Origin of the sequence: Sediminibacter sp. Hel_I_10 (assembly GCF_000688335.1) — a bacterium.
Classification (GTDB): Bacteria; Bacteroidota; Bacteroidia; order Flavobacteriales; family Flavobacteriaceae; genus Psychroserpens.
The window spans coordinates 1,499,460-1,614,802 of record NZ_JHZX01000001.1 but is presented as its reverse complement, the minus strand read 5'-3'; the positions used below and the strand labels follow the sequence as shown (position 1 = coordinate 1,614,802).

Genomic DNA, 115,343 nt, shown 5'->3' with positions numbered 1-115,343 from the left:
TTATCACATTAGAGGCAAGGGCCAAATCGTAAAATTCGTCTTCTAAATATTCTAGGGTTAATGCTAATTGAAGCGCATCTACTGCGTTATTGGCATTTTGATAGGCATAGGTTTTATTTGGAACCGCCGCTAATCCTAAAGGAATGGCCGCTAAAAGCGCTTTTTTGCTCAATGATCCTAATTGTCCGAAAGCATCACGTCTTGAAGACTTCTTCTCGTTAAGACTTTCGTTAGTAAATTCGTCTAAAAATTTTATAATATTCATAATATTCGATTTAATGAGTTAGTAATTAATTACGGTAAGTTATTTGCAGTAAAAGGCGTCACAATAAATCCAGTATCACCCACTGCCGCTAAAATTGCAGATGGATCTTGAGCGCGATCCAATCCCGTAGCTGGATCTACAACATCATCTCCTGCGAAATCTGCAGAACCTGGATTGATCAAGGTTCTAATAGCAGAAGCATGTCTTGCTTCTACAGAAACAATTTTACCGGCCAGTACCAAATAGCCTGGATCAGTAATTAATTTACCAGCACCATTGTAAGCAGAAACTCCAGTATCTTCTAGAACCTTTGCTGTTCCTAAAACGGCATTTCGATTATTGAAGTCTAAACCGCCATAATCAAACTCTAAATCTGGTAATTTTGCCGAAATATTTTCACCTACAGCTGCAGAAATTGCTGCGCTAAAAAACTCTCTATGGTTCACCTCGTGATTATATAAGTCTTGAAGTACTTGCTTTTCAATTTCGTTTGCGCCAGACCAATAAGAACCATTAAGTACCTTAGTATAAAAATCGGCTTCTAGTTGCTCAAGTGCATAAGCGTAATTTAAAACACCTAAATCTCCAGACCCAAGATCAAATATGGAAGGTTGAGGACCGTTGTTCATCATGTCGTCATCGTCACTACAGGCTATTAAAAGACCTGATCCTAAGGCCGCCATTCCACTTAGTTTTAGAAATTGGCGTCTACTTTTGGAAGATCTACTCGATGTAGTACTTACTTTTAAAATTTGCTTGTTTTTCATTTTGTTTGTGATTTTGATTAAACTTTCGGTTGATATCTTATCTTCGGTGGAAGCGTGATGTTATTGAAACTGTACCTCCATATATAATACTTAACGAAAAAAAGGACAGGTCGGTTTTTATAATTAGCATTTTTTAACATAAAAAAATAAAAATATCATTTAAACGAACACTTATTGAGCGTTATTGGTAATAAAGAGTGCCTATTTACGCTAATGGTTCGATTTAAAACCTTTCATCGTAGATCACAAAAAAAGTTAGAAGGTAAAACTTCTAACTTAAGGACAAAAGGGTTGTATTGAGGCTAGACTACTAGCGCTTCAGTTGTTTGATATTCTTCACTTTTTTCTTTTCTTCTTTTTGTTGGTATAGGGCGTAGGCTAAAATAGCCATCTCCAATCCCAATATGGCCAGCTTTGCTTTTTTACTTTTAGTAAATGCTCCTGTTAAACCTAAAACTTTTGTAATAATCATAATATGTTTTCCTTTAATGTGTTTAAATCGATGTTTTCAATAGGAATTCAATTTAAGGAATTGAATGCTCGTAGTTGAACTTAAATACAATGGAACTTAACCCAAAACAAATTATTAAGATAAATACAGGTCGATCTTGACTGAGCACACCAACTTCATGAATTTAGGGTATGTGTTAAAATGTAAAATTCATTGATAGAAAAGAATTGTATTACATCATTCCCCAATAAACTGCTTGTAATGTGAGTAGCGCTCATAAATTTGATTGACGTAATTGTAAGGTTCAACACCTCTTACGTAGCCGTATTTTACCACGGGATCATTATAATGTTTGGGAGAACTGAGTGCTAAAACCATGTCTTCCACATTGTCATCCCAACGCGAGGCGTCAAGTCCATTTTTTTGGGCTAGATTTTGGGCGTCTATTACGTGATAAAGTCCGCAATTATAGGAGGCCATCGTAAATTTTGCACGTTGAGTGGAATCTTCAATAGTCTCAAAATTATTCCAAATATCATTGAGGTAAGTGGTGCCGCCTCTAATGCTCTGTACGGGATCGCTTCTATCGGTAACGCCTAACTCTTCTGCGGTTTTCGGCATCAGTTGCATGAGACCTTCGGCATTGGCCCAAGAACTATTTTTGGGATCAAATCGAGATTCTTGATAAATGAGCGCAGCCACAAGGCGCCAATCCCAGTTGATGCGCTGGGAATGGGTTTGAATAAGCGCATCGTATGGGCTAATCTCTTCTTTATTCAAACTGTAAAAATCACTTTTGACCCGTCTTCTAAAATCTTTTTTGTTTTTGAAATACTTATTATAGATCACATTGTAATCCACTTCCTTTTTGAGGTTTTCTAGCCAAAGATTGGTTTCCTTTAAGAGTTCGGGAGAGTTAGATCGTGTTGCCCAGGCAATCCGTTGCGAAAAACTCACGGGCACATCTACATCAAGTATGGGATAATAGGAAGCCATGATTTTGGCAATGTTGCTGTCTGCAATGGTATATTTAAGGTCGCCGCTCACCACTTTCTTGATGATTTGATCTGTAGACATTTCACCAGAAAGCTCATTGACAAAAATAGGACCGCCAAGTTCTTCGGAAAGATTGGCCACGCGCTTACTGTAAGAAGATCCTTTTCTAATAGAGACCGTATCTTGTAGTAATTCTATGGCATCGTGTATCAATGCATTTTCTAATTTGTGCCAATGCATGGTTCGCCAGTTATCTGGCTTTTTTTGTACCAAGACCTGTTTGGTCAAATAGAGGTAATTTGTAAAGGACACTGCTTTTTTTCGGTTGGAAGTAATCGTAAGGCCGTGTGCCAATAGATCTCCTTCGCCTTTATTCAGCTTGGTAATGAGCTCATCTAAGTTCTTGACGACTACAATTTCAAGTTCGACGTCTAAATGTTTGGCAAAACGTTTCAGCATATCAAACTCGTAACCCATGGGTTGTCCTTTATACAAAAAATAGCTTGTACCACTATATACGGTAAGTGCTCTTAGTTTTCCCTCTTTTTTGATGGCCTCTAAATCTCGCGTGATAATGGGGGCTTCAATTAATGTATCGGTCTCTATGGTAGATTGGTCTGACGGCCCACAACTAGCAATGCACAATAGGGATATCAAAAGATATGCGAAAGCCATCTTAGCACAGGTAATTCTTGACATCATGTTAAAGAAAGTATTGGTTAGGACTTATAATATACTAAAAATCTACGACTTGCTTAAACGGTCTAGAAACAGGAACCATTGAAATGGATTGTTGATATGCTAATTAAGACGACCATCAGGCTATCAATCTAAGGGAACTTTTATTAGTTTTGCCGCTGTAAAAAACACCTTATGATTTCAGTCGATAATTTAGCCGTAGAGTTTAGTGGACACACCCTTTTTAGTGACGTGTCCTTTACCATTAATGAGAACGATAAGATTGCCTTAATGGGTAAAAATGGCGCAGGAAAATCGACCATGATGAAAATTATTGCCGGCGTTCAAAGTGCCAGCCGTGGTCATGTAAGATGTCCCAAAGAGGCGGTGATCGCTTATTTGCCACAGCATCTGTTAACCGAAGATGATACTACGGTTTTTGACGAGGCCTCAAAGGCTTTTCGTCATGTGTATGCTATGCGTGATGAAATGGATGCGCTTAACAAACAGCTCGAAACACGAACCGATTACGAGTCTGACGCGTACATGAAGATCATTGAGCGTGTTTCAGATTTAGGTGAAAAATATTATGCCTTAGAAGATGTTAACTATGATGCCGAGGTAGAAAAAGCGCTGAAGGGTTTGGGCTTTAAACCAGACGATTTCAGCAGACAAACCAAGGAGTTTTCTGGCGGATGGCGCATGCGTATTGAACTCGCTAAAATCTTACTCCAAAAACCAGATTTAATTCTGTTAGATGAGCCTACCAATCACATTGATATCGAGTCGGTGATTTGGCTAGAGGATTTTTTGGTCAACAAGGCCAATGCCGTGGTGGTGATTTCTCATGATCGGGCTTTTATAGATCATATTACCAACCGTACCATAGAGGTCACCATGGGGCGTATTTATGATTATAAGGCCAACTATACCCATTACTTGCAATTGCGTCAAGACCGACGCGCCCATCAAGTTAAGGCTTACCAAGAGCAGCAAAAGTTTATTGCAGATAATATGGCCTTTATTGAGCGTTTTAAGGGCACTTACTCAAAAACCAACCAAGTGTCTTCCCGTGAGCGCATGCTTGAAAAATTAGAGATCATAGAAATTGACGACGTTGATACCTTGGCGTTAAAATTGCGTTTTCCACCCACCAACCGTTCGGGAGATTATCCAGTGACGGTTAAGGATGTTTCTAAAGCTTATGGCGATCATGTGGTGTTTAAAAATGCGAACATGTCTATTGCTAGAGGCGAAAAAGTGTGTTTTGTAGGAAGAAATGGCGAAGGTAAATCCACCATGATCAAAGCCATTTTAGGCGATATTGATGTTGAAGGCACCTGCAGTTTAGGGCATAATGTTAAGGTGGGCTATTTTGCACAAAACCAAGCTGCGTTGTTAGATGAAGACCTTACCATTTTTCAAACCGTGGATGAGGTGGCCAAAGGCGATGTGCGCACTCAAATTAAAAACATTCTTGGGCGTTTTATGTTTAAGGGCGATGATATTGATAAAAAAGTAAGTGTGCTGTCTGGTGGCGAAAAAACCAGATTGGCCATGGTGAAGCTGTTATTAGAACCTGTAAACCTGTTGATTCTCGATGAGCCCACCAATCACCTCGATTTAAAATCTAAAGACGTCTTAAAAGAAGCCTTACAAGATTTTGACGGTACGCTGGTATTGGTCTCTCACGACAGGGACTTTCTTCAAGGCTTGTCTAAAAAAGTGTTTGAGTTTAAAGACCAACGTGTGATTGAGCATTTTGAAACCATTGACGATTTCTTGGCCCGAAATCGGGTGGAGAGTTTGAAGGGGTTGGATTTGTAGATTGATGCTTTAAAGGATCATTTTTGAATCTTTTTTGATGTTACTTTTTTTCGTAGAAATGAGAACATTTATAGCTTTTAAGTAACTGAAAATCTTAGAAGATACACTCTTAAATATCTTTGATTTAAAACGTTGGTGCTTTCTGAAAATAAGATATATTTGCGCGAACTAAATCTCAAAAAATATGAAATTATCAAAATTACTTTTATTGTCAATCTTATGCGTAACCGTATTTTCTTGTTCATCAGATGATGATGACAATGACAGTGCAGTATCTGCAGTAGGTATATGGAAATTAACTGCCATCAATTTAGAAACCCCCTTCGATCTCAACATGGATGGTACAGCTTCAACAAATTTTATGGCGGAAACCGATTGTTATCAAAATGAAACCATTCTTTTTAATGCAGATGGAACAGGGTCATTCAACTATACCTCTTACGCTGAAATCGGAATTGAGCTCAATATGGATACCAACGAGGATCCTATTTATACAGTAGAATGTATAGACGAGATTGAGTTTGATACATTTAATTGGGTTCAAAACGGTAATCAAATCACTAATCCAGACGATAATGATCCTGATTCTAGTTTAACTATAAGTGGATCTCAAATTATTTTATTGCTACCAGGAGGTTTTTATGCTTCTAGTCCTGATGATGACTCTAGTGTTGAAGTCACTTCAGATATCACTTATATCTACACCAAACAATAAATAGTATCAGTTTATGATAGTTTAAAAAAGCCAAAACGTTTGTTTTGGTTTTTTTTTTTGCTTTAATCCCATGGCTTCGGGTTTTATGTGGTTGATTATAATGGAAGCGTTTGGATTAGTAAGACGAAGATTATCCAATCGCCAATTTAGCGGCATCTTTCCATAAATAATGAGGCATTGGTTCTTCTAGTTCCCAATTGATGCTCATTGGTTTTGAGCCATAATAGTCTTTCAAATTACCTTCGCCAATAAAAACGTATCCAAGGCTTTTTCCAAATTCGTTTTTTGCTTTTTCGCAACAGAGAAAACTATTTTATAATTCATTTATCAAATTAAATAACTGAAAATCAGAATTATGTGAATAAATCTAGTTATATTTATATGTAAATTTTTAATCAAAAAAGCACATGTATTCTAGTATTAGTGAACGTGAAAAATTAAGACATCCGTATTATCAAATCATGGAATTAAGTCCAGCAAAGCTTGAAGCTGAGTTAAACACTTGGACTCGATTAGAATTGATTGATTGGTTGTCATGGAATGATCGAAATGGTATTTATAGAGATGAAGAATCACTTAGTGAAATTGGTGTTATTTTAGATAAACCAGAAGCCATTACTATTATTATGAGGCAGATTTTAGAATAAGAAAATGCTACACGTTGTATGTTGACTGCCTTTGGTTTAGGTTCTATTTTTGTTAAAAACAATCATGTTATGAAACCAAGTAGAAGAGGGCAAATCGTAAAATTTCACACGCCGTATGAAGATGAAAATCCTGAACAGCTTTTATATTATTCTTGAATACATAGAAGACGGTTGTAGAAGAAGAGCAAAAATTCAAGCATTAAATGCAGGCTTTTGGCTTGCTTCAATTAGCATTGTCTTGGCTGAGGATTTAGAGGTGGATGATTTATTAACTAAACAAATAGTGCCTTATTTTGATGTTTTATAAATTCAAAGTAGAATGGATGAACAAGACATTAAAAGGCACGGGATAAATCCTTTGAAGAGTTCGAAAGAATCCGATTGGAATCATTCCTTTAAGTTTTGATAATATTTTGTAATTAATTAAAAAACTTTTTTAAATTTGTAACCCTTGTATAAGGTTGTATAGTATGGTTATAAAAGATTGTTATTCGCTTTCGGAAGCTGCAGAGCTATTAGGTAAAAGTAAAGAAACTTTGAGAAGATGGGATAAGGAAGGTAAACTTCCTGCCTTCAGAGAACCTATAAGCGAATATCGTATATATAAAAAAGATGATATTAATAATCTTTTAAAACCTTTGTTTGACGACCTTGACGAGGTAGTAGATAATTATGAAAAGCCACTAAAAGAATATAAGGTTCTCGAATTATTTGCAGGAGCAGGCGGTTTAGCGATTGGACTTGAAAAGGCAGGAGTAAAGTGTGCTGCTTTAAATGAAATTGATAGATGGGCTTGCCAAACTCTTCGAGAGAATAGACCAAGTTGGAATGTTTTAGAAGGCGATATAAAGTCTTTTAATTTTGAAGAATTTAATGGCGAAGTTGATATAGTTACTGGTGGTTTTCCTTGCCAAGCTTTTAGTTACGCTGGAAAAAAATTAGGGTTAGAAGATGCTAGAGGCACTTTGTTTTATGAATTTGCTCGTGCTGTTAAAGAGGTTAATCCGCCTATATGCATCGGTGAAAACGTAAAGGGTTTACTATCTCATGAAAAAGGCGATACATTGAAAGGCATGATTTCCATTCTTGATGAAATTGGCTATAATGTCATGCCTGTAAAGGTATTGAAAGCAGTTAATTATAAGGTTCCACAGAAACGAGAGCGATTGATTTTAGTTGGAGTAAGAAAAGATATAGATGTCAGATATGAATATCCTAAACCATACCAAACAATTTATAATTTGTCTGATGCTCTAAAGAAAGGAAAACTATATAAATCCAATGTACCTAAATCGGAAGGCTCAAAATATCCCCAGCACAAAAAGGAAGTTCTTGATTTAGTGCCTCCAAAAGGCTATTGGAGAGATTTGCCTTTAGAGTTACAAAAAGAGTATATGGGTAAAAGTTTTTACTTAGGAGGTGGCAAAACAGGTATGGCAAGGCGTATTGGTTGGGATGAACCAAGTTTAACATTAACATGTAGCCCTGCTCAAAAACAAACGGAAAGATGCCATCCAGATGAAACAAGGCCTTTTACTGTTCGTGAATATGCACGTATACAAACATTTCCTGATGAATGGAATTTTGCTGGATCAGTATCCCAACAGTATAAGCAAATAGGAAATGCCGTTCCTTGTAATTTAGGTAAGGAAATAGGTTATTCTATTGTGAAGTTTTTAAATAATTATTATTGTAGTCTATTGAATCCTAAATAATAGCTATAATTTTCAAAAGTTATTTCGTTTAAAATAGAACGTTTGCTTTCACTCGCACTTTCAGTAATTTCTTTCAAGGCCGAATCTTTATTCCCTTTATTATCTTCTTTAGTATCAATAAAATCATTGATTACTTTTGGCAAGATAGAATATAATTCAAAAAAAGCTTTTTCATTTCCCGTTACTAATTGGTAGAATTGATCTCCAGATATTTTATATACTCTACTATGACTATACTCTTTGCCATTTATATCACCTAACCATTTTTCACAAAAACTTCCTTTAGCTAAAATTTGAACCCAATAGCACTTTGCCTGTTTATAACGATCTGCATAAGTGGCTAATTTTTGAAAAAGACTTTCAGCAGAGCTACTATTCATTGTATTGTGCTTATTCTTAATATCGGCGAATAAAGTGTCATCCTTTGCTTTAATATCAAATCCGCTAAATTTACCTATTTCATAACCCTCAACTACCCCAAGTACTTCTTCATGAAATGTACCAATGGAGTTATTGATGGATTTATCGATCTGGCGATTAATTTCGGTCTTAATTAAGGTTTGTTCATCTAAATCATTGAATTTAGAGTCAAAAGTTAATTTAAATGTATCGATTTTGTTTTTGTAAAATTTAGTTTTACTAATATTAGCTTTAGCCTTTTGATATGAATTATATAAATTTTCAACACAGAACAAAAGATGTTCGTCAGATATATAATCCAAGTATTTATTTGCCATAAATTAATTTTTTTGTTACAATATAACGAAATGATTCCTAATGCGCTTCCAACCAATCATCACCAACGCCAACTTCAACATCCAAAGGAACGCTCATTTTAAAAGCACCTTCCATCTCAGTTTTGATTAGAGTTTTCATTTCTTCCAATTCAGGCTTGTACACATCAAATACCAATTCATCATGCACTTGTAAGAGCATTTTGGTTTTAAAGTTTCCGTCGTGTAATTTGTTATAAATATTGATCATCGCCAACTTAATAATGTCGGCCGCGCTCCCTTGAATGGGCGCATTTACCGCATTACGCTCTGCCGCACCACGTACCACAGCATTACGAGAATTGATGTCTTTTAAATACCGACGGCGCCCCAAAACGGTTTGCACGTAACCATTATCTCGGGCAAAGTCAACTTGCTTGCCCATATAGGCTTTCAGTTTAGGGTAGGTCTCGTAATAAGTGTCTATCAACTCCTTGGATTCGGCACGGGATAAATCGGTTTGGTTGCTCAACCCAAAGGCAGAAACTCCATAAATGATCCCAAAGTTGACGGTTTTGGCATTGCTACGTTGTGCTCTAGAGACCTCTTCGATTGGCACGTTAAATACTTTTGAAGCGGTAGAGGCATGAATGTCCTCCCCGTTTTTAAAGGCTTCCATCATGGTTTCCTCTTCACTCAAGGCTGCAATAATACGCAGTTCTATTTGTGAATAATCGGCAGCAAGTAAGATGTAATCGTCGTTTCTTGGTACAAAAGCCTTACGCACCTGCCTGCCGCGTTCTGTACGTATCGGGATGTTCTGTAAGTTAGGATTGTTGCTGCTCAACCTGCCAGTAGCGGCAACGGTTTGCATATAATCGGTATGCACTCTGCCGGTACTCTCTTCTACTTGGGTGGGCAGGGCATCTACATAGGTACTCTTTAATTTGGCGAGCCCGCGATAGTCTAACACATTTTGAATAATGTCATGATCTTTGGCCAAATAGCTCAACACATCTTCGGCAGTAGAATATTGACCGGTTTTGGTCTTTTTGGGCTTGTCTACCAGTTTTAATTTTTCAAAAAGAATCACGCCCAATTGTTTGGGTGAGGCAATGTTAAATTCTTCGCCAGCGGCCTCGTAAATCTGCTGTTCTAAATTTGCAATATCAGTATTGAGCGCTTCAGAAAGGGAGTCAAGAAATTTGGTATCTAAATTAATACCTTCCAATTCCATAGCCGCCAAAACCCGAAGTAGTGGCACCTCAATATCATCAAATAAGGTTTGGGTATTGGCATCGCCCAGTTCTTTTTCAAAATGCTTTTTGAGTTGTAGTGTGATGTCAGCATCTTCAACGCCGTATTCGGTTTGCTGTTCTAAAGGCACGTCACGCATTGAGAGTTGGTTCTTGCCTTTTTTGCCAATCAATTCGGTAATGGAAATTGGGGTATAGTTTAAATAAGTTTCAGCCAGCACCTCCATATTGTGTCGCATATCTGGATTGATGAGGTAGTGCGCCAACATGGTGTCAAACAATTTCCCCTTGACCTCAATCTGGTACTTGGCCAATACTTTAATATCGTACTTGAGATTTTGGCCTATTTTCTCGATAGACTCACTTTCAAAAAAGGGTCTTAAGATTTCAATGAGCTCTTGGGCTTTTTCTTTTTCCTTCGGAAATGGGACGTAAAAGCCTTTGCCGGCCTCCCATGAAAAGGCAATCCCAACCAGCTCTGCGGTTAATGGGTTTAAGCCGGTAGTTTCGGTGTCAAAACACACAGAGGTTTGAGACATCAGGGTCTTCACAAATAAGGTGGTGGCCATTCCAGGCGCTACACTTTGGTAAAAATGAGAAACCGTGGCAGCTGTTTGTCGGCCGTCTTGGTTGGTGGCTTGACTTTGGTTTGCCGAGGAAGGCGCATCACTGGGCGACCCACCAAATAAACTGAATTGTCCTGCGCCAGCTTCCGAAATCGTGCTTTCCGAAGCATTCGATGTTTGTGCTTTGGCTGAAGTGGAAGCGCCATTGTTTTGGGCGGCATCCTCTTGAGGCGCAAAGGTTTTTATAAAGTTGTCTAGCAAACGTCTAAACTCCAGCTCCTGAAAGATGTCTTTTACCTTTTCGATATCGGGTTCAGATAGTTCAAAGTCTTCAGCGTTAAAGGTTACGGGAACATCCAACATGATGGTGGCCAACTGTTTTGACAGTAAGCCCAGCTCATTATTGGCCTCAATTTTTTCTTTCATTTTGCCTTTAAGCTGGTCGGTATTGGCCAAAAGCCCTTCCATAGAACCAAATTGCTTAATGAATTTTTTAGCGGTCTTTTCACCCACACCAGGAAGTCCTGGGATATTATCAGAGGCATCACCCATCATCCCCAAAAAGTCGATAACCTGCTCTGGACGCTCAACTTCAAATTTTTTCTGAACCTCAGGGATGCCCCAAGTTTCGTAGCCGCCACCAAACGATTTTGGACGGTACATAAAGATATTTTCGGTCACCAATTGGGCAAAATCCTTGTCTGGGGTGACCATAAAGGTTTTATAGCCTTCTTTTTCTGCTTGTCGAGAAAGTGTGCCAATCACATCATCGGCCTCATAACCTTCTTTTACCATAATGGGAATGTGCATGGCCTCAAGAATCTCACAAATATGAGGAATGGCGGTTTTAATGCCCTCAGGCGTTTCGTCTCTGTTGGCCTTGTATTCTTCGTACATTTCTACTCGGTCTACACTGCCGCCTTTATCAAAACATACTGCCAAATGGTCTGGGCGCTCACGTTTGATAACATCTAAAAGCGAATTCATAAACCCCATAATGGCTGAGGTATCTTGGCCCTTGGAGTTGATTCTTGGATTTTTTATAAAAGCATAGTAGCCTCGGAAAATGAGCGCATAGGCATCAACTAGAAAAAGGCGTTTTTGATCTGACATTTGTATACATTTTGAAGTTTATAAAACTACGAAAAATTGGATAGACCCAAACCGTTTTAAAGCCCTAAACTTGGTCTGTGAAAGTTCAATTTTTTAGACACATCGCTTATCTTTGCAGCAGAAATTAATTAGCTATGAATACATTTTCTATCGCCATTCACGGCGGAGCAGGTACTTTGGTCAAAGGGATGATGACGCCAGAACTAGAGGCCAAATATAGAGCCGCATTAAAAAGCGCCTTAACTACAGGGTATGAGCTTCTTGAGCAGGGAGGCACGGCCGTTGATGCCGTTGAGCGAGCTGTTCAAATCTTAGAGGATTCGCCTTTATTTAACGCAGGAAAAGGAGCCGTTTTTACCGCTACCGAAACTCATGAAATGGACGCCAGTATCATGGATGGTAAGACGTTGAATGCAGGCGCAGTGAGTTTAATTACAGGTATAAAAAACCCCGTAAGTTTGGCTCGTGATGTTATGGAAAAGAGCGAGCACGTATTTTTAGCTGGTGAAGGAGCCATGGCTTTTGCCAAAGATTTGAACTATGCCTTAGAAGACACATCTTATTTTTATGATGAACTGCGTCACCAACAGTGGTTAGATTTAAAAGACACCGATACCTTTCAATTAGATCATTCTACAAAAAAGGACTCAAAATTTGGGACGGTTGGCGCTGTGGCCTGTGATAAAGACGGGAATATTGCGGCAGCCACTTCTACCGGTGGGATGACCAATAAAAAATGGGGACGTGTAGGCGATAGCCCGATGATTGGTGCAGGCAACTATGCTCATAATAAAACCTGTGCGATTAGTTGTACGGGTAGTGGCGAGTTTTTTATTCGAGGCGTGGTGGCTTACGATGTGGCTTGCTTAATAGAACACAAACAGATGAGCTTGGAGGCTGCTGCCAAAGAAGTGATTCATACCCGAGTTGCAGAAATAGGTGGCGACGGCGGTTTAATTGCTGTAGACGCCAAAGGTAATATTGCCATGCCCTTTAATACGGAAGGCATGTACCGTGCCTCTAGATCTTCAGAAGGCACAGAAACCATTGCTATTTATAAATAGAAGGGCTTGTAAAAGCTAGACAAAGAGGGATGTCATTGGTAGGGCCTCTACCTTTTTCTTTTTTATGTCGAAACGGTTTCCGTTAGACAAAATGTGCGTTCTTAAACCAACTATAGACATTGGGGGTACCCCCTCATGCAAGATGGCATGGTGGTTTCTTAATTCTTTGCTCCAATATACATTTATTCAAAAGTTTTAGATTGAAGTGAACATTAGATGTTACTTGCCCAAATGAAGTCATTTTTGAATTGTATAGCATCGTTATAGAAGGAAAAAATGACAAAAAGTGGATGAAAAAGGCCAATTTTTAGCCAATCGAAAAAGTTTAAACGAAATCATATTTGAAACGGGTCAGTTGTGTTGGCGCAAATCGTTAAAAATCATAAATCGGTACTCCCTAGATACTCACTAGATAGTCCGTAGGTAATCCATGGATGAGCCGAAATAGGATATGAACTAATTTAGGACAATTTTAAAATAAAAGAATCCAGCTAATTGCGCCATAAAATATAGCGCAATTAGCGAGTTATACCATAAGGAATAATAGGATGTAAGCGTTTTAATCCTTTTAATTTGGAGCTAGACAAAGGGGGATGTCATTGGTAGGACCTCTACCTTTTTCTTTTTTATGTTGAAACGGTCTCCGTTAGACAAAATGTGAGTTCTCAAACCAACTAGAGACATGGGTGTGCCCTCATTTAAGATGGCATGGTTATTATGCCGAATGCGTCTCCCGTCAAAAACAATCACCATTCCAGACCCAATCACTTCAAACCAATTGTTCTTAATGATTAATCCGGTGTCTTCGGCAAGTCCTAGTCCTATTAATTCTGGAAACTGAGCAACCGCTTCGGTAATTCTGCCAAAACGCCCGCGTTGTATAAAATGGGTGTCAATGATCAATTCTGGAATTAAGGACAAGCCTTTATGCATGCGTACAGCGCCTTTGAGAAAGGCCTCTTTGGCACTTCCGCCCGTAATCATTTCTTCGGCCATCACCATGGCACCAGCACTTGTACCGGCGATTACAAACTTTTCAGTGTTGTACTTTTTCAGAAGTAACTCGTGAAATTTTGTGCCTCTAATTTTCCGACTTATTTTAGATTGATCACCACCAGAAAACATCACACAATCGGCAGCTTCTAAAAGCTCTAAATGTTCTGGAGCATCGGTTTCTTTAGGGTTGTTGGTTTGTATAACTGTAACGTCAGTACAACCTAAAGTGTCAAAAGCGGTGAGGTAATTATCACCAACTTCAACAGGGATACTGGATGCTGCAGGCAAGACCAAAATCTTGGCGTTAACGCCTCCGCTTTCTACCACCACATGATGCAAGATGCCTTCTTTGACATAATCCAGGGTGTAGGAGTCGTCGTCTGTAAGTCCCTTATCTTCATTTCCGCCAATAGGAATAAGCGTTCCTTTTATCATTTCATCAATTTTAATAAGCCAAAATTAGATATGTTGTAAATAGTGGCAATACGGCTGCAAAAATAAGCTTATTTGGTCAAATTATTTTATATTTATGACTATTCAAAAAAGAAACGTAACTCACCTTATAACTGAAAACTACATGAAAATACGGGAAATCAATGCAATGAGAGGTCCAAACTATTGGTCTGTAAGACGCCATAAATTAATAGTGATGGTTCTAGATCTAGAAAAGATGGAAGAGTATCCTTCCAATGAAATTCCCGGATTTTCAGAACGACTTCAAAAGATGTTTCCCACAATGTATTCACACCGTTGCTCTGTAGGTACTGCCGGCGGTTTTTTTGAGCGGGTAGAAGAAGGTACTTGGATGGGGCATATTGTAGAGCATATCGCTTTAGAAATCCAAACCTTAGCTGGCATGGATACTGGATTTGGCAGAACGCGAGGCTATGGAGAGAAAGGCGTGTACAACGTGGTATTTTCATATGAAGAAGAAAGCGTAGGGCGATACGCCGCTAAAATGGCAGTTGATATTTGCGAAGCCTTGATTGCTGCAGAAGAGTACGATATGGATAACGACATCCAGCACATGCGTGAACTTCGTGAAAAGGAGCGCTTGGGCCCAAGTACTGGTTCTATAGTTGAAGAAGCCCAATCACGAGGCATTCCTTGGATTCGTCTTAATAAATACTCTTTGGTACAATTAGGATACGGTGCCAATCAAAAACGAATACAAGCCACAGTTACCAGTGATACCAGTAGTATTGGTGTGGAGTTGGCCTGCGATAAAGAGGATACTAAATATTTACTGGAACAAGCTGAGGTTGCCGTGCCCCGTGGCGACATTATTAGTAGAGAAAGTAGTTTAGAGGCCTCATGTAAATATGTGGGCTATCCGTTGGTTATGAAACCCATTGATGGTAACCATGGACGCGGTATTACTGTAGATATTCAGAATTACGAAGATGCTTTGGTTGCATTTCATGCCGCTAAAGCAGTGTCGAGACGTGTTATTGTAGAAAAATATATTACTGGGGAAGACCACCGACTTTTAGTGATTAACCATAAACTCGTTGCGGCTGCAAAACGAACACCGGCCCATGTGGTTGGTAATGGCAAATCAACGGTTAACGAGCTGATTCTTGAGGTCAATAAAGACCCGAGACGTGGGTATGGCCATGAGAATGTGTTGACACAAATTAGTGTCAATGATTTGACCAAAACCATTATAAAAGATGCGGGGTATACGCTAGACAGTGTCTTGCCAGAAGGCGAACGATTGCTGTTAAAAGATACCGCCAACCTGAGTACAGGAGGTACGGCAGAAGATATTACAGATATTGTTCACCCTGCAAACGTCTCTATGGCAGAGCGCATCTCAAAAATTATAGATTTAGATATCTGTGGGATTGATATCATGACCAATGATATTACCTTACCACTCTCTGAAACTGGAGGCGCAGTGCTCGAGGTCAATGCGGGACCAGGATTTAGAATGCACTTGGCACCAACCACAGGATTGCCGAGAAATGTTGCGGCACCAGTTATAGATAAGCTCTTTCCTAATTATGGCGAAACAGGACGTATTCCTATAGTAGCGATTACCGGCACTAACGGAAAAACCACCACCTCAAGATTAGTTGCCCACATGGCCAAAATGAAAGGCTATCGGGTGGGGTACACCACGAGTGACGGGGTTTACATCCAAAACCGATTATTGATGACGGGAGATTGCACCGGACCAACAAGTGCAGAATTTGTACTAAGAGATCCCACCGTAAATTTTGCCGTTTTAGAATGTGCTCGAGGCGGCTTGTTAAGAGCAGGTCTTGGATTTAAAAAATGTGATGTCGCCATTGTTACCAACATTGCTGCCGATCACTTGGGGCTTAAAGGCATCCATACCATTGAGCAATTGGCAAAAGTAAAAGGCGTTGTCCCAGAAACCGTATTGCCCGATGGCTACGCGATTCTTAATGCCGATGACGATTTGGTGTATGATATGAGACGCAATCTTAATTGTAATATTGCTTTGTTTTCTATGGATGAGCATCACCCAAGAATCAAGGCCATGCAACGCTTAAACGGAATTACAGCAGTGTACGAAAATGGGTATGTTACCATTTGCAGAGGCGAATGGAAGATGCGCATCATGAGTGCCGAAAATATACCATTAACCTATGGTGGTAAAGCGCCATTTATGATTCAGAATGTATTGGCAGCTATTCTTGCGGCTCATGTGCAAGGCATCAGCATTGAGGATATGAAAGCAGGTTTAGAAACCTTTATTCCCTCAGCTTCCCAAACACCAGGACGCTTAAATTTATTTGAGTTTAAAAACTTCTCCATTCTGTTGGATTATGCCCATAATCCTGCGGGCATGCGCGCGCTTCAAAAATTTACAGATGCATTGGATGCCACGGTAAAAGTGGGAATCATTGCAGGTATTGGCGATCGTAGGGTAGAAGATAATAATGAGATGGGAAGTATTGCTGCGGAAATGTTTGATGAAATCATTATTCGTCAAGACAAGCAATTGAGAGGGAAGACTGAGGATGAATTGATCAAGATGTTGAGAGATGGCATCCTTATGAAAGACCCAAATAAAAAGACCACAGTGATCCCTTCTGAAAAAGAAGCCATTACCCATGCAGTTAAAACGGCTACAAAAGGATCGTTGATCATTCTTTGTAGTGATGTGATCCCTGATGCTCTAGACTTGGTGAAGAAATTTAAGGAGTTGGAGGCAAAAGGAGAATTGGTATTTGAATAAACCTTGAAAAGAGCCCATAAAAAAATCCGAAAGTATCAACTTTCGGATTTTTTTATTTATGAGTTTTGTGTCTTAGACTAGCAAAGTTTTACTTCCTTCACTTTAATCTGTAAACTTTTTCTGTAAGCTTTAATGCTAATGATCTCAGAACTCTTTTTACGATTGATTTTCAAAAGTTGAGATTTTGCAGTTGAATTTGAATCAGCCTTTAACGTCATGCTTTTAGCTTCAGAAGTGGTTTCTTTAATGTCTTTTTCCACAGAAATCTCAGTTGCAGCAGTTGTTGTTTCTACTTGAGCAAAAGTGATAAGTGGTAAAGAAATAAATGCTAAAATTAAGATTGCTTTTTTCATGATATACTGTGTGCTTAGATTCAAACTCATTACAAAGAAAGAGAACATGTTGGCTGAAAATGAATATATTAGTTAAACCGATTATATTTTGGCTGTTCTGAAAGCCGACGCCAAAAACATCGATGAAATACACAAATAAGGCTCGCAGCCCAATAAACACGTTGACGTTTAAATGAAAGATTATACAGATAACATGCACGCGGCACTTTTTGAGTCGCAGAAATCAAATCAGTTTAAGGTGGGGAATACATCCTATAAAGCACGTGTCAAAAAGTTAAATGCTTTAAAGAAGGCCTTAGAAGTTGATTTTAAACAGGAGATTCGGGAAGCGCTCTATAAAGACTTTAGAAAACCACATTTAGAAACAGACCTTACAGAGATCTATCCCGTTATAGATGAGATCAAATTTGTAAAGGGCCAATTAAAATCTTGGTTAGGTCGGCAAAAGGTCGATACACCAATAGCGCTTTTGGGGAGCTCCTCTTGGATCAAGAATGAGCCTAAAGGGGTGTGCCTCATCATATCCCCATGGAATTTTCCCATCAACCTAACATTAGGTCCATTGGTGTCAGCTATTGCTGCAGGCAATACCGTCATCATAAAACCTAGCGAAATGACGCCCAATGCGTCAAACGTCATGTCAAAAATGATCACTGCTATTTTTAATACCGATGAGGTGGCTTTGGTGCAAGGGGAAGTTGAGACGTCTACAGAGTTGCTCAAGCTTCCTTTTAATCATATATTTTTCACAGGATCACCACAAGTAGGAAAGATTGTAATGAAAGCGGCCTCAAAACATCTGAGCTCGGTAACTTTAGAGTTAGGCGGTAAGTCTCCGGTTATTGTCGATGATACTGCAGATATAGCTCGTGCGGTAAAACGAATTATCTTCGGAAAGTTTGTCAATTGCGGACAAACCTGCATTGCGCCAGATTATGTTTTTGTACACCAATCGGTTAAAGATACTTTTCTGAAAACGTTTAAGGAGTCACTCACGGAACACTATGGCTCTAATCCATCAACTTCTGAATCTTACGCCCGAATTGTGAATCAAAAACACTTTAAAAGGCTGTCGGGCTATTTAGATGATGCGAAGGTTAGAAACCTAGAGATTGTTCATGGCGGAGCTTCCGAAGAAAAACAGAATTACATCGAGCCCACATTGGTTCTAGATCCCACCGATGACAGTGACCTCATGCAGAATGAGATTTTTGGACCTATTCTGCCCATAAAAAGCTTTTCGAAATTAGAGGATGTGGCCTCTTATATTAATGAACGAGAAAAACCTTTGGCCTTATACATGTTTAGTAAGCATAAAAAGAATGTGCAATTTATGATCAATAATACGAGGGCAGGCGGGACATGCATCAATCACAATTTATTGCAATACCTTAATCACAACTTGCCTTTTGGGGGAAGCAATCATAGCGGGATTGGAAAATCGCACGGTTATTTTGGGTTTTTGGAATTTACCAATCAGCGCTCCATTTTAAAACAGCACACTTTTGGCGCTGTTGATTTATTAACGCCGCCTTACACGTCTTTTAAACAGAAGTTGGTGGACTTGACCTTAAAATGGTTTTAATGTTTTAGGAGATCGTTATCTAATCTTTGATATAAGACTGGGAAGCGGTCTCTGTATTTTCGCCATCTTTATAGGTCATGTAACTGAATCCCTTATGAATGCAATAAGAACCCACTTCGCCAGCCTTGTTCATGGCGATATAGGCAATTTGAAAGTCTTTATAGCCCTTGTTCTTTTTTACAATGCGCTCTACCGCCTCCTTACAGGCTTGTTGAGGAGACATGCCATTTCGCATCAGTTCTACAATAAGGAAACTGCCTACGGTTTTCATGACCTCTTCTCCTAGGCCTGTAGCTGCAGCACCGCCAATCTCATTGTCTATAAAAAGACCAGAACCAATAATGGGCGAGTCGCCAATACGGCCCTTCATTTTATAGGACAAACCAGAAGTAGAACAGGCGCCAGCAATATCGCCATCTTCATCCATACACAGCATCCCAATGGTATCGTGATTTTCAATATTGATAATGGGTTTGTATTCTGGCGATTTTTTCCAAGCCTCAAAAGCTTCTATGGAACTTGGAGTTAACAGTTCTTCTTTTTTAAAACCTTGCTGGTATCCAAATTCTTCGGCACCTTTCCCCGAGAGCATCACATGTGGTGTTTCGGTCATGACCTTTTTTGCCAATGCAGCAACGTTGGTAATATGCTCTACACAAACCACGGCGCCACAATCGCCATTACTATCCATCACACAAGCATCTAAGGTCACGTTACCTTCACGGTCTGGTGTGCCGCCTTTACCCACGGTAGTGTTTTTTAAGTTGTTTTCTTCCACCTCGGCGCCAATAACTGCAGCATCCAGAGCCTTTGCGCCTTTTGATAGCGCTTCACCTGCCATTGCGGTTGCATTTTTAAATGCCCAAGTGCAAATGGCAATGGGTTTCTTTTTTTGTGATATGGTCATGTTGTTTTTTGTGGTCTCGGAGGTTTCGGCAAAAGTAAATAGAGAGGGGACTATAGACATCCCCAAGCTAGAAATAGAAACCCTTTTTAAAAAATGTCTTCGCTTCATTTTGAATACATCATTTTAATGATGGCTTTTGTATCAAGGCCCATCAAGAACGTAATTTCTGGAAAAGATACTAAATCTTAACGTTGCGTTAAATAATTTTTGATAAATCACTTCTCTTTTGTAAAACGATTATATTTGATTGAACTGCAAACAGACCTATGCTTCGCTGGATTCTATTTATCATTATTTACATTCTTTTTACCGTTTATGGATTTCAAGCCATAAAAACCATTTTCAAGATGTCATGGATTCATTATGTGTATCTGGGCGTCGCACTTATTGTTCTAGGTAATTTTATTTATCAATTCAATACAGGTTCAGAAGGACGAGTTTTGGATCCTGCAAAAAGCTATGCTTTTGGGTTTTTGATCGCTTTTTTATCGATTAGTTTTATTTTGATTCCCATATTGTTCTTAGAAGATATTGTTAGAACCCTTACGGGACTTTACCATAAAGTAGTGGGTGGTAAGGAGACGTTTCATGTGCCTTCTAGGCGGAAATTTGTAAGTGCTATTGCGCTTGGTCTCGCGGCTATTCCCTTCACCTCTTTGCTTTATGGCATGTATAAAGGGAAATACCGTTTTAGGGTTTTAGAGTATACCTTACATTTTGAGGATTTACCAGAAGCCTTTGATGGCTATAAGGTGACACAAATTAGCGACATTCATTCTGGTAGTTTTGACAATCGGGAAAAAATTAAATATGGAGTGGACTTGATCAAGTCGCAAAACAGTGATATTATTTTGTTTACTGGCGATATGGTTAATAATAAGTCTTCGGAAATGTTACCATGGGCAGACATGTTTGGTGAATTAAAAGCTAAGGATGGGGTTTATAGTGTTTTAGGAAATCACGATTACGGCGATTATATCGATTGGTCATCTGCTGATGCAAAAGCACAAAATTTGGCAGATTTGGTACAATTGCAAAAAACGATGGGCTATGATTTATTGCTCAACGAAAACCGATTTATAGAACGGGATGGGCAGCGCATTGCTTTAATAGGTGTAGAAAATTGGGGCAAAGGCGGCTTTAAAAAGGCTGGTGATCTTCAAAAGGCAAAGCGAGGCGTCAATGCCGATGATTTTAAGATCCTAATGTCTCATGATCCCAGCCATTGGGAAGCTGAGGTGTTAAAGGACGATTACCACTATCATTTAACTTTGAGTGGCCATACCCACGGGATGCAATTTGGTATTGAAATTCCTGGTTGGATCAAGTGGAGCCCTGTAAAATGGCGCTACAAACAATGGGCGGGAATTTATGAACAATTGGGCCAATATATTAATGTTAATCGAGGTTTTGGATATTTAGGATACCCTGGTCGTGTTGGGATTTGGCCTGAAGTAACCGTGATCACTCTTAAAAAGGGCACAAATAATGCTTAATAGAGTGGAAATGTTATCTTTGTATATACATATCTGATTTAAAAGTTTAAACGTATGTCAAAATTTGGGGAACTCATCGATGTTGATATGCCAGTTCTATTGGATTTCTTTACCGAATGGAACGAACAATCTACAGCCATGCATCCGGTAATGCGAGATGTAGCCGCCGCTCTTGGTGATAAGGCAAAAGTTATAAAAATTGATGTTGACAAGAATAAAGAACTTGCCGAAGCACTTCGGGTTAAGGGGTTGCCCACATTAATTATCTACAAAAATGGTGAAATGAAATGGCGTTATAGCGGAGAGCAAGATGCTAATACACTTATCGCCATCGTACAAGAATATATTTAAGATTTTATTATTGACGGCATTGTTGGAGGCAGCCCTTTAAAAACAAAGCCTTCATTGCTAAAATAGTCTAACACTTTAGGAAGTGCATATTGCATATTTCTAGAGGCTTTTACGCTATCGTGAAAGACTACAATGCTTCCCGCAACACTATTTTGTATAACATTCTTCAAACACTGATCTTCGGAAACGCTGTGATCCCAATCAAAAGACAGTACATCCCACATGATGATTTTGTAATTTAGAGCAATGAGTTGTTTCCCTTGGCTGCGCTTAATTTGTCCGTAGGGTGGGCGAAAGAGCTTTGAGTCACTGCTAGAAGTCGTCGTCATTTGTGCTTGCATAAATGCCTGTTCCGCTTTCTCAACGCCTTTTAAATACGCTTGGGTACTTGTTTTCCAACCTTTAAAATGCTCTTGCGTATGGTTGCCAATGCTGTGACCTGCTGCTATAGTCTTTTTAAATAGATCTGGGTGCTTTTCTACATTGTTACCAATACAAAAAAAGGTGGCCTTTGCATGATACTCAGCAAGTTGCTCCAATACAAAATCGGTAACTTTTGGCGTAGGGCCATCATCAAAAGTAAGGTAAAGCTCCTTTTGGTCCGTGGCAACGCTCCACACATAATTTGGAAAGATGCGTTTGGCGAGCCACGGAGTTTTTACAGGAGCAATTTTCAAGTTACTCGTTTAGTTTAAGCAAATTGTCTATGGTGTCACTCTGCAAGTCTCGCTCTTCTAAAACAGGCTCAACGTCTTCCGTTTCACTGCTGGAGAAATGCTTGAATAACTCAAGATAGTTATTGAACTTGGCCGTTTCTTTCATAGCAAAGTCTTGATCTTTATAAATGACCAATAGATCTACTAAACTGCGGTAGCGTTCAATATCGGTTACAATTTCATCAATATAACGGGTTTGGTTTTCAATGGTAAGCCCGCTCCAATACGTCAAGTTCTCTTGATACTTACGAGCAACCTCTTTATAGAGATTACGTGCTTTCTCTTTGTTGCCTACTTCGTAGTAGCCACCAATATAAGGTTCTAGCAGCGTATAAAAGCCAAACTTATCTACAGGCATTTTTTCCATGGCCAAGTCGGCAATGTTTTCTGCCTTTTCTAATTGGTTTTCATTGATAAGGTCTTCCAATAATCTGGCTAGATTTCCACGATAGGTAATTCCGTTTTTACGAGTTTCCACATCATGATAAATCTTATCGCTACCACTATTTCCCCAATCCCATGCCATGACTTGATCATACATCAAATCAGTATCTACGCGGCCCATATTAAAAGGGTTTGCACGATCTACAGGCGTTCTTATAGGAACTAATTTATAGCATAAACCATCCAACTGCAGATAGTCTTTCATCCAAATATAATCGTCATCACTAAAGGCACCTCCCGTAAAATAGATAGGGCGCTTCCAGTTGTTATTGGCAATCACGTCGAGCATCAATAAACGGTTTTTGTAAAGTGCACCACCAGAAATATTAATATCAATATAAGGGACAATCTTATCGGCATCTTTTTCTTTTACGATACCATTCTCTAAAACGGCTTGCTTATCTACAGGAACTCTTACATGAGTTGTTGGTAGATAATTAGAGTTTAAGAGTTGCGCAGGATAGCCAGAAGGATCCTCTCCTTGAGCCTTTAAGGCATATTTTAATTTATATTTTGGATCATCACTAGAAATAAAGTTCATAAAATCCTTGATCAAAAAGGTATCTCTTGTGATTTCGTTCTTCATAATGTAGTCCCTGGTTCCAAAGCGGTATTGCTCATGCGTCAATTGGGACGGAATAGGATCGCTTTCATAAGCTTGACGCTTCATTTGATCAATGTACCAATCGGTTTGGAAAAGACTGGTATTTACCACACGCACATCGGTTCTTACGCCTTCAATTTCTTGCAGATACCATAATGGAAAACTGTCATTATCCCCAATACTAAAGAGAATGGCATTTGGAGCACAAGATTCTAAATATTTACGCGCCATGGCTTGTGCGGTATATTTTTCTGAACGGTCGTGGTCATCCCAATTATTGGCGGCCAGGATGCCAGGAACCAAAATCAAACAGACTAAAGTGACTGCTGGTGCTATAAATGTCGAGTTGGAGAATTTCCGAAGGGCATTATAAATAGCATACACTCCAAAACCAATCCAGATGGCAAATACATAAAACGAACCAACTACAGAGTAATCCCGTTCTCTAGGCTCAAATGGTCTTACGTTGGTGTAAAACTGAATGGCCAGACCTGTAAATAAAAAGAAGACCAACATGACCCAAAATAATTTTGGATCTCTACCCATTAAGAACAAAAAGCCAATTAATCCCAAAATTAACGGTAAAAAATAATAGGTGTTTCGGGCTTTATTGTTTTCAACATCACTAGGGAGATTATCTTGAGACATCCCTAAATGCATATCGTCTATAAAGCCAATACCGCTAATCCAATTTCCGTGGAGATCATCGTATTTACCTTGAATATCATCTTGTCTGCCTGTAAAATTCCACATAAAGTAACGCCAGTACATATAGCCCAACTGGTAGTCAAACATATAATAGAGGTTGTCACCAATAGACGGTTTTTCAACATCAAGAAGATCGCGGCCAAACTGTTTTAGGAAGCTGTTGTAATCTTCATAATCGACATTGCCTTTAGAGACGTCTGCCCTAAACTCATTGACCAAAGTTCTAACTTCATTTTCCATTTGATATTCAGGCTTGATTTTAAAATCAAGTAGCCCTGTAAACATCATATAATTTTCAGCATGCTCTGTACTCCACATACGAGGTAGAATAGAAGCGTGTTTGGAGTTGTAATTTTGTTTGGCGTTTTTCCACTGGTTAACGATGATGTATTCTCCAGTAGTTTCATCCTTCTCATATTTTGGTTTATCATCTAAGTAAGGATTGTTTTTATCCAAGCCCGAATATTGATCGGTAAACAAGGGGCCGTAAAACAGGTGTGTTTCCGGATATTGCTCTAAGTTGTAATAGGCAAGTAACTCTCTGGCACTTGACGGATTATTTTCATTAATAATCACGTTGGCATTTGCTCTTATAGGCAGCATGATCCAAGAAGAGAACCCAATAAATATAAAGATCAAGCAGAGCGTGAGCGTATTGGCATATTTGTAGCCTTTGTCACGGGTATATTTTAGACCGAAATAGAACGCAGCCACTACAGCAATTCCTGCAATGATAGATCCTGAATTAAAGGGTAACCCAATGGTGTTGACAAAGAAAATTTCCGAAGCACTAAATAATCGCAGTGCGTTTGGCAGTAATAATTTAAAGATGAAAAGTAATATGGCTGCCGCAACTACGTTGGCGATGATGAAGTTTTTAACGGTAACCGTCTTGTAGTTCTTGAAGAAATAGATAAGTCCCAGTGCGGGAATGGTTAGTAATCCCATAAAGTGGACCCCAAATGATAAACCAATGACAAAAGCAATTAAAATAAGCCACTTATGACCTCTAGGTTTAAACATATCGCGTTCCCAACGTAGCCCTAAATAAAATAAAATGGCCATGATTAAAGTAGCCATGGCATACACTTCGGTCTCCACAGCGTTGAACCAAAAGGAATCTGTAAAGGTGAACGCCAAACTTCCTACCAAAGCACCACCAAGGATGCCCATATATTGATTTTTTGAAAGTGGGGTTTTTCTATGATCATCAAAACCATCTTTATTTGGTTGGCCTGCAACTGCTATTTTTCTAAGCAGAATGCTGATGGTCCAAAACATAAATAATATGGTAAATGCACTTGCTACGGCACTCATCATGTTCAACATCATCCCAATTTGGGCGGGTTCTAGTGCAAACATCGAGAAAAAAGCACCAAGCATTTGAAATAAAGGTGCGCCCGGTGGGTGCCCAACTTGAAGTTTAGAGGAGGTTAAAATGTACTCACCTGCATCCCAAAAACTAACTGTTGGTTCTATAGTAAGAGCATAGGTCAATAGCGCAACAGCAAAAGCAAACCACCCCAAGATGGTATTCCATTTCTTGAAGTTGAAATGTGTCATAAAGAAAGTCTATTTGATGCGGGCGAATTTACTAATAAATATCACAAACGCTTAAGTTTTTAAGTAAACGTTAAGTAATTTGAATTTTTTTACAACAAATTATTTGTGCAAATAAAACTTTGTATTAAATTTGCACTCTCTTAAGAGTATTGGCCTATGGTGTAACTGGTAACACGTTGGTTTTTGGTACCAAAGAGTCTAGGTTCGAGACCTAGTGGGCCAACTGAAAGAGAAAATCCTGATTGCTAACGCAATCGGGATTTTTTTTGCCTTTTATTTCTGAATCTTAATTCGATATCAATAAATCATCAACAAAACAATTGCGTTTTTTGGTTCGATACTTCTAAGCATGGCAAGGCTTTACATTAGATTAACGTAGGCGGTGGTAATTTACACCAACATAATACGCTCGTAACATTCAGGCAAACGTTAAGCCTTCTATTTGTGGGATCAATTAATCTCATAAATAAGAAACATGAAGAAAATTACAATGTTTGCCAGCGTATTGGCATTAAGTTTAACTGCGGTACATGCGCAAGATGAACTTCAACACCTCTCAAGCTATCAGACGAACGTAGAAAATTCTGCAGAAACTGTAGCGTATGATGCGACTAACAGTCATGCGTTTTTTACCAATTCTGATAGTAATTCATTTACTATGGTAGATATTACCAATCCAGATTTGCCAACCCTTATTCAAAACGTAGATCTTTCTCCTTATGGTGCAGGTCCAAACTCCATAGCTATTAAGGGAGACATTGTAGCAATTGCTGTAGAAGCAGATCCTAAACAAGATCCAGGTAAAGTTGTATTTTTTGATCTAGATGGTACTTACGTGGGTGAAGTTACTGTAGGCGCGCTTCCAGATATGATTACTTTTACTCCAGATGGGTTGTCATTATTAGTTGCTAATGAAGGAGAGCCTTCGTCGGACTATACTGTGGATCCAGAAGGAACAGTCTCTATTATCGATTTAAGTACGGGAGTAGCTTCTGCTTCAGTGACCTCTATAGACTTTAATGATTATGACACAAAAAAAGTAGCATTACAAAATAAAGGCATTCGTATTTTTGGAAATGACGGAGCGGCTTCAGTGTCTCAAGATTTAGAGCCAGAGTACATTGCAGTTTCAGAAGATGGATCAAAAGCCTACGTGAGCTGCCAAGAGAATAACGCACTTGTTGTAGTTGACTTGACAAACAATACCATTTTAGATATTTTGCCACTTGGTTATAAAAACCACATGTTGGGAACGCCAACCGTAACGAGCTATATTTTAAATGAACTAGATCCTAATTGGCCAGCTTTGGGAACGCCTGTTTATGATAATGGTCAGCCAACAGTAGATTTGGGAGGATTCTCGGGTTTGTTTTACGATGCCGTAAATTCTACGGAAACTTCATACGTGTTTTATGCTGTGCCAGATAGAGGGCCTAATGACGGCCCTGTAGCTAAAGCTAGCGTCACTCCTGCAACCAATCAAAATTTAAGACCATTTAAATTACCAGATTATCAAGGGAGAATAGCAAAATTCACCTTGAACAAAGCAACAGGAAATGTAGAATTGAATGAAGAAATTCTTTTAACACGACAAGATGGGGTAACGCCAATAACTGGTAAGGGAAATATCCCTGGCTTTGATGAGGTTCCTGTAACTTATACAGATGCTGATACAGATTATGCAAATGCTGATTTTTTAAATGATGCTTCGGAAACGTATCATGCGTTGCCTTATGATGAATTTGGAGGTGACTTTGAAGGTATTCTTAAAGATTCTGAAGGAAATTTTTGGATGTGCGACGAGTACAGACCAGCATTATATAAATTTGATAGTGATGGTGTGCTTATCGATCGTTTTGTGCCAAATGGGACGTCTTTGTTAGGAACAACGCCACAGCCTGTTGGAACATATGGAGCAGAGACTTTACCAGAAGTGTATTCAAAAAGGCGTGCCAATAGAGGTTTTGAAGGTATTGCTTATGACGAAGTAAACAATATTATTTACGGTTTTATTCAATCACCTCTTTACAACCCGTCAAATAGTACTCAAAACAATTCTGATGTGATTAGAATTTTGGGAATAGATGCTCAAACAGGAAATCCTGTAAGTGAGTATGTCTATCTTCTTGAAAGAAATAAAGATGCTGGTTTCTCTTCATCAAGAGTTGATAAAATTGGAGATGCTGTATATGTTGGTAACGGTAAATTTTTGGTAATTGAAAGAGATTCTGAAGGGCCAGAAGTTGCTTATGGAAAAAAATATGTGTTTGAAATAGACATTAATTTCGCAACAAATATTCTAGATGTTGAAATTTCTGGAGATAGTGAATTGGAAGAATTAACTGCAGATGAGATTGTGGCCCAAAACATTCGTCCTGTACACAAGCTAAAAGTGATTAATTTGCCTAGTATTGGTTACCAAGGTTCTGATAAAGCGGAGGGTATTGCCTTGTTGCCAAACAATGAAATCGCTATAATTAATGATAACGATTTTGGTCTTGCAGGTGCGGGAATTACAGATAATAGTGTACTTGGGATTATTTCTTTTGCAAATGATTATGGCTTTGATGCTTCAAATACCGATGGGGTGGTGAACATCACACAACATCCAACCTTGGGAATGTTTATGCCAGATGGTATAACATCTTACACTGTTGATGGAATAGATTACATTGTTACAGCCAACGAAGGTGATTCCCGAGATTACGATGGCTATTCCGAAGAAGTGCGTGTAGATGATTTAACCTTAAACGCAGAGTATTATCCAGAGGCCGCAACGCTTCAGTTAAACGATGATCTTGGAAGGTTAAAAACCACAACTGTAGATGGTGATTACAATGGAGATGGTGAATTTGAGCAAATTTACTCTTATGGAGCGCGATCCTTTTCTATTTTTGATCAATACGGAAACCTGGTATTTGATAGTGCAAACCAATTTGGATTAACGGTTGCTGCTGAAGAAGCCGCTCTTTTTAATGAAGACGAGGGTGAGTTTGATGGAAGATCTGATGATAAAGGCGCAGAACCAGAGGCTGTGACAATTGGGACTATAGGTAATAAAACGTATGCGTTTATCGGATTAGAGAGACAGAGTTCTATATTAATGTATGATATTACAGATCCTAAAGACGTAGAATTCATTACCTATTACAAAGGCAATAGAGATTTGGGAGACACTGCTCCAGAAATCATAAAATTTGTTTCAGCTGCAGAAAGTCCTAATTCCCAAAATTTACTTCTAGTAGGATATGAGGTTAGTGGGTCTTTGGGAATCATTCAAATAGATGAAGATGCTTTAAGTGTAAGTGACTTGGTTGCCGATAACGATTTTATGATATTTCCTAACCCTGTAGCGCAAGGCACTTTGAAATTCAACAAAAGACTCTCGGGAAGTGTATATAATATAAACGGTCAAGAAGTGAAGCAGTTTGATAATGAAACGACTCTAAATGTATCACATTTGAGCACTGGCGTTTACATTATAAAAACTAAAACCAATGGCGTTAAGCGTTTTCTGAAGCTGTAATTAAGAGCGTAAACAAAATTAAAATCCCAATCTGTTGATTGGGATTTTTTTATGTCTAAATCTTAAAGGTCATCACAGGTCTTCTGGAGTGGTTCACAAGATCTTCGCTTATGCTACCATTGAAAAAGTGAGCAATGCCTTGTCTGCCATGAGTGCTAATGCCTATGAGGTCAGCATTAACATCGGCAGAAAAATTAAGAATGCCTTTTTCTACACTATCATCATTATAAATACTGATGGTGTAATTTTCAAAAGGGTAGTCCTTTATAAAGTCGTGAATGCGTTCATGGGCTTTTTTTGTAGTCGAGAAAGTATTAGGAGTATTTACCATGAGTAAGTGCAATTTGGCTCCAAAGCTTGTGGCAACCTCTGTGGCCTGTCTATACGTCTCTTTGTTATCATTGTTGAAATCTGATGCAAAGACAATATCATTAACGCTAAAGTCATCGTGTTCATCTTTGATAACCAATACGGGAATGTCTGATGAGCGCACCACCTTTTCAGCGTTGGATCCCACAAACATTTCATGAAAACCACTGGCGCCGTGCGAGCCCATAACGATGAGGTCTGCGCCATGCTCTTTAGAAATATCGGCAATACCATTGAAAGCGCCGTCAGGTTTAACAATCTCATGAACTTTAATGCCAGAGAGGTAATCACTAGACATCAAATCTTCAAAACGTTGGTGAGCCATCTTCATAAAAAACATCACTTCAGGTACATCTGCAGTGGCAGTAACGGCGTCAGTTTCTGTCAAAGGAATCTCTAACAAGTGCAATAGATAGATTTCACTTTGATGCATTTTGGCAATTTTTGATGCCACTTTAAGTGCGTTTTCTGCTTCCTTGGAAAAATCGGTTGGAACAAGTATTTTTTTCATGAGGGTGATGTTTAATTAATTACACTAAATTTAATAATAAAAATCCAAACTTAAGCACTTGGGAGAATCAATAAATTTATTGTATATTTGCAGCGTTGTTTGAAGAAAAAAGAATAATGAGCGGACGGGAAGTCCGCTCTTTTTATACTAATAATGTTCAAGGAAACCGTAAAGAATTTATTAAATAACGCCTTAGATGAGCGCCCAGACCTATTCCTCATTGATTTTGAGGTACAAGGCGATAATGCAATCAAAGTAATCATAGACGGCGATAATGGCGTGCTGGTCGAAGACTGCATGTTTGTGAGCAGAGGTATTGAACATAACCTAGATAGGGAAGAAGTTGATTTTTCTTTAGAAGTGCTTTCTGCAGGTGCAACATCACCATTGACCAATAAGCGTCAATACAAAAAAAACATTGGTAGAACGTTAAACGTGCAAACAAAGGGAGATGAGGTTATTGAAGGCACGCTTTCTGAAGCTACTGATGATGCTATTCTTTTAGAATGGAAAACAAGAGAGCCTAAGCCTGTAGGTAAAGGCAAAGTCACCGTAAAAAAACAAGCTGAACTAGCGTATGACGTTATTTCAAAAGCTCAAGTTGTAATAAAATTTTAAGTCAAAGTAATTATGGAAAATATTGCGTTAATTGATTCGTTCTCAGAATTTAAAGACGATAAATTAATTGATCGTGTCACGCTAATGGCCATTTTGGAAGATGTATTAAGAAGTGCATTAAAGAAGAAGTATGGCGATGATGATAACTTTGATATCATAATCAACCCAGATAAAGGGGATTTAGAAATTTGGAGAAATAGAATTGTAGTTGCCGATGATGAGGTTGAAGAACCTAACCAAGAAATTGCATTATCAGAAGCGCAAAAAATTGAACCAGATTTTGAAGTTGGAGAAGATGTTGCAGAAGAAGTGAAATTAATAGATTTAGGGCGTCGTTCTATTTTGGCATTACGTCAAAACTTGATCGCTAAAATCCACGAGCACGATAATACCAACATATATAAGCAGTTTAAAGAACTTGAAGGAGAAATATATTCTGCGGAAGTTCACCACATACGTCACAGAGCTATTATTCTTTTAGATGATGAAGGCAATGAGATCATATTGCCAAAAGACAAGCAAATTCCTTCAGATTTTTTCAGAAAAGGAGAAAATGTTAGAGGTATTATTGAAAGCGTAGAGCTTAAAGGGAATAAGCCAGCAATTGTGATGTCAAGAACGTCTCCTGCATTTTTGGAGAAATTATTTGAACAAGAAATACCAGAAGTGTTTGACGGTTTGATTACGGTGAAACATGTGGTAAGGATTCCTGGTGAAAAGGCTAAAGTGGCGGTAGATTCTTATGATGATAGAATTGACCCTGTTGGCGCTTGTGTTGGGATGAAGGGATCAAGAATTCACGGTATTGTTCGTGAACTTGGTAATGAGAATATTGATGTTATCAATTACACTAATAATATTCAATTGTTCATCACTAGAGCGTTAAGCCCAGCAAGGGTAACCTCTATTAAATTGGATGAAGAAAATAAACGCGCTGAGGTCTTGTTGAAACCAGAAGAGGTTTCTAAAGCTATTGGTAGAGGTGGACATAACATTAGATTAGCAGGTAAATTAACAGGTTATGAAATTGACGTGTTTAGAGAAGGTGCTGAGGAAGATGTAGAATTGAAAGAATTCTCAGATGAAATTGAAAGCTGGATTATTGAAGAATTCAGTAAAGCTGGTTTAGATACAGCTAAGAGTATTTTAGAACAAGATATTGTTGACCTTGTCAAGCGTACCGATCTTGAAGAAGAAACAATATTAGAAGTGATCACAATCCTCAAAGAGGAATTTGAAGAATAATACAGGTTGACTGAAACGTTGGTTTGTATAAAAGATTTTTAAGTATATTATAGGCAATTTATGGCTCAAACTAGATTAAATAAAGTATTAAGGGAACTTAACATCTCCATTGATCGTGCAGTTGATTTCTTGGAATCAAAAGGCGTGGAGATCGAGAAGAGCCCAAATACAAAAATATCCGAAGACGTTTATGCAGTTCTTTCAGACGAATTTCAAACGGATGCCAACAAAAAGGCAGAATCCCAAGAAGTTAGTGAGGCTAAGCAGAAAGAAAAAGAAGAGTTGCGTGAACAGCGTGAGCGTGAGTTAGAAGAAAAAGCGGCGCGTGAGGCTAAACAAAACGAAGTTGTTAGGGCTAGAGCTGAATTAAGCGGACCAAAACAAGTTGGTAAAATTGATTTAGATGGTGGCAAACCAGAAGTCAAAAAGCCTGAAGTCAAAAAAGAAGAGGCTCCTGCTCCTAAAAAAGAAGAAGACGTCAAAGAAGATGTTAAGAAGGTAGAGGAAGTCAAGAAAGAGGAGAAAAAAGAGGACGTTAAGAAAGATGACGAAGCTCCTAAAACTCCTGTAGCTGAAGAAAAAGCAGAGCCTACGAAGCCTAAAGAATCAGAAGCACCTAAAGTTGAGCCTAAGAAAGAGGTTGAGCCAGTGGCTAAAACTGAAGAAAAGGCACCTAAAGAAGAGGTTAAGGAAGAAGTCAAAGAAGAGAAGAAGTTCAACGAAAACGGAGAACCAATAGAAGAGACTTTAGTTACGCAATACAAGAAACTTACAGGTCCAAAAATTGCGGGAGATAAAATTGATCTTTCCAAGTTTGCAAGGCCTAAAAAGAAAAAAGAAGAAGCAAAACCTGCTGTTGATAAACGTAAACGTCGCCGTATAAGTAAAGGGCCAGCGTCTGGAGGAGATAATCGTCCTGGTGGCAATCAAAGAGGAGGCTTTAAAGGAAGACCAGCTAACAATAAGCGAGGATCTACTGTTAAAGAAGAGCCAAGCGAAGCAGAAGTACAAAAACAAGTACGTGAAACTTTAGAGAAGTTACAAGGTAAATCTTCTAAAGGAAAAGGTGCGAAGTATCGTAGAGATAAGAGAGACTCTCACAGAGAGCAAACTGAGAAAGATCAAGCAGCAGAAGCAGCAGATAGCAAAGTATTAAAAGTTACAGAATTTGTTACGGCAAGTGAAGTCGCAACAATGATGAATGTTTCTGTAACAGAAGTGATTTCAGCATGTATGTCACTTGGTATGATGGTAACGATGAATCAGCGTTTAGATGCCGAAACCTTATCTGTTGTAGCAGATGAATTTGGTTATGAAGTTGATTTTGTAACTGCAGATATCGAAGAATCTTCAGAAGTTATTGAAGAAAACCCTGAAGATTTAAAACCTCGTGCGCCAATTGTTACGGTCATGGGTCACGTAGATCACGGTAAAACATCGCTTTTGGATTATATCCGTAAAGAAAATGTAATTGCAGGTGAGTCTGGTGGTATCACACAGCACATTGGTGCTTATGGTGTAGAATTAGATGGCGGTCAAAAAATGGCCTTCTTAGATACACCAGGTCACGAGGCCTTTACAGCCATGCGTGCCAGAGGTGCTCAAGTAACAGATTTAGCAATTATTGTTATTGCAGCAGATGATGCTATCATGCCTCAAACAAAAGAGGCAATCGCTCACGCTCAAGCAGCTGGCGTACCTATAGTTTTTGCAATCAATAAAATTGATAAGCCTGGTGCTAACCCAGAAAAAGTAAAAGAAGGATTAGCAAATATGAACCTTTTGGTAGAAGATTGGGGTGGTAAAATTCAATCTCATGATATTTCTGCTAAAAACGGAACAGGAGTTAAGGAGTTATTAGAAAAAGTTTTGCTTGAAGCTGAAATTTTAGAGCTTAAAGCTAATCCAGATAAACGTGCTAATGGTACTGTAGTTGAGGCCTTTTTAGATAAAGGACGTGGTTATGTATCCACAATTTTAGTACAAGCGGGTACGCTTAAAATTGGAGATTACGTTTTGGCAGGTAAAAACAGTGGTAAGGTAAGAGCAATGCAGGATGAACGTGGAAAAGACGTTAAAACTGCTGGGCCTTCTACGCCAGTGTCTATCTTAGGATTAGACGGCGCACCACAAGCTGGTGATAAGTTTAATGTCTATGAAGATGAACGCGAAGCAAAACAAATTGCTGCCAAACGTACACAGTTACAACGTGAGCAGTCTGTTAGAACGCAACGTCATATTACTTTAGATGAAATTGGACGTCGAATTGCACTTGGTGATTTCCAAGAATTGAACATTATCCTTAAAGGTGATGTTGATGGTTCTGTGGAAGCACTTACCGATTCTTTCCAAAAATTATCTACGGAAGAAATACAGGTGAATATTATTCATAAAGGTGTTGGTGCCATTACAGAAAGTGATGTGTTACTCGCCACGGCGTCAGATGCTATTATTATCGGTTTCAACGTGAGACCAATGGGTAATGCAAGACAGATTGCCGATCAAGAAGAAATTGATATTAGAATGTATTCTATTATCTATGATGCCATTAACGACCTTAAAGATGCAATGGAAGGCATGTTGTCTCCAGAGCTTAAAGAGGAAATTACCGGTACCGCAGAGATTAGAGAGACCTTTAAGATTTCTAAAATCGGAACCATTGCAGGTTGTATGGTAATTAGCGGTAAGATCTTTAGAAACTCAGGCATTCGTTTAATTAGAGACGGTGTCGTGATTCATACAGGAGAACTTACTTCTTTAAAACGATTTAAGGATGATGTTAGAGAAGTGGCCAAAGGATATGATTGTGGTATTCAATTGAAGAACTACAACGACATTCAAATTGATGACACCATCGAGGCTTTCAAAGAAGTAGAGGTCAAGAAAAAGTTGAAATAAGCCCATTTCAAACTTCTTTTTAAAAGTAAAAAAGCGATTTCTAGAAATAGAAATCGCTTTTTTTATGAGCGTTTTTTTAAAATATAAATAGATGCCAGATGTCTTTCGGCCTATTGAGAACATAGAAATAGACAACTCGTAAATGCTGCATTTGAGTTACGAAAACTATGGCATACAGCACTCGCCTAGTTGGGGTAGCTTATGTTTTAAAGTGGGCAAATTGCTTTTAGCTTAGAGGTAAATGCGTTTTTTTTTCAGGAGGATTCCGTTTTTAATAGGTTATTTCTCCTTTTTTGGTTCAAATACCATAGCCTTTGTAAACGACTTCTTTATTTTCATTAGAGCAATATCTGCTTCTAACCGCGTGCTAAAGTTTCCAACCCATACTTTATAGTTTGGGGTTTCATAAACCATCTCTGCTGGCCATTCGCTAAATTCATTCAAAAACTTAGATTTTAAGGCCTCTGCTTCTGATCTAGAACCAAAATCGAGCTGGATTTTATAGAGGTCAACCGTCTTTACATCTTTTTTATACTCTAATAATTTTGTGATTACAGCATCCTGATCTACTGTAACTTTACCATTTTGACCATGAGTTACTTCAGAAAAAGATAAAAAAATAAGGGTTAAAAGAGCAATTTTTAGGATATTTGCAGTCATGTTTTTTAGATTTATACAAAGAAACTATTTTTTTTTAAGCGCAAGGTTTTAGCCTTCATATATTAAACTTAAATAGTCACTTTTTTATTATTTAGAATGTTTATAAATTGATAATTAACGCTTCTCTAACATTTTCGAAATCGACTTTAAGTGTTATTTTTGCAGCAGTTTATAAAACCGTGTTTTCATTGCTATCATTGAAAAAACCGTACCAAAGATTAGAAGATAATTCAATTTAAAATATGACACAGGTAATCTACCGAAAACTAGCATCAAAAGTCCTCAACTTAGGGTTGGTTTTTTTACTTACGTTAGCTACTTCGCTTTCAGCCCAGGAGGGTGATCCAGCAAATGGAAAAAAGCTCTTCAACACCAATTGTGCATCATGCCACCAATTAGATCGTAAAATGACTGGTCCTGCATTGAGAAATGTAGAGTCACGGTTAGCAGAAGAACAAGGTCTAGATAGACAGTGGTTGTACTCTTGGATTCATAATAGTGCAGGAATGGTTAAATCTGGAGACGCTTATGCCAACCAAATTTACAATGAGTATAACGGTACGGCTATGACGGCTTTTCCTCAATTGTCTGAGCAACAAATTGATGATATTTTAGCGTATACGGCTGAAGAGAAAAAAGAGGAGCCTGCTCCTGCAGGAGGAGGAGATCAGCAAGTTGTTGTTCAAAATGATGGAGCATCAAACACCATAATTCTGGCTGCACTAGCAATTTTATTTGCATTGTTGGCTGTTGCTTTGGTGCTAGTGAGAAAAACTCTAAACCGTTTTGCTGATGATAAAGGCATGGCCGCTCCTGTGAAACAAAAGAGGACTCCAATCTGGAAAGCCTTTGCTCAAAACCAATTCTTAGTATTGGTTTCTGTGATCTTCTTATTGTTAGCAAGTGCTTACTTTGTGTATGGCTACTTAATGCAAGTAGGCGTGAATCAAGGTTACGAACCAATACAACCCATACACTATTCGCATAGAATTCATGCTGGTGAAAATGCAATTGATTGTAAGTACTGTCACTCTTCTGCAAGAGTAAGCAAGCACTCAGGTATTCCATCTTTAAATATTTGTATGAACTGTCATAAGTCTATTTATCAAGTAGCAGAGTCTGTACAACAAACAGGTCTTGATGAGTACGGTGTAGATTACAATAAAGAAATCCAAAAGCTTTACAAGGCTGTAGGGTGGAATGAAGATGAACAAAAATACACAGGTGAAACACAACCGGTAAAATGGGTTAGAATTCACAATCTACCAGATTTCGCTTACTTTAACCACTCGCAACACGTTATGGTTGGTGGTATCCAATGTCAAACCTGCCATGGTCCTGTTCAAGAAATGGAGATCATGTACCAATACTCACCATTAACAATGGGTTGGTGTATTAACTGTCACAGAGAAACAAATGTGAAGACAGAGGGTAATGCTTACTACGAGAAAATTCATGATGAATTATCTAAGAAGTATGGTGTTGATCAGTTAACGGCTGCTCAAATGGGTGGTTTAGAATGTGGTAAGTGCCACTACTAAACATACTGGGATAGCATACATTCGTTGACTCGGAAATCCTTAAAAGGGATTTAAAAAAACAAAATTAACAAGAAAGTAATTCAATTATATAATATGTCATCAAACAAGAAATACTGGAAAAGTGTTGGAGAGCTAAAAGATAGCTCTATTGTTGAGACGCTAAAGCAGAACGAATTTGTAAATGAGATTCCTACTGAAGAGTTTTTAGGTAATAAAGAATCTTTGGGATCTTCGTCTACAACGCGTCGTGACTTTCTGAAATATGTGGGCTTTAGTACTGCTGCTGCTTCTTTGGCAGCTTGTGAGGGACCTGTTGTAAAATCTATCCCTTACGTAGTTCAACCAGAAGAGATTATTCCAGGAGTTGCTAATTACTATGCAACAACCATCGCTAATGGATTTGATTTTGCGAGCGTTTTAATTAAAACTCGAGAAGGTCGACCTATTAAGATTGAAAATAATAATCTTGCTAAAACACATAATGGTGCCAATGCAAGGGTGAATGCTTCTGTTTTGGATTTGTATGACAATATGAGAGTAAAGTCTCCTATGAAAGATGGCAAAGCGATCTCTTGGGAAACGTTTGACTCAGAAACCAATACGGCATTAACCAACGCAAGAAATTCAGGGAAGCAAATTGTTTTGCTAACCCAAACATTTGCGAGCCCTTCTACTACCAAACTTATTAGTGAATTTCAATCTAAATACGGAAATGTAAACCATGTGGTTTATGATGCCGTGTCAGAATCTGCGGCTTTAGATGCTTTTGAGTCTAAGTATGGAACGAGAGCGTTACCTAGTTATGATTTCGAAAAAGCGATGACCATAGTTTCTGTGGGTGCAGACTTTTTAGGAGATTGGCAAGGTGGCGGTTTTGATGCAGGATATTCTAGAGGACGTGTTCCAAAGAATGGAAAAATGTCACGTCATATTCAGTTTGAGTCCAATATGTCTTTAACTGGAGCTAATGCAGATAAGCGTGTGCCTTTAACACCTAGTCAGCAAAAGCAAGCACTTTCAAAATTATATAGCTTAGTCACAGGAGGATCTGTTTCAACAGAATTACCTGAAAATATAGAGAAAGCAGTTCAAATGGCTGCTTCAGAATTGAAGAAGGCGGGAAGCAATGGCGTTTTGGTCACTGGCATACAAGATGTCAATGCACAAGCCGTGGCTTTAGCAATAAATGCTTCATTAGGAAGTAAGGCTTTTGATCCTTCTACTCCAATTTTAACAAGACAAGGAAGTAACCAAAAGGTAGCGCAATTAATTTCAGACATGAAAGCTGGAAAAGTTGGTGCTATTATTATGAGTGGTGTTAACCCATCTTATTCTTTGCCAAATGCTTCAGAGTTTACCGAAGCTTTGAAAAATACTGAATTATCCATCGCCTTTTCTATGAAGGCCGATGAGTCTGCTTCTGCAGCACAATATATTGCAGCAGCGCCTCATTATTTAGAGTCTTGGGGTGATGTAGAGTTGAAAAAAGGGCATTTCAGCCTTATGCAACCTACTATTCGTCCATTGTTTGACACCCGTCAATTCCAACAAGCCTTATTGTTATGGAATGGAAGTGATCAAACCTACCGCGAATACATCAAGTCAAATTGGGACGGTGGTATTTTAGGAGGAAGTTCTTTCAACACAGCACTACAAGATGGTGTTTATGTTCCAGGGATGTTGGGTAACACTCCAGGTGGATCTTCTTCAAGCAGTATTGAGACCACGTCTTCTGAATTAAAAGATAAAAAAGATCGCACTTTCGTAGGTGGCGTCATTCATGATGTTGCTGTAGGAGTTGGGGTTAAAAATGAAGATCAAGACGAATATACAACCACAACGTCATCATCAACAACTACCGTTTCTGGTGGTGTTGGAACTATTTCCGAAGGAACCGCAGCTCGCGACTTAGCGAAATCTGCTGTCTCTCAAGGTATGGAGTTGTCACTTTATACTAAGGTTGGTATGGGTGATGGTCAACAGGCTAGTAACCCATGGTTACAAGAATTTCCAGATCCAATTACCAGAACCTCATGGGATAACTACTTAACTATTTCTGCGGCAGATGCTGAGAAGATGGAGTTTATCAACCAAAATGAGGCTACGGGTGCGTTAAATGGAAGTTATGCAGATGTAACTGTTAACGGTGTCACCGTTAAAAACGTACCGGTAATCATTCAGCCAGGTCAGGCTAAAGGTTCTGTTGGTTTATCTCTAGGATACGGAAGAACTACGGGCTTAAAAGAAGAAATGAAAACGGGTGTTAACGCGTATCCTTTATATCAAGATTTTAATACCTCTCAAACTGTTACTTTGAAAAAAGTGGCAGGCATTCATGAATTTGCATGTGTTCAATTGCAAAATACGTTGATGGGTCGTGGAGATATTATCAAAGAAACAACACTCGAGATCTTTAATACCAAAGATAAAGAGCACTGGAATGCGATACCTAAAGTGTCTTTAAATCATGAAGAAACTCCGGTGACCTCTCCAGAAGTAGATCTTTGGGATGAGTTTGATCGTTCAATAGGACATCATTTCAACTTGGCGATAGATTTAAATGCTTGTACAGGTTGTGGGGCTTGCGTTATTGCTTGTCATGCAGAAAACAACGTTCCTGTTGTTGGTAAAGAAGAAATTAGACGAAGCCGTGATATGCACTGGTTGCGTATTGACCGTTATTATTCTTCGGAAGAAACTTTTGAAAGCGATGATCAGAAAAAAGATGATTTTTCTGGACTTTGGGGAGATAAAGGATCTTTAGGAGGATTTGGTGAGTTGGAGCATCCTTCAGATAATCCACAGGTGGCTTTTCAGCCAGTCATGTGTCAGCATTGTAATCACGCCCCTTGTGAAACCGTTTGCCCTGTGGCAGCATCGTCACATGGTCGTCAAGGTCAAAACCACATGATTTACAACCGTTGTGTGGGTACAAGATATTGTGCAAACAACTGTCCTTATAAGGTACGTCGTTTCAACTGGTTCTTATATAACCAAAACGATGAGTTTGATTACCATATGAATGACGATTTAGGTCGAATGGTATTAAACCCAGATGTTACTGTACGTTCTCGTGGTGTTATGGAGAAATGTTCGATGTGTATTCAAATGACACAGAAAACAATCTTAGATGCTAAGAGAGATGGACGTCAAATAAAAGACGGAGAGTTTCAAACCGCATGTTCAGCAGCATGTAGCTCTGGAGCAATAGCTTTTGGAGATATCAATGATGAAGAAAGTGTTGTTGCAGAACTTTTAGAAGATGATCGTATGTATCACTTGTTAGAACACGTGGGTACAAAACCGAATGTGCAGTACCACGTCAAAGTGAGAAACACTATAGAAGCTTAAACATTAATAAGAAACAATTATAATAGATTATGGCGTCTCATTACGAAGCACCTATTAGAAGACCCTTAGTTACAGGAGAGAAATCATATCACGATGTATCGATTGATGTGGCAGCCCCTGTTGAAGGCAAAGCAAACAAATCTTGGTGGATTGTATTTTCAATTGCACTAGTCGCTTTCCTTTGGGGAATTGGGTGTATTATCTATACGGTATCTACAGGTATCGGAACTTGGGGTCTAAATAAGACCGTTGGTTGGGCCTGGGATATTACTAACTTCGTTTGGTGGGTTGGTATCGGTCACGCAGGAACCTTAATTTCTGCGGTACTTTTATTATTCCGTCAAAAATGGAGAATGGCAATTAACCGTTCTGCGGAAGCCATGACAATCTTCTCTGTAGTTCAGGCAGGTTTGTTTCCAATTATTCACATGGGTCGTCCATGGTTGGCGTATTGGGTATTACCAATTCCAAACCAATTTGGATCTCTATGGGTAAACTTTAACTCACCGTTACTATGGGATGTATTTGCGATTTCTACCTATCTATCGGTATCTTTAGTATTCTGGTGGACAGGTTTACTTCCAGATTTTGCAATGATTCGTGATAGAGCAGTAAAACCTTTTCAGAAAAAAATCTACTCATTGTTGAGTTTTGGATGGTCTGGTCGTGCTAAAGATTGGCAACGTTTTGAAGAAGTATCTTTGGTTCTTGCTGGTTTAGCAACACCACTTGTACTTTCTGTACACACCATTGTATCTTTTGACTTTGCGACATCTGTGATACCAGGTTGGCATACCACCATTTTCCCTCCTTACTTTGTTGCAGGTGCGATCTTCTCTGGTTTTGCCATGGTAAACACGTTGTTAATCATTATGAGAAAGGTATGTAGTTTAGAAGATTACATTACAGTACAACATATAGAGCTTATGAACATCGTAATCATGCTTACCGGTTCTATCGTTGGTGTGGCTTATATTACAGAGTTGTTCATTGCATGGTATTCTGGTGTAGAATATGAACAATATGCGTTCTTAAACAGAGCAACTGGTCCTTATGCTTGGGCTTACTGGATGATGATGTCTTGTAATGTGTTCTCTCCACAATTTATGTGGTTTAAGAGATTAAGAACAAGCATTATGTTTTCATTCTTTATTTCTATCGTGGTAAACGTTGGGATGTGGTTTGAGCGTTTTGTAATTATCGTTACCTCATTGCACAGAGATTACTTACCTTCTTCTTGGACGATGTTCTCACCAACATTTGTAGATATTGGTATTTTTATAGGAACAATTGGATTCTTCTTTGTATTATTCTTATTGTACTCAAGAACATTCCCTGTAATTGCTCAGGCTGAAGTTAAGACGATATTGAAATCTTCAGGAGAGCGTTACAAACGCATTCGTGAAAATGGAGATAGCTTGGTAGGTACTGGTGCAGATGAAAGAACTTCGGTTTTAAAAATTGAAGAAGAGACAACCTCTAAACGTCCTTTGCAATCCAAACAAGATAAGTTAGAGCACTTACTAGAAGCAGTAGGTACTTTTGATGCAACTTTACAAACCCCAGATGATTTAAAACTCATTAATGGTATTGATGTCAACACTGAAGAAACGTTAAATAACATTGATATTTTTACTTACGCTCAAGTAAGTAAAATGACGAAACGCGAGTATGACTTACTAGGAGATATTACCACTATTTCTTCAGCAAGAGCAGCACAAGATGATTGGTCAGGTCAAGCAAAAAAATTAAAAAACTAAAATAGTACATGGAAGCTTCAAAAGTAATTCACGCTATTTATACAGATGATGACGTTCTAATGGCAGCTGTCAAGAAAGTCAAGGCAGCGCATCATCATATAGAGGAAATTTTTACACCGTTCCCAGTGCACGGGTTAGACAAGGCTATGGGGCTGGCACCCACAAGAATCGCTATCACATCATTTTTGTATGGCTGTGTAGGATTAACGGTTGCTGTTGTGATGATGAATTTCATTATGATAGAAGATTGGCCACAAGACATTGGTGGTAAGCCAAGCTTTAGTTACATCGAGAACATGCCGGCTTTTGTGCCAATTATGTTTGAGTTGACGGTGTTCTTTGCAGCGCACTTAATGGTAATTACGTTTTACATGAGAAGTAGAATGTGGCCATTTAAAAAAGCTGAGAACCCAGATCCAAGAACAACAGATGATCATTTTTTAATGGAAATTTCCGTTAATAATAATGAAGATGAGTTGACCAACTTGCTTAAGGAAACTGGAGCAGTTGAAATAAATTTAATTGATAAAGCGCATTAAAACATACAGATGAAAAGCTTAATTCAAATAACACTAGTATTATTTTTAGCACTATGCTTAGTGGCTTGCAATCAAAAAGGCTCGCCTAATTATGAGTATATGCCTAATATGTATGAGTCTGTAGGTTACGAGGCTTATCAAGAAGCAGAACCGTTTGACATGGATATGGAGGCAAAATTACCCGCCGAAGGATCTGTTGCAAGAGGAGGACACTTACCGTTTGAGTTTGAAAACAATAATGACGGTTATCTTAATGCCAAAGCAAATTTGACTAATCCTTTAGATTCAATGGCTTTATCAAGTATGGAAGGTGGTCAAAATTACGATATTTACTGTGCTATTTGTCATGGTAAAAATGGTAATGGCCAAGGTACCTTGGTGAAGAATGAAAAAATATTGGGTGTGCCAAGTTACGATGATGTAGGTAGAGCTATTAACGAAGGCAGCATCTATCACGTCATTTACTACGGAAAAAACGCTATGGGTTCTTATAAAAATCAGTTAAATGAGAAAGAGCGCTGGCAAGTAGTCAATTATGTTATGGACCTCAAAAAGGAACTGATGGGTAAATCGGCACCTAAGGAAGAGGCTCCAGCAGAAACTGCGATGACCGAAACTAACTAAGATAGATAAAGATTATATATAGATATGTACACAATTTCAGGTAAATTAAGAACAGTTGCTTTTGTACTTATGATTTTAGGTGCGATTGGCGTTGTTATTGGATTTATTTCATCTCATAAATCTTTAGATGAAGTTAAGGAGATGCTCGCTGCTGAAAATGCAGGTCATCACGGTGGTGGTCATGAAGCCGATACCAAAGCACACGTTGTTGCTGGAGGAAACGATCATTCTGACAACGCACACGATGAAGGAGCACATGATGCACTAGCAGATACTGATGATATTGCTCATGGTGATATGAATCATGGTGATGATGAGGCATCTCACGCTATGGCAGAATCTGGTCACGACAATGCAAACCATGACGATAAACATGCAGAGCATGTGCAACACCAATTGGCAAATAGACCTTGGTCTGCTCTATATGTTGCAGCCTTTTTCTTCTTTATGATCTCATTAGGTGTATTGGCATTTTATGCGGTACAATATGCTGCGCAAGCAGGATGGTCGCCCTTATTATTAAGAGTGATGGAAGGAATCACGGCTTACATGCTTCCAGGAGCTCTTATTGTATTGACTATTGCATTACTCTCGGGTATTATAGGACACTACAACCTCTTTGTTTGGATGGATCCAGAAGTGGTTGCTCACGATGAACTTATTCAAGGAAAATCGGATTGGTTAAATTTAACTTGGTTTGCTATAAGAGGCTTTATCTTTATTGGGGGTTGGTATTTATACAGACACTTTTCTCGTAAATATTCTATCGCACAAGATGATGCCGATGATAATAAGAACTTTATCAAAACATTCCGTATTTCCGCGGGTTTCTTGGTGTTCTTTTTATATACAGAATCAATGATGTCTTGGGACTGGATTATGAGTGTGGATCCACACTGGTTTTCAACCTTATTTGGATGGTACATTTTAGCGGGTATGATGGTTTGTGGAATTACCGTAATTTCTATGGTAACTATGTACTTAAAATCTCTAGCATTGCTTCCTAAGGTAAATGATAGCCATATTCATGATTTAGCTAAATTCATGTTTGGGTTTAGTATTTTCTGGACCTATTTATGGTTCTCTCAATTTATGCTAATCTGGTATTCAAACATTCCAGAAGAGGTGACTTATTTTGTGACGAGATTTCAAGATTACCAATTACCTTTCTTAGGAATGGTTGTAATGAACTTTGTGTTTCCATTGTTAATCTTAATGAACAGTGATTTTAAGCGTATTCCTTGGTTCGTTATTATGGCGGGTGTTGTAATTTTGGCGGGACACTATATTGATGTATTCAATATGATAATGCCAGCTACCGTTGGAGATCAGTGGTACATTGGGATTCCAGAAATTAGTTCGCTTTTACTCTTTGGAGGTTTATTTATCTTCATTGTATTTACAGCTTTAACCAAAGCACCATTAGAGGCTAAACGCCATCCACTGATAAAAGAGAGTGAACACTTTCATTATTAATAAAATTTATAAAGAAGAGAAACGACAATGACTGGTTTTTTAACACTTATAATAGTACTTTTCGTAGCAGTTGCCATTTGGCAAATGGTTAAGATATTTGATTTGTCTCAAGTAGGCACACCAGATGATGGCGCTATAGCTACAGATAAAGACAATAGAATCAATGGTTACTTAATGATGGGCTTTTTAGTTTTCATTTATGCCATTACCATATTGAGTTTTTACTATCTAGGAGATTTACCTTTAGTATCTAACTCGGCTTCTGAGCACGGTCCTGGAATTGATAATTTGATGATCATCTCTATGATTGTTATCTTTATAGTGCAAATTTTTACGCAATTCTTGCTTCACTATTTTGCTTTTAAATACAAAGGTGAAAAAGGAAGAAAAGCGTTGTTTTATGCTGATAATAATACCTTAGAGGCGATCTGGACGTTTATTCCTGTAATTGTTTTGGCTGGATTGATCATCTATGGTCTGTTTACTTGGACGAGCATTATGAACGTTGATGAAAGCGAAGATCCTATGGTGATTGAGTTATACGCGCAACAATTTAACTGGAAAGCAAGATACTCTGGAGATGATAATGTGTTAGGTTTAGCCAACGTAAGATTGATTGACATTGATAAAGCCAACATCTTAGGTTTAGATGAAGCTGATCCTAATGCTCAAGATGATATCATCACCACAGAATTACACTTGCCTGTTGGTAAGCCTGTGCTTTTCAAAATGCGTTCTCAAGATGTATTGCACTCGGCATATATGCCACACTTTAGAGCACAGATGAACTGTGTACCGGGAATGATCACTCAATTTGGCTTTACTCCTGCAGTAACTACCGAAGAGATGCGTCAAAATCCTGATATGATAGAGAAAGTGGCTAATATCAACGCTATCAGAAAAGAAAACAGTGAAGAGATTTTGGCTAAGGGCCAAGAGGTGTACTACGAGTTTGATTATTTGTTACTTTGTAATAAGATTTGTGGAAAATCACACTACAACATGCAAATGAAGATTATTGTAGAGACCCAAGAAGAATATGATGCATGGATTAAGGAGCAAAAGACTTTTGCTAAATCCGTAGTTCAAGCAGAATAATAAAAAAAAGACTATAAAAAGAAAAGAGATTATGTCAGCACACGCAGTTACTCACGAACACGACGATCACGGGCATCATCACAAGGAGACCTTTGTAACCAAATACATCTTTAGTCAAGACCATAAGATGATTGCTAAGCAATATCTTATTACTGGTATTATTATGGGTGTTATTGGGATTCTAATGTCTTTGATGATGCGTATGCAAATTGCATGGCCAGAAAAGCCAAATGTAATTTTTGAAGCACTATTAGGTAGATGGGCACCGGGAGGTGTTATGGATGCCGACATTTATTTAGCATTAGTAACTATTCATGGTACCATCATGGTATTCTTTGTACTAACAGCTGGTTTGAGTGGAACGTTTAGTAATCTATTGATTCCATTGCAAATTGGTGCTAGAGATATGGCGTCAGGATTTTTGAACATGGTGTCATACTGGTTATTTTTCACCTCTGCAGTGATCATGATCATTTCACTATTTGTTGAAGCAGGACCCGCGGCTGCTGGGTGGACTATTTATCCGCCGTTGAGTGCACTTCCAATGGCACAAGGAGGCTCTGGTATGGGGATGACGTTATGGTTAGTATCTATGGCCATATTTATTGCGTCCTCACTTTTAGGATCTCTTAACTACATTGTAACCGTTATTAATTTAAGAACTAGAGGGATGTCTATGACAAGACTACCTTTAACCATCTGGGCATTTTTTGTAACTGCCATTATCGGTGTCATATCGTTTCCAGTACTATTATCTGCAGCGTTGTTGCTTATAATGGACAGAAGTTTTGGAACCTCTTTCTTCTTATCTGATATTTTCATTCAGGGAGAAGTATTACATTATCAAGGTGGTTCGCCAGTATTATTTGAGCACTTGTTTTGGTTCTTAGGTCACCCAGAGGTATATATCGTTTTATTACCAGCATTGGGGATTACTTCAGAAGTTATTGCAACCAACTCACGTAAGCCTATTTTTGGTTATCGTGCGATGGTAATGTCTATTTTAGCCATTGCGTTCTTATCAACTATTGTTTGGGGTCACCACATGTTTATCTCGGGAATGAATCCATTTTTAGGGTCTGTATTTACATTTACAACCTTATTGATTGCAATCCCTTCCGCAGTAAAAGCATTTAACTATATTACCACGCTCTGGAAAGGAAACCTTCAAATGAACCCTGCCATGTTATTTTCTATTGGTTTGGTTTCTACTTTTATTACAGGTGGTCTTACAGGAATTATTTTAGGGGATAGTGCCTTAGATATTAATGTTCATGATACCTACTTTGTTGTAGCGCATTTCCACTTGGTTATGGGAATTTCTGCACTTTACGGTCTATTCGCAGGGGTTTACCATTGGTTCCCTAAAATGTTTGGGCGAATGATGAACAAGAACATGGGTTATTTACACTTTTGGGTAACAGCAGTCTGTGCTTACGGCGTATTTTTCCCAATGCACTTTATAGGTATGGCGGGATTACCAAGACGTTATTACACGAACTCTAATTTCCCATTATTTGATGACACAACTAACGCACAAGCGGTTATTACCATATTTGCGCTTGTAGGAGGTGTCTTCCAATTGGTGTTTTTATACAATTTCTTTGCGAGCATTTTCTTCGGAAAAAAAGCAGTTCAAAACCCATGGAGATCCAATACTTTGGAGTGGACTACACCAGTAGAGCACATTCATGGTAACTGGCCTGGAGCAATTCCTTTCGTACACCGTTGGGCTTATGATTATAGTAAGCCAGGACATGATGAGGATTTTGTACCACAGAATATACCTTTAAAAGAGGGTGAAGAAGAATTACAGCATTAATATATATTTGCTTAGGCAGATGTCTTATTCATATAAAGATCCTTGGAGAGTTTAACTTTCTAAGGGTCTTTTTTTTAGGGCTGTTTCTAAGTTTAGTATGGGTAAGAAGTATAGACGCTGCAATTTTTAAATTTCTTTTGCCTTTACACAACCATTTTTTCTCTTCTATTCTCACTCTGTACAGACTATCTTTTCTTTATCTTTGAATAACCATCCAAAAGAAGAACAGTACGTTTTTCTTCGGAAGCAAAACATAAGCTCTACATTAATAGTACGACTGCTTTTTTTCTGTCTACTATTAGAATTGAAAAGCAAAAATTCAAAAAGTTCCTCTTTGGAAGGACCATGATATGAACGAAAACCTAGACCCTACAGACGATAATTTTACTCCAGAGGAGCTGGATGTTGAAAAGAAGTTAAGACCCTTGTCCTTTGATGATTTTACAGGTCAGGATCAAGTGCTGGAAAATCTTCAGATATTTGTGGCTGCCGCAAATGGTAGAGATGAGGCTTTAGATCACACCTTGTTTCATGGACCTCCTGGCTTAGGTAAAACCACCTTAGCGCATATTTTAGCCAGTGAATTAAACGTTGGTATTAAGGTCACCTCTGGACCGGTTTTAGACAAGCCAGGAGATTTGGCTGGCTTATTGACCAATCTTGATGATCGGGATGTGCTTTTTATTGATGAAATTCATCGTTTGAGCCCTATTGTAGAAGAATATCTGTATTCTGCAATGGAAGATTTCAAGATTGATATCATGATAGAGTCTGGGCCAAACGCCAGGACCGTACAAATCAATCTCAATCCATTTACCTTAGTTGGTGCAACAACACGTTCGGGATTATTAACTTCACCAATGCGTGCGCGTTTTGGGATTCAAAGCCGACTACAATATTACAATACCGAGTTACTTACCACCATCTTACAACGTAGTGCCTCAATCTTAAATGTGCCCATTTCTATGGAAGCAGCCGTTGAGATCGCAGGTAGAAGTAGAGGAACACCAAGAATTGCGAATGCTCTACTGCGTAGGGTGCGTGATTTTGCTCAAATAAAGGGCAATGGCAGCATTGACATTAAGATTGCAAAGTTTGCCTTAGAAGCGCTTAATGTAGATGCTCACGGCTTGGATGATATGGATAATAAGATCTTGTTAACCATCATTGAAAAGTTTAAAGGAGGTCCTGTTGGTCTTACTACTGTAGCAACTGCAGTGAGTGAAAGTTCAGAAACCATTGAAGAAGTTTATGAACCCTTTTTAATTCAACAAGGATTTATCATGAGAACGCCGCGAGGTCGCGAGGTTACAGAAAAAGCTTATCATCATTTAGGTAAGATTAAAGGCCCCACTCAAGGCGGACTTTTTTAAAGTATAACTTTCGCAACTAGAGTTGCAACATATGACGTTTTAATTTCCCAAATTTGATGACGAACAACAGTAGCATACCTTCAGTACCATTAAGACGTTTTTTAAAACATTCGTTGGAAATTTTAAAAAATCCACTACCGTTTCATCATCAAAATTTTAAAGCGCAGGGCGATACTTTCAGATTGAAAATTGGATTTACTTCCGAAGTGTTTTTCTCTAGAGATGCAGCCTTTGCAGAATATGTGCTTCAAAAAAATCAGAGAAATTATACCAAGTCTAAAATTCAAACTGAAGATTTGGTCAAATATGTGGGTCGCGGTTTATTGACTTCTGAAGGCGAGCACTGGAAAAAGCAGCGAAAACTCATTCAGCCTGCATTTCATAAAAAGAAATTAGAAAACTTATTGGGAAGCATTCAATCAGCGATTGTTTCAGAATATCAAAACATAGAGACTAATAAAACTTTTGATGTCTTTCCACTATTTAATGATTTGGCTTTTCAAACCGTAGTAAAATCTTTATTTAGTAGTGCTGCCAATCCAGAACAAATCAATCGGTTACAATTTATAACAGAGTCTGCTCAAAAAATGCTAGTTCGAGAGTTAAGACAACCTTATTTGGGCTGGTGGTTTAAGCTAAGCGGAACCATCAAAACCTACACAGATTTAACTCAAGAGGCTAGGCAAATTCTTAAGAGCATTGTGAATGATCGTCGCATTTCAGAAGAAAAGTATGATGATTTATTAGATATGTTATTGGAGGCAAGGTATGAGGACGGCAACTTTATGGATGAGGAGCAGCTTATAGATGAGATTCTTATTTTGTTTACAGCAGGTCACGAAACTACTTCTAATGCCTTGACCTTTACTTGCCAATTGTTGGCCTTGCACCCAGAATGGCAGGAGAAGATTTATGCGGAAACTTTAGAATTTGGAGATCAGCCCGATTTGATGTCGGTGGTGACCAATTCAAAAGTTTGCCAACAGGTTTTGGAGGAAGCCATGCGCTTATATCCTCCCGCTTATTTTATAGACCGTGTGAATCTGGAACCTGACGAATTTAATGGAATGGTCTTAGACAAAGGCGCCAATTTATTATTCTCTGTTTACGAAATTCACCGTCACCCAGAATTGTGGGTGCAGCCAGAACAATTTAAACCAGAACGTTTTGAGGAAGGGAGCCGACAATTTTCTTCGCATTATTTTCCTTTTGGTGCGGGACCGAGAAAGTGCATTGGCAATAATTTCGCAATGTTTGAAATGATTATTGCTATTACAGATCTTATAAAAACCTATAAAATACAAGCACAATTTGAGGCGATTGGGATCACGCCACTAATTACCTTAAAGCCTAAAAATGCGCATCTCAGATTTGAAAAACGAAAGCGTTGATAGAAAACAAATCTAAATACAGCCAACTTATAAAATCTGAAGCCAAACGTCTCGGATTTTTATCCTGTGGTATTAGTCAAGCGCAATTTTTAGAAGAGGAAGCTCCAAGGCTTGAAAAATGGCTTAAGAACAATGCCCATGGCGAGATGCATTACATGGAGAACCATTTTGACAAGCGTCTGGATCCCACAAAACTTGTTGAAGGTTCAAAATCCGTCATCTCATTATTGTTGAATTACTTTCCGCAAGAAACTCAAAACCAAAACACCTTTAAGCTCTCAAAATATGCTTACGGAACCGATTATCATTTTGTAATCAAGGACAAACTAAAGTCACTTTTAAATGTCATTCAAGAAGAAATAGGAGAGGTGCATGGTCGTGCATTTGTAGATTCTGCACCAGTGCTAGATAAGGCTTGGGCAGCAAAATCAGGTTTAGGTTGGATTGGCAAACACAGTAATTTATTGACGCAACAAGTGGGGTCCTTTTATTTTATTGCAGAATTAATTATCGATCTGGAACTGGAATATGATCATGCGGTGACCGATCATTGTGGCACTTGCACCAAATGCATTGATGCCTGCCCAACGCAAGCCATTACAGAGCCCTATGTAGTAGATGGCAGCAAGTGTATTTCTTATTTTACAATTGAATTGAAGGAGAATATTCCCAGTGAATTTAAAGGTCAATTTGACGATTGGATGTTTGGCTGTGACATTTGCCAGGATGTTTGTCCTTGGAACCGATTTTCTAAACCACACAGTGAACCGCTTTTTAATCCGCACCCAGAAGTACTTTCCATGACTAAAAAAGATTGGGAAGAGATTACAAAAGACACCTTTAATAAAGTGTTTCAAAAATCTGCAGTGAAACGTACCAAATTTGAGGGCTTGAAGCGTAATATTCAATTTTTGAAGGATTAGTTATACCAAACAGGCCTTGGTTTTCCAAGTTCAAAATTTTGGAAACCAAAGTCTTCGGTTTCAAACGAATTGGTTCCAATGATATGGTCGCCTTGTCCAGGAATCGAAGGATAATAGGATAAGGAGAATTGAAATGAACTGAATACCAAATAATCATTTCGAATAATAAAGCCCAATCCGAAAGCGGAAAACACACGGCTTTTAGTGATGCTTGTTCCTTCATTGCCAAGAACCCCTGCTACCGCATTGACGTAAGGATTTAAACGAAATCCCAAAACTTCCCAAGGTGAATAAAACTGTGTTTGGAAAGAGAGCACATATTTTTTTGTGCCTAATAGTTCATTGCTAAAATTTGGGATTCCAGCACTGTTTCGGCGCTGTTCATCATCTGCATAAACACCTTGAAACCGATTGTTTTCATTAAGGCTCAACCGATCTCCAATAGTATTTAACCGATTGGTACCTATCAAAAACTGGGGTTTTACAAATTGGCGCATTTTCCACTTATCACCAAGTGATATCAGGTTGGTAAAATAATTTGCCTGAAATAAATACGCCGTTTGTTGGGTTTGACCTTTATAAACAAAGGTGCCATATTCAAAATTGGAGCTCAAATAACCCCAGCTAAAATACTTGCCATGAGATACTTTTGCGCCCACATACACAAGGTCTTTTTGGTTTTTATGCTGAAGGCCTCCAGTAACGGCATAGACTGTGCCCACAGGCACATCTTCGGTAATGCCGTCCCTAAACAGATAAGCATCTTGAATAAATTGTCGGGAAGAAAACCCCATACTGCCCATATAAAAAGTTTCACTCGAAAAATAGCGAATACTGTCTTGCGCAATACTTGGCGTATCGCTATAGTCCAAATGCAATAGGCGAGCCGCAACGATCAAGTTGGTGGAACGTTCTTTTTCAGAACTGCCTTCAAATAGGTTAAAGGAACGTGCCGTCCAAATATCCTGTGATTGGTATTTGAAGTTTTCCGCGCTCGATTCCATAACGTCATTAAGAAGAAGTTCCTGTCTGTATTGTTCATCGAGATAAATTCCTCCCGACCATTTGGCTAAAGCCGAATAAAACGGTCGATTGACATTAAAGTATTTTCCGTAGAAACCATTTAAATCGATGTTGTATCCTATCGAGGTGTTTATGAATGTATTCTTGAAATTGGGAACCGTATACCGGAAGCTATAAGCGTTTTTCCCATCCGATAAGCGGTTTGTGAAACTATTGTCGAACTGGTGCCCAAATCCCAGAAAATTTCGGTCCCTCAATCGGAAAGTGTTTTTTGAGGTGGAAATATCCGCTTTTGGGATCAAGCTCCAAGAGTCTAGGACAGCGACATACACATCTACGGAATCTTTAGTCTTTCCAATCGCTTTTACCTTAGTTTCCACGCTTCGAATGTAATTTTGCGAACGCAATAAACGCGCCGATTCTTGAAAGGACAAATTATCAAAAGGTTCATTTTCTTTGATCAACAAAAAATTACGGATTGTAAATTTTTTTGTTTTGTTGTGGATATGGTTCCCTGTTTTTTCTAACCAGCTATTCGCTGTTTTAGTAGAATCGGTAAATGAAAAGCCAAAGGGATCATGGCTCTCTACCACAATGCGTCTAATGATTTTACCCTCATAGGGTTTCATATTCTGCTTTTTGGTTTGATTTACTTGCTTGTTGGGCTTTTTGTTAGAGGACTTAAATAACAGTTTATGCAGAAACTTGGTGGTTTTTCTTTTTTTTGAATACTGCTCTAGTTTTTCATAAACATTCGCAGAATCCTTTTTGGTATCATTCACTTGGGCAAAAGCACAGTAGCCATTAAAAATTAAAATAATAAGGGCAAATTGTTTTAGCTTCATTTCCTTAATTAGCATTTACCTCATTGAGGTGAGTCCAAATGTAATATTTTGATCCACTAGTTAAATTAAGTGAGAAGGATTGTTTTAGATTATTTAATGAAAAGAAATCTGAGGATTTTATTTTTGACTATTTTCATGATCTTGGTGCCAGAACAAAGTGTTTAACCAAGGAATTGGCGAGCATAAAATCGCAAAATCTAGGAAAACTTTCAAATGACCTTACTATTAATCAATTATAATTGAGTTAAAATTTCCGAAGCGAATAAAAATCACTTAAACGTAAACCCCATAGCGAATTTAAAGACCAAATTATCCTTGGTTTCAGGTAAACTGTAAAAGCCATAACGGTAAAATCCACCGGCACCAATACCCAAATACCCAATATCGAGATAATTGAGTTTAATGAGGTTTCGAAGCTCTAGTCCGCTTTCTAAAAACAGCTCATTCTTAATGGTAAAGTCAATGGCTTCATGGTTTTCGGGCTTCTCAAGATGACCAATACCAAGGTTGTTATGAATCACAATCTCGGGGGTGAAAGATCCTTTGTTATTGAGTAACATGCCTAGATTATGATTGGTGAATAGGTGTACATAACGATCAGACAAAAATTCATAAGGCCTGACGGTTTGGAAATAATTTTGAAACACATAGCGAAATTTAGAATCAAAACTCCCCTCTCCCGTAAAGAGCTGCCCGTAGGGTACAGATGTGTCTAGATAACCCATATCAAATCTGTAAGTGGTTTTTCCCAATCCCTTTATCCTAAAGCTGTCATCCATTGTAAAAAGGAATTTGTTATAGCTTAGTTCGCTGCCAAAAACACCTTTGATCCCACGGGCATAGGTTAAATTGAAAATGGGATCATCACTTTCTAAACGTGACAGTTGATTGAAAACGGTAGTCAACTTTTCGTTCACAAAATAATTTAGACTGAAATGAACTTCAGAGTTTTTGTAATTTACTATTGGCCCTGAGTTAGAGCGAAACTGATAGTTGTACAACGGTTTGATTTCAGAAGTGCTAAAGCCGACGGACCAATCTATATTCCGTAGTAATTTCATTTTGGTACTGATGCTTAAAGCCTTGATTTGATCCATGTGATCGGCAATAATAGATCTTGAATCAAATAAAGATTGGTTTTGCTCAAAATAAGAGCGTCCGACCTCTTTGAGATTGCTCTCGTATTTTAGATTGACAGAAATATCTTTTTTGCTAGGGATATCTATTAGGACTTCTCCTCCATATTTCCAAGTATGATCTTTAAAACCATACCCGGCAAAAGCACCGATGGAAATATGTTCTAAAACATCATCATTGGTATAAAAGCCAGCGCCTAATCTCAAACCTTCGTACTTATTGTATTGAAAGATTTTGAGCAGATCGAGATCAACATATGGTAAGGGAAGTCTACCTTTTGCAAGACTTTCAGAATATGATAATATCTTGTCAAATTTAAAAGCTTCGCCCAAACTATCAATTACCACATAGGTGCGTGCTTCTTTCATATTTAAACTGTCCCTTCTAAAGGCCTTCCAGAAATCGTCATCTTTTTTAACCGCGTCTTGGTCAATACCCAAAGGAAGTACAGCGAACTGCTTTTTCTTTAAGGGGGCATTCAATTCAATTTGAGAAAGATAACTTTTGCCAACATATTTAATGGCTTCAAGCCTGTCTCCAACCGTAATCACAAAATTGAGTTGTTCTGGAAACCAATGCGAATTGTTGACAAAGGCATACTTTTGTTGAATAGCGACCTCAATTTTACCAGAATTAGAAGTTTTAGCGTCTACACTTTGTACGGCGTAATTGTTGGAGTTGATGTAGATCAAACCTTCTAATCCCTCAAAATTTCTATTGGCGTTAGGCTCAAATGAAATGGCAAAAATCGTATCCTTTCCCTTGAGGTATTCTTCTCTAAGACTAAATTTATATTTTTTGGTGCTTCCTTTTGAAATAGGATTTAAATAGTCCACCTCAAACAGACTAATGTAATCTTCGTAAAATGAAAATGGCTGTAAATTGTTAGCTAATAGCGCAAAATTAGGCGATTTAAAACCTGAAGATTTGGTGGCTATGATACTGTCTTCATCAAAACGGGGTTTGAGATATTTGCGTTTGGCAACCGTTTCGGTGATAAAGAAAAAGGAGGATTCTAAAAAAGTCTCCAAATCATTTAAGGAGTCTTTTTTAACGGCATCTTTTCCAGAGTCTATAATAATCTTGTCATACGATTGGTAGGTAAAGGAGTTGAGATTCTCGGGATTGTTCAATGCTTTGTTGGCTATCGCATTTTTGATAATGCGATGTGCCGGATTTTGGGTATTGGTAATCACAACCTCGTCAAGGGTGCTTAGCTCTGCCTGTAATGGGATGATGTTTGAATCTAGTTCGGCTAACTGTAAACGTTCTTTTTTGTAGCCAATATAGCTAATGAATATAGTCTCTACTTCTTGAGGTACATTGAAGATGCCATCAATATCTGAAATGGTACCATTACGATCGTTATCATTAAAAATAACGTTGGCAAAAGCAATGGGCGCTTTCGTCTCAGAATCTATAAGTTTAAAACTGAGTTTGTTTTGTGCTTGGCTTATAAACCCAATAAACAAAATTAGCGTTGTAATAAATCTCATTAGTACATATCAGGAGTTTAAAAATAACACATTATCCTCAAAAAAAAGCTTCTAAAGTACAATCTAGCTAATGAGTCAAGAATTATAACGATTACGAACAGATATGTATTTGATATTAGTCATATTAAGGAAAACAAAAAATAACTATAGAATGAAAAATGGAATTATTTATGTCGCATTATTAGTAATAATGTCTTGCGGGCCAAAGGTAACTACAGAGAAAATGAGCAGTAAAGATTTAGGAAGTTTTGAAACCTTTGCTTATTTGCCAAATAGCAATTTTGATGAGTTTAATAAATTTGAAGATGATAATACTGTCGGTTTGCAGGTAATTGATAATATCAATCAAAATATGAAAAAACAAGGTTACGATATAGATCGAGATAATCCAGATCTGTTGGTACTATTAAGCACCATGACCGACGTTGAGAAAACAGTCACTAGAGAGCCTGTATATGCTAGATATCCCAGATATTATAACAGTGGTTATGCCGTTAGTCCATATTACCAGAATTACTATTATTATGATTACAACACCTTTAATAATGTTGTAGGCTATGAAACAGATGTTAATAAGTACAAGGAGGGCACATTGGTTTTAAATTTAGTTGACAGTGCTACTAAAAATGTGATTTGGAAAGGCACAGCGTCAGACCTGATCTTTAAACAAAATGAATCTAAAGCCATCTCCAAATTTGTAGATGACATGTTTGAAAAGTTTCCGAAAGTAAAATAGAGTACTTGTCATAAGTAAACATCAAGCTTAGAGTTGCTATTATCAGATGCAATGGTTTGATGCTTTACAATGTGATTTTAATATCAGTTTACACCCATATTACATAGGGTCATTTCAAATGTTGATTTGAGATGACCCTTTTTTTTGAAAAATACGCTCCACAAATTATTGTATTTACAAAAGTTGAACATTAAAAAAGATAATTGTTTGAAGTACTATTGGTATTATTACCTTTGTTTTATAGGTTGTCAATTTTTCAACAAAAATCTAAGTTTTTATGAGCAAGCAAAGCAGACGTCGTGAGGCTTTAGTATATCACGCTAAACCTACTCCAGGAAAAATACAAGTTGTTCCAACCAAAAAATACGCTACGCAAAGAGATTTGTCTTTAGCCTACTCTCCAGGAGTGGCAGAGCCTTGTTTAGAGATTGAGAAAGATGTAAACAACGTTTATAAATATACCGCAAAAGGTAATTTGGTAGCCGTAATTTCTAACGGAACGGCAGTTTTAGGTCTAGGTAACATCGGCCCTGAAGCCTCTAAACCGGTAATGGAAGGAAAAGGATTGCTCTTTAAGATTTTTGCAGATATTGATGTATTTGATATTGAAGTAGGTACAGAAAACATTGAAGAATTTATTGCAACCGTAAAGCATATAGCACCAACCTTTGGTGGTATTAATCTAGAAGACATCAAAGCGCCCGAAGCATTTGAAATTGAACGTCGTCTCAAAGAAGAACTGGATATTCCGGTAATGCATGATGATCAACATGGTACAGCAATTATCTCTGCGGCGGCCTTGATCAATGCACTAGAATTAGCAGACAAAAAAATTGAAGACGTTCAAATCGTGATTAGTGGTGCAGGAGCCGCTGCGATTTCTTGCTCTCGTTTATACCAAGCTTGTGGAGCAAAACGTGAGAATATGGTCATGTTAGATAGCAAGGGCGTTATTAGAAATGACCGTGAGCAGTTGTCTACCGAAAAGGCAGAGTTTGCAACCCATAAAAAAATTGACACCCTAATGGAGGCCATGACAGATGCCGATGTCTTTATTGGCCTGTCTATGGCAGATATTGTTAACCCAGACATGTTATTGGCTATGGCCGATAATCCTATCGTTTTTGCGATGGCAAATCCTGATCCAGAAATTCCTTATGACATTGCCGTGGCAACAAGAAAGGATATTATTATGGCTACAGGACGAAGTGATCATCCTAACCAAGTCAACAATGTATTAGGATTTCCGTTTATTTTTAGAGGTGCTCTAGATGTTAGAGCCACAAAAATTAATGAGGAAATGAAAATGGCGGCGGTGTACGCTTTAGCCAATTTGGCAAAAGACCCTGTGCCAGAACAAGTTAACATTGCCTACGGTGAAACACGTTTAACTTTTGGACGTGATTATATTATTCCAAAACCTTTTGACCCTAGACTTATCGCTGAAGTACCTCCAGCGGTAGCAAAAGCGGCTATGGAAAGTGGAGTAGCTAAAGAGCCCATAGAAGATTGGGATAAATATAGAGATGAGCTTTTAGAGCGTTTGGGTTCTGATAATAAAATTGTTAGACTTCTGATCAACAGAGCAAAAATGGAACCTAAGCGCGTGGTTTTTGCTGAAGCAGATCAAATGGCGGTGTTAAAGGCGGCGCAAATTGTTCATGACGAAGGCATTGCTGTTCCGATTTTATTGGGAAGAAAAGACACGATTTTGAAATTGATGGAAGAAATCGACTTTGAAGGCGACATCGAAATCCTTGATCCAAAATCTGACGATGAAGAAGAACGTAAAAACCGATATGCTAGAGTTTACTGGGAACAGCGAAAGCGTAAAGGCGTTACATTGTATTCCGCAGAAAAATTAATGCGTGAGCGTAATTATTACGCCGCAATGATGATTAATGAAGGGGATGCAGATGCACTTATTTCAGGATATTCTAGGAGTTATCCAATTGTAGTAAAACCTATGTTAGAGGTTATTGGCCTAGACCAGGGTTCAACCCGTGCTGCAACAACTAATGTGATGATGACGCAACGCGGACCAATGTTTTTAAGTGATACCTCAATCAACATCAATCCTTCAGCCGTAGATTTAACCAAGATTGCACAGATGACGGCAGGCGTTGTAAAAATGTTTGGAATGGAGCCTGTCATGGCTATGATCTCGTATTCTAATTTTGGCTCTTCAAAAAATGAAACGGCGGTAAAGGTGAGAGAAGCAGTAGATTACTTGCATAAAAGACATCCGAGCTTAATTGTTGATGGAGAATTACAGACCGATTTTGCTTTAAATAAAGACATGCTTCAGGAGATTTTTCCGTTTTCGAAGCTGGCCGGTAAAAAAGTGAATACGTTGATTTTTCCAAATTTAGAATCTGCAAATATTACTTATAAACTCTTGAAAGAGCTTAATAAGGCCGATTCTATTGGTCCTATCATGATGGGCATGAAGAAACCGGTGCATATTTTACAATTGGGTGCTAGTGTTGATGAGATTGTAAATATGACTGCTATTGCTGTAATTGATGCGCAACAAAAGGAAAAAAGAGAAAAGCAAAGGCAAACAACATCAGCCAAATGAGTCACTTTATAATGTAAATAATTTTATTACATTTGGCTCTTTAACTCAGACTGCCTCATGATTACCCACATTGCTGGAAAATTAGTGGAAAAGAATCCTACAGATGTTGTTATAGATTGCAACGGCGTAGGTTATCTTCTTAATATTTCATTGCACACGTTTTCACAGATTCCAGATCAGGAACATCTCAAACTATATACATACTTATTAGTTCGTGAAGATTCACATACCTTGTATGGTTTTGCGTCTACAGCAGAGCGTGAGATATTTAAGCTATTGATTTCGGTAAGTGGTATTGGAGCCAATACAGCCAGAATGATGTTGTCTTCTTTGACTCCTCAACAAGTCAAGGAAGGTATTGCTCACGGCGATGTTGCTTTGATTCAGTCAATAAAAGGCATTGGGGCAAAAACAGCCGCGAGAGTTATTTTAGATTTGAAAGACAAGGTTCTTAAAGTTTATGATATCGATGAAGTTTCTATTCGTCCAAACAATACAAGTAGAGATGAAGCGTTATCTGCTTTAGAAGTTTTAGGGTTTGCGAAAAAGCAAGCAGAACGTGTTATCGACAAAGTCGTTGCGCAACAGCCAGAGGCAAATGTAGAGACCATTATAAAGCAAGCTTTAAAAAATTTATAAGGATTTGATTTCAACTTACGACACTTTTTCAAAGTCATTACAGCGTCTTATTGTAATTTCCTTTTTGGTTTTTGTAAGCCAATCTTCTTTTTCACAAGACGATCCAGATCCAGACGACACAGATTCTACAAAAACAGGTTATTCCCTCGGAAATATTAAAATTCCTAACCCCCAAAGTATTGTTTCCAAATATACTTATGACCCTGCAACAGACCGTTATATCTATACCGAAACCGTAGGTAAATTCAATATAAATTACCCCATCATCTTAACGCCAGAAGAGTACCAGAAATTGGTATTGGCAGAGCAGCAACGCAATTATTACAAGCAAAAAATGGATGCTATTGCTGGTATTAAAGATGGTACTGGGGACGAACAAAAAAACTTACTTCCAGAATTTTATGTCAATTCAGGTTTTTTTGAAACTATTTTTGGTGGAAACACCATTGAGGTCATCCCACAAGGTACTGTAGAGATGGACTTGGGTGTTCTGTTTACCAAACAAGATAATCCTACCTTTTCCCCAAGAAACAGAAGTAATTTTACCTTTGATTTTGACCAACGTATCAGTCTAAGTTTATTGGGTAAAGTAGGAACGAGACTTCAGGTAACTGCTAACTACGACACAGAATCTACGTTCGACTTTCAAAATTTGGTAAAGTTAGAATACACGCCTACTGAAGATGATATCGTAAGAAAAATTGAAGTAGGTAACGTGGCCATGCCCATAAACAGTTCTTTGATTACGGGAGCGCAAAGTCTTTTTGGGGTTAAAACCCAATTACAGTTTGGCAAGACTACGGTTACCGCCATATTTTCTGAACAAAAATCACAGTCACAGTCGGTTACCGCACAAGGTGGTGGGACTCTAGATGAGTTTGAGTTTTTTGCACGTGATTATGATGAAAATAGACACTACTTTTTGGCGCATTACTTTAGAGATACTTATGACAGGTCTCTTTTGCGCTATCCTTTTGTAGAAAATAATATTCAAGTAACGCGAATTGAAGTTTGGGTAACCAACAGAAGTAATCAAACCGATAATGTTAGAAATGTAGTGGCTTTTCAAGATTTGGGTGAGTCTGAGTATGATGCGAGTAATCCTGATAATGATAACATTGGGCTAACCAATCCTCCTGCTGGTTTTATTACCCCAGGGACGGGACCATTTCCAGATAACGAGAATAATGCATTTGATCCTACTAATATTGGTGGTGCTGGGTCATTATTATCTGCGGCAGTGAGAGATGTCACCACTGTAGAACAAGGTATTTTAACACCTGCCAATGAAGGTTTTGATTTTGGAAAATTAGAAAATGCCAAACAACTGCAGCAAGGTCGAGATTACGTACTTAACCAGCAATTAGGGTACATCTCCTTAAACCAGCGGTTGTTGAATGACGAAATTTTAGCTGTTGCCTTTCAGTATACAGTGGGAGGTACAGTATATCAAGTTGGAGAATTTGCAAATGGGGGCGTGAATTCTACTGCGGGTGCTAGTAATGATACTGATAGCGACGGAATACCTAATGATATTGATGCCGATGCCGATGGTGACGGTGTGATTGAAAATGGTCCAGATACCGATGGGGATGGGATAAGAGATGCTGCAGATGCCGATGTTGATGGTGATGGTGTAATTGATAATGGCCCAGACCTAAATAACGACGGGATCAATGATAATTTCTTTTTTGCCGAAGGAACTACCCAAAGTTTGATTGTAAAAATGCTGAAGAGTCCTATTACAAATGTGAACCAACCTATTTGGGATTTGATGATGAAAAACATTTATGATACGGGGGCGTTTCAATTGGAGCGAGAGGATTTTAAGTTGAACATTTTTTATAACGAAACCTCTCCTTTAAACTACATTACACCAGTTGATGGCACTGCATTTCCTATATTCGATAATAACTCACAGTTTATAGATTCTGATGATTCAGAAATTCAGGATGTACCTCTTATCAGACTGTTTCATTTAGACCGATTAAATTTTAACAATGATCCTCAGGTTGGTGGTGATGGTTTTTTCGATTTTGTACCTGGTACAACGGTCATTCCCCAAAATGGAAAAATCGTCTTTACAAAAGTAGAGCCTTTCGGCCGCTACCTTTTTGATATCTTGGATGATGATGGAGACACTCAAGACAACGAAAGCGATTATCAGTACGAAGATGATGATGCTGGCCCTAATCCTTATAACCTCAATCAGCAAAAATACGTTTATGACATTCTCTATAAGCAGACCAAAACAGCTGCTTTAGACGAAGCGGAAAAGAATAAATTTCAAATTAAGGGACGTTACAAATCTTCTGGTGACGATGGGATTCCTTTGGGAGCATTTAATGTGCCAAGAGGTTCGGTTATAGTAACTGCTGGTGGGCGTACCTTGGTTGAAGGTGTAGATTATACCGTAAACTATCAAATAGGTCGTGTTAATATTATAGATGAAGCCTTAAAGGCCTCAAATACACCAATTAATGTTTCCGTAGAAAATAATGCCGTTTTTGGTCAGCAAACACGACGATTTACAGGCTTTAATGTAGAGCATCAGTTTAATGAGAATTTTGTGATGGGTGCTACGCTTTTAAATTTAAGTGAACGACCAATTACCCAAAAGGCCAATTATAATACAGAACCAATTAACAATACGATTTTTGGTTTCAATGGGAATTATTCAACGGAAGTACCGTTTTTGACCAGATTGGCAAACAAGTTGCCAAATATTGATACCGATGTACCTTCTAATCTTTCGGTGAGAGGAGAGGTAGCTTATCTTAAGCCAGGTGCTCCAAAAGGCACTGATTTTAATAATGAAGCAACTGCCTATGTGGATGATTTTGAAGGATCACAAGGCGAAATAAGTTTACTGTCGCCATTGTCTTGGTTTTTGTCAAGTCGACCTAGAAATCTAGAAAAAACTTATGCTGGATTTCCAGATGAGGATGATCCAGGACTGCAAAATGGGTTTGACCGTGCCCTATTAAACTGGTACACCATAGATCCTATATTCTACAGTAGCCAGCGCCCTAATGAAATTAATGATGACGATGTGTCAAACTTATATACACGTCGTATTTTTATTGATGAAATTTTTCCTGAAATAGATATTGCACAGGGGCAAACTACGGTCATCAACAGTTTAGATTTAACCTATTATCCTACGGAAAGAGGACCTTACAATTTTGACCCGACTTCAGCAGATGATACCGTCGATCCACAAGACAGTTGGGCAGGTATTACAAGACAAATTACCTCTACAGATTTTGAACAGGCCAATGTAGAATATATTGAATTCTGGCTTTTAGATCCGTTTTTAAATGACGACGCACCAACAAATGGTGGTAAACTGTTTATCAATTTGGGTAATATTTCCGAAGACGTTATTAAAGATGGAAAGAAACAATACGAGAACGGATTACCTGAGAATGGAGATATATCAGGATTAACACCAACTTCTTTTGGTGCTGTGGTACCATTAAATCAATCTTTGATTTATACGTTTGATACGGCCGGAGAAGCGCGTACCAACCAAGATGTAGGTTATGATGGTTATGATGATGCTCAGGAAATAGAGCGGTTTGGTCCACAGTTTGGTCCAGATCCCTCTAAAGATAATTACGTGTATTATTTAAATAGAGAAGGTGATATCTTCCAGCGTTATAGGCAATATAATGGTCAAGAAGGAAATTCACCAGATACTTTTAGTGATACCAATCGTGGGTCCACCGCTCAGCCAGATGTAGAAGACATCAACCGAGATAATACCATGAACACTATTGATAGCTATTTTCAATATGAAATAGACATCACTCCGCTATCTTTAAGCGCAGGTAATCCTCAGATCAACGATATTAAAACGCGTGATATTACCTTGCCAAATGGTTCTACAGATCAAGTGACTTACTACCAATTTAGAATTCCGATTTCTGAGCCAACTGAAGCTATAGGAGGAATTTCAGATATTAGATCGGTGCGTTTTGCGCGTATGTTTTTAACTGATTTTACACAAACCACAACATTGCGTTTTGCTACTTTAGATTTGGTGAGAAGTGATTGGAGACGCTACCGTTTGTCCTTGGATGATGAGCCTAATAATGATGGGGATAATACCACTTTAAATGTAGGTGTGGTTGGATTACAGGATAATGACGGTAATTATGTGCTGCCTCCTGGTGTGGTTTTAGAGCAATTGAACAATAACAATAATATTATTCGTCAAAATGAGCAGTCTTTGCAAGTTGAAGTTTGTGATTTAGAACCAGAAGATTACCGAGGGGTTTATAAAAACATTAATGTAGATATGCGCCAGTATAATAATTTGCGCATGTTTATTCACGCAGAAGAAGGAGAGGTTGGCAGTTTGAATGATGGTGAGTTGGTAGGTTTTATTAGGATGGGTAATGATTTTACACAGAACTATTATCAAATAGAAGTGCCATTACAAGTATCTTCTGGCTCTATTGTAGCTGAAAATGTTTGGCCCGAGGTTAATGAGATCAATTTACCGTTGGAGGTTTTAGAACAAATCAAATCACTAGGGATATCAGCAGGAACCTTGGCAGATATAGATCCTACGTTCTATGATGTGAACAACGGTCAATTAACAGAAGTTGATGAATTTGCGCCCTATACAGAATTAGGTCAGCAGCGTGTGGCTATTAAAGGAAATCCAAATTTTGGAGATATTAGAGTGCTCATGGTGGGTGTTAAAAACCCAGGAACTTCAGGATTGCCAGCATGTGGTGAAATTTGGTTCAATGAGTTGAGGTTGTCAGATTTGGATAATGAAGGTGGTTGGGCAGCCGTGGCAGGTTTAGATAGTAATATTGCCGACTTTGCAAACATAAGTGCAACGGGAAGAAAGAGCACCATTGGTTTTGGTTCTGTAGAGCAGCGTCCTAATGAGCGAAGTCGAGAAGATGTGCAACAGTATGATGTGGTTACCAATGTAAATGTTGGGCAGTTGTTTCCGAAGAAATGGGGACTTCAAATCCCTTTTAATTACGGTGTTGGTGAAGAGCTCATCACTCCAGAATACGATCAGTTTTATCAAGATTTAAAGTTAGAATCGAGATTAGACGCAGCGGAATCTGAAGCAGAACGTGAAACCATTAGAACCCAATCTGAAGATTATACCAAGCGAAAAAGTATTAATTTCATTGGAGTTAGAAAACAAAGAACAGGTGAGACTGTACCGCGTTTTTATGATGTGGAGAACTTCACGTTTAATTATTCATACAATCAGGTAGAGCATCGCGATTTCGAGATTGCAAGATCATTGGATCAAAATATTAGAGCAGGTGCCAATTACAATTACAATTTTGTACCACTATCTATTGAGCCTTTTAAGAAGAACGACAGTTTATTTACAGGCAAGTATTGGAAAATTTTAAAAGACTTCAATTTCAACCCGATCCCCACAAGTTTTTCTGTAAATTCTGATATTGTAAGGCAATTTAACCGCCAGAAATTTAGGGAAATCGAGTTGGCGGGCGGTAATATTGGCTTAGATGAACTATTCCGTAGAAATTATAATTTCAACTCACAATACACCATTAATTATAATTTCACCAAGGCCTTGAGCATGAATTTCACGGCTTCAAATAATAATATTGTTCGTAATTATTTTATCAATGACGAGCTTAACGGACGGCAGGATCCTACTCGTAATGTTTGGGACGGCTTTTTTGACGTAGGAGATCCAAACATCCAAAGTCAGCAATTACAAATTAATTATGAGATTCCATTATACAAGATTCCTACCTTAAGTTTTGTAAGGGCAACCTATTCTTATACTGGAGATTTTCAATGGCAAAAGGGTTCAGATTTAAATAATAACCTTCAAGTTTTGAATAACCTAGATGACCCGAGCCAAGGTTTTACCACTTATAATTTAGGGAACTCCATACAAAATGCCAACACGCACAATATCAACTCGGCTTTTAATATGGAAACCCTGTATAAGCACGTTGGATTAGTCAAAAAGAAAAAGGCACCAACACGAGCAGCAAGCAGACGTGCAACACCGGGTAGAGATTTAAAGCAAACCTCTCAAAAACTTGATTCACAACGACAAGATCAGCAAGATCCTGCAGAAAATAAAGATAGTGCTGGCAGGCAAGCTCTAAATAGTTTGGTAGGATTGGCAACAGCGGTAAAACGTGTTCAAATAAACTATACAGAAAATAACGGGACCTTTTTGCCAGGTTACCTTAATACACCTGGTTTTATCGGAACTTTGCGACCAACCGTTGGCTTTACATTTGGAGGTCAAGGTGATATTAGAGACTTAGCTGCTAGAAATGGTTGGTTAACTGTTTATCCAGAATTTAACCAACAATACGCTGAAACCACCAACCGTATTTTAGATATTTCTGCAGAGCTTGAATTGGTTGAGGATTTAAAGATTGATTTAACAGGAAATAGAACTTACGCCAGTAATACAACCGAAAGTTTTAGGGTAGAAGATTATTTGTTGCCTAATGGAGAAGAAGGCACCGATGGTGTTTTAGATTATAGAGGTCTAAACCCAAATACTTTCGGAAACTTTAGTATTTCCACAGCATTAATTGGTACGGCATTTAGTAAAAGTGATGAAACCCAATCACAAGCTTTTGATGATTTTAGAAGCAACCGTTTGGTGATTGCCAATAGATTGGCCCGAGAATTTTATGGAACTACCAATTATGATGTAGATGGTGAAGGCTATCCTTTGGGATTTGGCAAAACAAGTCAACGCGTTTTATTACCAGCATTTTTATCGGCTTACAAGGGTACAAGCCCAGACAAGATTGGCCTCTCTGCATTTAGGGATATTCCAATCCCGAATTGGCAATTAAAATATACCGGCTTTATGAAGATGGAGTGGTTTAAAAAACGCTTCAAACGTTTTTCTGTAACCCATGGGTATCGTTCAAATTACACCATTAATCAGTTTAGAACCAATCTTGATTTGGCACCAGGAGATTTACAGCCAGGAGTGCCTTATGAGGAGCAAGCTTTAGATGAAGTATTAGATCAATCTGGTAATTTCAAGAGTAGTACGCTTTTTAGCAATATCAATTTAGAAGAACAGTTTAGCCCATTGTTCAGATTGGATTTTGAAATGAAAAATTCGGTTAAGATTTTAGCTGAAATGAAAAAAGACAGGATTTTGTCCTTAAGTTTTGATAACAATTTAATGACCGAAATTAGAGGAAATGAATATATTTTAGGTTTAGGTTACCGCATCAAGGACTTTAGAATTAGGTCTAAGCTTGCAGGCCCTAAGCAGGTTATAAAAAGTGATTTAAATATGAAGGCGGATGTTTCGGTAAGAAACAACAAAACGATTATTCGGTATTTAGACATTGAGAATAATCAGGTGACGCAAGGACAAACCATTTGGGGAATTAAATACTCTGCAGATTACGCTTTTACCCAAAACTTGACGGCTATTTTCTATTTTGACTATACATTTTCAGAATACGAAATATCAACAGCCTTTCCACAAACCACGATTAGATCTGGATTTACCCTGCGCTACAATTTTGGGAATTAAGTAGTAATTCACTGCTAAAAAAATTACTTTTGTGGAACACATAAAAAATCTTTAGAAGATGAACATACCATCAAATTTAAAATACACCAAAGACCACGAATGGGTAATGATTGACGGCGATACTGCTACTGTCGGTATTACTGATTTTGCACAAGGCGAATTAGGTGATATTGTCTATGTAGAAGTAGAAACAGTAGATGAAACTTTAGATCTTGAAGAAGTATTCGGAACAGTTGAAGCCGTTAAAACAGTTTCAGATTTATTTTTACCACTAGCTGGAGAAATTACAGCATTTAACGAACAATTAGAGGATGAACCAGAATTGGTAAATACAGATCCTTATGGTAAAGGTTGGATGATCAAATTAAAATTTTCAGACGCTTCTCAAATAGACGGCTTACTCTCTGCAGATGCCTACAAGGAACTTGTTGGTGCTTAAGAAATGGTCGCTTATCCTCGTGATTGGCTACGCTACAGCGCTTACCATTGGTAGTTTAATAAATACTGGCGGGATGCCAGAGTTGGGCTCTAGTTACGATGATAAAATCTATCATTTTATAGCCTATAGCATGTTTACCATATTAGCTTATAACTACTTTAGCTATAAGCAGAAAAAGCATAAAATTTTATATGCCGCTGTTTTTGTAATCGTTTATGGCATTGTTATTGAGGTGTTACAACATGTTCTTACATCGAACAGAACCTTAGACGCTTATGATGTTTTAGCGAACTCTTTGGGAGTTCTATTAGCTGTAATAGCATTGGTCTTAAGAAAACGAATGAATTTAAAAATGAATGCTTAGCTTGTTTTTTTGGTAAAAAATTAGTTAATTTAGCATTCGAAAAACCTTTTAAAGCACATGGAACCTAAAAAGAATACAAAATCAGACGTTAGCAGAAATAGTTCGCTCTATTTTGCTGTTGGTCTGGCATTGATGATGACTTTGACGTATTTGACAATCAATTATAGGTCTTACGAAGAAGAAGTTATTGATATTGGTCAGTTGGATTTAGGTGAATTGGAAGATGAAGAAATTCCAATCACCCAACAACAAATAATTCCACCGCCACCGCCACCACCGCCACCAAAGGTTCCCGAAGAAATTGAGATTGTAGAAGATGAAAAGGAAATTGAAGAAACGGTAATTGAGTCAACCGAAACTAGTCAAGAAGAAGAGATTGTTGAGGTAGAGGAAGTTGAAGTTGCTGAGGTAGAAGAAGACATTGAGGTGCCATTTTCAGTAATTGAGAATGTTCCTGTGTTCCCTGGATGTGAAAATGAAAAGGGGAATAATGCTAAAAAGCAATGTATGTCTGATAAAATCACTCAATTTGTAAGCCGGAAGTTTAATACAGAACTTGCTGGTGAGTTAGGGCTTTCAGGAAGACAACGTATTAATGTGATATTCAAGATTGATAAAACAGGTAATATTGTTGGTGTTAGAGCAAGAGCTCCGCATCCAGGTCTTGAAAAAGAAGCACAGCGCGTTATCGGTTTATTACCTAAAATGCAACCTGGAAAACAAAGAGGAAAGGCCGTAATTGTGCCCTATTCTTTACCAATCTTATTTCAGGTACAAGACTAAATTTAGATTACATATCTTATAAATTCAAAATCCCATCTAAGAAATTAGATGGGATTTTTACTTTGGTACGCTTATTGTGATTTTCTCATAACATTAACATTTTAAATTAGAACTATTATGAAAAATCTTAAAAAAACGCACGACATTGCTGGTCAGAGCAATGATAATGTGCGAAAATCACAAAAGCATGATGCAAATTTACGAAAAAACTCATCCTTGTATTTTCAAATCGGATTAATTCTTTGCCTTTTGGGTACTTACGGATTATTTGAGATGAAATTTGAGGATAAGACCTACAAGCAACCAGATTTGGCGGGATTGCTTCCGGAAGACCACACGTTCGACGCTAGAAATTATATTCCAGAGCCAGATATTCCGAAGGTCGAACCTGTAAAGCAAGTTAAAAAACAAGTGATCACCAATAAGTTCGAGATCAAAGATGATGATGTTGTATTAGAGCCAATAGATATAATTACAAAACCTCAGCCTACTGGTATTGTTATTGATCCTTCTATTTTTACAGATGAAGATGAACCTGTTGGTGAGACCCTACCAGAAATATTCAACTTGAGAGATCTTGAAATGGTACCTATTTATCCAGGTTGTGAAGGAATGACCAATAACAAGGATCGTGTTCAATGCATGTCTGATAAATTAGCTCAATTGATTCAAAGAAAATTCGATACCGGTCTAGCGGCTGAGCTTGGCCTTTCGGGAGTACAGCGTATCAACGTGCAATTTAAAATCGATAAATCTGGAAAAATCACCGAAGTCTTGACCAGAGCTCCACATCCGAGATTAGAGCAAGAAGCTTTGCGTATGACCGGTAAAATACCTGTTATGAAACCTGGATTGCAACAGAAAAAGCCTGTTTCGGTTTTATACAACTTGCCTATTGTCTTTAAAGTACAAGATTAAGTTCTAATTAAGCATTGATTTAGATCAATGTCAATTTTTTCATAAAATGAAAAGGCCTGATAAAATTATCAGGCCTTTTGTTATAAAGTTATGGTGTGTTTAGTTGTTCTCACCATCGATAGAATCGACAGCTTGCTCAACAGCTTCACCTGCTTCTTTGGTTTCTTCAACCGCATTGTCAATAGCTTTGCCAGCTTTTTCTAAAGCGCCTTCGGTAGCTTCAGCAGCGTCTTCCGCGCTGTTTTCTACAGCATCAGCAGCATTATCTGCACCTTCTTTAGTTTCTCTACAAGAACTAACAGAAACGACAAGGGCTATTGCTAAGGCAAGGTTCAAAATTGGTTTTTTCATAATAAATAATTTAGTGTTAAATAGATGGCTAAAATATAAACTTAAATTGAATTGCAATTCAGATTGTATAATTATGTTATTAATTACGAAGGTAATCTGTAATTTGGTTTACAGCACCTCTATTTTTGTTTACGAAAGCGGCATTTTTTTCTCCCTCTGCCTTACAGTAATCTGATGACGTAATTAAAGTGTTCAAAACAGTGCTTAGTTCTTCTGTATTTTTTACCGAAGTTACACCTGCAGTCTCAATCATTGCTTTGGCTTCAGGAAATCTGTCATAGTTCTGACCAATAATTATGGGGACTCCAAAAACAGCAGGTTCCAAAATATTATGCAATCCAGTACTGCCCATCGCACCACCAACATAAGCGATAGAGGCGCTACCGTATATTTTTGACAGCAATCCTACGTTGTCCACAATTAAGACCTTAAAATCCTCTAAGTGATGTTCTGCCACTTCAGATTTCTTAATGGTTTTGACCTGAAGTTTTGAAATGAGGCTTTGAATGTGATTGTGATGAATTTCGTGAGGGGCAATGATAAATTTTAATTGGGCAGAGGCACGTTCATTAATATAGGGTATCAAAATCGATTCATCTTCTGGCCAACTGCTCCCTATTACAATGCAAGTTGCAGAGCTTTTAAATGCTTCTATAAAATCCAATTGATTATTTTGTTGCAGTTGATTGTAGACTCTATCGTAACGAGTGTCCCCACTAATAGTGCTAGAATTAAAACCTATAGATTTCAATAAGTGATGTGATTTTTCATCTTGAACAAAAATATGCCCAAAGGCAAAAAGAGATTGACGAAGACGATTTCCATAGCATTTAAAATAAGCTTGTGTTTTTCTGAAACGAGCTGAAATTAAAATGGCACGAATCTGATGTGCTTTCACTTGCTTCAAAAGATTTGGCCAAATGTCATATTTTACAAAAACAACAAGATCAGGATGAGTGAGTTCTATAAACTTTATGGCATTTTTTTTAGTGTCTAATGGTAGGTAAACGACAAGATCTGCCACTTTTGAATGTTTTCGAATCTCATATCCAGAAGGAGAGAAAAAGCTTAAGATGATTTTGTGTGAAGGATAGTCTTTTCGAAGCACTTCAAAAACGGGAAGTCCTTGTTCGTACTCGCCTAAAGAAGCGCAATGAAACCAAAGCGTTTGATCTGTAATTAAAATGTCATTTTTGAGTTTCAAGAAGGTTTCTCGTCTTCCAAGCACCCCTTTTTTAATTTTAGGATGGAATGCTGCGAGAATTTTCAAAATAAAACCTAAAATATAGATGCCAAACGTGTACAAGATGTCTTAGTTAGTTCTCTACGAAAATAATGTATTTGAAATAAATTCGTTGCTTGGTGGCGATGATTTTCGTAATTTCGTGGGGTATGAAAAAAATTCAAATGGTTGACCTCAAAGGTCAATATAACCAAATAAAAGACGCTGTAGATGCCTCTGTTCTGGAGGTTTTAGATTCCACAGCATACATAAACGGGCCAAAGGTTCATGAGTTTCAAAAAAATTTAGAGCAATATCTTGGCGTAAAACATGTAATTCCATGTGCGAATGGAACCGATGCTTTGCAAATTGCCATGATGGGTCTTGGACTCAAGCCAGGTGATGAAGTAATTACTGCAGATTTTACCTTTGCAGCAACCGTAGAGGTCATTGCACTGTTGCAGTTAACACCTGTTCTTGTAGATGTTAATGAGACTACCTTTAATATCGACATTGAAGCCATCAAGAAAGCCATCACTCCAAAAACAAAAGCGATTGTTCCTGTACATCTCTTTGGACTCTGTGCCAATATGGAAGCCATAATGGAAATAGCAGAAGAACATGATCTGTATGTTATAGAAGATAATGCCCAAGGCATAGGTGCAAATTACACTTATAGTGATGGCAAAAAAGCAAAATCGGGTACTATAGGTCACGTCGCTTCTACCTCTTTTTTCCCATCAAAAAATTTAGGCTGTTATGGAGATGGCGGCGCCATCTTTACCAATGATGATGATCTGGCACATACCATTCGTGGCATTGTAAACCATGGTATGTATGAGCGCTATCATCATGATGTGGTAGGAGTGAACTCGAGATTAGATTCTGTTCAAGCAGCAATTTTAGATATTAAACTTAAGCAGCTCAATACTTACAATAAGCGACGTCAAGATGCGGCGAGAGCATATAATAAGGCTTTTAAAGATCAGGAGCATATCGTAATCCCAATTGGTCGTGATGTGTGTTCTGGTATTTGTGATACTTGTGACTGTCATGTATTTCATCAATATACGCTGCGCATTTTAAATGGAACTCGCGACGGTTTAGTGAAGCATTTAAACGAAAATGGAATTCCTTGCGGGGTATATTATCCTATTCCTTTACATCTGCAAAAGGCTTATAAAGATTCACGGTATAATGAAGCCGATTTCCCGGTTACCAATCAATTGGCAAAAGAGGTCATCTCTTTACCAATGCATACCGAACTAGACGACGATCAAATTGAATTTATTACCACAACGGTAATCAGTTTCGTAAACGCTTAAATTAAAATGAAAAAAATTCTTGTTACTGGTGGTCTTGGTTTTATTGGGTCACATACCGTGGTAGAACTTCAAAATGAAGGCTTTGAGGTGGTCATTATTGACGATTTATCTAATTCATCTCTAAAGGTTATTGACGGCATAACAGCCATAACAGGTAAAGCGCCAATTTTCGAGAAACTTGATATGAAAGATCAAAGGGCTTTGATCGATTTTTTTCAAAGGCATGATGATATTTCAGGGGTCATTCATTTTGCAGCAAGCAAAGCAGTTGGTGAAAGCGTTCAAAAACCTTTACATTACTACGAGAATAACCTAAATACCCTCGTTTATATTTTGAAAGCGGTTCTAGGACTGCAAACTTCAAACATCATTTTTAGTTCATCGTGTACGGTTTACGGTCAGGCCGATAAAATGCCAATTACTGAAAGTGCACCAATAAAACCAGCCGAATCTCCTTATGGAAACACGAAGCAAATAGGGGAAGAGATCATAAAGGATGTTTGTAAGGTAGAAAATGAATTAAAGGCTATTGCCTTAAGATATTTTAACCCTATAGGCGCACATACTTCGGCTAAGATTGGTGAGTTGCCCATAGGTGTACCTCAAAATTTAGTACCCTTTATTACGCAAACAGCAGCAGGTCTTCGAGAGAGCTTGTCTGTGTTTGGAGACGATTATCCAACACCAGACGGTACATGTATAAGAGACTACATTCACGTAGTTGACTTGGCCAAGGCTCATGTTGTAGCACTAAAGAGACTTATCGCAAATAAGAACAGTTCTAATTTTGAAACCTTCAATATTGGTACAGGCGTAGGAAGCTCTGTGTTAGAGGTAATTCAATCTTTTGAGCGTGTGTCAAACCAATCACTCAATTATCAATTTGCTCCTAAGCGTGAAGGAGATGTGATTTCTGCTTATGCCGATACTCATAAAGCAAATAGCGATCTGGGTTGGAAAGCAGAATCTACACTTGACGATGCCATGAAGTCTGCATGGGATTGGGAGAAAAAGATTAGAAATCTATAAAACCAACATAATGAAAACCTGTATTCAATTTTTAGTCCTCTTGCTAACATTTTCAGCAGTTGGACAAAGCATTTATTTGCATTGCGGAAAGGTGGTAGACACCAAAAGTGGTAAAATTCTAAATGAAAAGACCATTGTCATTGTAGAAGATAAAATTGTTGCAGTTGAAAATGGTTATATTGAAGCCACATCTTCTGAAGACACCATAATTGACCTAAGATCTAAAACGGTAATGCCTGGCTTAATTGACATGCACGTTCACATTGAAAGTGAAACCAATCCAGGATCTTATCTTGAGGAGTACACCTTAAATGATGCAGATGTTGCCTTCAATTCGCTCCATTTTGCCAAAGAAACGCTCTTGAGTGGCTTTACAACAGTTCGAGATTTAGGAGGGACAGGTGTGAACGTGTCTTTAAGAAATGCAATCAATGCAGGAAAAGTAGAAGGACCAAGAATTTTTACCGCAGAAAAATCGCTTGCTACAACTGGTGGTCACGCAGATCCTACCAATGGAGCAAGTAGAGCGTTAATGGGAGATCCTGGCCCTAAAGAAGGCGTGGTTAATGGCGTGGATGATGCTAAAAAAGCAGTGAGACAGCGTTATAAAAACGGAGCCGATTTAATTAAAATTACAGCTACGGGCGGGGTTTTAAGTGTTGCTAAAAGTGGACAAAATCCTCAGTTTTCTATAGAGGAAATAAAAGCAATCTGTGAGACGGCAAAAGACTACGGTTTTCACGTTGCAGCACATGCTCATGGAGACGAAGGCATGCAACGCGCCATAAAGGGAGGTGTAAAAACCATTGAGCACGGCACCTTGATGAGCGAAGAAACTATGGCACTCATGAAAGAATATGATGTCTATTTAGTACCAACCATTACCGCAGGAAAAGCTGTTACTGAAAAAGCGAAAATCCCCAACTACTATCCAGAGATGATTGTTGCAAAAGCATTACATATTGGACCTAAAATTCAAGATACCTTTGGGAAAGCTTATAAAATGGGAGTGGGAATAGCCTTTGGGACAGACGCTGGTGTCTTTTTTCACGGCGAAAATGGAAAGGAATTTGGGTTTATGGTTGAAGCAGGTATGCCTGCTATCGAGGCCATACAAAGTGCAACTCTTACAAATGCCATGATCTTAAAAATGGAAGATCAAATAGGCCAGATAAAAGAGGGTTTCGTGGCAGATATTATTGCTGTAAACGAGGATCCTACGGTGAACATTGCTACTATGGAAAACGTTGTTTTTGTGATGAAAGACGGAAAAATCTACAAAAATAAAATTTGAAGTTCCTAATTTTACCCCTCTTTAATTATAGATTTATCACAAAAAATATATATTTATTGCATTATTCTCTATAATCGAGAAGCTTAACAAGCAATTAACCCTTGTAATTTGTATTTTATCGAGAATCTTCGTTTCTTTGTATTTCATGATAACGGATAAACAATGAAACTGATAAGCATTAAAAGAGAAACACAACCCGAAGGACGATTTACAAGAAAGATGGGATCGTTCATGACTAATGTGACTTACATTAAGAAGCAATTTATGAGTATTCCTTACAAAACGCTTCATAAGTACCGAGAAACTTACTACGGAGAAGTTAAGGATTGCGAAGATTGTAATCTCGCAAAATAAACTGAAAATCCATACATTGAAAAACCTCTTTTTGAGGTTTTTTTTATGCGTTTACTGTTTTCTTTTTAGCAAAAAAGCTGGTGTATAGCAGCACGATCATTCCAAAGGTGACAGACATGTCCGCGACATTGAAAATTCCGGTATGGAACATTCCTCCAAAGTCTAGGTAGAAAAAATCAGTTACAGAGCCAAAGGCTATTCGGTCAAAAACATTAGCGATTCCGCCTCCAGCGATACAGCTAAGTGCAATCAAGCTAAGTTTATCAAGTGATTTGTTCGTATTGATGTAGTATACAAGATAGCCTAAAACTAAAACAGGAAGCACCAATAAAAAAATCAATTTTAGTGTAGCATTCATATCGCTTCCCATTCCTAGAAAAGCACCTTCATTTTCAACATTCATCATTAAAAAAATATCATCAATCACCTTGATGCGCTCACCAGGAGAAATCGTTGCTCTTACAATAACTTTCGAAATTTGATCAATGGCAATATTAAGGATAATAAGGAGTAAGATACTTGCCGTACGGGATAACTTCATGAGATGTGTACTTCTTAGTTAAAGGTTGTAGAAGCAGTTTCAGCCCCATTGTGGATTTTCTTCACGAGACCCTGTAACACTTTACCTGGACCTACCTCTGTAAAATGAAGTGCCCCATCGGCTACCATTTGTTGTACAGATTGCGTCCATCTTACTGGCGCCGTTAATTGTGAGATCAAATTGGCCTTTATCTCCATTTCATTAATAACCGCTGATGCCGTTACGTTTTGATAAATAGGACAATTTGGTTTTGAAAAGTGAGTGTTTTCAATGGCAGCTGCTAACTCTGCTTGAGCAGGTTGCATTAAAGGAGAGTGAAAGGCTCCGCCAACGGGTAAAATTAAAGCACGTCTTGCCCCTTTTGCTTTTAAAGCTTCACATGCTTTTTCTACAGCTTCAACTTCTCCTGAAATTACTAGTTGTCCAGGACAGTTGTAATTGGCAGCTACGACTATGCCTTCTGTATGCGCACAAACGTCTTCAACAATGCTGTCTTCTAGACCTAAGACTGCAGCCATAGTGCTAGGTTTTGCTTCGCAAGCTTTTTGCATGGCTTGTGCACGCTGAGATACTAATTTTAATCCGTCCTCAAAATTTAAAGTGCCATTGGCCACCAAAGCAGAAAATTCACCAAGAGAGTGCCCTGCAACCATATCTGGTTTGAAGGTGTCTCCAAGTGTTTTCGCTAAGATCACGGAGTGTAAAAAAATTGCGGGTTGGGTAACTTTTGTTTGTTTAAGATCCTCTGCGGAGCCTTCAAACATGATATCTGTGATGTGAAATCCTAAAATATCATTGGCTTTTTCAAAAAGTTCTTGTGCCAAAGATGAGTTCTCGTAGAGGTCAAGGCCCATTCCTGAAAATTGTGCCCCTTGACCTGGAAATATATATGCGTTCATGATGTTCTTAATTAGTGCTGCAAAAATAGGAATTAATTATTTATTGCTTTGATGACTTTGGCCGGATTTCCTCCAACCACTACGTTATCAGAAACGTTCTTTGTCACTACGGCTCCTGCTGCGATAACAGCCCCATTGCCAATGGTCACTCCGGGACAAATGGTAGCATTGCCCCCAATCCATACATTGTGGCCTATAGTTATGGGTTTAGAGAATTCCTTACCGCTATTTCTAGCCTTGTGTTCTAAAGGATGTGTCGCGGTATAAATTTGAACGTTTGGACCAAGCATGCAGTTATCACCAATGCGAACATATGAACCATCGAGAATACAGCAGTTGTAATTGATAAAAACATTTTTGCCCATACTGATATTGTAACCATAATCACAATAAAATGGCGGTTCAACACAGAGGTTCTCGCCAGTGGCACCTAATAACGCCAAGAGTATGTCTTGACGTTGTGTTTTTAGGGTATCATCCATGGCATTGAATTTTTGAAACAGCAATTTTGCATGCTGGTGTTCTTTTACCAATTCAGGATCTTGAGACCTGTAGAGTTCGCCAGCGATCATTTTTTGTTTTTCGGTAAGCATATTTTTTGTTTTTCTGAAATTCTAAAGGAATCACATTTCCGAAGTGATTTGAGATATCATTCTAATGTTAAATGTAAGGAAGCGGTTTAGCCCAATAATCCGCAAGCTGCTTCAGCACAACGCTCACCATCCATGGCCGCAGAAACAATGCCTCCAGCATATCCACCACCTTCACCACAGGGAAAAAGATTTGAGATTTCAGGATGTTCTAAGCGTTCAGTTCTGGGAATATTGACTGGTGAAGAGGTTCTGGATTCAACACCAATAACATTAGCTTCTTCAGTATAGTAACCGTGCATTTTTTCTCCAAAAGCTTTAAACCCCTTTCGAAGTGAGCTCCCAATCATTTTAGGTAATAGGGAATGCAGCGGTGCAGAATTAAGTCCGGGTTGGTAGGAAGTGGCATTTAAATGAGGTGATAATTTACCTTCAACAAAATCTGTTAACCGTTGTCCAGGTGCTGTTTGTGATCTTCCGCCAGCAGTAAAAGCCAAGCGCTCTAAATCTTTTTGATACTCCAATCCTTTTAACGCCCCAAAATTCTCATATTTATAAAGGTCGCGATCGGCATCAATTTCTACAACAATTCCAGAATTTGCATAAATATTATTACGTCTAGAAGGAGACATCCCATTAACCACAACTTCACCATTTGCTGTGGCCGCGGGAACTATAAAGCCACCAGGACACATGCAAAAAGAGTATACGCCCTTGTGGTTAATTTGCTCCACTAGGCTATATGCTGCTGGCGGTAGGAGCTCATCTCGCTCTTCGCCTTTACAGTTGTATTGAATGCCATCTATAATTTGTTGCGGGTGTTCTACACGCACACCCATAGCAAAAGACTTGGCTTTGAGTTGGATGTTTTTTTCGTCAAGAAGATAGAATATATCTCGAGCAGAATGTCCCGTCGCTAAAATGACCTTGTCTACATTTAATTCATGGCCGTTCTCAAGCCGTAGGGTTTTGATACTATTATTTTTGATATCGAAATCAACAACACGAGTTTCAAAATGAATTTCACCACCAAACTTTAAAATAGTTTCCCTAATATTTTGAACCACCTTAGGTAATTTGTTTGTACCTATATGCGGGTGAGCATCAATAAGAATTTGATCTGTAGCGCCATGATACACAAGGTTTTCAAAGATTTTACGCACATCACCACGCTTTAAGCTACGGGTATAAAGTTTGCCATCACTATAAGTGCCTGCTCCACCTTCACCAAAACAATAATTAGAATCTTCATTGACCGTTTGATCTTGGTTGATGGCCTTTAAGTCGCGACGTCTGTCTTTTACATTTTTGCCACGCTCTAAAACAATAGGTTTGTAACCGAGCTCTATGCACCTTAAGGCCGCCCACATTCCAGCAGGACCAAATCCAATGATATGAATGGGCTTACCGTTGGAAACATCTTGGTAATTGAACTTGTAAGACGCATCTGCTGGGGCCGGTTCATTAACAAAGACCTCCACCTTGTAGTTGATGATGATCTGTTTTTTTCGGGCATCGATTGATTTTCGCAATATCTTTACTGCGGAAATATCCTCGACCTTAACATTTAGGTTCTGGGAGGCTTTTCTAATCAAGACATCCGATTGGCGTTCTTCTTGAAGCGTAATACGGAGTTGTAGGGACTTTACCATGTCATAAATTTATTGTAAGGCAATTTATTGACGTTCGTAAGTCAAAAACGTAAACGCATAATCGTGTTTGTCATCCTTGCCGTGCTCTTTTCTAAAGGTTTCCTTCCAAAGGTAGGTATCTAATTCTGGGAAAAAAGCATCGGCCTCTTCCTTGAAGCTTTCATGAACTCTGGTAAGCTCAATCTTATCGGCTCTAGAAATAGATTGCTTATAAATTTCACCACCACCTATAATAAAAGGTTGAGGATCATGTCGAGCAGCATCAATAGCATCATCTAAGTTATGCACCACAATCACACCCTCTGGAACCTGATAGTCTTCTTGTCTAGTGATTACTACATGGGTTCTATTTGGTAATGGTTTAGAAAAACTTTCAAAGGTCTTGCGCCCCATAATGATATAGTGGCCATTAGTTAGACTCTTAAAGCGTTTCAGGTCATCACTCAGATGCCAGATCAGGTCGTTATCCTTACCGATAGCATTGTCTTCTCCTGCAGCAGCAATGAGCGTTAATTCAGATTTTTTTTTTTGAGGAGCAGCGTTTGTTTTTGAAATTTGATCAAAAGCCTGCTCTTTAGCGATCTTGCTCTCTTTTTTCAAAAATTCGGCTTTAAGTTGATCAATTCGATCTTGTTGCTTTGCCACTAACAAATCCCGTTGTTGATCCTCCCAATCTTTACCCATAAATTTATTGGTAATGAAAACGCTTATAAAATGATAAATGAACAGAATGAACCATAAGATAATGGCAATCACAAACCATTCAAGACCAAAAATCAAAAGGTCTTTACCTATTCCCAACACAGTGTTGGCGACTATCAAGAAAACCGCACCAATTAAAAAAATGACGAAATGAATGTACAATCGCTTTTTCTGTTTGATTCGTTTTTCAGCATTTTTTATAAGTGCTAATTGTTCTTTATCAATCTGTGGGATGGGCTTTTTCTTTCCGAACATGTTTTTGTAGAATTTCGTAAAGTAAAATTACTCTTTTTTTCGCAAACGATGTAATTATTAAGTTGGTCTATAAAAGCCTTTATACGCAAACGTTATAGAGTTTAAAAGCTGATTATCAATATTTAAGAGCGGTAATTTTTATTGATAATATCTTAGAGAATCCTATTAAAAGTTTATTTTTCTATAGCAAAGGAAGTTCAATATTATGAAATTGATAAATCTTTCATTTTGAACATACTAATATTTGAACGAGCATATTTCTTTTATACATTTGTCGAAGAAATTAATTCATATACGATTATGGCGATTACAAAAAAATACTTAAAGAGCAAGCCACTATGTAAGGTCACATTTGCTGTGCCTGCTGAAGAAGCTAAAAAAGTAGCAGTAGTTGGAAGTTTCAATGATTGGAACGAGAAGAAAGCTGTTCAATTGAAAAAATTGAAGAACGGAACTTTCAAAGGCACTGTCGATTTAGAAAAAGACAACGCTTACGAATTTAGATATTTGGTTGACGGCACAACTTACATCAACGATGATCAAGCAGATGCTTACGCTTGGAATGATTTTGCCGGTGCAGAGAATAGTGTGTTGAGTCTGTAAAGAAACGCGTGTTTCAGGTAAAATAAAAAGAGCCTTTTTGGGCTCTTTTTATTTTACCTGAAATGTAATAGGTAGAGAATATGGAGTTATAACTTTATTTCCATTTACCTCAGCTGGTGTAATGGTTGGTATACGTCTTAAAATCCGTAATGTTTCCATTTCTAAAAGCTTTGTAGGGGCATGGACCTTATGGTTTGAAATAGAACCGTCGGTCTCTATTTTAAATGAAGCTGTTATATTATAGATTCCTGATTTTAAACGAGACTCCTTGATCTTCTTAGAATCAAAATTATCCAGTATGAGCTTTGTGAGGTTTTCAGAAAAGCATTTTCTCAATTGAGCCTGGTCTTTATAAATTTCACAGTTTGGATATACAGGCGGAGTTTCAGATTTTGTTTTAAGAAAGTCATGCTGTTTTAAGGTTAATTTTGGTTGATACCCATATATTGGTTGCAACAAAATTTTGTCTCGGTTTATTATGAAACCTACTGTATATGCAACTGAATTCTCGATTGGATGTCCTTCACTATTCATTGCGGGTACGACAGAAGGAAGTATGTACTTTAACGAATCGATAGAACCATTCACTTCCTTTATAAAAGCTGTTATTTTTGATTCTTCAAAATCTACCTTACCTATTTTATTATATTTTATATTCGCAAGGAAAACAATTGTATCACTTACAGAATTTTCTACTATGAATGATTTTGTTTTATTTCTAAGGTTTTGAGATAAAAAATCTTGTAATTTATCTGAGTAGCATTCATATAAATCATCTTGATTTTCGCAACCTGGATAAATCAAAAATCGACTTTTCCGAATTTTCTCATTTTCTTGTAACTCTTTTACTGATGATTCCTGTGTTTGATTCTGACAATAAATATTAGAAACTAACAAAAATAAAAATAAAGGAAGTTTTCCGTTCATAAGATCGATATTAAATTGCCACTGCTCCCTTTATGTGTGGATGCGGGTTGTAATCTTCCAGTGTAAAATCCTCAAACTTAAAATCGAAAATATTTTTTACGTTTGGATTGAGTTTCATTTTTGGTAATGGCCTCAAATCACGAGACAATTGAAGCTCTAATTGTTCTAAATGGTTGCTGTAAATATGGGCATCGCCAAAGGTGTGTATAAAATCACCCGCTTCGTAGCCACAAACCTGAGCCATCATCATCGTAAATAGGGCGTAAGACGCGATATTAAACGGTACGCCCAAAAAGATATCTGCGCTTCGTTGATACAGTTGGCAAGATAATTTCCCGTTAGCGACGTAAAATTGAAAAAAGGCGTGGCAAGGTGGCAAGGCTGCTTTTCCGTTGGCCACGTTCTCACTAAAGGATTTAGAGGTGTCGGGTAAAACTGATGGATTCCAGGCAGAAACCAGCATTCTTCTGCTGTTTGGGTTTTTCTTTAGGGTTTCAACAACTTCTTTGATTTGGTCAATATCTTCGCTATTCCAGTTGCGCCATTGATGTCCGTAAACAGGACCAAGATCGCCATTTTCATCTGCCCATTCGTTCCAAATGCGGACCCCATTTTCCGTAAGATAATCGATGTTGGTATCGCCTTTTAAAAACCAAAGCAACTCATAAACAATAGATTTTAAATGCAGTTTTTTAGTGGTCACCATAGGGAACCCTTCTGATAAATCAAAACGCATTTGATAACCAAATACACTTTTGGTTCCGGTTCCTGTGCGGTCACCTTTATCATTGCCTTGATCTAGAACGTGCTTTACTAAGTCGTGGTATTGTTTCATGTTTAATTTCCGCCAAAACGGAACTTTAAAAATTATAAAATTATGACTGATGTAATTTCAGTTGAAAAACGAATTTAAAGAAAACAGTGAGGAGCAGCTTCATTTTTTGAATAGGAGATTTCAAAAGTTATCAACGGACATGATATCATGGTAATATCTTAAGTTTTAACTTCAGAAATAGAACGTAAAACGAGATGCTTTATCCAATGATCATTCCCGCAATAGTAGCCGAAATCAATGAAGCAATAGTACCACCTATAAGGGCTTTAATTCCAAATTTAGACAAGGTAGCGCGCTGACCGGGGGCAAGAGAGCCAATACCTCCAATCTGAATACCAATAGAGGCAAAATTAGCGAAACCGCAAAGCATGTATGTGGCCATAATTACAGACTTCTCGTACTTTAAATGCGTGGCATTGGCCACATTTTTCAAGTCGGCCAATTGAATGTACCCAATAAATTCACTAGCGGCTAATTTGATACCCAACAGCTGCCCCATAAGTGCCATATCTTCTGAAGCAATCCCGATGAGCCACATGAGGGGGGCAAAAAGATAGCCTAAAATAAATTCTAGTGAGAGTGAATCGTATGGTGTGTTTTGAGCAATAATGGTATTTAGCGATGTAAAATGCCAATCGATGTTTAATGCATTTATAGTAAAACCATCAAACCCTGCGATACCTCCCAAAATTCCATTAAACATGGCAATAAATGCTACAAAAACTAGAAGCATTGCCCCCACATTAACGGCTAGACGAAGCCCTTCTGTTGTGCCATTAGCAATAGATTCTAAAAGATTAGAGCCTATTTTTTCTTGGGATACATGAATGTCTGTATCTATTTTTTCAGTTTGAGGATAAAGAATTTTAGAAATAACGATAGCGCCAGGAGCGGCCATCACAGAAGCTGCCAATAAATGTTTAGCATAGAACAACTGTAACTCCAAATCTTCTCCACCTAAAAACCCAATGTAAGCTGCTAAAACGGCACCTGCAACGGTTGCCATACCGCCAATCATGACCAACAGTATTTCAGATTTATTCATGCGCTCTAGATAGGCTTTAATCAAAAGCGGTGCTTCTGTTTGGCCTAAAAAGATATTACCTGCAACACTTAAGCTTTCGGGTCCAGAGATTCCTAAAACCTTAGATAAAAGCCAACCCATACCTTGTACTACCTTTTGAATGACTCCTAGATAAAACAACACAGAAGTGAGTGCAGAAAAGAATATGATTGTAGGCAAGACTTGAAAAGCAAAGATAAAGCCGAAGCTTTTGACATCTAGCATGCCCCCAAATAGAAACTCGCTGCCTGCTTGTGTAAATCCAAGAATGGCAATAAAACCTTGTCCGATGACTTCAAAAATATCTTTTACAAATTCAACTCGAAGTACGCCAATGGAAATGACTAGCTGAAATGCTAAGCCCAGTCCAACTGTTTTCCAATTGATACCTTTACGATTGCTGCTAAATAGAAATGCAATACAAATGAGAGAGAACATCCCTAAAAGACCGCGCCATAAACTATTAAATGAAAAGCCTTGGCTCGGCACAATGCCCACTAGTTCTGCAGAAGGACCTGTAAGGTCTTGAGCGACTGCTGAAGACATTTTAGTGGTGTCTTTTAAACCGAAACTAAAGTCTTTATTAGCTAGTATTAACGTGGAGTCTGTAAGGGTGGTGATGCGAAAACGCGCTGTGTCTTCTTCTGGAGTGTCATAATAAAGAACAAGCAAGTTGTTTTGTCTAATATAATTTCCCGAGAAATTGCCTAAACTATCTAGCGAATGGATGCTGTAGTTAAAACTACCATCCTTAAGTTGAAAAGAATCAACGTCATTAATGTTATAGAGACCAACTCCCGAATTATTTTTTACTGCCTCTATCTGCCATTTCTTTTCGAGGTCTTGACCAAAACCGACCATTGACACAAAAAAAATAGCTGTAACAGCTAGTAAAAATTGTTTCATTGTAATAATGTGTTAGCGTTTGGAGATTTCGTCTCTTATTTTGGCGGCCTTTTCGTAGTCCTCATTGGCAACAGCTTCGTCCAACAATGCATTCAAATCTTGAAGTGATTTGTCCTTGTAATTTTCTTGGCTTCCGGTTTCAATTTCTTCAACCACCAATTCATCCACAAGAATCGAATCTTCGTCCTCTTGTTCTTTTTTAGGATTCACTTTTAAATAAATCCCGGCTTTATCAAGAATATTTTTATACGTAAAAATAGGAGCCTTAAAACGTAATGCTAGTGCAATGGCATCGCTAGTTCTGGCATCGATAATTTCTTCAATTTTATCGCGCTCACAAATAAGACTTGAATAAAACACACCATCTACCAATTTATGAATGATGACTTGTTTGACTACAATATCAAAACGGTCTGAGAAATTTTTAAAAAGATCGTGAGTTAAAGGTCTAGGAGGCCTAATTTCCTTCTCAAGAGCAATGGCTATAGATTGAGCTTCGAAGGCACCGATAACTATAGGAAGTTTACGGTCACCATCTACTTCATTTAAAATTAAGGCATAAGCGCCATTTTGAGTTTGGCTATACGAAATGCCTTTTATGTTTAGTCTAACTAAGCTCATACTTTATAAAACGCAAAGAACTGTTTAAATTAGGACTTTACCAACTCAACAAAACAGATATTGGATAAAATAGTAATTTAAACAGCCCTTTAAAGCTACAATTTATAAAAAAATTAGGCGTTTTGCGCCTTAAAAGCTTTTAATTTTTCAATTAGTGCTGGTACCACTTCAAAAGCATCTCCAACTACACCATAATCAGCAGCCTTAAAGAAGGGTGCTTCTGGATCTGTATTGATGACTACTTTTACTTTAGAGGCGTTGATTCCTGCTAAATGTTGAATGGCTCCAGAAATCCCTATGGCAATATATAGATTGGATGCTACAGGTTTTCCTGTTTGTCCTACGTGTTCTCCGTGAGGTCTCCACCCTAAATCAGAAACAGGCTTAGAGCACGCAGTTGCAGCTCCAAGAACTCCTGCTAATTCTTCAATCATTCCCCAGTTTTCAGGACCTTTTAAACCGCGTCCTGCAGAGACTACGATTTCAGCATCGGCTATAGTCACTTTGTCGGTAGCTTTGTCAACACTTTCTACATGTACTCCAGATTCTGGAATAGAAGGCGAAAAATCTTCAGCAGCAGCATCTGCCGTTTTTTCTTTTAATCCGAAGGCATTTTTAGAAACACCTACTATTTTTATTTCGGTATCAATAGTGGTCATATTAAAGGCCTTATTTGTAAATGCTGTTCTTTTTACTGTAAACGGTGAGGTGCTAGAAGGTGCATCTACAACATTAGATGCATAACCTGCGTGCAAATTAACCGCTAGCATGGGTGCTAAATACTTACTATCGGCACTAGAACTTAAGATCACTACTTTTGAACTTTCTTTTTCTGCAGCTTGCTTAAGCACATTGGCATAATTATTAGCGTTGAATTTTTCTAAATCGCCAGAATTGACATTTAGAACTTTATCAACTCCATAATTACCTAATTCGGAAGTGTCGTCTGCATTGACCGCAACAGCAGTAACTGTAGTCCCCATTTGATCGGCTACAGCCTTTGCGTATGAAGCTACCTCAAATGCTGTTTTTTTAAATTTGCCTTTTTCTGATTCTGTATATACTAAAACTGACATAATATCTTTTTAAAAATTAAAATTACAAGTGTCAAACCCCATTATTTGGTAGGAATTCGAAATTTGATTTTTTGAATTTATATAACTTTCGCTTCGTTGTGAAGTAAGTTGACCAACTCGTCGAGATTGTCTGCGTCTACAAGAGTAACCTCTCCTCTTGGAGCGGGTTTCTCAAATTTAACAGAGGCTGTTTCAGTCTCAGCACTTGAAGGCTCAACAACATTTAAAGGTTTTTTACGGGCCATCATGATGCCTCGCATATTTGGAATACGAAGATCACTTTCTTCAACCAATCCTTTTTGTCCACCAATAACCAATGGTAAGCTTGTAGAAACAGACTCTTTACCACCATCAATTTCTCTAACGGCTTTAGCATCGCTACCATCGACTTCTAAACTGATACAGTTGGTCACAAAATTAGCGTCAATTAAGGCAGCTAACATTCCAGGAACCATTCCGCCATTATAATCAATAGATTCTCTTCCTGCAATCACTAAATCATAACCACCATCTTTTACAACCTTGGCTAATTCTTTTGCAACTTGGAAACCATCTTTGGCCTCAGTATTAACACGTATGGCAGCATCTGCACCAATTGCTAATGCTTTACGTAAGGTGGGTTCTGTTTCTGCACCACCAACATTTACCACATCAACACTAGCGCCTTGTTTTTCTTTGAACCACATGGCACGTGTTAACCCAAACTCATCATTAGGGTTGATTACAAATTGAACACCGTTGGTGTCAAACTTTGTATTATCATCGGTAAAATTGATTTTTGAAGTCGTATCAGGAACGTGACTAATACATACTAATATTTTCATACTTGATTGTTTTATAACGTTTGCGTAAATCTAAGCACGAAGATAATTATAAAAAATCGATTTTACTATGCGTGCATAATAAATTTTTGTGAAAATTGAGGTTTACGAGGGCTTTAATGTTAATTCTTTAAAAATTTAAACACTTTTTGCTGATTGTCTACATCTAACTTTAATGAGATATAGTCCGTTAGACAAAGCAGAAACGTCAATTGAATGCGGTTCAAACTGCTTTTCAGCGACCACAATCTGACCTGATAGATTCAGAATTTTAACAGCTACGGAATGATTTTCATAATTTGAAAGTTCTAAGAAAGTGCTACCGTCTTTAAGATAGGGATACATTTTAGTAAAAGGAGCTGTTTTGGTAGAAAGATTAGCTTCAGAAAACCGGACGGCATCGTAACCAAAAATAGCATTGGGTCTGCCAAACGTGATCACATTATTCTCGTTATCTATTAACACTCTAATGTTTCCGTAGTTGTATTCTGAGCAGCCGAGTCCGAAGATGTTAAAAAGCGTTAGTTCAATATTATGACAAGGCAAATCATAACTGCTTGATGTGGTTTGCCCAGGTGTAGATTCCCAAGTTTGTAAGGTGGTATCCAAGTCAGGGAAATCGTCTATAGGATTTCCACCTTTAAATGCCAATGAAAAACTATTTCCACATGGCGTTATATCTGTGCTTTGGGCATATAGAATGTCGTTGTCTTCATCATAATTAAAAGCTATTTCTAAGTCAAAATCATCAGGAGTATTAATAAAAGGACAATTGCCAGGGCAATCAGAACCGTCATAATCATTCATGACACTCAATATTTCAAACTGCTTATTGTCCAGAAAGGTTATGATTTCTGCACCAATACTACTCGATATTGGGAGTTGGTTAAGGTTTAAATACCCATCGCTAAAGGACATGATATCGCTAGGGACGCTATTAACAAGATCCACGATGAGATCTTTAGATTTCACCCCGAGCGTAAATTGTGTTTCAAAACTTTCGCCTGGATAGGTTTGATAAAAATCATAAATAATATGATTTGCAAAAATATCCGTGATGTACTGCTCAGGATGGATTAATGTAACTGTGCCGTCATCATTAGAGGTTACCGTCGGTACATTATCGGCGTTTGAAATGGTCACAAAAATTTTGAGAACAGGGCACAGTGGGTTTTCTTGACTATATCCTGAAAAAAAGAGGATACAAAAACCAATCAAAAAAGCATAGATTTTCTGCATAGTAGGTAGCATTTAGTTAAAAGTATACAAAAGGTTTTATGATTGTTGAATTTTCCGAAGAAAAGAAAATGTGACCGCCTTTTTAGACATTCTTTTTAACGATATCATAATTCAAGGCGATCCCGCGTTTTTTATGTCAAATTATAATCTATAATTCTTATTTTTGCTACTCGTAAAAAAAAGCAATAATGAAGACGATTCAATTTAGAGAAGCTATTTGTGAAGCCATGAGTGAAGAGATGCGCCGCGATGAGAGCGTATATTTGATGGGTGAGGAAGTAGCAGAATATAACGGAGCCTATAAGGCTTCCAAAGGCATGTTGGACGAGTTTGGCGCTAAACGCGTTATTGATACGCCTATTGCCGAACTTGGTTTTGCCGGGATCGCTATAGGTTCAACCATGACGGGAAACCGACCTATTGTAGAATACATGACGTTCAACTTTTCTTTAGTTGGGATAGATCAAATTATAAATAACGCTGCTAAAATTCGCCAAATGTCTGGCGGACAGTTTAAATGTCCTATCGTTTTTCGTGGACCAACAGCTTCAGCAGGTCAATTGGCTGCAACGCACTCACAAGCTTTTGAGAGTTGGTTTGCAAATACGCCAGGATTAAAAGTTGTAGTGCCTTCAAACCCTTACGATGCTAAGGGACTTTTAAAATCTGCCATTAGAGATGATGATCCTGTGATTTTTATGGAAAGTGAGCAGATGTATGGAGATAAAGGAGAAGTGCCAGAAGGAGAGTACACAATTCCTTTGGGTGTTGCAGAGATTGTAAGAGAGGGTACAGATGTTACTATCGTGTCTTTTGGAAAAATCATTAAGGAAGCTTACAAAGCTGCCGATGAATTGGAAAAAGAAGGAATCTCTTGTGAAATCATAGATCTTAGAACGGTTCGCCCTATGGATCGCGAAGCCATTTTAAAATCTGTTAAAAAAACAAATCGTTTGGTAGTTCTTGAAGAGGCTTGGCCCTTTGGAAATATCTCTACGGATATCACCTATATGGTACAATCTGAAATATTTGATTATTTAGATGCGCCTGTTGTAAAAATAAATACTGCTGATACGCCAGCACCGTACTCGCCTGTATTGTTAGAAGAGTGGTTGCCAAATAAAGATGAAGTCATCAAGGCAGTCAAAAAAGTACTCTACAAATAAAATCGCAGTATCTGCGTTATATAAACTTCATCTTCTATCGGCAAACCGATTTAGCACGATAGTAGATGAAGTTTTTTTTGCATAGGACATACTGGTTTTTGAGATTGATTTCATAAAAAATAAGTTTCAATGTAATGTGTCGTCTAAGTATCGAAAATCAATAGTAGCAATAGATGAAAACAACGCTCCAATATCTATTTTTTTTCCTCGGAATATGTGCCACTTGGTCACAAACCAAGGTGAGCGGTTATGTTTTTGATGAACTAGACCAGCCAGTGGCTTTTGCCAACGTTTTGTTTAAAGGTTCTACTGAGGGCACCATTACCAATGAGGAGGGCCGGTTTTATCTTGAGTCTGATAATACTTGGAATGCTTTGGTGATTTCTTTCTTGGGGTATGAAATCAAAGAAATTCCTTTGGAGAAAAAGGTGAATTACGATTTGAGATTTGTTCTAAAGGAAGAAGCTTCAGCTTTAAACGAGGTGGTTATTGTTACAGGAAAACAGTCCAAAAAAGCTTCCGAAAATCCTGCTATTGCCATTCTTCAGAAAATTTGGGCTCGAAAGCGTCAAAACGGACTTCGCCAATTTGACCAATACCAGTATGATAAGTACGAGAAGGTGGAGTTTGATTTAAATACCATTGACAGTGCCTTGATAAAAAGCAAGTTATTTAAAGGTATGGAGTTTGTTTTTAAAGAAGTGGATACCTCAAACATTACAGGAAAAACCTACTTGCCCATTTTCATTAATGAAGCGGTGAGCAAAGTTTATGGGGACAATAATTTAAATGAGGAGAAAGAAGATTTAAAGGGAAATAAAAACTCGGGCTTTAGCAACAACCAAATCATCATTGATTTTGTGGATGATCTTTATGCCGATTTTGATATTTACGATAATTACCTCAAATTCTTTGATAAAAGTTTTGTGAGTCCGTTATCTAAAACAGGCGTTAATACCTATAACTACGTTTTATCAGATAGTGCCTATATTGATAATAAATGGTGCTATAACATTATCTATTATCCAAGGCGAAAAAATGAGCTCACTTTTAAGGGCGATTTTTGGGTTAATGACTCTACCTATGCCATAAAGAATATTAATCTGCAGGCTTCTAAAAGCGCCAATATCAACTGGGTCAAAGAAATTTATATTGAACAGGAGTTTGAAGTACTCAATGACTCGGTGTTTTTATTGAAGCGCGATTACATGCTCTCTGATTTTGCTTTAAATAAAAAAGAATCGTCTCGTGGTGTCTACGGAAAACGGACGACCCTTTACGATAATTACGAATTTGATATTCCTAAAGACGACTCATTTTACAGTCAGCAGGTATATAGCTATAATGAGGACGCTTACAATCGTGAAGACGATTTCTGGGAGAAAAACCGGATGGAGTCTTTAAATAAAGACGAGAAAGGCGTTTATAAAATGCTAGATACCTTAAAGACGGTTAAAAAATTTCAAAGGCTTTATAATGTTGGAAGCATTCTTGCCTCTGGCTACGTTGAGGTGCCCAGTGTCAATTTAGACATTGGTCCTGTTTTTTCTGTTTTTGGTTACAATGAAGTGGAAGGCGTGCGTGTTCGTGGTGGTGGAAGAACTTATTTTGGGCCAAACGATCTTTGGCGTATTGAAGGATTCTTAGCTTATGGCTTTAGGGATGACAAGTTTAAATACGGTATTTCAGGAAAATGGCTCTTAGATAAAAGGATGCGTCTTATTGTCTCCGGCGGAAATCGTCGTGATGTAGAACAAATAGGAGCTAACCTTACGGCCTCAACCGATGTTTTGGGCAGGAGCTTAGCCTCTTCGGCAGTAGTGGGTACAAGTACCAATGATAAGTTGACAAACGTCAATCTCACCACGGTAGCTTTAGAAATGGAACCCTCTAAAAACTTTGTGGTGCGCACCAGTGGTACATTTAGAACTCTAGAGTCTGCATCACCAACGTTTAGCTTGGCCTATAATGATCCAGAATCGCCAACCGGCATATCTACCTTAATTACTCAATACGAAACAGCTTTATCATTTTCTTATTTTCCGAACCGAAAAATGACGGGTTATGGGGTAGAACGACGAGTGGCCAATGATGGATTTGCCAGTCTTTTTGCACAGGTTACAAGAGGCGATAAGAGTATTTTTGATAGTGATTTTGATTATACTAAGCTTCAGTTCTCTTATACCCAACCTTGGCAATTGGGAGGTTTTGGGAGGTTAACCACAACCTTAGAGGTAGGTAAAACTTTTGGTGCGGTACCTTTAGGGCTTTTGAGTGTGGTACCTGGTAACCAGTCTTACTTCTCCATATACAATACGTTCCCACAGCTGGATTTTTATGAATTTGTGACCGATACCTATAGTTCTATGCATATAGAACATAATTTTAACGGTCGTATCTTTTCAAGAATTCCGTTTCTAAAAAAATATAATCTTCGAGCTATCGTTGGTTTAAGAGGTGTTTGGGGAGAAATCTCAGATGAGAATATTGAGTTGAATAGAACTGGAAATCCAGTAGAGACGCCATTAGTAGCACCAAATGAAGAAATTTACTATGAGTATAGTGTTGGGGTTGGCAATATTTTTAAAATCCTGAGAATTGACTTTAACTTCCGAGGCAATTATTTAGACCGTCCAATGGCAAGACCTTTTGGAGTGACGGGTAGTTTTGGATTTAGTTTTTAAAGCATTTAGTCGTCTCCCAGCTCGGCGCGTCTCATTGGCATGGCATCTATAGTTTCAAAAAGTGTTCCTGCAGCAACTATTTTTGAAGCTTTGAGTTTAATACCGCCGTCTAGTCCAATGAGTAGTATTTTAAAGCGGTCATTGCTTTTCATAAAATCAGTAAAAAGCGTTGCATTTTGAGACCATGGTGTGTTTTTCGAAAATCCGGTTGCGTATGATTGTGGCGTTATTCTGTAGACGATAAGTTTACGGTCTTTTAAGCCGTCTTCATGAGCTTTAAGCTCATTTAATTGTTTCTGAAATTCGAGGTTTTCTGAAGTCTTGGCGAATACTAGAATAAGCCTGTCTTCCCATTGGTGTTTTTTGAGATCTTGAGCGTTCATAGTATGGTAATTAAAAAAAGCGAACCCTATGATTAAACCCAATATTTTTATCTCATTAAGATTCATCTTCTAAAGTTCGTGAATTTTGATGATAAACTCAAATCAATTTTTAATTGTTCAAACCCAAACAATCCTTTATATTTGCACCCCTCAAAGCGAGACTATTAGAACAACATATAGATTTTACCATGACAAAGAAAGTACAATTGACCTTTGATGTATTGATTGAGATACCTAAAGGAAGCAGAAATAAATATGAGTATGATTTTGATCTGCACAAAATACGTTTTGACCGCATGTTATTTTCATCAATGATGTATCCTGGTGATTATGGATTTATTCCAGAAACCTTAGCTTTAGATAAAGACCCATTAGACGTTTTAGTCTTGGGGGCAGAACCAACTTACCCAATGGTGGTTATGGAAGTAAGGCCAATTGGTGTGTTTCATATGACCGATGAAAAAGGACCAGATGAAAAAATCATTTGTGTACCAGTTTCAGATCCTATCTGGAGCAATAACCATGATATCTCAGATCTTAATCCACATCGCTTAAAAGAGATTGAGCACTTTTTTCAAGTCTATAAAGATTTAGAAAAAAAGAAAGTTGATGTTGGTGGCTGGGGAAATGCTGAGGAAGCTGTGGAGATTTACGACGAATGTGTAGCGCGTTACAACAATAGCGAACACAAGAAAAACAACAGTTTTAAGATCTAAAAATCGGATTTCACATCTAAAATCAAAAGCTCGGTGCATTTAATGCATCGAGCTTTTTTCAGTTTTGATGTATTTCACTACTTTTACCCATCAAATTAACAAAATAAATACAAAATCTTTATGGAATCATTAATGATTTATATGCCAATCGCAATGGCAGTCTTAGGGCTGATTTACATGATCATCAAACAATCATGGGTCATGAAACAACATGCTGGAGATGGTAAAATGAAAGAAATTTCAGAACACATTTATGAAGGCGCTCTGGCGTTTCTCAATGCAGAATATAAGCTTCTTGCTATTTTTGTGGTGATTGTAAGTGTGTTATTGGCTATTGTATCTTTTGTAGTTCCAACCACACATATATTAATTGTGGTAGCATTTATATTCGGCGCATTTTTCTCTGCTTTTGCAGGTAATATCGGAATGAAAATCGCTACTAAAACCAATGTTCGTACCACACAGGCGGCGCGTACGAGTTTGCCTCAAGCTTTAAAAATTTCGTTTGGTGGCGGTACCGTCATGGGGCTTGGCGTTGCAGGTTTAGCAGTTTTGGGCTTAACAGCCTTTTTTATTGGGTTCTTTTACTTTTTTATGGATAGTACTTGGACCAATACCATGGATATGACGGTTGTTCTAGAAACACTTGCAGGATTCTCTCTGGGTGCAGAAAGTATTGCACTTTTTGCTAGAGTTGGTGGTGGTATTTATACCAAAGCCGCCGATGTTGGTGCAGATTTGGTAGGTAAAGTAGAAGCAGGTATTCCTGAAGATGATCCTCGTAACCCTGCAACTATTGCAGATAACGTGGGTGATAACGTAGGAGATGTTGCTGGTATGGGTGCCGATCTTTTTGGATCTTATGTTGCTACCGTTTTGGCTGCAATGGTACTAGGTAATTATGTAATTAAAGATATGGGAGGAGATATTACCGAATTTGGATTTGGGGGTATTGGTCCAATTTTACTACCAATGGCCATTGCTGGCGTCGGAATTATTATTTCGGTTATTGGCACCATGTTGGTAAAAATAAAAAATAACGATGCGAAAGAAGCCCAAGTGATGGGTGCTTTAAATATTGGTAACTGGACATCTATCGTGTTAGTTGCAGTGTCTTGTTTCGCCTTATGTAAGTGGATGTTACCAGAAACCATGCAAATGGATTTCTTCGGAAAAGCGAACCTAGTTGAAATTTCTTCAATGCGTGTATTTTATGCTACACTGGTAGGTCTGGTAGTTGGCGGATTGATTTCCTCTATTACAGAATATTATACAGGTTTAGGTAAAAAACCAATTTTAGCAATCGTCCAAAAATCAAGTACAGGCGCAGGAACAAATATTATTGCTGGTTTGGCAACAGGTATGATTTCTACGTTTCCATCGGTCTTATTATTTGCGGGTGCTATTTGGGCATCTTACGCGTTTGCAGGCTTCTATGGGGTAGCATTAGCAGCTTCGGCAATGATGGCAACTACAGCAATGCAATTGGCTATTGATGCTTTTGGTCCTATTTCAGATAACGCAGGAGGTATTGCAGAAATGAGCGAGCAAGATCCCATTGTTAGAGAGCGTACCGATATTTTAGATTCAGTAGGTAATACAACAGCGGCTACCGGAAAAGGCTTTGCAATTGCTTCTGCAGCCTTAACCTCTTTAGCTTTATTTGCAGCTTACGTCACCTTTACAGGGATTGATGGGATTAACATCTTTAAGGCACCTGTGTTGGCAATGCTTTTTGTGGGAGGTATGATTCCAGTTGTGTTTTCAGCTTTGGCAATGAATGCCGTTGGTAAAGCAGCGATGGAAATGGTGTATGAAGTACGTCGCCAGTTCAAAGAAATCCCGGGAATTATGGAAGGTACAGGAAAACCGCAATACGATAAATGTGTTGAAATTTCAACTAAGGCTTCTTTGAAGGAAATGATGTTACCGGGACTATTGACCATTGGTTTCCCTTTAGTGATTACGTTTCTTCCAATGGTATTTGGTATGGATCATCAAGAAATTGCTGAAATGTTAGGCGGCTATATGGCAGGTGTTACGGTAAGTGGTGTGCTTTGGGCTATTTTTCAGAATAACGCTGGAGGTGCCTGGGATAATGCTAAAAAATCCTTTGAAGCTGGGGTGATGATCAATGGCGAAATGACCTATAAAGGATCAGATGCCCATAAAGCTGCGGTTACTGGAGATACGGTTGGAGATCCATTTAAAGATACATCAGGCCCATCAATGAATATTTTAATTAAATTGACCTGTTTAATTGGTTTGGTCATTGCTCCAATATTGGGCGGTCATGCTACAGAAGAAGGGATGGCTCTTGAAAATAGCGAGGTAGAAGTGATTAGGGAAATTTCAATAGAGACTGGTAAAAATGGCGATATGGCAGAAGTGGCTACTGCAAAAGTCACCACTACCAAAATCGAGAATGATAAAAAGGTTGTTGTAGAAAAGCGATTTGAAGGAACTTTAGAAGAAGTGACTGAACAGTCTAGAACTTACGCGAGAGCAGAAAAGCAAAAAAAATAAAATCTTAACTCATAAGGTGTAAAGCCACCAATTTCCTGAGCATTGCTCAAGAAATTGGTGGCTTTTTGTTACTTTTAATTTCTTAATCATTGTTACAGATGGCGTGGTTCAAAAAAGATCCTTTACAAATAATTGCCTTTCAAAGTTATGGTACTAATGAGCATTTTTATGCGCGAGGCCGTGCGCTTGAAGATGAGTCCATAGATTTAGAATCTCAAAACATCCTCCATCTTGCTGTGAACGCGTGGAAGCGTTTTGAAACTGATGAGATTAAGCATGTGGCCATAAAGATTAAGTTGCCCAATAATCGCTTTATAAAGGCCACTACAGATGATGAGGGTTACTTTAGAGTAGAGGAAAGCTTAGAGAATTTGAGAGCGCTGAGCAACGAAGAAGGTTGGGTGCCGTTTGAACTCTCTTATGACGATGTTACTATTGAGCGTACGATTATAAATAACAATCGTTTTCCTGGAGAATTGCTAATTCCTTCAGATGATGCGCAGTTTGGTGTAGCCAGTGACATTGATGATACCATTTTGCACACAGGTGTTGTATCTACTTTAAAATGGCGGGTCATTTACAATTCCATATTTAAAAATGCTAAGAGTAGATTGCCATTAGATGGTGCTGCAGCATTTTACCACCTTCTACACCGAGGGGTTTCTGGAGAAAATGCCAACCCCATTTTTTATGTAAGCCATAGCCCTTGGAACCTATACCGGTATTTGGAGTTATTCTTAAAACAGAATCGTTTTCCTAAGGGACCAATTTTATTAAGAAGTCTCGGAAGTTTTTTACAACGAAAAAATAAGGACGAGAAGCCGCAAAAGCAAAAGGAAATCATCAACCTTTTAAAAACCTATCCCAAGCTCCCATTTATTTTAATTGGTGATAGTGGAGAGCATGATGCCGATATTTATATTGAAATTGCGGAGAACCATCCTGATCGTATTTTAGCCATTTATTTGCGCAGCGTGAAACATAAAAAGAAAATGCTGCGGGTGAGTGGTCTATTCAAAGATTATGAGCAAGTTCCCGTTTTATTGGTAGAAAGTAGTCATGAGGCCATTGAGCACGCACGTGAGAATGGTTTTATTAAATAAGCGTCTGCTTTTCTCTTTCAATATTGTAGTCTTACCATAGCTGGATTATTCATTTTTCAAAAAATAATCATAAGTGGCGTATTGCGCTCTAATTTTTTCTTCGGAACTCTCTACGTAATTGTTTTGTTGTTCAGCATCAATCACGCGAGCTTTAACAGTATCTGAAAGTTGAATCTCTATAAGTTCGCGAAGCGTTTGATGGATATCTTTGTCTAAAATGGGTGTAAGCACCTCAATACGGTGATTGAGGTTACGGGTCATCCAATCTGCAGATCCAATATACATTTGCTCATCACCGTCGTTCCCAAAAATATACACGCGTCCATGTTCAAGAAAACGATCTAAAATACTGGTGATGTAAATATTTTCACTTTGATTTTTAATACCGGCAACTAAGCTGCACATGCCTCTTACAATTAAACGAACGTTTACTCCGGCGTTACTAGCTTCATAAAGTTTTTCAATCAACTCATGGTCTTGGAGACTGTTCATTTTTAAGATGATAAAGGCATCTTTACCGGCCTTGGCATGCTCAATCTCCTGATTTATCAGACGCTCTAGAGCTTGTCTAGTGGTATAAGGTGAAACTAATAAGCGTTTTGTTTTTGGTACGATGGTGATGCCCTCCAATACCATAAACACTTTATTGAGGTCTTTAGTGATTTTTTTATTGGCAGTCATCAAACCATAATCGGCATAAAGCTTTGCTGTTTTTTCATTAAAGTTACCGGTGCTGATGTAAGCATAACTTTTGGAGACATTGTCCTCTTCACGTTCAATATAAAGAACCTTTGAATGTACCTTAATATCGGCGTAACTATAGATGACTTGAGCGCCGTTTTCTTTAAAGATGGTGCCCCATTTGATGTTGTTTTTTTCATCAAAACGTGCTTTTACTTCTATGAAAATAATGACCTTTTTTCCGTTTTTTGCGGCTTGAGCTATGGCCGTGTTTAGCCGAGACTCGCTGGCCAGCCTATACATGGTCATCTTTATGGTGGTGACCGTTGGGTCTTGCGCTGCAGTTTCTACAAGGTCAATCACCGGCTCAAAAGATTGATACGGAAAGTGAAGGAGTTGATCTTTAGCTGCAATGGTTTTAAATATATTTTTTGTTTTGGAGAGAACTGGATGCGCTAATTGAGGAAGGGGCTTAAAGGTAAGTCCCTCATTTTTGGAAGGGTTGGGAAACGAAAAGAAATCCTTGAAATTATGGTGGCGTCCACCCAAAACCAAATCGATATTATAAACGTCTAAAGCTCTTTTTAGAAGCGTTTGAAACGATTCTGGCATCCTCTTGTCAATCAACACACGTGTGGGTTGCCCTTTATCTCTTTTGGGAAGTGACTCTTTGATTTTCTTCATCAAATTGCCCGAAAATTCATCTTCAATATAAAGCTCGGCATCCCTTGAGATTTTCAGGGCATAATATCTTACCTCGTCATCTGGATGTATTTTGGCCAAACCAAATTTTAGAATATCATCGATAAAGGTGATGTAGTGGTGTCCGTTTTCCGAAGGAAATGTAAAAAAACGCGGTTCATCATCTGGAATTTTCACGAGATGAAGGGTCTCTCCAGACATGGTGGTCAAATAGGACGCTTCGTTCTCTATAAAAATGGTATCACTATTATCGTGATATGTGTTTTTTAAATCTATTTTTGGTTTTAAGGTGTCTTCAAAATAGGTGGTTGCAATGGCTTCTTGCTCCTCACTAAAATCATGATAATCGATCAAGTGGATGTCTTGTTTTTTAAGGTCGGGAATAATCCCATCCTTAAAAATAGCGCCAAAAGCCTCCTGCAATTGATCGACTTGAATTTTGATTTCCTTTAAAACCTTATTGGGTTTGGTAATCAGTTTCTTTCTAAGCGGTTTTTCTATTTTTTTGATTTGGCGAATATCAGAGACACGCACCCTAAAAAATTCATCAAGATTTGATGAGAATATGGCTAAGAACTTAATACGTTCGTATAATGGATTTCTATGATCTGCCGCTTCTTGTAGCACACGATGGTTAAACCGAAGCCAAGAGAGGTCACGATGATAAAATTTGGTATTGTACAATTTCATAATCGTAAAATAATAAAATAAAAAAAGGAGTTGTGTTAGCTAAATGCTAAGATTTAAAAGAGACCATTTATTTGAGCATCAATTTTATTGATGATGCCACCTAAGTCTTCAGGATTCATCACAAAATCTAATTGATCAACATCAATGATAAGTAAGTTTCCTTTAGAATAGCCGTGAATCCATGCTTCGTAGCGTTCGTTCAATCTGCTGAGATAATCTATACTTATGGAGTTTTCATACTCACGACCGCGTCTGTGTATTTGTGCCACTAAATTTTGAATGGAGCTGCGCAAGTAAATCAAGAGATCTGGACCCTCCACAAAAGATTCCATAAGGTCAAAAAGTGAGCGATAGTTTTCATAATCCCGATTGGTCATCAATCCCATGGCATGAAGATTGGGCGCAAATATGTGTGCATCTTCGTAGATGGTTCTATCTTGAATGATGTCTTTGCCACTCTCTCTAATTTGTGCTACTTGCCGAAATCTGCTATTGAGAAAATAAACTTGAAGGTTAAAACTCCAACGCTCCATTTGGTTGTAAAAATCATCTAGATAAGGGTTGTCAACCACATCTTCTAATTGGGGTTCCCAGCGATAATGTTTGGCTAATAATTTAGTGAGTGTGGTCTTGCCAGCACCTATGTTTCCTGCGACGGCGACGTGCATATCTTACTTGATTTTTAATTGGTATTTGCGAAGCGTATTACGGTCGTAAATATACAAGGTTTCATTGGTCAATAAAAACTGTTTTATCAACATTCCTTTTGTTGCTATGGTAATGAGTGTTTCACTATTTGTGGGCTTATAGAGCAGGCCGGTTTCTGTCTCAATTACCAAATTCTCATTTGTTACTGCAATGCTTTTAAAGCCTTTGTTTTTTATTTTTGAAACAAGACTTCCAAAATAGGTGTATTGATATAAATAGTTTTCGGTGAGCATCCAACAATAATTATAATCGCTTTTGAGATCTAATACGTTGGATTGAACGGGAAGGGTAGTGGCTTTTATTTTATCGGCTTTATAATCGTAAAGTTCTAATTGCTGAAGATCTTGGTTAAAGATCCAAATCGTATTGTCATACCCCGTAGACACGTGGGTCACGTTTTTATAGGGTTGCTTGGTATTGAAGTCTATTTTAAAAATTTCTGCAAAGCGGTTGTCAAGTATAACCACGGTATTGAAATCCTGATAAAATACATTTATTTTTAATGGGTTAAAGGCATTTACTGCCGTAGGAACTCCCAACTGTACGTTACTGTAGTTCAGGGCAGGATTGTTTTTCGGCTTTTTATGTATAGCAGAATTGATGGTGTAATACATCGTGTCAAAATTATCGATGGCAACAATTTGGTCTGCTTCTACTTGAACGGAGTCTGTTAAAACGGCGGTCATGCTTTGTTGTGCAAAACAAGACATTGAGCAAATGATACAAAGAAATTTTAGAAATTGCATGATGACAAATTAGGCTTCGGAAAAGTACGAAAAATGAAACGTATTACCTTTTTAGATAACGAGGCGTTGCTCATTCTATTACAATTCTGAAAAAAGACTGTTATGATGATCCTAAGAGGAAGGTTGCTTAGTAGTGAACTAACAAACCAGCTTATAGCCAAAGCCACGAACATTTAAAATCTGTACGGCCTCGTCTTGTTTCAATTTTTTGCGAAGTTTTGTGATAAACACATCCATACTTCGGGCAGAGAAAAAATCATCGGTTCCCCAAAGTTTATTTAAAATAAGAGAGCGATCTAGCACTTGATTTTTGTTCTTTACCAAATGAAATAATAAATGTGCTTCTCTGTGGGTCAACTGTTGTGTCTCCTCTTTAAAATGAAGTTGTTGCTTAGGGAAATCAAAACGAAATTGCCCCACCGTTAAAATTTCCGAAGCCTTTTGAGTCGATTTACGATGGAGTAAATTGTTGATTCTAACAATGAGCTCCTCCATACTAAAAGGTTTTTTGAGATAGTCATCACCGCCAATACTAAAACCTTCAACCACATCTTGGGTTTGTGATTTAGCGGTCAAGAAAATAATGGGGATGGTGTCATCAATAGCTCTAATGTCTTTGGCTAAAGTGAAGCCGTCTTTTTTTGGCATCATCACGTCTAAAACCAGCAATTCGGGTTGCTCAGCGGTATACACTTTAAAGGCCTTTTCTCCATCTTCGCAAAGTAAGACCTTGAAATTTCTGGTTTCTAAACTTTCCTTTATGATTTGTCCCAAAGCGGGCTCATCTTCGGCAAGCAGTATGGTAATGGGTTCAGTCATTTGGGAGATGGATTTTAAATGTAGTTTGCTGTGGCTTTAACTCTAAAATAATTTTGCCGTTATGTTTTTCGATAATGTTCTTGGTGTAATATAAACCTATACCAAACCCTTTAACATCATGGGTGTTACCTTTTGGGACGCGGTAAAACTTCTCAAAAACAAGATCTTGATTTTGCTTGGTGAGTGTGTTGCCATCATCGGCAATGCTAATCTCAACAAAATTTTTAATCTGCTTTAGGGTAACGCTGATGTGCTTGCCGCCATATTTATAAGCATTATCTAGAAGGTTGTTAATGGCGTTTTCAAAATGAAACAAGTCAACTTTTGCCTTACAAACAGTCTCAATAGACGTGCTTAGGGTTTTAGAATTATTTTGAAATTGATGTTTCTGGGCTATGGTCAATACTAATTCCGAAATATCAACTATTTCTTTATGAAGCTCTAAATGTTCACTGTCTAAGGTGGCGGTTTCCAATAATTTTTCAACCATGTTGTTGAGTTTGGATAACTGTAAGGTCGAAATATCCAGATAGTTTTTAGTCTTTAGTTTATCGTCAATGGCGTTAAAATTTTGAATGCCTTCTAAAGCAGCGCCAATGGTGGAGATGGGTGTTTTAAACTCATGTGTAATGTTACTGATGAGGTCATTTTTTAATTCAGAAAGTTGCCGTTGATTTTTAATGACTTTTAATAAATAAATGAGGCATGCCATAATTCCCAACAGTAATACTACGGAAATGAGCAAGCCTGCAAGCCCTTGCTGAAGCACAATATTGGTAGCATTTGGGTAAAATAGGAGTAACGATTCATTAGACTTTAAAAATTTTGATTTGGCTTCTGTTTGGAAGAAGTTTGGTTCAACAATCTTTTGGTTAAAATTGAGTTTGATACTGTCTGTACCGTTATATTTCAAGGCAAACGGAATGCTCAGTTGTTTACGTTGCAGTTCTTTTTCGATAAGCGGAGAAAGATCGCTAAGCTTTAGAGAATCGTCTTGAATAGATATATAAATAGACGTGATATTCTTAAGCAACTTGATGCTGTCTGCCGCTTTTTTACCACGTATCACTTTAAGACTGGAGATTTTATTGGAGTTGTTTGAAAAGGTTAGAGCTTGTTCCCCGGTTTCCGTTTTTACAATCTGGGTGATAGAGTCAACATCTTTAGAATAGCTTGCCTGAAACTCTCGGTATACCGAGTCCATTTCCAATTTGTCCATTAAGCCTTCTAGGTTTTCAATGCTATTGTCTGTAGCCTCAAGATCTATAAAGGTCATGTGGTTCTTTTTGGTAAGTTCAGCATAATAGAGGTCCAGGGCATTGTCTAAGCTAATTTGGACTTCATTTTGAAAATTTTGAAGATTTTTTTGATAGTTTTTATAGTTCCAATAGAGTTGCACCGTCAAGGTGAGCGCAATGGTCACGATAATAAAATATAGGATTCTTTGATAGAGCTTATTGTCCATAGTTCAAAAGTAAGCGTATTGATTGTAATTTAAACTATTGGTTAACACACGTTAACGTTGGTTAACTAAGTAACTGCTCCTCTCGGTTTAAGTTTGTAATGTATTCAACTTAAAACAAATAAAAATGAAACATCTAGTTACAATGCTTATGCTATCCGTAGCGACGCTTGGCTTTTCACAGTCAAACAACCCAGAAGAAAACAAATCGCAATCTAAAGCAACGGTATCTGATTTGAAAATATCCATAACGGTCGATTCTAAGGAAGAATTGGAAAACTCAATTAAGATGGAAGATATTGAGGAGTTTATGGATATGTCTGATAATGACGAACAGATCTCTTTTGAAATTATTTGCAATGGAGAGAAAATAAGCAAAGACGTCAATAGATCCTTGACTTATAAAGTCAAGGGGAATACTAGCGATAGAGTGGGGTTTCTTAAATCGGTCGAAAAAGTAAGAACAGCTGCTATTAATTTTTATAATTCTAAAAAATGAATATAATGAACTTTATATCAAAACTATTTTTAGTGGCAATAGTATCAATTTGCTGTACGCTAAATGCTCAAGAATTTTCAGGGATCGCGACTTATAAATCCCATCGAAAAATAGAAATGAAAATGGAAGGTGACAATTTAAACGATGCCATGAAAAAGCAAATCTATGAGCAAATCAAAAAACAATCTCAAAAAACCTATTTTTTAAGTTTCAATAGAGAGGAATCTCTTTACAAACAGGAAGAGGTGCTTTCTACACCAAAGCCATCTGCGGGTGGTATCACAGTGACAATGTCTAATGGTTCTGATGTTCGCTATAAAAATATTAAGGAGCAACGCTACACAAGCGCTAATGAGATTTTTGGCAAGGCCTTTTTAATAAAGGATAGTATAAACCCCATTGAGTGGAAATTGGTAAATGAAACTAAGAATATTGGCAACTATACTTGCTTTAAGGCTGAATTTACAAAGAACTACACCGATAAAACTTTTACAGATGATGGCAAATTAGAGGATGTTGAAAAAGAAAAAACAACTACGGCTTGGTACACGCCCCAAATCCCCTTAAGTCATGGCCCTGAGGATTTCCAAGGATTACCAGGACTCATCCTTGAGATAAATGACGGTGAATTAACCTTAATCTGTAGTAAGATTGTGCTCAATCCCGAAAAAAAGGTAGAGGTTAAGGAACCTTCAAGAGGTAAGGAAGTGAGCCAAAGTGAGTATGATGCTATAGTAAATAAGAAGATGGAAGAGCAAATGGAAGATCTAAAATCAAGAAGCCGAAACGGTGAGATGAAGATCATTTCATTTGGAGACTGAGTTTTTAGGAATAGTTTAACGTTTACAGGCTTAACTATTACATGGCTTTTGGGTCTAACAGACTATAATCGGTTAATTTTATAGTCTAATTTATTTCCAAAACCTATGAGAACTCTTACACTTACCATTTTTTCAGTCCTTTTTTGTATAACGTCTATAGTAACTGCACAAGACTTTCAGGGCCAAGCCATTTATCAAACGAAGACTACCGTTGATATGGGAGATTGGGGTGGCGGTCAAATGAGCGAACAGCAAAAGAAAATGATTGCAGAGCGCATGAAGAGCATGTTAGAAAAAGTGTACGTGCTCAACTTTAACCGCAGTGAATCTACTTATAAGGAAGAAGACAAATTAGAAGCTCCTGGAGCAGGCGGCAGCCGTTGGGGAGGTATGATGAGCAGTTTTACAGGAGGTCCCCAGTACAAAAATATCAAGGAGAACGTCATTTTACAAGAGCAAGAGTTCTTCGGAAAGCAATTTCTCGTCAAGGATTCTCTTCCAAAATTAGAATGGAAGCTGGAAAACGAAACCAAACAAATTGGACAATATACTTGCTTTAAGGCAACCACGACAAAAAAAGTAGATGAGATGGATTTTACAAAAATGCGTCGAAAAAATAAAGATGACGAAAAGAAGGAATCTAAAGAAACTGCAGATACTACTAAAACCGCAGATCCTTTTGATGAGGTTGAAGTACCAGAATTCATTATCGTTACGGCTTGGTACACACCGCAAATCCCGGTTAATAATGGACCTGGAGAATATCATGGTTTGCCCGGTTTAATTTTAGAAGTAACAGCAGATAAAACCGTTATGCTTTGTACAAAAATTGTTATGAATCCGCAGGACAAGCAAAAAATTGAGAAGCCAGAAAAAGGAGAGGTGGTTTCACGAGAGGAGTACAATACCATTATGAAAGATAAAATAGAGGAAATGCGCCAAATGTATGGCGGTAGAGGACGGGGCAGAAGAGATTAATCTTCAAAAAAAGAAATTCTAGAAATCAACCAAGCATCATCAATTTTCTACTCACTAACCAGAGAAATCAATTCAATGAAACAGATTATATTCCTAACGTTACTTTTTGTAACAAGTATTTGTAGTGCTCAAATCACCGTTAATGGGGTAGTTAAAGACAGTATTGGCGAGCCTTTAGAACTGGCAAACGTCATTGCAATTAATGCCCAAACCAAAGCTATGGCCTCTTATGCCATCACCAATGATAAAGGTCAATTTAAATTGAACCTAGAAAAAAACACGACTTACACGGTGCAAGTAAGTTACATCGGGATGAAGTCTGCTTCGGAAACCTTAAGCACTAAGGAGACCAGTATAGAGCAAGATTATACGCTGCAAAGTGATAACTCATTGGCAGAAGTTGAATTGACTTACGAAATGCCCGTGACGATAAAAGGAGACACTTTAGTTTATAATGCCGATTCCTTTAAAGACGGAACGGAACGTAAATTAGAGGACGTTTTAAAAAAATTGCCTGGTGTAGAAATCAATGCCGATGGCCAAATTGAAGTTGAAGGTAAGGTGGTCACTAAATTGATGGTAGATGGTAAAGATTTTTTTGATGGGGATTCTAAATTAGCAACTAAGAACATTCCTTCTAATGCGGTAGATAAAATTCAGGTGTTGCGTAATTATTCCGAAGTAGGTCAAATGAGTAGTGTGACCAATAATCAGGATAATGTCGCCATAAATATCAAACTAAAAGAAGGTAAAAAGAATTTTTGGTTTGGAGATGTTACGGCGGGCTCTGGTATTGCCAACAATGACGGTTATTATTTGGTGCAGCCAAAACTGTTTTATTACAGCCCAAAATATAGCATTAACCTTATTGGCGATATGAACAATATAGGTGAGGTGGCCTTAACCAATAGAGATATCAGAAACTTTGGTGGCGGCTTTAGGCCACCTAGCCAAAGTAGTGGCACGTCTATTAATTTAGGAGATAATGGACTTAATGGGCTTTCTAATGTGGCCAGTGCTCAAGAGGTTACCACAAAGTTGAGCGCCGCAAACTTTAGTTATTCTCCAAATAAAGCATTAGATATTAGTGGTTTTTTGATTTATAATAGTTCTAGACTACTTACTAGAGAAGAGCGTTTTGTAAGTTATATTGATTCAGATTTAGGAATACCAGATGAACGTACCATACAAACCGGAAGGGAATCTACAAATCAGGGATTAGCAAAACTGAGTGCTGCCTATAAGCCAAACGCCAATAACCAATTGAATTACGATATATTGGGAAGAATCTCTGATGATCGCGAAGCACAAAATTTATTGTCTTCTGTTGTGGGCAATACCAATCAAATCGATGCAGTAAAACCTTTTAGTATCAATCAAAGTTTAAATTATTATTACACACTTAATGAGACTAATATTTTTGCTTTTGAGGCGCAGCACCTTATTAAAGATGAAGACCCGTTCTACAATGCTTTATTGGTTAATGATCCAACCAATAATGAAAATGGCTTTGGTAATGATGACATTCCAAACGAAGATGCCTTTGACAATACCGCAGATGCCATAGGGTTTGACAGAACGCAGAACGTTTATAATATTAATCAAGATCGACGCATAAAATCCAATCAATTGGATGCGAAATTAGATTACTATAATATTTTAAATCAAAAGAGTAACATCAACCTTACTTTAGGAACCATTTTAAGCAATCAAAAATTTAACTCAAACATCTTCCAGTTTTTAGATGATGGTAGTGTCTTTAATCCTGAACCGACCATTAATGATGGCTTAGATTCTAATGACACCGAATATAACTTTAGTGATATTTATTTGGGACTACACTATAGACTCAAGACAGGAAAATTCACCATTACTCCAGGGGTTTCTGTTCATGCCTACGGAAATAAAAATACCCAATTTGGTGAAACCTATGAAGATAATTTCTTTAGAGTGTTACCTGATTTCGAAACCAGAATTCAATTCAAAAAAAGTGAGAATCTCACCTTCCGCTACAACATGACCAATTCTTTTACAGATGTTACCAAATTAGCGGAAGGTTTAGTGTTTAATAATTACAATAGTCTTCAAGCCGGTAACCCAGAATTGCAAAATGCATTATCCCATAATTTGAGGTTAAATTATTTTAGTTTTAATCTGTTTAATTATACCAACGTTTACGCCGTGGTAAATTATAATAAGAATATAGATCAAATTAGAAATAGAACAAGCTTTGATAATATTATTAGTACCAGTACATTTTTTAATTCAAGTTTTGCAGATGAGAGTTTAACCGCTTTTGGTCGCGTTCAAAGAACATTCAAAAAGATTAGAGCAGGTTTAAACGTGAGTTTTAATTATAGTAAAAACAATCAGTTTGTGCAAGACAGGCAAACGGTTAATGAGAGCTTTACGCAGAGTTACACTCCAGAATTGCGCACCAATTTTAGAGAAGCGCCAAATGTGAGTCTAAAATATAGATACTCCGTAACTAATAACGATCAGGGTACTAATTCTACAACATTTAAGACCAATGCGCCTTCGGTGGAATTTGATGCTTACATATTTAAATCTTTTACACTTAGAACAGATTACACCTATACCAATCAAGACAGAGGCTCGGGACCATCACAGTCGTTTCAAACTTGGGATGCCTCCTTGTCATATAGAAAGGATCAAGATGCGAAGTTGGAGTACGAAATTAAGGCTGCCAACATCTTAAATATAGATTCTAATGTTAGTAATGGTGCAACTAATATTTCTGTATTCAGTTCAGAGACGTTTATACTGCCTAGAATTGTAACATTTCGTTTGATATATACACTTTAAAGCTCAGCAAAACAATTTTAAGAGCTTGCCCTTCTCAACGATTTAGAAGGGCTTTTTTTATGATATAACGCAACCCTTGTTGTGTGTATTTTAGTTATTGAAAGCGGATTTATAGACTGATATTGAATTATTAAGAATAGGAGTAATTGATTTTGTTTAATTATTAGTTAACTTTATCAAACATTATATTGAACTCTTAATTTCATGAAATCACTATTATTAGTTACCGCAGCTCTCTTCTCGATAAGTTTTTTTGGGTTTATGAATCCAAAACCACTAACAAATCTTCAAAAAAATGATTTTCAAGGTCAGGCTTCTTACATGTCAAAATCTTCATTAGATCTTGGACGATGGGGAGATCGATTAAGCGAAGAGCAAAAGAAGCAGGTAAAGGCACGTTTAAAAAATAGGCTTGTGAAAACCTACACCTTAACTTTCAATAGAACAGAATCCATGTTTGTTGAAGATGATAAACTTGATGCCATGTCTGGAGCTACTGATTCTTGGGGTAAAAATTTTACTCCTGGAGATCAATACAAAAATGTAAAAACCAATACCCAAATTCAAGATCAAGAATTCTACGGAAAACGTTTTTTAGTAACCGATAGCTTGCAACCCATAACATGGGTCATGGAAACCGAAAGCAAACAAATAGGAAACTACATGTGTTTTAAAGCCTCAGCATCTATACCTTCTAACCAATTGACCTGGTACTCTTTCTCTTGGGATAAATTGAGGACGAATAATGCTGAAACTTCAGATTCAAATGCTGCGGAAAATACTCTAGCGATGACTGATGTAACTGCTTGGTATACACCACAGATTCCTGTTGGGCACGGACCTTCAGAATATTGGGGCCTTCCAGGATTAATTCTTGAGGTTAGTGCAGGAGACACTACCATGTTATGCACTAAACTTGTGCTCAATCCAGAAGATAAAATAGAGATTGAGGCGCCAAATAAAGGTAAAGCCATTACAAAAGCGGCTTACCAAGAAACCATTGTTGAGAAAATGAAAGAGTTTAGAGCGCAACGTATGGGAGGGAGAGGAAGCAGATAAATTGCTGACCTTATTAGCAGTAATAAAAACTCCCTTAAAATCTCATCAGCTATTCTTAAAAATTTTTATTCGTCTCTTAATACGTGTATTGTTGCGCTAAATGTATGAGAGACACCGTTAAAATCTACATAGTCCCCGCTAATATCCATATCGAGAAAATCTCCAGCGGGACCCAATTGAATTATATTGAAAGTCATTTCTGAATCTTGTGGATTTGATATAGCTGCGGGACAACCTTCAACAAAATAAAATCCTTCAGTATTATAACTGTCGCTTGAAAAATGCTCACCTACAATAGGATTATTTTGAATGATACCTCGCAACCAGAAGCAGTTTTGAAAACTTGATAAATCATCTTGAATTTCAATAGTGGCATTGTTATTAACTTCTGGGTTGTTATCCATAAATCTGACATCAAATGGAGGTAAAATCAATTCTTGATTTCCATCAATCTCATAAATTATTTGCTCATTGATATTATTACACGATTGCAGAAACCCTATATTAGTGATTGGGGTATCTAAGGAATAATTTATCACGCCGCTCGACTGTAAGTTGTCATAATCTATGGCTTCAACAGAAAAATTTAGTTGATCCGAGCATCTAATAAAGTCTATTTCAAAATTACCGTCTGTGACTAAATCATAGAAATTCCAATTTTCATAACGCAATACTACATAACCATTATTTACTAAGTCACCATTACAATCGTTATAACTTCCTATTATGTTTTCATTTTCAAATATGTAATCTGCTAATACAAATTCTATCGCTGAATCTGAAGTGAAAGGACCAATATCAGAAATTTGTAAAATAGAAGTTAAACAAGTTGTATTAAATGGCGTCGAGATTTTTATTTGTCCATTTGAGTTAATAGGAAATGATCCGCAGGCCTGCCCTAGATTGTCTGTGTAAGTAAAGCCTTGGCCGCTTACATAATCGCTTGATAAAAATAATCTTAAATTAGGAATGGGGTCATTCATTTCGTTAACTACTGTTACGCATAGATTCACGGATTCAAAAGGAGTATCAGCATTCCAAAATGAAAAATGATTTACGTTACCAACATAAGTGTCATCCACCAAAGAAGCCTCGCCATCCTCAATCCAATAGCCGTTAACTTCATCAAAATACCAAAGGGGAATTGTTGTTGGGGCACTGGACACCAAACTTGCATCTAAAGGTAGTTTGATTTCTGCTGTTGTGTTATTAGCTAAATTCAAATCTTCACCTCCCGAACCACGCAGTTCAACGGCTAACATTCCAAAAGTTTGTAGCATACGCTCCTCGTTTTGGGCATTTGCTGCGTAGAGCATACCAGGCATTTGTTCTTGAGTTGATTCATCAGATGGAGCGAGGTGGTGCATAATAACATCCACGCTCCCCGAATATAAACTTCCGTCTGTTTCAATATAATTACCTGGGAGAAAAACGGAAGCGCCATTACTTAGGCTAACCTCCTCAGCGATTCCGCTGTTTACCGTTGCGACAACAGTTTCAGGTAACATTACAATTTTAATTTTATTGGTTCCGTCAGTCGGAACGACAGAGCGTGACGCATTGATAAAGCCTGTTTTCTCAGCTTTTATATAAGCAAGTCGTTGCTTGACCTCAGCGTCACGTATAATAAATATACCATTGTTATCTGTTATGGCGTTCGAGTTGCCGATAGTGATGTTTACATTTGAAATCGGACTACCATTAACATCCATAATGGTTCCCAAGAAATCACGATTGATGTCACTTCCAAAATTTTGAGAGAAGGCTATATGGTCTGGACCTGAATTTTGTTGACTAATTGGATTGGCAACTTCATCGTCATTACAGGAAAAATTCAGAATAAGAACCGAAATTAAGGCGAACGATTTTAAGAGTTTCATAAGTTGGATTTAATGTTAGTTGTTACGTATTAGATGTTTAAATCCTTAATTGGTTGCGTGAAATTTAGGTAATTTGTTCGGAATCATCAATATAGTATTGATTATTTAGTAAGATAAAACAGAAACACCCCGATGTTTCCATCGGGGTGTTTCTTTCTAACGAAGTATGTTTTGGAGAATTAAGATTTATATGCCAAAAGCATCTTTAACCTTGTCTACGTAGTCTAATTTCTCCCAAGTAAATAATTCTACATCAAGAGTAATAGGTTCTCCATTGGGTTGTTGGAAGGTCTTGGTTACGGTTTCTGGTGTTCTACCCATATGACCATAAGCAGCGGTTTCGCTATACATGGGTTGACGCAATTTAAGACGAGACTCAATAGCTGCCGGTCTCATATCAAAAATACTTTTTATTTTTTTAGCAATCTCACCATCCGTCATGTTGAACGGGCAAGTCCCATAAGTGTCCACATAAATTGAGGTTGGTTCTACAACGCCAATAGCATAGCTTACTTGTACTAAAATTTCATCACAAACACCGGCGGCAACCATGTTTTTAGCAATATGTCTTGTGGCATAAGCGGCACTTCGGTCTACTTTGCTCGGATCTTTTCCAGAGAATGCACCACCACCGTGGGCACCTTTTCCACCATAGGTATCTACGATGATTTTTCGACCCGTAAGTCCAGTATCGCCATGAGGACCACCAATCACAAACTTCCCTGTAGGGTTGATGTGGTAGGTAATATCATCATTAAATAGTTGTTGTAGATCTTCAGGTAATTTAGCAACTACACGTGGTATTAAAATCTCGATGATGTCTTTTCTTATTTTGGCCAGCATCTCCTCGTCATTATCAAAATCATCATGCTGAGTAGATACAACGATAGCTTCAATACGTTGCGGTACATTGTCATCACTATACTCAATAGTCACTTGACTTTTAGAGTCTGGACGCAAATAGGTGATTTCTTTATTTTCGCGTCTTAATGCTGCTAATTCTTTTAATATGCTGTGAGAAAGATCTAAAGCCAAAGGCATATAGTTCTCAGTTTCGCTTGTAGCATAACCAAACATCATCCCTTGGTCTCCTGCACCTTGCTCATCTTTGCTAGCGCGATCTACACCACGATTGATGTCTTCAGATTGTTCATGGATTGCAGATAAGACACCACAAGAATTGCCGTCGAACATATAAGCCCCTTTGGTATAGCCAATATTGTTGATGGTGTCTCTGGCAATCTTCTGTACATCTAAATAGATGTTTGATTTTACTTCACCAGCAAGAACAACTTGTCCTGTAGTCACTAAGGTTTCACAAGCTACCCTAGATTCGCTATCAAAGGCTAGAAAATGATCAATGAGGGCGTCGCTAATTTGGTCTGCAACTTTATCTGGGTGACCTTCGGATACACTTTCCGAAGTAAATAAATACGACATAAAAATACTTTAAATAATTAATTTCAGTTTTGAAATTTGTTCTGATGGCTTCCAATGTCTTTCCTTGAGAAAGGCTAGGATTTGTTAAACAAATTCCTTCTTGGTCTGTGTCGCTAGAGAAGTATAATAATTACTGCTTTAGCATTTAATTCCCAGTTTTACTAGAGATCCCGTAATAAGACATCTCTAAACTGGAAGAGGTTGCAATCAGATCAAATTTTTCCTCTTTGTTATTGTGGTCAAAAGTACGTATAAAATTGAAATTAGAAAAAGGGAAGTGAAACAAAAAAAGCCTTTGGGTTTTACACCAAAGGCTTTTCTAACTAATTAAAAACAAATACAAAATTTAAAAACAGCTATTAATGTTCATTTAACCTAAAGTCAGGGTAGGCATTCATCCCGTGTTCATGAGCGTCCAACCCTTCAAATTCTTCTTTTTCAGAAACACGTATGCCTACAGTTTTCTTCAAGGTGAATATGATGATAAATGCGGAAATGCTACAGAACATAGCATAGCATCCAATCCCGATTAATTGACTTAAGAATTGGCTCGTACCCGCTAAGTTTCCGAAGATACCAACCGCTAAAGTTCCCCAAATCCCGCAAATTAAGTGTACGGCGATAGCACCAACAGGGTCGTCTAGTTTTAGTTTGTCTATAAAGGCCACGGCAAAAACGATAATGGCCCCGCCAATGGCGCCAATGGCAATGGCATCTGTAGGAGACATTTGGTCGGCTCCGGCTGTGATTGCCACTAATCCGCCTAATATTCCGTTAAGAAACATGGTTAAATCTAAATTTTTATAGCGTAACATGGTGACCAGCGCACAAACAACTCCGCCTGCTGCTGCTGCCAATGAGGTGGTCACTAATACCAAAGAGGTTGCGGCAGGATCTGCAGAAAGCACTGAGCCGCCATTAAATCCAAACCAACCCAACCATAAAATCAATACGCCTGCAGTGGCCAGTGGAATGTTGTGCCCTGGGATGGCTTGCACTTTTCCGTTTTTGAACTTTCCTATTCTTGAACCTAAAAGGCAAACGGCTACCAAAGCAGCCCAACCGCCCACCGAGTGAACGAGTGTAGATCCTGCAAAGTCATAAAATGGGGTGTCCATGGTTTGCAAAAAGCCTCCTCCCCATTTCCAAGATCCGGCGATTGGGTATATGAAACCAACGTATAGAATTGTAAATATCATAAAGGGGCCAATCTTCATACGCTCCGCAACAGCACCAGAAACAATTGTAGCTGCGGTAGCCGCAAACATGCCTTGAAAAAGAAAATCGGTCCAATAGGTATAACCAGAATTATAAGTGAGATCAAGAGCACCCTCCGTTGTTGTGGGTGCATATAATCCAAAACCCGCAAAGCCAAAAACGCCAGAAGCATCTGCCTCAAAACCGGGATACATTAAATTAAAGCCTACCAAACAATAAAGCAGTAGGCCAATGGTGATGATAAAAATATTTTTAAATAGAATGTTGAGCGTATTTTTTTGACGAGTTAAGCCAATTTCCAAAAAAGCAAAGCCTAAGTGCATAAAGAACACGAGTGCTGTGCAAATCATCATCCATACGTTGTTGATCGTCAACAATTCCATAGTCTTAATTTAAAGTGTTATTGCCTTTTTCCTTAGTGCGAATTCTGTAGGCTCCGTCAATGGTTGATATAAAGATCTTACCATCGCCAACGTCGCCGGTAGCTCCAGCATCTAAAATGGCTTTTATGGTGGCGTCTGCAAAATCATCATTAACAACTATCGATAAGTAGCGACGTTGGATGTCACTAGTGCTGTAAGAAACGCCCCGGTACACGTGGCCCTCCTGTTCGTTACCTAAACCCGTGACATCCCAATAAGAAAAGAAATTTACGCCCACATTGTGCAAGGCTTCTTTTACTTCAGAGAATTTAGATTTTCTAATGATCGCCTCAATTTTTTTCATCGCAATGCTTAATTTCAGAAAAATGTAATTCTCAAAAATAAAGAATAAGTAGGATTTTATGCTTTTAAACGACGGGTTTTGAGCATGCTATGGTCATTTTTATGAAATGCTTGAATTACGGTCATCTTAATTTCAAAGTTGAAAAAAATAGTATCGAATTTTAAGGATTTCATAATTTAAGCTGAGGTTGAAGTGGTTTTTTGTTTTTGATGACATGGGATAACTTGAACACTTGTTTTTGCATTTTTCACAAAACAAGCCCTTAAAAATGAGGATAATGAATCTTAAATCCTTCAAAATGCAAAAACCGAAAATCTCACGATAGGGTTTTATTAATTAATGCTTTGGTTGTATCTTAGAGAGTTGATCTATTTCAAAAAAACACAATTCCAAAAATACATGCTAAAACAACAAGGACTTTATTGGCCAGAATTTGAACACGATAATTGTGGCGCAGGATTTATATGCAGTTTAAAAGGAAACACCTCTAATGGTATCATTCACAAGGCACTTGAAATCCTAGAAAAGTTAGAACATCGTGGTGCCGTGAGTTCTGATGGAAAAACCGGAGATGGTGCTGGTATTCTTATTGATATTCCTCACGTCTTTTTTGTTAAAAATTGTGATTTTCAATTGCCCGAAGCTGGAGCCTATGCTGTGAGCAATGTGTTTTTGCCAAGACGAGAAAACCAGCGGCAGTACTGTATTGATCAATTTGAAGCTAATATGAAGAGGCAAGGGCTTCAGGTTTTGGGTTGGCGTGATGTGCCTGTAGACTCATCGGTCATCGGGAAAATTGCCGCAGAAACCGAACCGTTTATAAAGCAGGTCTTTATAGGGAAATCCAATCCGGAGCAAACCGATTTCGATTTTAATCTAAAGTTATTTACCGCTAGAAAACAGACGGAACATCTCATCATTAACTCCAAATTATCAGAAAGTGGGTATTTCTATTTGCCGAGTCTTTCTACAAAAACCATTATTTTCAAAGGGCTTTTAATTCCCGAAGATATTAAACTGTATTATACCGATTTACAAGATCCAACCTTGGTCACCAGATTAGCTCTGGTACATCAACGATTTTCAACAAATACCTTCCCAACTTGGGATTTGGCTCAGCCATTTCGGTACATGTGCCATAATGGAGAAATAAATACGCTTAGAGGTAATGTGTCTCGTGTATTGTCTCGACAAGAATTAATGCAAAGCGATTGGTTTGGGGATGAGATTAAGAGCATTTTTCCCATTGTACTTCCCGGGAAATCAGAT

88 protein-coding genes and 1 tRNA gene (2 of these 89 cut by a window edge) are annotated in these 115,343 nt (G+C 38.0%); 50 read left to right on the top strand and 39 right to left on the bottom strand.

Annotated elements, in window-relative coordinates:
• The 4 genes from P176_RS0107200 to P176_RS0107185 form a co-directional block, all read right to left on the bottom strand.
• A protein-coding gene (locus P176_RS0107200; RefSeq protein ID WP_026754066.1) for a ferritin-like domain-containing protein crosses the window boundary here: on the bottom strand, positions 1-265 show its 5' end (the start). 554 nt of this gene lie to the left of the window's left edge; the window shows 265 of its 819 coding nt (coding positions 1-265); the start codon lies at positions 263-265; its stop codon lies beyond the left edge, outside the window.
• A gap of 29 nt (positions 266-294) precedes the next feature.
• The gene (locus P176_RS0107195; RefSeq protein ID WP_026754065.1) at positions 295-1,032 is read right to left on the bottom strand and encodes a ferritin-like domain-containing protein; all 738 of its coding nucleotides are present in this window, start codon (positions 1,030-1,032) and stop codon (positions 295-297) included.
• 310 nt (positions 1,033-1,342) lie between these two features.
• Entirely contained in the window at positions 1,343-1,504 is a 162-nt protein-coding gene (locus P176_RS20360) for a hypothetical protein (protein ID WP_156032970.1), read from the bottom strand.
• A 216-nt stretch (positions 1,505-1,720) separates the two neighbouring features.
• Positions 1,721-3,181 carry a transporter substrate-binding domain-containing protein gene (locus tag P176_RS0107185; RefSeq protein ID WP_231481205.1) on the bottom strand — a complete coding sequence of 487 codons (1,461 nt, stop codon included), beginning with the start codon at positions 3,179-3,181 and terminating at the stop codon, positions 1,721-1,723.
• Positions 3,182-3,352: 171 nt separating this feature from the next.
• Between P176_RS0107185 and P176_RS0107180 the strand changes: the two genes are divergently transcribed.
• From P176_RS0107180 to dcm, 5 genes are all read left to right on the top strand, one after another.
• On the top strand, positions 3,353-4,984 hold the full coding sequence (locus P176_RS0107180) for an ABC-F family ATP-binding cassette domain-containing protein (RefSeq protein WP_026754063.1): 1,632 nt from the start codon (positions 3,353-3,355) through the stop codon (positions 4,982-4,984).
• Between the two features lie 184 nt (positions 4,985-5,168).
• Positions 5,169-5,699 carry a lipocalin family protein gene (locus P176_RS0107175; RefSeq protein WP_026754062.1) on the top strand — a complete coding sequence of 177 codons (531 nt, stop codon included), beginning with the start codon at positions 5,169-5,171 and terminating at the stop codon, positions 5,697-5,699.
• Between the two features lie 407 nt (positions 5,700-6,106).
• On the top strand, positions 6,107-6,346 hold the full coding sequence (locus P176_RS0107155; RefSeq protein ID WP_051605424.1) for a hypothetical protein: 240 nt from the start codon (positions 6,107-6,109) through the stop codon (positions 6,344-6,346).
• 115 nt (positions 6,347-6,461) lie between these two features.
• Positions 6,462-6,653 carry a hypothetical protein gene (locus P176_RS0107145; RefSeq protein WP_156032968.1) on the top strand — a complete coding sequence of 64 codons (192 nt, stop codon included), beginning with the start codon at positions 6,462-6,464 and terminating at the stop codon, positions 6,651-6,653.
• A 163-nt stretch (positions 6,654-6,816) separates the two neighbouring features.
• Positions 6,817-8,061, top strand: a complete 1,245-nt coding sequence (gene dcm / locus P176_RS0107140; protein ID WP_026754059.1) for a DNA (cytosine-5-)-methyltransferase — start codon at positions 6,817-6,819, stop codon at positions 8,059-8,061.
• On the opposite strand, the gene P176_RS0107135 is transcribed toward dcm, so the two are convergent.
• Together P176_RS0107135 and polA are read right to left on the bottom strand one after the other, a co-directional pair.
• Positions 8,034-8,798, bottom strand: a complete 765-nt coding sequence (locus P176_RS0107135; protein WP_026754058.1) for an Eco47II family restriction endonuclease — start codon at positions 8,796-8,798, stop codon at positions 8,034-8,036. The two genes, dcm and P176_RS0107135, sit on opposite strands and share 28 nt — an antisense overlap.
• Positions 8,799-8,835: 37 nt before the next feature.
• Positions 8,836-11,709: a DNA polymerase I gene (gene polA, locus P176_RS0107130; protein ID WP_026754057.1), complete on the bottom strand. Its 2,874-nt coding sequence runs from the start codon at positions 11,707-11,709 to the stop codon at positions 8,836-8,838.
• A gap of 134 nt (positions 11,710-11,843) precedes the next feature.
• Between polA and P176_RS0107125 the strand changes: the two genes are divergently transcribed.
• The gene (locus P176_RS0107125) at positions 11,844-12,773 is read left to right on the top strand and encodes an isoaspartyl peptidase/L-asparaginase family protein (RefSeq protein ID WP_026754056.1); all 930 of its coding nucleotides are present in this window, start codon (positions 11,844-11,846) and stop codon (positions 12,771-12,773) included.
• Between the two features lie 579 nt (positions 12,774-13,352).
• On the opposite strand, the gene P176_RS0107120 is transcribed toward P176_RS0107125, so the two are convergent.
• Entirely contained in the window at positions 13,353-14,204 is an 852-nt protein-coding gene (locus P176_RS0107120) for a cyanophycinase (protein ID WP_037348788.1), read from the bottom strand.
• Positions 14,205-14,346: 142 nt separating this feature from the next.
• Between P176_RS0107120 and cphA the strand changes: the two genes are divergently transcribed.
• Positions 14,347-16,980 (top strand): cyanophycin synthetase, encoded by a 2,634-nt coding sequence (gene cphA, locus P176_RS0107115; RefSeq protein WP_026754054.1) that lies wholly within the window; start codon positions 14,347-14,349, stop codon positions 16,978-16,980.
• Between the two features lie 77 nt (positions 16,981-17,057).
• On the opposite strand, the gene P176_RS0107110 is transcribed toward cphA, so the two are convergent.
• Positions 17,058-17,333 carry a hypothetical protein gene (locus P176_RS0107110; protein WP_026754053.1) on the bottom strand — a complete coding sequence of 92 codons (276 nt, stop codon included), beginning with the start codon at positions 17,331-17,333 and terminating at the stop codon, positions 17,058-17,060.
• 172 nt (positions 17,334-17,505) lie between these two features.
• Between P176_RS0107110 and P176_RS0107105 the strand changes: the two genes are divergently transcribed.
• Entirely contained in the window at positions 17,506-18,918 is a 1,413-nt protein-coding gene (locus P176_RS0107105) for an aldehyde dehydrogenase family protein (protein WP_026754052.1), read from the top strand.
• A 19-nt stretch (positions 18,919-18,937) separates the two neighbouring features.
• Here P176_RS0107105 and P176_RS0107100 read toward each other — a convergent pair whose 3' ends face one another.
• Positions 18,938-19,933 carry an isoaspartyl peptidase/L-asparaginase family protein gene (locus P176_RS0107100; protein WP_026754051.1) on the bottom strand — a complete coding sequence of 332 codons (996 nt, stop codon included), beginning with the start codon at positions 19,931-19,933 and terminating at the stop codon, positions 18,938-18,940.
• Positions 19,934-20,091: 158 nt separating this feature from the next.
• Between P176_RS0107100 and P176_RS0107095 the strand changes: the two genes are divergently transcribed.
• Both P176_RS0107095 and P176_RS0107090 read left to right on the top strand, forming a co-directional pair.
• Positions 20,092-21,321 (top strand): metallophosphoesterase, encoded by a 1,230-nt coding sequence (locus tag P176_RS0107095; protein WP_026754050.1) that lies wholly within the window; start codon positions 20,092-20,094, stop codon positions 21,319-21,321.
• A gap of 54 nt (positions 21,322-21,375) precedes the next feature.
• A complete protein-coding gene (locus P176_RS0107090) occupies positions 21,376-21,672 on the top strand; it encodes a co-chaperone YbbN (protein ID WP_026754049.1) in 297 nt (98 codons plus the stop codon).
• Here P176_RS0107090 and P176_RS0107085 read toward each other — a convergent pair.
• Together P176_RS0107085 and P176_RS19115 are read right to left on the bottom strand one after the other, a co-directional pair.
• Entirely contained in the window at positions 21,669-22,349 is a 681-nt protein-coding gene (locus P176_RS0107085) for a polysaccharide deacetylase family protein (protein ID WP_026754048.1), read from the bottom strand. The genes P176_RS0107090 and P176_RS0107085 overlap by 4 nt on opposite strands.
• A 1-nt stretch (position 22,350) precedes the next feature.
• Entirely contained in the window at positions 22,351-25,707 is a 3,357-nt protein-coding gene (locus P176_RS19115) for a DUF2723 domain-containing protein (protein WP_037348786.1), read from the bottom strand.
• Between the two features lie 150 nt (positions 25,708-25,857).
• On the opposite strand from P176_RS19115, the gene P176_RS0107075 reads away from it, so the two are divergent.
• Together P176_RS0107075 and P176_RS19110 are read left to right on the top strand one after the other, a co-directional pair.
• Positions 25,858-25,930, top strand: a tRNA-Gln gene (locus P176_RS0107075).
• A gap of 252 nt (positions 25,931-26,182) precedes the next feature.
• On the top strand, positions 26,183-29,233 hold the full coding sequence (locus P176_RS19110; protein WP_051605423.1) for an esterase-like activity of phytase family protein: 3,051 nt from the start codon (positions 26,183-26,185) through the stop codon (positions 29,231-29,233).
• A 55-nt stretch (positions 29,234-29,288) separates the two neighbouring features.
• Here P176_RS19110 and P176_RS0107065 read toward each other — a convergent pair whose 3' ends face one another.
• Entirely contained in the window at positions 29,289-30,113 is an 825-nt protein-coding gene (locus P176_RS0107065) for a universal stress protein (protein WP_026754047.1), read from the bottom strand.
• A gap of 153 nt (positions 30,114-30,266) precedes the next feature.
• Between P176_RS0107065 and rimP the strand changes: the two genes are divergently transcribed.
• The 3 genes from rimP to infB are packed head-to-tail and all read left to right on the top strand — an operon-like array spanning position 30,267 to position 34,874.
• Positions 30,267-30,731, top strand: a complete 465-nt coding sequence (rimP, locus tag P176_RS0107060) for a ribosome assembly cofactor RimP (RefSeq protein ID WP_026754046.1) — start codon at positions 30,267-30,269, stop codon at positions 30,729-30,731.
• A 12-nt stretch (positions 30,732-30,743) separates the two neighbouring features.
• Entirely contained in the window at positions 30,744-31,976 is a 1,233-nt protein-coding gene (gene nusA, locus P176_RS0107055; RefSeq protein WP_026754045.1) for a transcription termination factor NusA, read from the top strand.
• A gap of 60 nt (positions 31,977-32,036) precedes the next feature.
• Positions 32,037-34,874: a translation initiation factor IF-2 gene (gene infB / locus P176_RS0107050; protein ID WP_026754044.1), complete on the top strand. Its 2,838-nt coding sequence runs from the start codon at positions 32,037-32,039 to the stop codon at positions 34,872-34,874.
• A gap of 279 nt (positions 34,875-35,153) precedes the next feature.
• On the opposite strand, the gene P176_RS0107045 is transcribed toward infB, so the two are convergent.
• Complete coding sequence (locus tag P176_RS0107045) at positions 35,154-35,534, bottom strand: SPOR domain-containing protein (protein WP_026754043.1); 381 nt, start codon at positions 35,532-35,534, stop codon at positions 35,154-35,156.
• Positions 35,535-35,776: 242 nt separating this feature from the next.
• On the opposite strand from P176_RS0107045, the gene P176_RS0107040 reads away from it, so the two are divergent.
• From P176_RS0107040 to queG, 11 genes are all read left to right on the top strand, one after another.
• Positions 35,777-37,075: a c-type cytochrome gene (locus P176_RS0107040; RefSeq protein ID WP_026754042.1), complete on the top strand. Its 1,299-nt coding sequence runs from the start codon at positions 35,777-35,779 to the stop codon at positions 37,073-37,075.
• Between the two features lie 93 nt (positions 37,076-37,168).
• Entirely contained in the window at positions 37,169-40,426 is a 3,258-nt protein-coding gene (locus P176_RS0107035; RefSeq protein WP_026754041.1) for a TAT-variant-translocated molybdopterin oxidoreductase, read from the top strand.
• Positions 40,427-40,455: 29 nt separating this feature from the next.
• The gene (nrfD, locus tag P176_RS19105; RefSeq protein WP_081820688.1) at positions 40,456-42,186 is read left to right on the top strand and encodes an NrfD/PsrC family molybdoenzyme membrane anchor subunit; all 1,731 of its coding nucleotides are present in this window, start codon (positions 40,456-40,458) and stop codon (positions 42,184-42,186) included.
• A gap of 8 nt (positions 42,187-42,194) precedes the next feature.
• On the top strand, positions 42,195-42,725 hold the full coding sequence (locus tag P176_RS0107025) for a DUF3341 domain-containing protein (RefSeq protein WP_026754040.1): 531 nt from the start codon (positions 42,195-42,197) through the stop codon (positions 42,723-42,725).
• Between the two features lie 9 nt (positions 42,726-42,734).
• Entirely contained in the window at positions 42,735-43,349 is a 615-nt protein-coding gene (locus tag P176_RS19100; RefSeq protein WP_051605422.1) for a cytochrome c, read from the top strand.
• A 24-nt stretch (positions 43,350-43,373) separates the two neighbouring features.
• The gene (locus P176_RS0107015) at positions 43,374-44,825 is read left to right on the top strand and encodes a hypothetical protein (RefSeq protein WP_026754039.1); all 1,452 of its coding nucleotides are present in this window, start codon (positions 43,374-43,376) and stop codon (positions 44,823-44,825) included.
• Between the two features lie 27 nt (positions 44,826-44,852).
• Positions 44,853-45,923: a cytochrome c oxidase subunit II gene (locus P176_RS0107010; RefSeq protein WP_026754038.1), complete on the top strand. Its 1,071-nt coding sequence runs from the start codon at positions 44,853-44,855 to the stop codon at positions 45,921-45,923.
• A 31-nt stretch (positions 45,924-45,954) separates the two neighbouring features.
• Positions 45,955-47,745, top strand: a complete 1,791-nt coding sequence (locus P176_RS0107005) for a cbb3-type cytochrome c oxidase subunit I (RefSeq protein WP_026754037.1) — start codon at positions 45,955-45,957, stop codon at positions 47,743-47,745.
• A gap of 350 nt (positions 47,746-48,095) precedes the next feature.
• A complete protein-coding gene (gene ruvB / locus P176_RS0107000; protein WP_026754036.1) occupies positions 48,096-49,118 on the top strand; it encodes a Holliday junction branch migration DNA helicase RuvB in 1,023 nt (340 codons plus the stop codon).
• Positions 49,119-49,174: 56 nt separating this feature from the next.
• Positions 49,175-50,509: a cytochrome P450 gene (locus P176_RS0106995; RefSeq protein WP_026754035.1), complete on the top strand. Its 1,335-nt coding sequence runs from the start codon at positions 49,175-49,177 to the stop codon at positions 50,507-50,509.
• The gene (gene queG / locus P176_RS0106990) at positions 50,506-51,432 is read left to right on the top strand and encodes a tRNA epoxyqueuosine(34) reductase QueG (RefSeq protein WP_026754034.1); all 927 of its coding nucleotides are present in this window, start codon (positions 50,506-50,508) and stop codon (positions 51,430-51,432) included. Before P176_RS0106995 ends, queG begins: the two co-directional genes overlap by 4 nt.
• Here queG and P176_RS0106985 read toward each other — a convergent pair.
• Both P176_RS0106985 and P176_RS0106980 read right to left on the bottom strand, forming a co-directional pair.
• Entirely contained in the window at positions 51,429-53,300 is a 1,872-nt protein-coding gene (locus tag P176_RS0106985) for a hypothetical protein (protein WP_051605586.1), read from the bottom strand. The genes queG and P176_RS0106985 overlap by 4 nt on opposite strands.
• Before the next feature lie 269 nt (positions 53,301-53,569).
• Positions 53,570-55,933 (bottom strand): DUF5686 family protein, encoded by a 2,364-nt coding sequence (locus P176_RS0106980; RefSeq protein ID WP_026754032.1) that lies wholly within the window; start codon positions 55,931-55,933, stop codon positions 53,570-53,572.
• A gap of 151 nt (positions 55,934-56,084) precedes the next feature.
• Between P176_RS0106980 and P176_RS0106975 the strand changes: the two genes are divergently transcribed.
• From P176_RS0106975 to P176_RS0106940, 8 genes are all read left to right on the top strand, one after another.
• Positions 56,085-56,669 carry a DUF4136 domain-containing protein gene (locus P176_RS0106975; RefSeq protein ID WP_197022155.1) on the top strand — a complete coding sequence of 195 codons (585 nt, stop codon included), beginning with the start codon at positions 56,085-56,087 and terminating at the stop codon, positions 56,667-56,669.
• Between the two features lie 277 nt (positions 56,670-56,946).
• A complete protein-coding gene (locus tag P176_RS0106970) occupies positions 56,947-59,250 on the top strand; it encodes an NADP-dependent malic enzyme (protein ID WP_026754030.1) in 2,304 nt (767 codons plus the stop codon).
• Between the two features lie 57 nt (positions 59,251-59,307).
• The gene (ruvA, locus tag P176_RS0106965) at positions 59,308-59,889 is read left to right on the top strand and encodes a Holliday junction branch migration protein RuvA (protein WP_026754029.1); all 582 of its coding nucleotides are present in this window, start codon (positions 59,308-59,310) and stop codon (positions 59,887-59,889) included.
• A 4-nt stretch (positions 59,890-59,893) separates the two neighbouring features.
• Entirely contained in the window at positions 59,894-67,432 is a 7,539-nt protein-coding gene (gene sprA / locus P176_RS0106960) for a cell surface protein SprA (protein ID WP_026754028.1), read from the top strand.
• A gap of 58 nt (positions 67,433-67,490) precedes the next feature.
• Positions 67,491-67,871: a glycine cleavage system protein GcvH gene (gene gcvH / locus P176_RS0106955; RefSeq protein ID WP_026754027.1), complete on the top strand. Its 381-nt coding sequence runs from the start codon at positions 67,491-67,493 to the stop codon at positions 67,869-67,871.
• Positions 67,843-68,235: a VanZ family protein gene (locus P176_RS19095; protein WP_051605421.1), complete on the top strand. Its 393-nt coding sequence runs from the start codon at positions 67,843-67,845 to the stop codon at positions 68,233-68,235. The genes gcvH and P176_RS19095 overlap by 29 nt, the downstream gene beginning before the upstream one ends.
• A gap of 57 nt (positions 68,236-68,292) precedes the next feature.
• Positions 68,293-69,018 carry an energy transducer TonB gene (locus tag P176_RS0106945; RefSeq protein ID WP_026754026.1) on the top strand — a complete coding sequence of 242 codons (726 nt, stop codon included), beginning with the start codon at positions 68,293-68,295 and terminating at the stop codon, positions 69,016-69,018.
• Positions 69,019-69,135: 117 nt separating this feature from the next.
• On the top strand, positions 69,136-69,936 hold the full coding sequence (locus P176_RS0106940; protein ID WP_051605420.1) for an energy transducer TonB: 801 nt from the start codon (positions 69,136-69,138) through the stop codon (positions 69,934-69,936).
• Between the two features lie 99 nt (positions 69,937-70,035).
• Here the strand turns inward: P176_RS0106940 and P176_RS0106935 are convergent, their stop codons facing one another.
• Positions 70,036-70,287 (bottom strand): hypothetical protein, encoded by a 252-nt coding sequence (locus P176_RS0106935; protein WP_026754024.1) that lies wholly within the window; start codon positions 70,285-70,287, stop codon positions 70,036-70,038.
• 79 nt (positions 70,288-70,366) lie between these two features.
• A complete protein-coding gene (locus tag P176_RS0106930; protein WP_051605585.1) occupies positions 70,367-71,557 on the bottom strand; it encodes a 3-deoxy-D-manno-octulosonic acid transferase in 1,191 nt (396 codons plus the stop codon).
• A gap of 122 nt (positions 71,558-71,679) precedes the next feature.
• Here P176_RS0106930 and P176_RS0106925 point away from each other — a divergent pair, with 122 nt between their 5' ends.
• From P176_RS0106925 to P176_RS0106910, 4 genes are all read left to right on the top strand, one after another.
• On the top strand, positions 71,680-72,834 hold the full coding sequence (locus tag P176_RS0106925; RefSeq protein WP_026754022.1) for a DegT/DnrJ/EryC1/StrS aminotransferase family protein: 1,155 nt from the start codon (positions 71,680-71,682) through the stop codon (positions 72,832-72,834).
• 6 nt (positions 72,835-72,840) lie between these two features.
• Entirely contained in the window at positions 72,841-73,863 is a 1,023-nt protein-coding gene (galE, locus tag P176_RS0106920) for a UDP-glucose 4-epimerase GalE (RefSeq protein WP_026754021.1), read from the top strand.
• A gap of 10 nt (positions 73,864-73,873) precedes the next feature.
• Entirely contained in the window at positions 73,874-75,157 is a 1,284-nt protein-coding gene (locus P176_RS0106915; RefSeq protein WP_026754020.1) for an amidohydrolase family protein, read from the top strand.
• 162 nt (positions 75,158-75,319) lie between these two features.
• On the top strand, positions 75,320-75,511 hold the full coding sequence (locus P176_RS0106910; protein WP_026754019.1) for a hypothetical protein: 192 nt from the start codon (positions 75,320-75,322) through the stop codon (positions 75,509-75,511).
• Positions 75,512-75,554: 43 nt separating this feature from the next.
• Here P176_RS0106910 and lspA read toward each other — a convergent pair whose 3' ends face one another.
• The 5 genes from lspA to P176_RS0106885 form a co-directional block, all read right to left on the bottom strand.
• Positions 75,555-76,052 (bottom strand): signal peptidase II, encoded by a 498-nt coding sequence (gene lspA, locus P176_RS0106905; RefSeq protein WP_026754018.1) that lies wholly within the window; start codon positions 76,050-76,052, stop codon positions 75,555-75,557.
• Positions 76,053-76,066: 14 nt separating this feature from the next.
• A complete protein-coding gene (gene fabD, locus P176_RS0106900) occupies positions 76,067-76,951 on the bottom strand; it encodes an ACP S-malonyltransferase (protein WP_026754017.1) in 885 nt (294 codons plus the stop codon).
• A gap of 32 nt (positions 76,952-76,983) precedes the next feature.
• Positions 76,984-77,544, bottom strand: a complete 561-nt coding sequence (locus P176_RS0106895; protein ID WP_026754016.1) for a sugar O-acetyltransferase — start codon at positions 77,542-77,544, stop codon at positions 76,984-76,986.
• A gap of 86 nt (positions 77,545-77,630) precedes the next feature.
• Positions 77,631-79,193 carry an NAD(P)/FAD-dependent oxidoreductase gene (locus P176_RS0106890; protein ID WP_026754015.1) on the bottom strand — a complete coding sequence of 521 codons (1,563 nt, stop codon included), beginning with the start codon at positions 79,191-79,193 and terminating at the stop codon, positions 77,631-77,633.
• Positions 79,194-79,217: 24 nt separating this feature from the next.
• Positions 79,218-80,150: a dihydrofolate reductase gene (locus P176_RS0106885; RefSeq protein WP_026754014.1), complete on the bottom strand. Its 933-nt coding sequence runs from the start codon at positions 80,148-80,150 to the stop codon at positions 79,218-79,220.
• Positions 80,151-80,450: 300 nt separating this feature from the next.
• On the opposite strand from P176_RS0106885, the gene P176_RS0106880 reads away from it, so the two are divergent.
• Entirely contained in the window at positions 80,451-80,753 is a 303-nt protein-coding gene (locus P176_RS0106880; protein ID WP_026754013.1) for an isoamylase early set domain-containing protein, read from the top strand.
• A 48-nt stretch (positions 80,754-80,801) separates the two neighbouring features.
• On the opposite strand, the gene P176_RS0106875 is transcribed toward P176_RS0106880, so the two are convergent.
• From P176_RS0106875 to P176_RS0106845, 7 genes are all read right to left on the bottom strand, one after another.
• Complete coding sequence (locus P176_RS0106875; protein WP_026754012.1) at positions 80,802-81,680, bottom strand: energy transducer TonB; 879 nt, start codon at positions 81,678-81,680, stop codon at positions 80,802-80,804.
• A gap of 10 nt (positions 81,681-81,690) precedes the next feature.
• The gene (locus tag P176_RS0106870) at positions 81,691-82,515 is read right to left on the bottom strand and encodes a thymidylate synthase (protein ID WP_026754011.1); all 825 of its coding nucleotides are present in this window, start codon (positions 82,513-82,515) and stop codon (positions 81,691-81,693) included.
• A gap of 199 nt (positions 82,516-82,714) precedes the next feature.
• A complete protein-coding gene (locus P176_RS0106865) occupies positions 82,715-84,484 on the bottom strand; it encodes a nucleoside transporter C-terminal domain-containing protein (RefSeq protein ID WP_026754010.1) in 1,770 nt (589 codons plus the stop codon).
• Between the two features lie 12 nt (positions 84,485-84,496).
• The gene (locus P176_RS0106860; RefSeq protein ID WP_026754009.1) at positions 84,497-85,105 is read right to left on the bottom strand and encodes a bifunctional nuclease family protein; all 609 of its coding nucleotides are present in this window, start codon (positions 85,103-85,105) and stop codon (positions 84,497-84,499) included.
• Positions 85,106-85,218: 113 nt separating this feature from the next.
• Positions 85,219-86,181 (bottom strand): electron transfer flavoprotein subunit alpha/FixB family protein, encoded by a 963-nt coding sequence (locus P176_RS0106855; RefSeq protein WP_026754008.1) that lies wholly within the window; start codon positions 86,179-86,181, stop codon positions 85,219-85,221.
• Positions 86,182-86,258: 77 nt separating this feature from the next.
• On the bottom strand, positions 86,259-87,005 hold the full coding sequence (locus P176_RS0106850) for an electron transfer flavoprotein subunit beta/FixA family protein (RefSeq protein WP_026754007.1): 747 nt from the start codon (positions 87,003-87,005) through the stop codon (positions 86,259-86,261).
• 135 nt (positions 87,006-87,140) lie between these two features.
• The gene (locus tag P176_RS0106845; RefSeq protein ID WP_026754006.1) at positions 87,141-88,241 is read right to left on the bottom strand and encodes a T9SS type A sorting domain-containing protein; all 1,101 of its coding nucleotides are present in this window, start codon (positions 88,239-88,241) and stop codon (positions 87,141-87,143) included.
• Between the two features lie 188 nt (positions 88,242-88,429).
• Here P176_RS0106845 and P176_RS0106840 point away from each other — a divergent pair, with 188 nt between their 5' ends.
• Complete coding sequence (locus P176_RS0106840; RefSeq protein WP_026754005.1) at positions 88,430-89,407, top strand: pyruvate dehydrogenase complex E1 component subunit beta; 978 nt, start codon at positions 88,430-88,432, stop codon at positions 89,405-89,407.
• Positions 89,408-89,580: 173 nt separating this feature from the next.
• Positions 89,581-92,091, top strand: coding sequence for a DUF5686 and carboxypeptidase-like regulatory domain-containing protein (locus P176_RS0106835; RefSeq protein ID WP_026754004.1), 2,511 nt, complete (start codon positions 89,581-89,583; stop codon positions 92,089-92,091).
• Positions 92,092-92,096: 5 nt separating this feature from the next.
• On the opposite strand, the gene P176_RS0106830 is transcribed toward P176_RS0106835, so the two are convergent.
• A complete protein-coding gene (locus P176_RS0106830; RefSeq protein ID WP_197022154.1) occupies positions 92,097-92,474 on the bottom strand; it encodes a DUF4174 domain-containing protein in 378 nt (125 codons plus the stop codon).
• A gap of 188 nt (positions 92,475-92,662) precedes the next feature.
• On the opposite strand from P176_RS0106830, the gene P176_RS0106825 reads away from it, so the two are divergent.
• The 3 genes from P176_RS0106825 (at position 92,663) to P176_RS0106815 (ending at position 96,819) form a co-directional block, all read left to right on the top strand.
• Positions 92,663-93,190 carry an inorganic diphosphatase gene (locus tag P176_RS0106825; protein ID WP_026754002.1) on the top strand — a complete coding sequence of 176 codons (528 nt, stop codon included), beginning with the start codon at positions 92,663-92,665 and terminating at the stop codon, positions 93,188-93,190.
• Positions 93,191-93,310: 120 nt separating this feature from the next.
• Positions 93,311-95,716, top strand: a complete 2,406-nt coding sequence (locus tag P176_RS19090; protein WP_037348776.1) for a sodium-translocating pyrophosphatase — start codon at positions 93,311-93,313, stop codon at positions 95,714-95,716.
• Positions 95,717-95,814: 98 nt separating this feature from the next.
• Positions 95,815-96,819: an App1 family protein gene (locus tag P176_RS0106815; RefSeq protein ID WP_026754001.1), complete on the top strand. Its 1,005-nt coding sequence runs from the start codon at positions 95,815-95,817 to the stop codon at positions 96,817-96,819.
• Positions 96,820-96,864: 45 nt separating this feature from the next.
• On the opposite strand, the gene ppk1 is transcribed toward P176_RS0106815, so the two are convergent.
• The 5 genes from ppk1 to P176_RS0106790 form a co-directional block, all read right to left on the bottom strand.
• Positions 96,865-98,892 (bottom strand): polyphosphate kinase 1, encoded by a 2,028-nt coding sequence (gene ppk1, locus P176_RS0106810; protein WP_037348774.1) that lies wholly within the window; start codon positions 98,890-98,892, stop codon positions 96,865-96,867.
• Between the two features lie 53 nt (positions 98,893-98,945).
• Complete coding sequence (locus tag P176_RS0106805; protein WP_026753999.1) at positions 98,946-99,560, bottom strand: deoxynucleoside kinase; 615 nt, start codon at positions 99,558-99,560, stop codon at positions 98,946-98,948.
• A 3-nt stretch (positions 99,561-99,563) separates the two neighbouring features.
• Positions 99,564-100,286, bottom strand: a complete 723-nt coding sequence (locus P176_RS0106800; protein ID WP_231481203.1) for a hypothetical protein — start codon at positions 100,284-100,286, stop codon at positions 99,564-99,566.
• Between the two features lie 198 nt (positions 100,287-100,484).
• The gene (locus P176_RS0106795) at positions 100,485-101,165 is read right to left on the bottom strand and encodes a response regulator transcription factor (RefSeq protein ID WP_026753997.1); all 681 of its coding nucleotides are present in this window, start codon (positions 101,163-101,165) and stop codon (positions 100,485-100,487) included.
• Positions 101,158-102,630: a sensor histidine kinase KdpD gene (locus tag P176_RS0106790; RefSeq protein WP_026753996.1), complete on the bottom strand. Its 1,473-nt coding sequence runs from the start codon at positions 102,628-102,630 to the stop codon at positions 101,158-101,160. Before P176_RS0106790 ends, P176_RS0106795 begins: the two co-directional genes overlap by 8 nt.
• 124 nt (positions 102,631-102,754) lie before the next feature.
• Between P176_RS0106790 and P176_RS0106785 the strand changes: the two genes are divergently transcribed.
• The 5 genes from P176_RS0106785 (at position 102,755) to P176_RS0106765 (ending at position 108,810) form a co-directional block, all read left to right on the top strand.
• Positions 102,755-103,126 carry a hypothetical protein gene (locus tag P176_RS0106785; RefSeq protein WP_037348772.1) on the top strand — a complete coding sequence of 124 codons (372 nt, stop codon included), beginning with the start codon at positions 102,755-102,757 and terminating at the stop codon, positions 103,124-103,126.
• 5 nt (positions 103,127-103,131) lie between these two features.
• Positions 103,132-103,947 (top strand): GLPGLI family protein, encoded by an 816-nt coding sequence (locus P176_RS0106780; protein ID WP_026753994.1) that lies wholly within the window; start codon positions 103,132-103,134, stop codon positions 103,945-103,947.
• A gap of 105 nt (positions 103,948-104,052) precedes the next feature.
• Positions 104,053-104,925, top strand: a complete 873-nt coding sequence (locus tag P176_RS0106775; RefSeq protein ID WP_026753993.1) for a GLPGLI family protein — start codon at positions 104,053-104,055, stop codon at positions 104,923-104,925.
• Positions 104,926-105,000: 75 nt separating this feature from the next.
• Positions 105,001-107,751 carry a TonB-dependent receptor gene (locus P176_RS0106770; RefSeq protein ID WP_026753992.1) on the top strand — a complete coding sequence of 917 codons (2,751 nt, stop codon included), beginning with the start codon at positions 105,001-105,003 and terminating at the stop codon, positions 107,749-107,751.
• A 204-nt stretch (positions 107,752-107,955) separates the two neighbouring features.
• Positions 107,956-108,810: a GLPGLI family protein gene (locus P176_RS0106765; protein WP_026753991.1), complete on the top strand. Its 855-nt coding sequence runs from the start codon at positions 107,956-107,958 to the stop codon at positions 108,808-108,810.
• A gap of 65 nt (positions 108,811-108,875) precedes the next feature.
• Here P176_RS0106765 and P176_RS0106760 read toward each other — a convergent pair whose 3' ends face one another.
• The 4 genes from P176_RS0106760 to P176_RS0106745 form a co-directional block, all read right to left on the bottom strand.
• Positions 108,876-110,690 (bottom strand): carboxypeptidase-like regulatory domain-containing protein, encoded by a 1,815-nt coding sequence (locus tag P176_RS0106760; protein ID WP_026753990.1) that lies wholly within the window; start codon positions 110,688-110,690, stop codon positions 108,876-108,878.
• 186 nt (positions 110,691-110,876) lie between these two features.
• Positions 110,877-112,130, bottom strand: a complete 1,254-nt coding sequence (gene metK / locus P176_RS0106755) for a methionine adenosyltransferase (RefSeq protein ID WP_026753989.1) — start codon at positions 112,128-112,130, stop codon at positions 110,877-110,879.
• Positions 112,131-112,489: 359 nt separating this feature from the next.
• On the bottom strand, positions 112,490-113,731 hold the full coding sequence (locus tag P176_RS0106750) for an ammonium transporter (protein WP_026753988.1): 1,242 nt from the start codon (positions 113,729-113,731) through the stop codon (positions 112,490-112,492).
• A gap of 4 nt (positions 113,732-113,735) precedes the next feature.
• Entirely contained in the window at positions 113,736-114,074 is a 339-nt protein-coding gene (locus tag P176_RS0106745) for a P-II family nitrogen regulator (RefSeq protein WP_026753987.1), read from the bottom strand.
• 399 nt (positions 114,075-114,473) lie between these two features.
• Between P176_RS0106745 and gltB the strand changes: the two genes are divergently transcribed.
• Positions 114,474-115,343: the start of a glutamate synthase large subunit gene (gene gltB / locus P176_RS0106740; protein ID WP_026753986.1), read on the top strand. It continues 3,636 nt past the right edge of the window; only the first 870 of its 4,506 coding nucleotides appear in the window; its start codon is at positions 114,474-114,476; its stop codon lies off the right edge, out of view.

Coding starts and splice junctions, on each gene's coding strand:
- P176_RS0107110 (WP_026754053.1), bottom strand. CDS start 17,333: ATGAAAAAAGCAATCTTAATTTTAGCATTTATTTCTTTACCACTTATC.
- nrfD (WP_081820688.1), top strand. CDS start 40,456: ATGGCGTCTCATTACGAAGCACCTATTAGAAGACCCTTAGTTACAGGA.
- P176_RS0107005 (WP_026754037.1), top strand. CDS start 45,955: ATGTCAGCACACGCAGTTACTCACGAACACGACGATCACGGGCATCAT.
- galE (WP_026754021.1), top strand. CDS start 72,841: ATGAAAAAAATTCTTGTTACTGGTGGTCTTGGTTTTATTGGGTCACAT.
- P176_RS0106825 (WP_026754002.1), top strand. CDS start 92,663: ATGACAAAGAAAGTACAATTGACCTTTGATGTATTGATTGAGATACCT.
- P176_RS0106840 (WP_026754005.1), top strand. CDS start 88,430: ATGAAGACGATTCAATTTAGAGAAGCTATTTGTGAAGCCATGAGTGAA.
- fabD (WP_026754017.1), bottom strand. CDS start 76,951: ATGAACGCATATATATTTCCAGGTCAAGGGGCACAATTTTCAGGAATG.
- P176_RS0106860 (WP_026754009.1), bottom strand. CDS start 85,105: ATGAGCTTAGTTAGACTAAACATAAAAGGCATTTCGTATAGCCAAACT.
- P176_RS19095 (WP_051605421.1), top strand. CDS start 67,843: ATGCCTACAAGGAACTTGTTGGTGCTTAAGAAATGGTCGCTTATCCTC.
- P176_RS0107095 (WP_026754050.1), top strand. CDS start 20,092: ATGCTTCGCTGGATTCTATTTATCATTATTTACATTCTTTTTACCGTT.
- P176_RS0107195 (WP_026754065.1), bottom strand. CDS start 1,032: ATGAAAAACAAGCAAATTTTAAAAGTAAGTACTACATCGAGTAGATCT.
- P176_RS0106935 (WP_026754024.1), bottom strand. CDS start 70,287: ATGAAAAAACCAATTTTGAACCTTGCCTTAGCAATAGCCCTTGTCGTT.
- P176_RS0106940 (WP_051605420.1), top strand. CDS start 69,136: ATGAAAAATCTTAAAAAAACGCACGACATTGCTGGTCAGAGCAATGAT.
- rimP (WP_026754046.1), top strand. CDS start 30,267: ATGTTCAAGGAAACCGTAAAGAATTTATTAAATAACGCCTTAGATGAG.
- P176_RS0107010 (WP_026754038.1), top strand. CDS start 44,853: ATGACTGGTTTTTTAACACTTATAATAGTACTTTTCGTAGCAGTTGCC.
- P176_RS0106770 (WP_026753992.1), top strand. CDS start 105,001: ATGAAACAGATTATATTCCTAACGTTACTTTTTGTAACAAGTATTTGT.
- metK (WP_026753989.1), bottom strand. CDS start 112,130: ATGTCGTATTTATTTACTTCGGAAAGTGTATCCGAAGGTCACCCAGAT.
- P176_RS0106835 (WP_026754004.1), top strand. CDS start 89,581: ATGAAAACAACGCTCCAATATCTATTTTTTTTCCTCGGAATATGTGCC.
- lspA (WP_026754018.1), bottom strand. CDS start 76,052: ATGAAGTTATCCCGTACGGCAAGTATCTTACTCCTTATTATCCTTAAT.
- P176_RS0106915 (WP_026754020.1), top strand. CDS start 73,874: ATGAAAACCTGTATTCAATTTTTAGTCCTCTTGCTAACATTTTCAGCA.
- P176_RS0107045 (WP_026754043.1), bottom strand. CDS start 35,534: ATGACTGCAAATATCCTAAAAATTGCTCTTTTAACCCTTATTTTTTTA.
- P176_RS0107015 (WP_026754039.1), top strand. CDS start 43,374: ATGTACACAATTTCAGGTAAATTAAGAACAGTTGCTTTTGTACTTATG.
- P176_RS0106760 (WP_026753990.1), bottom strand. CDS start 110,690: ATGAAACTCTTAAAATCGTTCGCCTTAATTTCGGTTCTTATTCTGAAT.
- P176_RS0107175 (WP_026754062.1), top strand. CDS start 5,169: ATGAAATTATCAAAATTACTTTTATTGTCAATCTTATGCGTAACCGTA.
- P176_RS0107090 (WP_026754049.1), top strand. CDS start 21,376: ATGTCAAAATTTGGGGAACTCATCGATGTTGATATGCCAGTTCTATTG.
- P176_RS0106890 (WP_026754015.1), bottom strand. CDS start 79,193: ATGGTAAAGTCCCTACAACTCCGTATTACGCTTCAAGAAGAACGCCAA.
- P176_RS0106855 (WP_026754008.1), bottom strand. CDS start 86,181: ATGTCAGTTTTAGTATATACAGAATCAGAAAAAGGCAAATTTAAAAAA.
- P176_RS0106980 (WP_026754032.1), bottom strand. CDS start 55,933: ATGAGATTTATTACAACGCTAATTTTGTTTATTGGGTTTATAAGCCAA.
- P176_RS0106970 (WP_026754030.1), top strand. CDS start 56,947: ATGAGCAAGCAAAGCAGACGTCGTGAGGCTTTAGTATATCACGCTAAA.
- P176_RS0106865 (WP_026754010.1), bottom strand. CDS start 84,484: ATGAAACAATTTTTACTAGCTGTTACAGCTATTTTTTTTGTGTCAATG.
- gcvH (WP_026754027.1), top strand. CDS start 67,491: ATGAACATACCATCAAATTTAAAATACACCAAAGACCACGAATGGGTA.
- P176_RS0106765 (WP_026753991.1), top strand. CDS start 107,956: ATGAAATCACTATTATTAGTTACCGCAGCTCTCTTCTCGATAAGTTTT.
- P176_RS0106800 (WP_231481203.1), bottom strand. CDS start 100,286: ATGACCGCCGTTTTAACAGACTCCGTTCAAGTAGAAGCAGACCAAATT.
- P176_RS0106875 (WP_026754012.1), bottom strand. CDS start 81,680: ATGAACGGAAAACTTCCTTTATTTTTATTTTTGTTAGTTTCTAATATT.
- P176_RS20360 (WP_156032970.1), bottom strand. CDS start 1,504: ATGATTATTACAAAAGTTTTAGGTTTAACAGGAGCATTTACTAAAAGT.
- P176_RS0106745 (WP_026753987.1), bottom strand. CDS start 114,074: ATGAAAAAAATTGAGGCGATCATTAGAAAATCTAAATTCTCTGAAGTA.
- P176_RS0106880 (WP_026754013.1), top strand. CDS start 80,451: ATGGCGATTACAAAAAAATACTTAAAGAGCAAGCCACTATGTAAGGTC.
- P176_RS19100 (WP_051605422.1), top strand. CDS start 42,735: ATGAAAAGCTTAATTCAAATAACACTAGTATTATTTTTAGCACTATGC.
- P176_RS0107065 (WP_026754047.1), bottom strand. CDS start 30,113: ATGAAAAAAATACTTGTTCCAACCGATTTTTCCAAGGAAGCAGAAAAC.
- P176_RS0106895 (WP_026754016.1), bottom strand. CDS start 77,544: ATGCTTACCGAAAAACAAAAAATGATCGCTGGCGAACTCTACAGGTCT.
- P176_RS0106780 (WP_026753994.1), top strand. CDS start 103,132: ATGAACTTTATATCAAAACTATTTTTAGTGGCAATAGTATCAATTTGC.
- P176_RS0106985 (WP_051605586.1), bottom strand. CDS start 53,300: ATGAAGCTAAAACAATTTGCCCTTATTATTTTAATTTTTAATGGCTAC.
- ruvA (WP_026754029.1), top strand. CDS start 59,308: ATGATTACCCACATTGCTGGAAAATTAGTGGAAAAGAATCCTACAGAT.
- P176_RS19115 (WP_037348786.1), bottom strand. CDS start 25,707: ATGACACATTTCAACTTCAAGAAATGGAATACCATCTTGGGGTGGTTT.
- P176_RS0107040 (WP_026754042.1), top strand. CDS start 35,777: ATGACACAGGTAATCTACCGAAAACTAGCATCAAAAGTCCTCAACTTA.
- dcm (WP_026754059.1), top strand. CDS start 6,817: ATGGTTATAAAAGATTGTTATTCGCTTTCGGAAGCTGCAGAGCTATTA.
- P176_RS0107145 (WP_156032968.1), top strand. CDS start 6,462: ATGAAGATGAAAATCCTGAACAGCTTTTATATTATTCTTGAATACATA.
- P176_RS0106850 (WP_026754007.1), bottom strand. CDS start 87,005: ATGAAAATATTAGTATGTATTAGTCACGTTCCTGATACGACTTCAAAA.
- P176_RS0107135 (WP_026754058.1), bottom strand. CDS start 8,798: ATGGCAAATAAATACTTGGATTATATATCTGACGAACATCTTTTGTTC.
- P176_RS0106795 (WP_026753997.1), bottom strand. CDS start 101,165: ATGACTGAACCCATTACCATACTGCTTGCCGAAGATGAGCCCGCTTTG.
- P176_RS0106750 (WP_026753988.1), bottom strand. CDS start 113,731: ATGGAATTGTTGACGATCAACAACGTATGGATGATGATTTGCACAGCA.
- P176_RS0106845 (WP_026754006.1), bottom strand. CDS start 88,241: ATGCAGAAAATCTATGCTTTTTTGATTGGTTTTTGTATCCTCTTTTTT.
- P176_RS0107100 (WP_026754051.1), bottom strand. CDS start 19,933: ATGAAGCGAAGACATTTTTTAAAAAGGGTTTCTATTTCTAGCTTGGGG.
- P176_RS0106830 (WP_197022154.1), bottom strand. CDS start 92,474: ATGAACGCTCAAGATCTCAAAAAACACCAATGGGAAGACAGGCTTATT.
- P176_RS19110 (WP_051605423.1), top strand. CDS start 26,183: ATGAAGAAAATTACAATGTTTGCCAGCGTATTGGCATTAAGTTTAACT.
- P176_RS0106790 (WP_026753996.1), bottom strand. CDS start 102,630: ATGGACAATAAGCTCTATCAAAGAATCCTATATTTTATTATCGTGACC.
- P176_RS0106910 (WP_026754019.1), top strand. CDS start 75,320: ATGAAACTGATAAGCATTAAAAGAGAAACACAACCCGAAGGACGATTT.
- P176_RS0106815 (WP_026754001.1), top strand. CDS start 95,815: ATGGCGTGGTTCAAAAAAGATCCTTTACAAATAATTGCCTTTCAAAGT.
- ruvB (WP_026754036.1), top strand. CDS start 48,096: ATGAACGAAAACCTAGACCCTACAGACGATAATTTTACTCCAGAGGAG.
- P176_RS0107035 (WP_026754041.1), top strand. CDS start 37,169: ATGTCATCAAACAAGAAATACTGGAAAAGTGTTGGAGAGCTAAAAGAT.
- P176_RS0106925 (WP_026754022.1), top strand. CDS start 71,680: ATGAAAAAAATTCAAATGGTTGACCTCAAAGGTCAATATAACCAAATA.
- P176_RS0106975 (WP_197022155.1), top strand. CDS start 56,085: ATGAAAAATGGAATTATTTATGTCGCATTATTAGTAATAATGTCTTGC.
- P176_RS0107185 (WP_231481205.1), bottom strand. CDS start 3,181: ATGATGTCAAGAATTACCTGTGCTAAGATGGCTTTCGCATATCTTTTG.
- P176_RS0107025 (WP_026754040.1), top strand. CDS start 42,195: ATGGAAGCTTCAAAAGTAATTCACGCTATTTATACAGATGATGACGTT.
- P176_RS0107120 (WP_037348788.1), bottom strand. CDS start 14,204: ATGATAAAAGGAACGCTTATTCCTATTGGCGGAAATGAAGATAAGGGA.
- P176_RS0106945 (WP_026754026.1), top strand. CDS start 68,293: ATGGAACCTAAAAAGAATACAAAATCAGACGTTAGCAGAAATAGTTCG.
- P176_RS0106785 (WP_037348772.1), top strand. CDS start 102,755: ATGAAACATCTAGTTACAATGCTTATGCTATCCGTAGCGACGCTTGGC.
- P176_RS19090 (WP_037348776.1), top strand. CDS start 93,311: ATGGAATCATTAATGATTTATATGCCAATCGCAATGGCAGTCTTAGGG.
- P176_RS0107105 (WP_026754052.1), top strand. CDS start 17,506: ATGAAAGATTATACAGATAACATGCACGCGGCACTTTTTGAGTCGCAG.
- P176_RS0106775 (WP_026753993.1), top strand. CDS start 104,053: ATGAGAACTCTTACACTTACCATTTTTTCAGTCCTTTTTTGTATAACG.
- ppk1 (WP_037348774.1), bottom strand. CDS start 98,892: ATGAAATTGTACAATACCAAATTTTATCATCGTGACCTCTCTTGGCTT.
- P176_RS0106870 (WP_026754011.1), bottom strand. CDS start 82,515: ATGAAACAATACCACGACTTAGTAAAGCACGTTCTAGATCAAGGCAAT.
- cphA (WP_026754054.1), top strand. CDS start 14,347: ATGAAAATACGGGAAATCAATGCAATGAGAGGTCCAAACTATTGGTCT.
- infB (WP_026754044.1), top strand. CDS start 32,037: ATGGCTCAAACTAGATTAAATAAAGTATTAAGGGAACTTAACATCTCC.
- P176_RS0106995 (WP_026754035.1), top strand. CDS start 49,175: ATGACGAACAACAGTAGCATACCTTCAGTACCATTAAGACGTTTTTTA.
- P176_RS0107180 (WP_026754063.1), top strand. CDS start 3,353: ATGATTTCAGTCGATAATTTAGCCGTAGAGTTTAGTGGACACACCCTT.
- P176_RS0106885 (WP_026754014.1), bottom strand. CDS start 80,150: ATGTTCGGAAAGAAAAAGCCCATCCCACAGATTGATAAAGAACAATTA.
- P176_RS0106805 (WP_026753999.1), bottom strand. CDS start 99,560: ATGCACGTCGCCGTCGCAGGAAACATAGGTGCTGGCAAGACCACACTC.
- P176_RS0107155 (WP_051605424.1), top strand. CDS start 6,107: ATGTATTCTAGTATTAGTGAACGTGAAAAATTAAGACATCCGTATTAT.
- nusA (WP_026754045.1), top strand. CDS start 30,744: ATGGAAAATATTGCGTTAATTGATTCGTTCTCAGAATTTAAAGACGAT.
- polA (WP_026754057.1), bottom strand. CDS start 11,709: ATGTCAGATCAAAAACGCCTTTTTCTAGTTGATGCCTATGCGCTCATT.
- P176_RS0107125 (WP_026754056.1), top strand. CDS start 11,844: ATGAATACATTTTCTATCGCCATTCACGGCGGAGCAGGTACTTTGGTC.